The organism is Bacillus sp. HMA207 (genome assembly GCF_003402455.1).
In the GTDB taxonomy this organism is placed as follows: domain Bacteria; phylum Bacillota; class Bacilli; order Bacillales; family Bacillaceae_G; genus Bacillus_A; species Bacillus_A cereus.
Window position 1 is genome coordinate 2406715 of sequence record NZ_BEZT01000001.1, and the last position, 115343, is coordinate 2522057.

Genomic DNA, 115343 nt, shown 5'->3' on the forward strand with positions numbered 1-115343 from the left:
TACTGGCTCCACTGGGACTACCGGGACTACTGGGACTACCGGGGCTACCGGGGCTACCGGGGCCACTGGAGCTACCGGGGCTACCGGGGCCACTGGAGCTACCGGGGCTACCGGGGCTACCGGGGCTACCGGGGCCACCGGGGCCACCGGACCTACTGGAGCTACCGGGGCCACTGGACTTACTGGCTCCACTGGGACTACCGGGGCTACCGGGGCTACCGGGGCTACCGGGGCCACTGGAGCTACCGGGCCTACTGGCTTCACTGGTTCCACCGGGCCTACTGGCTTCACTGGTTCCACTGGGCCTACTGGTTCTACTGGCTCCACTGGGCCTACTGGTTCTACTGGCTCCACTGGGCCTACCGGGGCGGCTAGTGTAGGATTAACAAACTATCTATATGTTTTTGATACTACTAACCAATCAATTGCAGTAGGAAGTAGTGTTACTTTTAACACAAATGGACCTATAACAGGAACTGCCCTTAGCCACATCACAGGTACTGGAAATATTATAATTAATACACTAGGAACATATGTAGCAGAGTTTCAATTACAAGCTTCTCGCGAAAACCAATTCTCCCTCCAACTAAATGGTACACCAATTTCAGGTGGACGTTTTGGTACGGGGTCACCACATACAATAAATCAAGGTACTGCTGCTTTTACCGTAACAGTTGTTCCTTCAACATTGACTTTAATAAATAACACCTCTTCAGCAGGTACTATCACTCTCTCAAATAGTGATGGTGGCTCTTTAACAAATGTATCTGCAAGTATAAGTATTTTTCAGGTCGGATAATTAATTTGGTTAGAAAAGTAATTCATAAAGTTTACAAATAAAAAAATGAGGCTTCTCTTTTCTAGAGAAACCTCATTTTTTTTATTAAATTTTAAACTGACTCGTATACAGATCAAAATAAAACCCTCTATCTTCCATAAGAGACTCATGATTCCCTCTTTCTAAAATTCTTCCATCCTTTATAACAAGGATTTGATCTGCTTTTTCAATTGTTTTAAGTCGGTGAGCGATCACAAAACTTGTGCGACCTCTCATTAAATTATTTAGCCCTGCTTGTATTTGTAATTCTGTTCTTGTGTCAATATTAGATGTCGCTTCATCGAGAATTAATATATCTGCATCTGCTAAAATTGCTCGTGCAATCGCAAGAAGTTGTTTTTGTCCTTGACTTAAATTCGATCCTTCTGAAGCAATTTCTGTTTCATATTGATTTGGCAAATGCTTAATAAAAGAATGTGCAGATGCTGCCTTAGCTGCAGTGATAACTTCTTCATCAGTAGCATCTAAGCGTCCATAACGGATATTATCCATAATCGAACCAGCGAATAAATACGTATCCTGTAAAACTACTCCTATTTTACTTCGTAAAGAATTAATATCATAATCTTTTATATCTTTTCCATCAATATGAATTTGTCCTTGCTGTATATCGTAAAAGCGAGTTAACAAATTAATGATTGTTGTTTTCCCTGATCCAGTCGGGCCAACTAAAGCAATTGTCTCTCCTGGCTGCGCTTTAAGACTCACTTCTTTTAAAATCGTTTTATTCTCTGCATAGCCAAATGAAACATTCTCAAGTGCAACATGCCCTTGTAAATTTTGTACAACAAATGCGTCTTTTTTATTTTGAATTTCTGGTACCTCATCCATAATCTCAAAAACACGTTCTCCACCAGCAACTGCCGCTTGAATTGTATTCATTAAAGTCGCAAATTGACTTAACGGTCTTGAGAATTGACGAGAATAATTAATAAAAGCCGCAATAACACCTACTGTTGTCATTCCGTTTAAGACCATAACTGATCCAGTCCCAATGACAAGCCCCATACCTAAGTTATTAATAAAGTTCATACTTGGAAAAATAAAAGCTGAAAATGTATCAGCCTTCGTAGCTGAAACTCTTAGCTGTTCATTAATTTTATTGAAATTTTGTACAGTTTCTTTTTCTTTTCCATACAACGTCGTAACATCCGCACCTGTAATTGCTTCCTCAATAAATCCATTTAATTCACCTAAATCTTTTTGACGCTTCGCAAAGTTTTTACCACTATATGCAACTAGTTTTTTTGTAACGTAAAACATAATAGGTACTGTAATTAAAGTTACAATTGCTAAAATCCAATTTAAGGCGAACATCGCAATCGTTACACCTATAAAAGTTAGCGCTGATGAAATAATTTGTACAACACTTTGTGTCAAAGCTTGGTTCAAATTATCTATATCATTTGTCACACGGCTCATTAAATCACCTTGAGAACGCACATCAAAGAACCGTAAAGAAAGCGTTTGGATTTTCTCAAAAATATCTTGTCGTATTTTTTGAATTGTTTTTAATGCAACGTTAATCATGACAAATGTTTGTAACCATGTTAAAAGTACAGTTACACCGTAAATCGCGATAAGTAACATACACATTCTTGCTGTACCACTTAAATCTTTCGGTACAATATATTGATCTATAATGACTCCCATAAAATAGGGACCTAATAATCCAAGTAAAGTAGTAACAACGACTAGAAATATAACAAACATTAGAGCAGCTTTTTGATAGCCCATATAGTTCCATATCCGCATTACAGTTCCTTGGGCATTTTTAGCTTTTCCCATCTTCGGTGTGTTTCGTCCACCTTTATTAGCAAATTGCCCTTGAAAATTACGCATGTTCTTCCCCACCTTCTTTATGCAAATTACCACCTTGGGAAAGATAAATTTCCTGATAAACCTCACTTCGTTCTAACAATTGTTCATGTGTACCATTGCCAACTAATTCACCATTATCTAATACAAGTATTTTATCCGCATCCATTATGGAAGAAATTTTGGACGCGATTAATAATGTCGTTGTGCCTTTATATTTTGTTTTTAAAGCTGTTTGAATAGTAGCCTCTGATTTTGCATCAACTGCTGATGTAGAATCATCTAATATGAGAATCGGTGGTTTTCTCACAAGTGCCCTTGCAATTGATACACGTTGTTTTTGTCCACCTGATAGATTTGTCGCACCTTGTGTTAAATTATATCGATAAGATTCTTCCAGCTTATTGATAAACTCAGTCGCACAAGCTGATGCAGCTGCTACTTCCAGCTCATCATGTGTTGCATTTTCTTTACCATAACGTAAATTCTCTTCTATACTACCTGAGAACAACAAAGCCTTCTGAGGTACAAACCCTATTGAAGCACGGAGTTTTTGCAAATCATATGTTTTAACATCTATTCCATCTATACATATTTCACCTTGATCCACATCATATAGACGTGGTAACAGTTTCGCTAAGGTAGATTTACCACTTCCAGTTGATCCAATAATCCCTACTTTTTCACCTTTTTGTATGCTAAACGAAATATCCTTTAAAACGTATTCATTATTTTTCGTATAACTATAACTAACATTTTTAAATTCGATATTCCCCTCGATTTTCTCAGGTTCGATTGCATTAGCTGCGCTTATAATATCAACCTCGGTATTTAACACTTGCTGTACACGATCCGCAGATGGAAAAGCTCGCGCAATTTGAATAAATACCATGCTAATCGACATAAGTGACATTAAAATGATATTCAAGTAATTAATAAATGCCAAAATCGCTCCTACTTGAAGCGTTCCATTGAATACTTTTTCTCCACCAATCCATAATGTTGCGACAATCCCGCCACTTACAACTAGCATAATGATTGGCATCATTAAAGAAATAAGTTGCACAGCTCGAATATTTATCTTCGTTAAATTTGTATTTACATTTCCAAATTGGGCGATTTCGTATTTTTGTCTTACATACGCTTTTATAACACGTACACCAGATAAATTTTCTTGTAACTTTGTATTCACTTTGTCCAATGCCTCTTGCACCTTTTTAAATGTACCACTTGCTTTACTTGCAATTAAAATAATCGCAAGTAATAAAATCGGAACAACTACAAGTAATATTGGAAATAACTCTCGCGCTGTTACAAAAACAATAATTATACTTCCCATAAATAACAGTGGACCACGAACGAGAACACGTAATGTCATCGTCATTGCCGATTGAATGGAAGTGATATCATTCGTCACGATCGTTAATAATTTACCTGTTCCAAATGAATCACGATTATTACTAGAAAATGTTTCTATTTTCGCAAACACATCTTTTCGTATGTCTGTAGCGAAATTAACAGCTGCTTTTGTAGAATACATCATACACCCAAGCCCTCCAACTAAACCGAGTGCTGCTGCTCCTATCATAAGAAGCCCCATTTTTATTACATAATTTAAATCCCGATTTGCAATCCCAACATCAATGATATGTTGCATAATAGTCGGTTGAATTAAGTCCATCGCAACCTCAAGTACCATAAATAGCGGTCCAATAATAGCGAAGAACATGTATGGTTTTAAATACTGTAATAACTTACGAAATGATTTCATACATAATCTCCTTTTCCCATAAAATTACCACTGAATAATTCATATCCCTCCTTATTTAATTGATATTTTTTGTAATTTCTTCATTACTTTTATTATATTATGCAAATTAATATTTAACATTATTAAATGATAAGTATTAATGACTTTCTGGTCAATAAATGTGCTTTATATTATGTAAATACAAAAACCGCATTCTTAATGAAAAGAATACGGTTTTTTTCATCTATATTTCTTCAATTGTAAAATTTAAAAACTCAGTCTCAAATCCCTTATTTTTAGAAGGACTACACATGTAAAAACCTATTTTAATAGGCTCATTCCCTATATCCTCCATTAAATGAGCGATTCTTATTTGTTCCCATTGATGGCTCTTTTTCACATATATTGTATAATCACCGCGTTTTCGAATAATTCGAAAACGAAGTTGTTGCTTAGCTGCTTCAGTTGGATAATCTTGCGTTGACCAGTCAGAATATCCATTATTCGTTACGACAGCTCCTAAATGAGAAGGGCCCTCTGGAATATACTCTAATGAAGTTTTCAACCAACACTTTTCCGAAATCATAACAAAAAGACCTGCTTGATCGTATTTTGAATTTGGATTCATACACAATTGTACTTCAGCTTGAAAGTCTGTCATCATTTCATTATAAAATACATGACCATTCATGACTTCAAAACCATAATGTGTTTTAAGCCAAAAATCTGTTTCTGCTTTCGAACGGACAATAAACGCCTGCTTGTCATTAATTTTATAATATTCAGGGACATTCATTATAGTGAGCTGCTCAACATGTTTAGGTATATATGATATATTCATAGTTCCTCCATAATAAAACCTTTATACAAATATTTAAAACTCCGCTAATACTGGGAATTTATAACCTTTAAAATCTAACTCTTTATCACTTCGAACCATTAAATACTTGCTAGACTGTAATTCTGTAAACTGTACATCCTCAACCCCTAATTGATCCGGTGAAAAATAAAATTCGATTTCCGTAAACCTTTCATTGATTTCTCCACATAATTCATCTAAAACCGGAAGTACTGGCGCAAATACTCCAAATAATTTCAACTTTTCATTGTCTACTTCATAAACGATTAGAGCATCTAGTTTCTCTGAATAATACAATTTCTCATTCCATTCCGAATCATACATATTCAAATAAAATGAAGGATGGAAGTTTAAAGTTGAAAAACTATTTGAAAGTCTTTGGCTACTATCAATAGTTTCATGTATTAACTCTCTATTCTCTATATTATAGAAATCTAACTTTTTAAGTAGTGAATCGTTATTATTAATATTTTTATCATATGGTATAGTCATCAAATATTCCTGCACAACTTTAAATCCAAATGCTGTATATAGTTCAGGTTTTTCCGTAAACAATAATGCACATTCACATTTCTTATCAATTTCTTCTATCATTTTACTCATTAATTGTGTCATTAGCCCTTGTCTACGGAAATTAGGGTGTGTCATTACTGATTGAATACCCGCCGCATTTATTTTTTCACCATTAATTAATAATGGGAGTGAAAATGCTGCAACATTTGCAATCACTTTATCTTCTTGTAAAAATGATAAAGCTTTATATGTATCATCCCAATATCCTTTATCCGAAAAATCATTCAATGTTTGAGTTGTAATTCCAAACACTTCTTCAAATAAAGGAAATAACTGCTCTCTTTTCGGTTCTTCTATTAGAAGACTTGCCAATTTTTCAACATTCCCCATGTTGTACCTCCAAATGTTAAATTCCATTAAATTAGATATACTTATATGACCTACTCTTAAAAATAGAGGTCTTACCAATCAATATACTATCATAAAACATAAAAAAAAAGTCTAATTAATTTTATGTTTCGACTATTTGAAAATAAGTCGAATAAAAAAATATTAAGATTTTCGGATATTAATTAGTTTATTTTATAAAAATAGCGCTTTCTAATTAGCTTTTACTAATAGAAATACACTATTTATAATAAAATATTTTTATTCTTTTATCCCTTCAAGTCTTTCCTTCGTATTAATTTCTTCTCCACTTATACGCTTTTCAAAAGACTTTCTCCAACTATTTGAAAGTGCATTTACTTCTAATATCCTTTTTACCCCTTCAATATTTTGTTTTTCCTTATGCATAATACGGTTAGCGAATGCTACTGAAACACCTTTTGGATCAGACTGTAGTCTTTTTAAGGTGTCGACTGATGATACCCATCCTTCTTTTAATACACGAAAATAAAATCCTGTATATCCTGTTTCTTGAAAATATAGTGGTAACTTTGGAATATTATATTTTTTTGCTAATTTAAAACAAGGTTGCCTTGGTTGTGTTACCTGTACGATTGCCTGTCCTAGCTCAAACGTATCACCAATACAAACATCCTCTTCGCTCATACCACTAACTGTTATATTTTCTCCGAAAGCCCCATATACAAGATCTTGATTCAATTCTTTTTCCCAGTATGGATAGTGATCACCAGTATAAACACAAACTGCTTTATCTACTCCTCCATGATGAACTAAGTCAGCTTGTCCATCCCCATTAAATTTTACAAAGGATAAATATACCGGTTCCTTTACTTGTTTCTTATTTATGCCTGTATGAATTACCTTTCCACCGTATGTAACCTCTTTTGGTAATCCTATATTTAAAGATAATAATTGATATTCATTAGCCATTCTATTTCCTCCTTTACAGGTGTTACATGTATTTTCTCTCAATTAATTTTTACAACCCTCTCTGCTATATAAAGATGATTATAAAACCTTTAAAATCATTGTTCAATTCAATTATTTATATAATAATGATAGGTATAACCTATTATTATACTTGAGGTGATTCCAATCGAATTACGACAACTTGAATACTTTTTAGCTGTTTCAAAAGAATTACATTTCACAAAAGCAGCTGAGAAATTAAATATTTCACAGCCTTCACTAAGTCAACAAATACGTGCATTAGAGCATGAAGTAGGAATGCCACTTTTCGATCGAATTGGTAAAAAAATATCTTTAACTGAAGCAGGGAAGATTTTATTATCACATAGTAAAACCATTTTTCATGAAGTCGAACAAGCTCGTTCAGCTATTCAAGATCTAAACGGATTACAGCAAGGTTCCTTAACAATAGGGGCTTTGTTAACCGTCGTAAATTATTTACTACCACCAGCTATTTTAAATTTCAATAATTTATATCCCAATATAGAGCTTTCTGTATTAGGGCTTCGCACAGGAGATATTCGTGAAAAATTATTACGAAACGAACTAGATATTGGAATTACATTTCTGCCGGTGCAAGATAAAGAGATTATCTCTATCCCTCTATACAAAAGCGATCTTACATTAGTCGTGCCAACTGGTCATCGATTAGCTGAACGTAATCATGTATCTATTGCTGAATTACAGAACTACCCTTTAATTCTTTTACCTAAAAATTTCTTTTTAACCGAACTAATTACATCTCATTGTCAAAAATTCAACTTTAAACCAAGACCAATTTTAGAAATTAGCACGATGGAATCTTTAATCCAAATGGTTTCCAAAGGAATGGGAATTACAGTGTTACCCAAACCATATATAGACTTTTTACAAAATAAAAACATTCAAGCTATTAAAATAGAAAACCCTACTCCAACAATTGAAATAGGGCTAATTTATAGAAAAGATAAATATATGTGTGCTGCAACTCGAGAATTTATTGAGCAACTAAAAAGTACAGTACGTTCTTTCCAAAACTAAACAAAAGAGATTATCCTATGAAACCGTTTCACAACGATCTAGTAGAATAATCTCTTTTCAAAACAAAGTAAACATTATATTAAACTCTTATAAATTTTAATGTACCTTTTTAGATATTGGAATATATTTTGTAAAATATGCACCAACTAGCAATAATACAATTGAAAATAACCAAGTAAAAGCACCGCCAAAATGAAACCAATATGCAAACATATTTAAGATTGCGAGTAAAAAGAAGCAAATAGAAGTTAACGCACTTTTCAATCCTTTTATCCCAGATTTTTTTCTCTTTTGATAAGCAATATACATCGCAATAACAAGAAAAAAGATAAGAACAAATGGTAACATAACTTTTAGCATTGGTAATCCCTCCTGTATAAACGCACTCTTTACACTACCATATTATACCACATAGTACTAAAGAACTTTTATTCATTCCTGTTGTTTTTCACTATCTTTCCTTCACATCAGACCTCATCAAAACTCTCAACTAATGATTATTTGCTAACTGATAATTGCCTTGTTAAGATTATGGTAATAATAGAGTTCCAAAATAAAGTGATTTGACATCCGATAAACAAAAACAATACATTGTCCCCACTTATAAGCAATCATCTAATTCATGAAACTAAGAAACTTATTTATCAAAGCAAAAGGAGAATTTATGTATGAGCAATTGCAAACCAATTGATGAATTAACTATTGAAGACCTAAAACAAAACCCCATTTGGCAATGGGCAATAGATGAAGAGGAAAACGAAGAACATGACGAAACATGGGTAAAACCAGCAGCAACTACTAATTTTACAGAGGCGCTAAACGGTTCAATCGTACTAGGCAAACTATTCTTACATAATGGTGAAAAATTCCCTATGATGTTTGAAATTGACATTGAAAATAACGAGGCAGTAATTCGTTCTGTTGTTTATTATAACGAAGCAGAAAATGAGTATATTGCTATAGAAGATATTGTGAAAATGGTCGAAATGCCGTTATCGATTATTATTAACCTAACAATTCATGCAGAATCCAAAACCTTACGCTTCACTGCACATAAAGTAGATATTTGTAAAAGTTCAATAACGACTAATTTAAATTAAAGTTGGGCGAAATAAAGAAAACAATTATTAAATAAAGTGAAGCTTTAATCAGTGGGGGTCTTACTGCCCAGCAAATAGCGGGATAAAAACCGGAAAATGATTATCGATTCCCCGGTTTTTCAAACTAGATTAAAGTATTCCCTTTTCTACTAAAGTCTCTGCGATTTGAACTGAATTCCAAGCCGCACCTTTTAATAGGTTATCAGAAACAATCCAGAGGTGGAATCCGTTTGGCATATCAGGATCTTTACGTATTCTTCCGACAAATGTATCTATTTTCCCTTCTGCATATAATGGCATTGGATACAGCTGTTTACTAGGGTTATCCTGCAAAATAACACCTGGTGCATCCATTAATACTTCCTTAATTTCCGTAACGGTTGCTTCTTTTTCCAGTTCTATATAAACCGATTCTGAATGCCCTGATACAACTGGAACACGTACACAAGTAGCTGCCATTTTCAGGTTTTCATCTTCTAATATTTTCTTCGTTTCTTGAATCATTTTTACTTCTTCAAAAGTAAAATCGTTGTCTGTAAATATATCTACTTGAGGCAGTACATTAAACGCTATTGGGTAATGTTTTTTATCTTTTTTCGCCGGTAATATATTACTTTTCACTTCTTCACCAGCAAGCATAGACTTAGCCTGCTCTTGTAATTCATGAATCGCATGAATGCCAGAACCCGATACGGCTTGATATGTTGAAACGATAATTCTTTCTAAACCGAATGATTTTCGAATCGGCTGAAGTGCTGTTACCATCTGTAATGCTGAACAATTTGGAACTGCAATGATACCTTTATGCTGCTTTAAAGTATGCGCATTCACTTCCGGAACAACGAGCGGTACACCTTGTGCCATTCGGTACTCACTTGTGTTATCAATTACAATCGCACCACTAGAAACTGCATGAGTTACAAATTGTCTAGATACTTCTCCCCCAGCGCTAAAAAAGGCAATATCTACACCTTCAAAGCTAGTTGTTTTTGCCTCTTTTATAATTATCTCTCGTCCTTTGAATCTTACTTTCTTACCAGCGGATCGTTTTGACGAAAGCAATGTAACTTCAACTATATTAAACTTCATTTCATTCTCTAACAGTTCAATAATTTTTTGCCCTACCGCACCTGTAGCCCCAACAACAGCTACATGATAGCCCTTTTTTTTCATCTTTTCTCCTCCAATATCACCTGAATGAATATTTCTACAATTTCATTTTATACAGAATTTAATCATTTGGAAAATTAAAATACATGATATAATCATTCACAAATCATGATAATAAAAGAGGGATCGCTTATGGAAATGAGACATGTTAAAACATTTTGCGCCATTGTGAAGTATGGTAATTTTTCTAAGGCTGCGCATGCGCTAGGTTATGCGCAATCTACTGTTACAGCACATATGAAAGCTTTAGAGAACGATTTACATATTCCTCTTTTCGATCGGTTAGGGAAAAAAGTGCTACTTACAAAAGCAGGTCATCAATTTCATCCTTATGCATTAGAATTACTTTCAATATATGAAAAAGCGCGAGAAATCCCCCAAAATATAGATTATTTAGAAGGTACATTAAGTATTACATCTAATGAATCATTAGCGGTATACCGATTACCACAATTATTACGTACTTACAAACAGAAAAATCCGAAAGTAAATATCGTACTTGAAACAAACACAAATGAACAAGCATTACAAAAATTACGTGAAGGAGAAACAGACGTTGTCTTCATAATTGGAGAAAGTATGGAACATAATGATTTTATTACGCGTACTTTTAGTAATGAAACATTTGGATGGATTTTACCAGCTTATTCCTCTGCGCATACAAATCCATTCCAGTTATTACAGGACACCCAGTTCATTTTTACAGAACAAAGCTGCGGCTATAGGCCAATGGTAGATCGTTTTTTATGTCAAAGTGGAAATATTCCAGCTAAAACATTTGAAACTTCCAATGTTGAAGTCATTAAACAATCCGTTATGTGTGAGTTAGGCATTTCAATTCTTCCTTATATCGTTGTACAAGAAAGTTGCCAAAAAGGACAACTATGTTTTCAACCTATCGAAACTCCAACAGTTATTCAAAGTTATGTAATCTATCATAAATCTAGATGGATTTCCCCGGTATTACAATCGTTCCTTTCCTTACTTGAACGAGACTAAAATATTAAGATGTACATAGAAAAAGAGTAATTGCCTAATAAGCAATTACTCTCTTTCATTAATTAGTATACTATTTATTAGTCTGTCCCCCACCTGCAATTAATTTACTACCTGAATATGTACCTTTGTTCATAAACACTTGATTAATTAATTCTTTTTGCTCAGCTTCCGACATTACTCCTTTTCCTTCTCCTAAATTCCCACTTTGTAATTTCCAAATCTTATTATGATCCCCATCAACCTTTTCATATTTTCCTTGTTTCCATCGTTCTAAAATTTCTACATATGTACTTCCCTGTACAAGATCATTACTCTTTACAATATCAATTAAGCTTTCAATCCGCTCTTGTGTAATAAAAATATAGCCCCACTTTTGATCAGCTTTCGCTTTTTGATGTGCCATTTCATGTAATGCTGTCTGTATGTTCTCATCTGTCCATTTAAAATTTTTATTAAAACCACTATTCGGCAATGAATAATTTCCATTTTCTAAAAGCTTTGCATCTTCTGCTTTTACGTTACTATCAGCTAATACTTCTACTGCTGGAGCAGCTGGTGATGCCTTTTTCGCAGCTGGTTTACTATTATTTAAATAATGCAGCATACCATATGTTAAACCTACTCCAATTACCGCCATACCAGCTATAACACCTATTATTTTCAAAAATGTTTTCATCTCGCTTGTTTCCTCCCAAATATCTCCGTTCTGACTACCTAATTATTTCTTATATAAAAACTGTTACTTCATTCAAAATATCGCATCCCATCCCCTATCATATTATTTATATATACTTCCTCATATTGTATTTCTTTTTCTTTAAAATCGAAAGATTATTCTGTTAAATAATGAAAATATTCTACAAATTTTTCCTTTATATTTATAAAGAAACAAAAAAACAACGAGCGCGTTCTACAACACTCGTTGTTTTTACTTTATGCACGATTTTCTTTTAACCACTTCGTAATAGCATCTAACTTCGAAACATCAAAACGTCTTTCTTCACACACGTTCAAATTTTGTGAGTTTCTCACTATTTCTAATTCATTATTTCTTACACTTTTTGCCTCAATTAATTTACAATACCCATCTGTAACAGTATTTAAATTTTCATAATAACGCTGAAACGATTTTGATATATGTAAATGTTTTTCAAAGTTTCTCCTTCTTTTCGTTTCATCAGATACTTTCCGTTTTCTAAGTTCTTCATCGTTCGTATATAAATAAAAATATTGATCTGGAAAACCAATTTCCCTATTTATCATCTTTTCTTTATAAAAATTTTCTATTAAAGATAATGGCTGATTAAATATATCAAAATGAAAACACCAATTATAACTAAGTGGCTGATATATATCGCCATCGAGTATTACTAATTCATATTGCTTTGACTTCTGAACAGCTATATTCCAGCGCTCAACTTGTTTTTCAAAATACCATGTTCTATGTTCATTTTTTGGTCTTTCAAATAAAGAATTCACTTCAGTTATTATATAAGCACCATAATTCTTTTCTAATTCACGGCACGTGGTACTTTTACCAACAGCGCTTGCTCCCTCAAATGCTATTATCCCCATAGTTTCTCCCTCTTTCATTAACTAAAATTTCGTTGTTTCGCTTTTCTTCCCCATAACTTTCTCCATAAAACAATTGAAGCGACAGTGAGCATGATTGTTGTAATGATACTACCTTCAATTCCGAACGTGCCTCCATGCAATGTTTCTGGTCCATTTGTTATAGACTTAAAAATTGGAGTAGAATATACAGTTGTGCCACTAACTGCAAAACCATATACATTATATTGAGCCCAGTTCCAAATTGAGTGCCATGCACATATTCCCCACAGACCGTCTTCTTTCAATACATATAAAGCTGCGAAAACACCCACTAATATTATATTCGATATAGATAATATTGTAATTCCTGGATTAAGTAGATGAAGAAATCCAAATAAAAATGAAGTTACAATTATTCCAACCCATATACGACTTCTAACAGAAAGAACCGGGAATAACCAACCTCGTACAATAATTTCTTCCGTTGCCCCTTGTATTAAAAATGCAACTAGAGATCCTACTATTCCTACTATCACTGTTGAGGTAATATGTTGTACTTGCAATTTCACACTCCCCATTAATAATAGTAGAATAACTGGCGTTGAAATAAATAAAAACCCTATTAACGCACCTTTTAAATACTTTCTCATCCATTTCTCTTTCCAAAAGCCAATGGATGAAAAAGGTCTTTTTTCTACAAAACGAACCCATATAAATAAAATAAATATAGCTCCGCCAAACGTTAACACCATTCTAACATTGTCATAAATACCTTTCATGAATATCGTTTCAGCTTTCGGTAAAAATAACATAAATAACATAAAAAGTTCGCCTAAAGTCAAAAATATAATGGCTAATATTACAGCAAAGACTGGATGGACCTTTTTTCTCCCTGCTTTTGCTGCTTCAATTATTATAAATGAATTATTTTTCACTTTCTTTTCTCCTTTTATAATATTTAACTACCAACAGTAACCAACCATATTTTACCACGAAAAATATATTATTAATATTTACTCTAAGTTTTTCTTACATGATTTTGCATAAATCCCAATTAGGAATAATATATAAATAAAAGAGGTTCCTTTGTGCCTTTACTATTATCACCCAGATTACTCAGTGGTATTACCAGCACTTGCTATTTCCCACCATTTGTTGTAAGATAGTAATTAAGGTCAATTTAACACTATATTTTCTTTGCATATTATCAAGTATCAATCAGGGACAGTTTGTACTCCTTATGGGTTTTTGATAATATGTGAAATTTTATTTTCATTCAAATAAGGCCGATCATATTGTAATTTTTCTACTTTTAGGAGGCATTACCATGACATTAACAGGTAAAGTAAAATGGTTTAACAGCGAAAAAGGTTTCGGTTTCATCGAAGTTGCAGACGGTAACGATGTATTCGTTCACTTCTCAGCTATCACTGGCGACGGCTTCAAGTCTCTTGACGAAGGTCAAGAAGTTAGCTTTGAAGTTGAAGAAGGTAACCGCGGACCTCAAGCTAAAAACGTTGTAAAGCTATAATTCAAACAATAAAAAGGTTGTTACCAGCAAGGTTAACAACCTTTTTAATATATAACTAAAATTTTTTACATAAAAGGAGTGGTTACATGTATCGCAATCGAAAGAACGATGTAGCAGAAGTACCACCAGAACAAACCCCTGTTTGGGAATGTGAATCAGAGGATTGTTTAGGATGGATGAGAAAGAACTTTTCATTTGAAGAAGAGCCTAAATGCCCTTTATGTAAAAGTAGCATGAAAAGCGGAGAACGTTTATTACCTAAATTAGGTTAATTTATAATAAAAAAAACCTCTTTTAATTAAGAGGTTTTTTTATTATAAATTTATGTCCTCAACATCAGTTCGCACTATAGAATACAATAATGCATCGTGTTGCTTATTTCCTTGATGAATATATCCGCGCAATAGCCCTTCCTTTTGGAAGCCAATTTTAGATAACATTCTACAAGAAGTAACATTTTCAGGATATGTAATAGCTCCAATTCTAAACAAACCTAAATCTTTAAATCCATAATTAATAATTTCTCCAGCTGCTTCTGAAGCATAACCATTTCCCCAATAGCGAGGATGCAGATCATATCCAATCTCAGATCGTTTACTCCATAATTGTAAATTGTTTAGTCCAATTGTTCCTATTAAAACGTTCGTTTCTTTTAACACAATTCCCCATCGTATTGCCTTTTTCTCAAAGTAATTTTTTGAAAAAGATTCGATCATACGTGAAGCTTGTCCAAACTCCGTAAAAGAATTCATACCGTAATAACACGTCACTTCATCCAATGAAAAGATTTCATATATTTTTTGACAATAAGATTGTTCTATTTCAACTAAACGTAAGCGTTCTGTTTCTAATATAGGAAATGCCATAGGATCACTCCTTTCTCTCTACTCATTCATTATATCAGAAAAAATATGTATAATTAGTAAAGTCCTTATTGTTCCATAAGTCAAACATTTCTAATGGCGCATTCCCTCTTTATTCTATATACACGAATTGGATACCTTCTGATTGCGACTCAAACATGACACTATAATTTTCATAAATCAAATTTTAAATTATCAAGAACTGTAAAGAATTTGTTCCTTCATTTTTTCCTTCTAAACAACCACCCTAACTCATACATTTATGGTAAAATATAGTTAATCCATTTTGCGCTATGGAGGTGTAAAAATCTATGTATATATTCATCGGCTTATCCCTCTTACTCATATTACTTATTTTTTTATTCGCAAAAAAATTTACACCAAACTCATTCATGATGACTAGCTTTAAAGGTAATAGCTTTAGGACATTTTCAATCGGTATTTTAATCGCTGCCATACTCTCACTTTCATATGGAACTTATCATGCGGTAACATATCAACCTAGTTATTTAGATATTAAATTAAAAAATCAAAACTATACTGTTTTCGGTAATGTAGGCGAATTCGGTTATTTCTCCGAAGAATTATTAAAAAAAGATACAGAAGTACAACTATATTTTGTCTCTTGGAAAACAATACAGTTAAAAAATCCGGTAATACTTATAGAATATCCTTCAGGAAAACAAGAAACATGGAAGCCAAATATCATATCAATACCGGTAAATAAATTACAAGAAAAACATGATATAAAAGATATTTATCAACTATCACCGTATTCATTTAAAGAGTCTGGAGAAATAACATTAACATTAAAAGAAAACAATGTAAAAAACAATACAATTTCCATTCAAATAAAATAAATAAAAACTGTTCCTCCATTTTGCTGAAGGAACAGTTTTTATTTATTCTACAGTATTATTCATTTAATGTAGCCATTATTTCATTGGCTATATTCTTTCCATTTCCAATACACGCACCAATTCCGACACCATAATATGAGGCACCAGCTAAATATATATTTGGATAAAGATTCGTCATTTTTTCTTGCAATGCTTGAACCGCTTGATTATGTTCTAAATGATATGTCGGCATTAAATCTTTCCAATTTGTAACTTCGACTACTTCTGGTTCACCTTTAATTCCGAGACTCTTTTCAATATCATATAAAGCTACTCGTACTAATTCTTCTTCACTATAATTTTTGATTGTTTCATATACCGGATTGGTGCTCTTATAAAACATTCTTACTAATAATTTTTGTTTACCCGATGTATGTTTCCACTTTCGACTTGTCCATGTACAAGCATCACAATGTAAATCACTGTTTTCCGTTACAATAAACCCTGTGCCGTCAGCTGGTAGTTGTTCATCTAGTATGTCAAATCCTAAGTAAATACTTATAAGAGATGAGTTTTTAAATGTATTAAACTGCTCATTTAACTCATTAGACTGTAATAAAGTTTGTGCTATATCATGCGGAGCTGCTAAAACAACATAATCAGCTTGTATTGTTTCATGATTTACAAAAGAAATCTCATATCGATCTTCTTGTTTACTTACAGCCGTCGTTATAGCACCTTTTTTTACGACAGTTTCAGTGAGCACTTCTTCTAAGCGATTAATTATCGTAGATAGTCCACCTTTAAATGATACGAATTTTTTATTTCCTGCTGATTGAAATTGTGTTTTATTCTCTTCAAAACCTTTAATAATACTTCCATACTTATTTTTATAATCCAGTAAATACGGTAATGTAGATGCCATTGTAAGCTCATTCAATTTACCAGAATATACGCCTGAAAGTACAGGAGCAATTTGTCTTTCCACTAACTCTTTCCCTAAGAAACTTTCTAAAAATAGAGCAAGTGATGTATCTTTCGTAAACTCTTTATTTTTCGTTATGAAATCTTTTAAAGCTACGATTTTCCCTTTCGTTGAGACTAGCGTACTGCTAAACAAAGACTGGGCGCTCATCGGTATCCCAAATATAGTATCAGAAGGAATCGGATGTAACATGTTTTCAGAATATATGTAAGAAATACCCGTTTCATTATATACCATTTCATCTTCTAAATTTAAATCTTTTACAAGTGGCATAACATATTCATTACGAGCAACGATTGAATCCGCTCCTGACTCCATAATGAAATCCTTTTCTTCCACACTATGGATTTTACCACCTAAATACTCTTCTTTCTCAATAAGAATTAAATTTAAATCGATATTATAATCCTTTTTTAATTTTTCTAAATAAAACATAGTAGAAAGTCCCGTTATACCTCCACCGATAACAACAACTGTTTTCATATGTGCTGCGCTCCTAACCGATACAATTAATAATTCCTTTTTATTATAACCAAAAGTCCTTATATTCGACTAGCAAGTTGCGCATTCTGTAAGAAATTAGACAATATATTTGAATATATTTTCAAATTACCTAATAAAAAAGAACTATAACATTTACAAACCCCGTCATAGTTCTCTTTATTTTAAAAACATAAAGTAATTGATTAATTTGTCTAGTTCTTGACTCAATGCCAATACTTTTTCATGTTGAATTCCATAATCCGATACTAAATATAAAAGTTCTTCTTTTTTTATTTCAATTACTTTTTCCAATTTCGCTAGTTCCATGTCGTTTTACATCTCTCCAAAAATAAAATGTATGTATTTCAGTATAGCCTACTTACATAATTAGTAAAAGTAAAATACACATGTAAAATCTTACATATTTGAAAAAATAATATACTACTAACAAAAAAAGAAACTAGATTAAACATCCTTTTACAGATCATTAACGTTCATTAAGAATGAATAACATAACGGAATTTTTCTAATGTGATATCTTTATAATTTGGAGCTCTCTGTATATGATTAAAATAACTATATGAGAATTTAAATACATGACCAAAATCCCAATCGAATTCACTATAGTCTTTTATCCAAAATATATTTTCAGTTGGTAAAATATTTGCACGTTTAGATTGAATTAAAGGTAATCGATCTATAGGTGAGTGTAAAGTTATTTCCGTATTCAGCTTGAGCTTTTGGCTAGCTCTTAGTACGTATACTAGTTTTAACAGCGGACGTATCCCTCGTTGAAATATATCTATATGTCCTAAATCGTACATTATATTAATTGCGTGGGAGTATGTAAGCAAATGCCCAATTAAATCATGATGTGATTCCGCTCGATAAATACTATTAAATTTCGATAACTCATTTAAAATGAACTGAGATACTTGTGTTGGATTACTCAATTCACTTTGTATCTCCTCTTCAAAACTTAATTGTTTTACTTCTTTCGTCGTATAACCAATCCACGATCTACCTGGAATTGTTTTTCGAAATGATAAAATAAGAGTAGTAATCCCTTCAATTGCTTGATTATCACCCCATTTTTGTAGCTCTTTCATAGCTAATAAACTTAATGACGCATAAATGACGTTATGCCCCACCCAATGAAGCTCATCAATCGTTTGTTCTAAAGATTTTATAATCATATTTTCCGCAATTTTAAAATCTATTTCTTTTTTATCATCAATCATCTCACCAATTTTTTTCTTGTTCAGCATCATCCTTGTTTGCGAATACATATTACGAGCTGTTTCTTCATCAATATTATTATCTTTCATAAAAAAATAACTAGCAATTGCAGCTGCTCCAAAATGCGCATGCCAAATATCATTTGTTTCTTTTTTACATTGAGAAATAATTGAAAGGCCGCCTTTTAAAATACTTTTGTTTTCCATTTTCTTTCTCCTCTAGTTAAAATCACTATATTTTCATCCTAAAGATGGTGTCAGTACAAATAAAATGTGATTCGATTCATCACTTTTATTCAAAAATCGATGCTTCACATTTGGTGGAATACGTACAACATCGCCTTCTTCTAAAAAATATTCTTTTCCCTCCAATTCTACGTACACTTCCCCTTTCATAATAACAGCAATCTCTTCCTTATCTTCATGGGAATAATGACTTTCTGTTGTGTTTGCTTGTTTATTTAAATCCATCATTAACATTTCAATACGTGCTTTCATAAAATCAGGTGTTAATACATCATATACAATATGATCATTGTTTTCCCGATATACTTTTTTTCGATCTTTTTTCTTAGAAATGAGCGAATCTGTATCGATATCATTAATAAAAAGTGTAAATAGCGGTACATTTAATGCTTTTGCAATTAACTCCAAAACATTTAAAGAAGGATTAGCATGTCCTCTTTCAATTTGGCTAATTAGTGATGTACTAATCCCTGCATAATCAGCGAATTCACGAATTGTCATATTATTTTTCTTACGATAACTTAATACTGTTTGTCCAAGCCTATCATGTATCATAGTAAAACTTCCTTTCGTCCATCATAATGCATATTTCATTGTCTTTGTGCTGACATACTAAACAAAGGCAAATAATCCTTTCCTATTATCTCCGGGACTTATATACTTACTTTTGTACATTATATCGCATTAAGTTTATTATAATAAACATTCTATCGGAGGGACAAACTTTGAAATCACCTATTCTTTCATATTTCATCTTATTTTTTGGTGTATTCGCCTTATCAACTTCAGCAATTTTTGTAAAATTGGCAGATGCTCCTGCGACAATCATTGCTTTTTACCGATTATTCTTTGCCACACTGATCCTGTTACCGTTATTACTATTTAATAAAAATAGTCGAAATGAGCTAAAAACTTTAACGAAAAAACAATGGACATTCGGATTCACATCTGGGCTATTTTTAGCTGCACATTATGTACTATGGTTTGAATCATTACAATATACTTCTGTAGCAAGCTCTACAGTTATCGTAACGTTACAACCTTTGTTCTCAATGATTGGTGGTTATTTTTTATTTAAGGAGAGATTTACGAAAGGAGCGGTTATTGGTTGCCTCATCGCTATTTCAGGTAGTATCATCATTGGCTGGCAAGATTTCAAAATTAGTGGAGAAGCTTTATATGGAGATATTTTAGCATTTATCGCTGCCGGTATCATTACTGCTTATTTTTTCATTAGCCAACACGTTCGTAAAGATTTGTCACTTATACCCTATTCGGTAATTAGTTATGGAAGTAGTGCTGGCTTTCTTAGCATATTTGCTTTCATGCAACAAGAATCTTTCATCCATTACTCTACACAAACTTGGTTGTGCTTTATTGGATTAGCTTTCATTGCTACAATTTTAGGACAAACCATTTTTAATTGGTTATTAAAATGGATGAGTGCTACTGTAATTTCAATGAGTATTTTAGGTGAAACAATTGGCACTTGTATGCTAGCGTACTTTATATTACATGAGACTATTTCTTTACAACAAGGACTAGGAATTACTGTTATTTTTATTGGTTTAGTATTATTTTTATTACAGCCAAATTCTAATGAAAAAGCATGACAGTATACTGTCATGCTTTTAACTATTCATTATGTACAATTAAACCATTCGGTCTAAAACGACTCATCATAATTTCATTAATAAACTTTCCGTGAGCTTTCAAATTCCCTATCTTTACTCCCTCTTCTACAAATCCAAATTTTTCATATAAAGCTTTTGCTTTTGGATTCGTTTCTAACACACCTAGTTCTACTCTCTCTAACATTAACCAATTATCAGCCAGATCAAGCATCTTCATAAGAAGTGCTTTCCCAATTCCTTTATTATGATATTCACTGTCTACCCCAATGAATAAATCGCCTGAATGAGATCTTCGGCCCGGACTTTGTGTTAAACCTACAAATCCAACAACTTCTCCATCATATTCTGCAACAAATTCAAATTGATTTGGTGCTAAATTTCGAATTCTATTTTCCATAGCTTCTACACGCATGCTAGGTAAGAAAACCATATACGGTAAAACGTCATCCTGTATACATATACGATGAATTGCTCTAGCATCTTGTATTTCTACTGCTCTAACGTTGATCCCCATCTTTCTCTCCTCCGTATAAATAACAATATATTTGTTTGTGTGTATTCTAGAAACGTGTATGAATGACCTTCTCACTCGTATTTCTTTATGTCATTTTTACATAATTATTTTGATATAACACTTAATTTTCAAAAAGATTAACGACATAAATGGATTTGGTTAACTTTTCACCTTGTTATATAAATCAAGAAAATTTTCAATTGAAATACCATTTAGTTTCATGCCGACTATATCACAATTTTCTATTTCAATATTTTTCAGATTACTATTACTTATAGTGCTACCTTCCAAATCACATTTATCGAATACAATAGGTTCCTTCTCATCTCCGAGACTTGTATTTTTAAATTGCACTCCACCTAAAGTCACCAAATTAAATTTACTGCCAGAAAGATTTAAATCTGCATATGATGACCATCTAAAATTTATATTTCTAAACTTTGATTGACTTACATTACAATTACTCATATTCATATTCATTATATTGCTACCAACAAATGAACTGTTTTTTAAATTCACTTGATAATACTCTGTATTTGCTAAATTACAGTTTTCGTATTGACTATTTTTCATATCTTTATTTGTAACTACACTCTCTTTGTTTGAGCTTGTTTTTATTCTTTTCACGTAACAATACTCATCTTCCGATTCAAAAATCATTTGGTAGCCCATCTTTTTATAAAAGTGATGATTATTAATTTGTCTACTAGATGTTTCGAGATCCCAAATCTTTATGTTCGGATATTCCTTTTCTATTAATTTCATAACATGTGATCCAATTCCTTTTCCTTGATAAACAGGATCTACAAAAATACGATCAATTCGACCGTACGACTTACCAGAAATCGTAACTATTATCCCTCCAATTATTTCTTTATCCATTACAACTTTGAAAGAATCCAATTCTTCAATGGAATATTCCATCATTTCAACTGAAGAATACCCTGGCGGTTGAATGTTATAATCAATGACATCATCTTGGCCGTATAGCCATTGTTTTGCTTCTGCATCAAATGTTCTTTTCATTATTTCTGTTAATTTCTCAGCATCTAAAATTGTAGCTTTTTCTATAGATATTCTCTTCATTTTCGTTTTCCCCTTCATTATTACAAACCAATAATTTTTGTGAATGCCATAATTATCAATTCACTTTTGTTTTTAATGCTTTTCCCATTATTACATATGGAACATCATTTTTACTTGGATGAAATGGCTCCAATACATTTATCCAATCTAATCTTTCATATAACGAACGTGCTTTTTCATTGTTTATTTGTGTTGTTAAAACACTCGTTCTATTTGAAACTCCTTCTAGTAATTTATTATGTAATTTCGTTCCAAGACCTTTATTTTGATATTGTGGGTGAACTGCTAACTCTACAAATTCAAAACAATCTTGCAACCATTCGTCTACTTGCTCTAGATGTAACGCTTCTCTCATTAATTGATTATAGTACTGTCCCTCCATTGAGCGATAACCATAAGTAAAACCAACTACTTCATTTTCATCATTTATTGCTACTATACCTTTAAAACCTGTATATTCTATATGCCTATTCATTCGCTTGATCATTTCATTGAAATTTGTTTTCTCAAATACTTTACAATACAAATTTGCCATATTCCCAATTAGGATCTCCTCTTTTTCAATGCTTACAAATTTCACTTTACTCCCCCCTATTAAAACATTTATATCCTTTTTAAAAACTAAGAAAATTAACGCTAATCACTCTCTTTACTATTAAACTACAAATCACCCTATATTTTCCACGATTACTTAGTATTAATGAATAAAAGAAGAGACCATGTAATATCAACATGGTCTCTTCTTTTATTCATTTTCAATTTTATTCCGCTATTTGCCGGGCAGTAAGACCCCCATCTCAAAATTCAGCGAAAGCAAAGAAGTTAGGTGGGGGTCGGGCTAATAATCAGCGGGGGCTGACACCCCACTGATTAAAGTTTCACTTTATATAATTAAAAATTAGATATTACTTAAGCCAATCGTTGCAAGTGTTACTTAACTGCTGTAAATCTTCTATAAATTGACTCGCATCATATCCATCACAAACCGAATGATGTATTTGTAATGAAACTGGTAGCATAACCTTGTTTCCTTCGTTAAAATATTTCCCACAAGTTATAATTGGCAATAGAAAATTTTCATCATTATTAATATTAAGATTAAATCCAGTAAAACTAATCCAAGGTATGCTAGAAATCGGAAATACATTAGGCGGAATATTTTCTTTCGTGAAAAGACCATGAACATTAGCATAGCATCTCATATCGTCTTCATAATTATTATAGAAAGTGCAGAAATCACTTGAATAATCCGTCCATATACTTGAAAAGGACTTATCATCTTTATGAAAGATTGTATAACTCGGTATCATTTCCTCCCAATAGCCTAAAACTCCTTCATCGTTAAAACATGTTCGAAATTTTTTATGATTATTTACTACTCTAGAAATTAAATATATAAAAACGGGATAAAATTTTATTCCCTTTTGATATACTTCCCCTAATAACATCGTGATATCAACATTTACAGTCATACTAAATGTACATTTCAACTTTAAATAATGCTCAAAATACTGCTCTCTATTCCAATCTTCTCTATCAATTACATGAAACTTCATTCTAATAGCCTCCTAAAATTTTCTTTTTATTTTAGAAGGCTAATTCACTTGCTTTCACCATAATTGTTCACTCCTAACAGTTTACATTTGACCCTAATTATTTATTTAATTATATAACATATGTAAGAATCAATTCACATATTTCTGGAAATCCATCACATACTATAGATAAATCAAATGAAATTTGGAGGATACATACATGAATGACAAAAGTATAAATAAAAAAGAAAATGTTACTGAAAACACTACATCTATTCAAAATAATAATACTGCAAACCTTACTATCGAAGAACAAGCAATGAACGGCTTATACGGAATGCCCGAAACAACAATTGAAGATGCTGATCACGCTGCAGCTGATGATTTAACTTCAAAAAATTAATTAACTACATTGAAAAAAGCCAAGGAAAATATCCTTGGCTTTTTTAACTATGCATCCACCTTTTGTATTTCTTCACTCTTTCTTGAAAGTTTACCTGGCCAAAAAGCAAATCGGCCTAACACAACTGTAATTGCGGGTACAAGTAACGGTCTTACGATAAACGTATCTAGTAATACGCCAATTGCAGTTACAATACCAAATTGAACTAATACTTGAATTGGAAGTGTACCTAACACTGCAAAAGTTCCTGCTAAAATTAAACCTGCCGATGTAATAACACTACCTGTTTGTATTACACCATTTTTTACTGCATCCAAGTGATTTTGTGTCTTTCTATTTTTCCATATTTCTGAAACCATAAAGATATTATAATCTTCACCTAAAGCAACTAAAAATACGAATGCGTACAACGGTATCGCACCTTGAATGGCCGGCGCTCCCATACCGTAATGAAGCAATATCCATCCTGCTCCTAACGCTGAGAAGAATGATAAAACGACAGTTACAATTAAATAAATCATCGCAACAACCGATCGTAAGTAGACAAGTAATAGTAAAGCGATAATGCTAATCATTACTGGAATAATTACTGATTCATCACGTTCAGTAATTTGCTTTGTATCATATAATGAAGCTGTTTCTCCACCAATCCACAATTGCTCTTCAGCATTACTAACCCCAGCATCTTTTAATACTTTTTCTACATTACTTTTCAATTTAGGAATTTGATCTAACGCTTCAATTGAGTATGGATTTTCCGCTAAAGAAACTTCATACATTTGTATTTGCTTATTTTCTTTTCCCTCTTTTGGCTCTTTCACTGTATTTATGAAAGAAAATTTCTCTAGTTCTGGTTTAATAGGAAGCTCTTTTCCTTTCGTATCAACAACCACTTTTACTGGTGCTAGTTCACCAGCCGAGAAATGATCACTAATTAACGTAAACCCTTCGCGAGAAGGCATATCCTTTGGAAACGATTCTAATAAGTCATATGTGTATTGAATACGTGGTACGAACGAAGCCAATCCACCTAATACAAACACAGTTAGCATAATTATTGTCCACGGTCTTCGTACTACTACATCTCCAAGTTTTTTACTAAAGGAGCCTTTTGATTTTTCAACTTTTACAGCCCTCTTTTTCTTTCTTGCAAACTCCTCATTCATTGAAGTTGTTCTCGGTATAAACGGGAAAAATGCAATCCTACCGAAAATTAATAATAGTGCTGGTAAAATCGTTAAAGCCGCGATTCCCATTATAAATACAGCAACACTAAATGGTACTGCAAATCGATGAAAGGCACCATAATGAGCAAGTAATAATGTCCCTAATCCAAGTACAACAGTTAACGCACTCATTATTATTGCACCGCCAGAAGCTTTAATCGCAAGTTGTAATGCTTTATATTTACTTTCTTCTTCTAACAAGTACTCTCTATATCTCGAAATTAAAAATAGACAATAGTCCGTTCCAGCACCAAACAATAATACTGTCATAATTGATATTGCTTGGGCATCTACTTTAATCCATCCATGATCAGCTAAAAAACCGAGTGTAGGACTAATGATACCATATGCAAAGCCAACAACAAGTATAGGTAAAATTGCTAAAATTGGCGAACGGTAAAGCAAAATTAATAGGACCAAGACTAATAATACAGTAGCCACTAACAATTTCACATCTGCTTGACTAAATAAACTAACTGCATCCGTTTGAATACCTACAGGCCCAGATAATCGAACATGTAAACCAGATTCACTTATTTTTTGTTTAAATGGATCTTCATCCACCTTACTATTCACTATTTTTCTAAAATATTCCAGATTTCCTTTTAATATATCCGTACCAGCAGATTTATTAAAGAATACCGGTGTAACAAATGATGTACCATCTTTTGATGCACTTTTTGATAATACTTGCTCTGGAATTGTATCAAATGGCGGTAACGTTGATTGTTCTTTTAAAGGACTAGCTTTTAACTCTTTATAAACGTCTTGTATGAGTTTATAATCCTGTGACTGTAATCCACCATCTCTATACCATACTACTAACAACGGATTCCCTGCATTATTCGGAAACTCTTTTTTCATAAGCGCTTCCGCTTGCTGTGACATAGCTGTTTCAGGTAAATTTTTTGGATTCGGTTCTTTCGTACTATTTACTTGTGGTAACGTAAATGAAAGTAATAATGTAATAAGAACCCACACCGATAAAGTGATCCATTGCGTATTTTTTCCTGCTACAAGCCTCCCTAACATATGTAACGGGTGCTTTTTCATAAAAACCCACCTTCCTTTTTTCCTTCATTATTAATTATATATACTGGTAGGTTAATTAATCAAGAATGATTGAAAATTATGTTATAATTATCTCAAGAATAAATGTCAGGAGCGAATGGATTTGGAACAAAAACAACGTCCTCTCGGAAGGCCACGTCAAAATAAAAATACAAAATCTACAAAAGAAACCATTTTAGAAGTGGCAACTCGCTTATTTCTTACACAAAATTATCAAGTCGTTTCTATGGATGAAGTCGCAAAAGTTTGTGGTGTTACGAAAGCAACCGTCTACTATTACTATTCAACAAAAGCCGATTTATTTACCGCTACTATGACCCAAATGATGATACGTATACGAGAGAATATGTCTCAAATACTCTCTACAAACAAAACTTTAGAAGAAAGATTATTAGACTTCGCCAAAGTTTACTTACACGCAACGATGGATATTGATATGAAAAATTTTATGAAAGATGCTAAACTGTCGTTATCTGAAGAACAATTGAAGGAATTAAAAAATGCTGAAAATAATATGTATGAAGTGCTAGAAAAAGCACTCGATACTGCGATGCACATGGGAGAAATTCCGAAAGGAAACGCTAAATTTGTGGCTCATGCTTTCGTATCTTTATTATCAATTGGGAATTTTAAAGATGAAAATCACAATCCTATTCTGGCAAATATAGATGAATTAGCACAAGAAATCGTTTCTTTTTATTGGAATGGGTTAGGTCATTCATATTAAACTGATTTACTTTAATAAAAGAGCATGTTTAATTTTTTTAAACATGCTCTTTTATAATTTATTTATATACTAATAATCAGATTATACTTCAACGTCACTTAACAAAAAACTCCATTTTAACTTTACAAATTTTGAAGTTGAACATTTATATTCTCCTTACTTAATCCCCCATGGTAACAAACTACAGATTCAATATGTAAATTTAAATACTTCTTCAAAGACTGCTTTGCTTCCTTAATATTTATAGTTGTTGGGGCGTGAATTCCTCCTAACATCCCATTCACACTATACATAGAGTCTCCTGCAATAAGAATTTTGCTTTGTTTCAAATATAAACTAATATGACCCGGAGTATGCCCTGGAGTATGAAGAATTAGTATTTCACCGCAATACGGAAGTTCTTGCCCGTCAATCACAGTATCACTCACTTTTCCTTTTGGGCGGTTCTCTACATTTCCGTCCTTCAATAAAGGTAAATCCCCCTCGATATATGGCTTATCTAGTTCGTGCGCATAAACTTTAATATTACTTCGACAGCGCTGCAACAATTCTGGCAGACTACCTATATGATCAATATCCTGATGCGTCAAAATCACGACTTTTAACTTATCAAATGATACCCCAACCTTTTCCATCTCTACTTGTATATCTTCAATTTGTCCTGGGAAACCCGTATCTATTAATACTGCCATTTCATCATCCCATAAAAGAATTGGATGAATAACAAATTCTTGAAATTCAAGTTGTAACATTTCTACTCCTTTAGCAATCTCCATACAGCCATTCTCCTTTATGTTGAAGTTTGAAAATATGTACAAGTAAACTGAAAATATAAAGTGAAACTTTAATCCGTGGGGTTTTACTACCCGACAAATAGCAGGATAAAGCACCTCTATCTTATAATATGTTTTGTCATCCCAATAGAGAATGCTTCAAACCCTATAGATTCATAGTAAGATTGCAATTTTTCTACACACATAAGTTGTGGAATAACCTTGTTTTGTTCACAGTGCTGGATTAATCGTTTCACTATTTCTTTTCCGATGCCACTAGACTGATATTTTGGCAATACACCAACTCCACAAATAATACCTGTTATGACTCCATCTGATATGACACGCCCCATCCCTACTAACCTCTTATCATCAAAAACATAAATTGCATACCAACTTTGCTTACACATTCGTTCTAACTCGTTAACCGTTAATTTAAGAGAATTCCATCCTAAAGATTCGTATAAGGATAATAATCCATTAAAATCTGTAGGGTGTTCACTTGTGTAGCGTATACTATTTTCCATGTAAACACTCCCTATTCTCTGGCTTGTTTATATTTCATAAAATTCCCTTTACACAAATGTGATCGATGTAAAAATAACTAGAACAAACTTCAATAAGAAAGATAGAATTCCTTCTCAATATAAAATAAAAAGAAGTTACCTCACTTAAGATAACTTCTTTTATATAAGACTCTCATTATATTATCAACCAAAAAATATACAACTGCATACGATTAGCACAAACAAAACTAATAAACCATTTGAAAAATAACCCATTGAATACTACCCCTTTATTAAATTATGTAAAAGATTTTATCATAAAATGATTTACAACTTAATAACTGAAAAAGACATTGTATTCATTAGTTATATACGTTTAGTAATATTTTATATTCGGTTATATTCTCGTTCCCTAAAACCACTTCTCGCATCCTCATAATTCAGTCCACATAAATTCAAAAAACAGTTATTAGTAAACATTCATTTACTATAAAGAGTAATTTTAATTGATTTATATTGAATTTAGTAATAAAATAATAACTAAACTCATAAAGGAATCAAAAACAATGAACCAAAACGAATTATTAAACGAATACATGAATTTATTATTAAATATGTCAGGTACTTTTAAATTACTATCGGAGAAATCCTCAGAATTTACCCATTTAGAACAACACGTAGTAGAGTATATCGCCCAGCAAAAGGTGCCTGTAAATTTAAAAATGATTGCTAGTTATTTAAACATCCCTAAACAACAATTAAGTGTAACAGTGCGTAACTTAGAACAAAACGGATACATCATAAAAAAGAAAGATATGGTAGACAAAAGAGCTATATTAATCTCTCTGACAGAAAAAGCTGAAAAAGTACATTATGAGAGATGGAAACAAATATATAATAATTTCACAGTAAACCTCGAAAAGTTATCTGAAGAAGATAGGCGGGATTTAACTTATGGACTATATAAAACAAATACAATGCTCTCAAAAATGTTAAATAACGACTAAATATATTGTTTATTACTAAACGGAGGATGTTTCATGGCTAAAGAATTAGATTTACAATCCGTGCAAGGTACGATGCTTATTCCCTTATGGGGAAGAGCATATGGCAGTGAGAAAAATAAGGATATTTTAGATGATATAGAGGCTATTCGAATTATTAAAGAATGTAATTTTGACTTCTCAACAATAGCAAATATATTTGGCGAATACGGATGTATCACATACATTACCCGTGCACGAAAAATTGACGATACGATAAAACAATTTATAATAAAACACCCGAATGCTACTATTGTAAACATCGGTTCCGGACTAGACACTACTTTTTCAAGAATCGATAACGGTACAATACATTGGTACAACCTTGATTTGCCCGATGCAATCTCTTTTCGCAAAACTTTAATTGAAGATACGCCTAGAAACATTAGCATTGCTAAATCACTATTTGATACTTCTTGGTTTGACGATATAAAATATAATTCAAACGACGGTATTCTTTTTATATCAGCAGGTGTGTTTTATTACTTTAAAGAAGAAGATTTAAAAAAGATCGTAGTCGCTATGTCAAAACGTTTCCCTGGAGGAGAATTATATTTTGACGCTGAATCAAAGTTCGCACTGAATCTTTCGAATGCTACTGTAAAGAAATCCGGTAATAATGGTGCTATGATGTATTTTTACGTAAACAATCCAAAATCAATAGAAAAATGGTCCTCTACAATAAAAGTATTAAGCTGCTCCCCTTTCTTTAAAGATATACCTACAAATAAAGATTGGGACGGTAGTACGCGTATAATGATGAGAATTGTAAACTTAATAAAAATGTTGAAGTTTGTTCATTTACGGTTCAAAAAATAATAAGTAAAGAAGAGCTCAATACATTTATACTTAGGTCATAAATGTTAATTTTAATAAAATCAAAGGCAGAAACATAATTGTGAAGTGAAAATTTAATCAGTGGGGGCTTTGCTCATCCCCCACTGATTATTAGCCCTCACCAATCGAGCTTTTACGGCAGCCCGAACCCCACCTAACTTCTTTGCTTTCGCTGAATTTTGAGGTAGGGGTCTTACTGCCCGACAAATAGCGGGATAAAATCTTGCATGCACTTTACGTAGGAGCTAAAATGTTGAATCTCACCGATTTCCAAATCATGTACACCATCTTGCAACATTAACTGATTCATTTATCCTCTCTCCTCATCGCTCACTTATTACTATCTAAATGTATAAGTTCTGACCATTCACACTTTTCCCCTTTATATCCTTTAGACACTATCCTCATTTATATGAATAGCTTTCTTATTCAAAAATAGATTTTTAAAAATTCCTACTCCCACAATTAATAAACCTATACCAACTAATTTATTTATTTGTAATGGAATGCTCTCCATTCCAAATAATCCAAATGTATCAATGCATAACGCAACAACCAATTGAGTAATAAGACTAATTAGCACCGTATATGCTGGACCTAGACTCTTTATTGCACCCATTATACAAATAATTAACCCGATACCAAAGAGTCCACTTACATAAAACAAATAATTTGCAGTATACACTTTAATGCTAATACTGTTTTCTGTAATGATATAAAATAGAATAGAGCTAATGAGACCTATCCCAAGGACACATGTAGTCGTTAACCACTGCCCTACATTTTCATTTACTTTTGCATTAAAAACAGATTGTACGCTAATTAATATTCCTGCTAATATAGCTAAACTAAATCCAATCAAAATCTTCCTCTCCCTTTCATTGCTCATATATATTATCTTTAGCGACTTCCTTCATTCTAGAAAAATCTTTAATTACAATAACTCCATTACTCTTTTCAATTAGTTTTTCATTATAAAATCTTTGTAATACCCGAATTACGTGCCTATAACTTACCCCTATAAAATCTGCAATACTCGTTACTGAAGTTGCATCCAAATCCCCTTTATACATACTCCCGTTACTATCTGTTGAAATTGAAAGCAAATAACTAGCTACACGTACTTCTACAGGATAAAGTAAATTAAGAGCAGTAAAACGAGTCGATATTTTTAACGTGTTCGCAATGTTTTCAAGCAAGAACTTTATAAATATAGGATCATGTAATAACTTGTTTCTAATAACCGTATTAGAAATAGAGATTGCTACAACATCTGAACAAGCCTCAACGACATTATGTGCTTTGCTATTTTGAATTAATTCAATATCACCAACAATGGCCAATGGATTGATAAAGCGAAGGATTAGTTTCTTCCCTTCAGGTGTAATCGCGTAAACTTTTACTTTACCTTTAACAACAAAATATAAACGATCCATTTCGTCATCTATATTGCAAATAAGCTCGCCTTTTTCAAAGTGATTTAATTGAAAATAAGCTGTATCTATTTCTGAAAAAATCTCGAGCGTTTTATTGGTTCTCAAATAATGCTTAATTAAAGCTGATTTATCCTCCATATTCATTTCTCCTTTCATTTACATATTAAATACAACAATACCTATAATCATTACTATTGTTCCCACAATATGATATCTCTCCATCTGTATCTTTTTTATATGAAACAGTCCTTTCATTTCAATAACTGTTGCCGTTAACAATTGAGCAACCATTAGTGTGCCAGCTGTCAATGTAACTCCTAGTGAATATATCGCCATCGTTTCTGCACAAATAATGAATCCACCAAATGCACCCGCTGCTAAATATACTTTTTTCACACTCTTTAAATCTGTTACTTTCTCTTCTTTCTTTAACAAAAATACAGTTGTTGCAATAATGAATCCAATTAAATGGGTTATAATACTCGTCGACCATATACCGATATGTGAACTAAGTTTCGCATTAAAGGTTCCTTGAAGTGTTATAAATATCCCCGCAAAAACAGCAAATATAATACCTTTCAAAAAATCATCTCCTCATCCTTTATTTCTGACTTAATTAAAAACCATCATCCTATAATCGCAAAAGGACAAATGTCACATCACTATGAAAATAACTTGGAATGAACAAAAAACACACCTCAAAAATGCGAGATGTGTTTACGTTAATTATTCATATATAAAGTTTTATAAATTTAAATTACGCTACATTAAAAGATTTCTTTTTCATAACAAACTTTGCAAATAAGAAACGTACAAGCGGTCCCATAATAATTAATTGTAATGGATATGCCATTATGAAATTTTTAATAAAAATCGAAAAATAAATTGAAACAAATGAATCTCCTTTTAGTCCACCATGTAAATGCATCATAGCCATACCGAAAAATGACATAAAGAACACCATTCCAATTACCATAGTTGTCGCCATTGCAACGATAATATTTATTTTCTTAGATTTATCAAATGGCAACATGAATACAATTTTTTTCGCACAAGGTCCAACTATAAATATTTCAATTAATAGCGCAATAATAAAGCCAATTAATAGTTCTAATGCAATCTCTTTAATATAAATTGATCCTCCTGTTTCATTCATTAGTAAATTGTAAAACGTCATTACGATAACCATTCCAAGGCACATCATCATGCCAAATTGGAGGTTTTCCTTTCTTGTTGTTGGCAAATTTCATCATCCTCTCTCTTTGAGTCTTTGTCATTATATCGACATTGCCCCCCCCTTCGTAAGTGAACATTTTGTGAACAAATTTAAAACGTTTTCATGTATTTTCTTTACTTTCAACTCAAATTCTCACTTTTACTTATAAAGGTTTTATATATTTCAATGTTGAATTACTAAATTTAACATTGCATTACATTATTACTAGGAGGATAACCATGAATGAAGCAGAATTTTACGCATATCACATCGTAACAAGGAAAAAAATGCATATCGGACAAATCATTCCTTTTAACAAAAATCAACACAATACTCTATACCATTTCTTTTTTGAAAGAGAACAATTAAATGCTAATGGTGAAGATGGCATACAAATTTTAAATAAACACTATAAAAATAACGAATTACATATAAATAATGAAAATGCTAAAGTAGTTATGAATTATATGGATCAAACAATTAGAGCAGTTAGAGAAACAATTGTAGAAATGGTTAGACTACAAGAATTCCCTGAATACCCTTCCAGATTATCTTGTTTATACGCTGCTAAAAGCTATGAGGATGCTTTGAAATGGAGAGCGCTATTTGATTCTTACAATCGAGAAGTTTTGCAGATTGTTAAACTACGAGTAATCGGAAGTTCTTTTGAAGGTGACGGGAATCTTTTACCGAAAGAAGATGGTATTCCTTTTTCTCAAAAAATCGAACAAGCTAGAGAGTATTGGAAAGGAAATATTAGAAATGAGCTTCCTGAGCTACTGATTAATGGAGAAATTGAAGTGGTGGAAATTATTGATGACTTCTCCTCAATTCATATTTAATTTCTAACTAAATCATATAGGATGGAGATTACAATGAAGAAAAAAGTGTACTTCAATCATGATGGCGGCGTAGATGATTTAATTTCATTATTTTTATTACTTCAAATGGAAAACGTTGAACTTACCGGTGTATCTGTTATCCCAGCAGACTGCTATTTAGAACCCGCAATGTCTGCCAGTCGTAAAATTATCGATCGTTTCGGCAAAGGTAATATTGCCGTAGCCGCTTCAAACTCTCGCGGGCAAAACCCGTTTCCGAAAGACTGGCGGATGCATGCATTTTATGTAGATGCTTTACCAATTTTAAATGAGTCTGGAAAAGTTGTAACACCCGTGGTGGCAAAGCCTGCACATCACCATTTAATAGAAACACTTCTACAAACGGAAGGAAAAACAACTTTATTATTTACCGGGCCCCTAACTGACCTTGCTCGTGCATTATATGAAACTCCCATCATCGAAGATAAAATTGAACGTCTCGTTTGGATGGGTGGTACATTTCTTACAGCAGGCAATGTACATGAACCAGAGCATGATGGAACAGCTGAGTGGAATTCGTTTTGGGACCCTGAAGCAGTGGCTCGTGTATGGGATGCACAAATTAAAATCGACTTAGTGACACTAGAAAGTACAAACCAAGTTCCGTTAACTATAAACATACGTGAACAGTGGGCAAAAGAACGAAAGTATATTGGTATGGATTTCCTTGGTCAATGCTATGCAATGGTTCCCCCTCTCGTTCACTTCTCAACGAACTCTACCTACTATTTATGGGATGTACTAACTACCGCGCTTGTCGGAAACACTAACCTTGCAAAAACTGAAACAATTAATAGTATTGTTCATACATACGGACCAAGCCAAGGACGTACAGAGGAAGCTACTAATGGACGACCTGTAAATGTCGTTTACGATGTAAAACACGATGTTTTCTTTGAATATATTACTAAATTAGCTAAAAAAGCTGCTACTTGAAACCTCAATAACACGAAAAAAATTTATTAAGAATGATATACTTTAATTAATATAACATGAGGTGATAAGATGGATTATGAGTTACTAAAAGAACGAATAGAAATTATAACTTCTAGAATTAAATACATAGGTGGTGAAGTTCAAGAAGTTTATATAGATGAACCATCTTCCCTTGAACAAATAATCCAAGTAGAAGAAAAACTGGATATTAAACTACCAAATAGCTTCAAAAAAGTACTTTTAGAGTTCTCAGGAAATTTTAGCTTACGCTGGTTTTTACCTGACGATGTAGAGCTACCAAATGAATTTACTGATATTTTTTGCGGAACACCCCACTGGAGTTTAGAAAGTCTTTCTAAATTCGAAAAAGAACGTAAAGACTTGGTTGACGAGTTTTTTTCAAATTTAGATGATGAATATGATGTAGTTTGGCACAACAAATTAGCATTTTGTGAAGTGGGAAATGGAGATTATTTAGCATTTGATATGAAAGATGATATAGATGCTCCAATAATTTACCTAAGCCACGACGATGGAGAAGGACATGGGTATAAGATTGCGAATAATTTCATTGAATTCATTGAGAATTGGTCAAGAGTAGCTTTTGTAGGATGCGAAGATTGGCAGTGGTTACCTTTCACTACCAGTTTTGAAAGTGGTATAAATCCAGATGATGAACCAGCCAAAAAATTTAGAAATTGCTTGGGACTTAATATTTAAAAGAGTATTGAATTAAATTTCAATACTCTTTTTGTGCAATTTAATTATATTTGATTAATGTAGTGTCTTACAGATTATTCATTTCATAACCATTGACAAAATACGTTATTGTTTCTAACTCATCTTCATTTAATTCTCTATCTAGTTCTTGTTTGTACGCTGCCTTTATCTTCTCTTCATCGCCCTTATGAGCTTCTGTATAAGTTCCTACTGCTTTTAACAAGCGAATCTCTTGTAAAAACTCCTCTCGATTTATCGCTTCCCCATGAGAAAGAATATATGTCTCAGCATCAAATTTTTCTAATTCATCTATTAATGCAAACGTTCTTTTCGTCGTATAGTTCCACTTCGAGGAAAAAATATCTGCATATATACAGTCCCCTAAAAACAATATCTTTTCTTCTTTTATGTACATAACAACTGAATCATGTGCATGATCTCCGCCCACATGTTTTAACACGCATGTCACCTCACCAAGATCTAATTCCATTTGATCCTGGAACGTTAAGGCCGGAGGAATAATGTTAATATTTCTCGCTTTTTCTTCAAACTCTTTCTTGATGCAATCCGCACAAAATTCAATTTCAGTACCCTCTTTTACGCGTGCATCCAACGCTTCATCTGTCCATTCATAAGATACTATTGTCTGCATTTCTTTTTTCGTTTCAGCGTGCGAAATAGTTAATGCATTCCGTAATACAGATAATCCAAAAATATGATCCCAATGCCAATGCGTTAGTGCTACGAAATCTGGATTCGATACATTTTGTTCTTTTAACATTTCTAAAAATAATTGTGCATGTTCTTCTGAATTCCCTGCATCGATCATTAACGTTTTTTCTTTTCCAACAACCATTCCTAATATAGGTCTATCTGTTTCAGAAACAGGTGTCATATACCAAAATGAGTTTCCTATTTTTTTAATTTGTTGCATAACCAATTCCCCTTTTCATTTCCTCACTTAAGTTTAATATATAGATTATAACGAATCACTACTTTTTTCTCTATACTCAAACACAATTACTTGGACTAATCTAACTTTTCTTTTCGTAAGCTAAAAATAAGGGAATAGAATCGGAGTGTGATACTATGGAACGTTTATGGATCCCAATGATTGTAACATTTTTTTCGTTCGGTGGATTGCTATTAGGCGGTGCTGTTGGAGTAGCAACACGCCAACTCATTGAAGAAAAGATGCATCGTTTATACGCATTATGTGGCGGTATTTTGTTTGGGTTATTGTCACTTGAAATTATTCCTGAAACATTTTCAAGCTATGAAATGATTGGACCTATACTTGGTATAGCTATCGGTATTTTAGTTATGGGCTTATTAGATAACTATTGTCACCATCCAATGATACATAAAAAAGATCAACAAGCATGGCAAACCTTTCTTTTTCTCTCTTTCGCTATATTTATTCATAATATACCGAGTGGATTTGCGTTAGGTACAGCTTTTATAAATCATAATGACTCTGCCATTCCCTTTTTAATAGCAATCGTCGTTCACCATATTCCAGAAGGATTAGCTTTAATTATTCCATTTCTTTTTACAAAACATAAATATATTTCCTTTTTATTAACAACTTTATTACTTTCTCTTATTCTCGGTACTGGCACAGTTTTTGGCATTTTGATGGAAGGAAAAGCTCTTCACCTGCAAGGCCTCATTATGGGAAGTGCTATTGGTTCACTTGGATATGTCACAATTCATGAAATGCTTTGGAAAGCTAAGAAACAGCTCTCTTTCCTTACATTTCTAATGTGGGCAACTAGTGGTTTTTTACTAATAACAGTGTTCACTTTATTCGCTGGTCATCATTAAAGTTGCTAAAGTGAAACTTTTGTTCCTCCCACACTGATTCTTGGATTACAAATAACCAGATAAATTTTCTTATTTGTATATTTTTCCTATTTTTCCAAAACATAATGTTATCTACCTATTATAAGGAGGAACAATTATGTTTGGGAAAACAGCCGGTGAAGCATTAGTTGATTTATTAATTGACTGGGGAGTAGAACACATATACGGCATGCCTGGAGATTCCATTAATTCTATCATTGAAGCTTTAAGAAAAAAACAAGATAAAATTAAATTCATTCAAGTTCGCCATGAAGAAGCTGGTGCATTAGCAGCGGCTGCCTATGCGAAATTAACAGGAAAACTTGGCGTTTGTATGGCAATTGCAGGACCTGGTGCTATTCATTTATTAAATGGTTTATATGATGCGAAACTCGATAAAGCCCCTGTTCTAGCAATTTCAGGTCAAGTAGAAACCGATTTACTTGGAACGGACTTTTTCCAAGAAGTAAATTTAGAAAGATTGTTTGATGATGTTGCGGTTTATAACCAGCGTATTATGTCAGCAGAGCAACTACCTGCCGTAGTGAATCAAGCAATTCGAATGGCTTATACGAAAAAAGGTGTATCCGTTCTTACAATTCCAGATGATGTCCCTAAATTCGAAGTAAAAAATGGTGCCCGTGTTACAAATACTTCTTTTACTTTGCCTGAGTTGTTTCCACAAAAAAACGATTTAGATGCAGCGAAACTCGCAATAAATGAAGCGAAAAGGCCTGTGATTTTAGCTGGAAAAGGAACAAAACATGCGAGAGAATCTTTACTTGCATTGGCAGAACATATTGGTGCTCCAATCGTACTTACATTACCAGCTAAAGGAATTATTCCTGATGAACACCCTCTTTGTATTGGTGGATTAGGATTAATTGGAACGAAACCTTCTTATGAAGCAATGAAGCATGCAGATACTTTAATTATGGTCGGTACTTCTTATCCGTTCACCGGCTTCTTACCTGAAAAAGCAAAAACAATTCATATCGATACAGATCCTGCCCAAATCGGGAAACGTTATGCGACAGATATTGGTTTAGCTGGTGATGCTGATAAAACATTACGATGGTTAATTGAAAATGTTGAAGAACACACAGACCATTCCTTCTTAGAACATCACCAAGAAATGATGAAAAAGTGGGAAGAAAAATTACACGATCAAGAAGAAGACTCTTCCATTCCAATTAAACCACAACGCGTTATGCATGCTCTGCAGCAAGTAGCACATGATGACGCAATTCTATCAGTCGATGTCGGAAATGTAACAGTATGGACCGCAAGACACTTCCGTATGACAAACCAGCAATTTGTCATTTCTAGCTGGCTCGCAACACTTGGTTGCGGTTTACCTGGTGCTCTTGCTGGAAAAATTGCATTCCCGGATAAACAAGTATTTGCAGTTTGTGGTGATGGCGGATTTGGAATGACGATGAATGACTTCGTAACAGCTGTAAAATATAAATTGCCAATCGTTGTCGTCGTATTAAACAATAATAAAATTGCGATGATTAAATTCGAGCAAGAAGTTATGGGTAATATCGAATTCGAAACAGATTTAACGAACCCTGATTTTGCAAAATATGCAGAGGCGTGTGGAGGTATTGGATACCGTGTTGAGAATTTAGATGAACTCCTTCCCGCTTTCGAAAATGCAGTAAAACAAAATAAACCGTGTATTATTGATGTAGTTGTAGATGCTAACGAAGCACCAATGCCAGCAAAAATCACATTTGGTCAAGCCGCTGGTTATACGAAGCATATGATAAAAGAATTATTTGAAGAAGGTAAGATTGATTTACCTCCACTTTAAACGAAAAAAGATAGCTGAAAACAATTTGTCTTCAGCTATCTTTTTTATTTTTGTATCTCTCTATAAAAAGAAAAGTCATTCATAGTTGGTTGTACTTGTTTCTCTACTTGTAATTCTTTACTTTCCCTCTCTAGCTTTCTCACATTTCCTAACTTAATCGCATCTTGCATGCTATTACTAATTAGATTTCCAGCTAAAATTGTCATACTATAAAAAGCAATCGGTATAAGTACAATCCATGTATGAGTAGTTAAATGACGGAAGTTTTGACCAATTAGGCCGGTCCATTCTTTTGTTACACTATCTGCCTCTGTACCAAAGATAATTGTTCCACCAAAAAATAACTCTAACAAGCCAAGATGCAAGAGAAGTAATAAAGTACTCACAAATTGTTGAGCAACAAGTAAAAAAAATGATGGTAATACGTGTGGCCATACGTGATTTTTCACTCTATGCCATTTACTGCCCCCAAGCACAGTTGCTGCCATCATAAATTCTTCTCTTTTTATCCGACGGACTTCCTGCGCTGTATATAACATAATTGTTGGTACCGCTAAACACGTAAGGATAACCATTTGAAATATTACCCTTAAATGAAACGGCTCTGGTACTGTCCCATTTTCAAACACTAAAACTTCCTTTAACACAAAAAAAGAAATCATAACCATAGGTACAATGCTGAACGGATCAAAAAAAGATGCTATAACTGGAAAAGAACGTTTGCTATACATACCAAGAAGCAAACCAATACCTCCTCCAACTATAACTCGTAGAATCGCTATAATTACGCTCGCACCAACTGTCCATTTCGCTCCTTCTATTATTAGCTGGAAAAGATCGCGTCCTTTCTCATCACTACCGAACCAAAATTTATTCGACGGTGAAAATGGAGCAGCCTCTAGTTCTCCTTTTTCGTTATACATCATCGTAAGTTCACGGATATTCCCATCGAAAAATAAAGTATTTCCAATACTAACAATCATAAGTACGCTTAAAAAAGTAACACCAAACCAAAATCTCACATCTCTTTTTACAACTTGCCACATGCTAAACACGCTCCTTTATTACATTTTGTAAAAACGTATGTAATAAACGAAATAGTATAAAAAGCGGTACGTATAATATAATTAAACTTACTGTAAATATTTCTAATTTCGAATTTTCTTTTACAAAAACAAACATACCGTACGTATTAAATATCCATTCAATAATATATAAATTTGATAACATAAATAAAATATTTGTTTTTGCATAATAGATTGTTGTTAACAAAACATTTCTTGAAATATGATTTGTTAAAATATGTCGTAAACTAAGCCCTTTACTTTTAGCAAATATACTATAATCTTTCTCTAATTCTTCTCTGAAACGTAATAGTAGTAGCTTAATAAATAATAGTGTTGTAGGCAAAGTTAGACATATTATTGGCAATAGGCGAGCCCTTTCCTCCCCAATCCCCGCTAGTTTTACTGGCATAAAGCCTGTCTTTTGAAAGATTATTACGACTAGAAGTTGCGATAATAAAATTATTAAAATATCTGGGATGCTTTCAAGTACAACAAAAATCCCATTCCACATTCGTTGCTTTGATTGAGACCGTTGTAATACCCACACAACGAGAACATACGCAATAAGTAATGACAGTAAAAATGCCGAAATAAATACAAACATTGTCTCTAAATAATGAATCCATATTTGCGGAAATAATTTCCTCGAATCTCGAAATCCATATGTAATTTCCCAAGGTTGGAGTAACTTTCCTCCAATAAACACAATCGTGTTCCAAAAACCAATTAAATCAATTTGTAATCCCTTAAATAATCGAGGGAGCGCACCTAAACAGATTATACATAGAATTGCAGCGAATAATTGTAAACAAGTAATCCCACACCACTTAGCAGTTCGCATCAACATAACTATTACCCCTTTAAAAAAGAATATTCAGAAAAAACAAACATCTTCAACCATACCTTGAATTCGCTTTTTCCCACTTAGTAAAATAGCTTGGAATAAACACGTAACAAAAAATAATCAACCAAACACGATAAATCCCAAAAGTAATTTTTTTAAAGTTTCATTTTGGTATATATACCTAATCCCTTCTTTAAACTCTGTTATTAACATCTTCAAATTAACTTCTTTCCATTTTGTTCTACCATTTGGTAAACGAACTTTTTCTGGAATGGAGATCGTTTGAATCAAAATACCACTCGTAATAAAAGTAAGTGTATTTACTAAAATGCTCCCATAAATTCCAAAAGTCCAGTACACCATCGTTGCAATTCCTACACCAAACAAAGCATACAAACTATTTACCATTTGATTAATACCTGCTGCTGCACCGTATTGGTCTGATTCAACTACTCCCTGTATCATCGATTGTTCTAATGGAGAGAAAAATTGTATACATGCATTTTCCAAAAATAAAAATATAAAGACAAGTATAATCATCCCGTAATAAAGCGAAATTAGGATTCCAATATTACAGAGCGAACAACATATGTTACTTACTGTACATATACGTTGTCTATCAAAACGATACACTACTGTCCCTACTAATAGAAAAAAGATTCATGCAGGTAATGCAATCATAATTTGTGTCATCGTTGCGTAAACTGGTTGTTTTCCGTATTAATCTAGCAAATAAAATATTAAAAAAATTCCAGCAATCATAGAACCGAGTCGCTCTAAAATATTTGCTAGAAAAAACGTGCATACACTTTGTTGCGAAATAACTGTAGCATTTCTTTCATACTTCGTATCCTTTCTCTCGACAAAATAGTATTATTTTAGTAATTTCTTGGAAGTTACATTATATTTTTCGACCATTATCCAATCTTTTCCTTCTTTATAAAAAACATAAAAAAGAGCCCTTATTCTCAACACAAGGACTCTTTTCATAAACTATTTAGCTACTTCTTCTTTCGGCATTACCATACCTTTATAAAGTTGAACAGTTATCCAGTAATACATGAAATAAATGACTAAGAAGATTCCTATTGGCACCCACACTTTCACAAACGGGTCAACTAATATAAAGCTGAATAAGTTAAGCCCAACTAAAACGTGAGAAATGCCAATGATCGCTGGGAAGATAAATAAATATGAAATTTCTTTATATATACTTTTCGTTAACATACTACGTCTCACACCAATTTTTCGTAACATTTCATAACGGCGTACGTCGCGAGAAGCACCTGTTAATATTTTGAACATAAGGGAACTTGCCATCATTGCTAAAAAGGCAATTCCGAGGAAAAATCCCATAAACATCGTTCCGCTCATGAAGCTGTTCATAAACTGATAAATTGTCATTTTCGTAAATAAGTCTACCTTTTCACCTGTTGCTTTTTCAATTTGTGCTTTTTGTCTCTTATCTATTTCGATCAATAACGGTTTATATTTTTTCATATCATCTACTTTTGCTAATGTTACAGTATGTTCTGTTCCTTGAATCCCTTTATAATGCTCTTCGTCTGCAATTCTTACTGGTTTTCCGCTAAATTGATTATGCGTAATTTGTATCTCTCTTACAACTGCGTCTTCCCAATCCTTTGGCATATGAGGGAATTTTGCTAATTCAGGAGCCTCTAAAGCTGAATATACAGGTTCAGTTAAAGGTTCAGTCACACGTTTGCGAACAGGCTCTTTTAAAGTTTTTGTATCAAAATGGTCTGAAACAAGTGGCGGTTTCGCAGTTAAGTCGTTACGTAAATAATAAACCGCTTCTCCATCTACTTTATATTTGTACTTGCTTTCTTCAACAATTTCCATTTCTTTTAAGGCAGCTTTGTCTTGATCATTCGGATCATGAATTACAACATCATATACACGAGAAAAGTCTGTCATAATACCTACATTTTTTTGGAACGCCATACCTGCCGTCATCGCACCTGCGCCTAATGCAATTAACATTGCTACAGTACCTAATACTCTCGATAAACTATTTACTCGAAAGCGTAGCTGTGCATATGTAAAACTATTTAGACCAGTTTCATTTCGTTTTTTATTCCCCTTAATTTTCATCACAAAAAATGGAAGTAATGAACTAAAGATAAAATATGTTCCAAGTGTTGTAACGATGGTTGCTATAATAAAACCTAATTCAGCATATATTTTTACATTGATCATAAAATAGTACCCTGTACTTACTAGTAATACACCAAGTACTGTCATTATTATAATGCGAGTTTTACTTTTCTTCACTTCATCTAGTGTTTCATCTTCACGAATTAACTCTAATTCAGTTTTACGTAACAATCGGACACTGTTCATTAAGCCAGTAATGAAAAATAGTATTAAGAAGAAAATAGCTGTGACTAAAATTGCTGGTGTGTATACAGATGCATAACTACCTTTTGCTGAAATTTCCATTCCATTCATTAAAAAGTTTCCTGCTACACTTGCAAGTAACATCCCTACTAAAATACCGATAATAATACTGACAATCCCCATACCGAATGTTTCAATAAATAATAACTGTGCTACTTTTTTCTTTTTCGCACCAAGCATCATGTACATACCGAGTTCTTTTCTTCTTAACGTGAGTAAGAAAGAGTTGGCATATATAATATAAAATACAGTAATGAAAGATAATAGTATTGCACCTACCCAAAAGACGAGTCTAATACTACTAATTAGGCTATTATCTTTCGTAAATTCACTATTCATCGCCATCGTTTGGAACATGTAGAAAATACTAATACTAATAACGAGGCCAATAAGTAAAACCATATAATCTTTTAACATCTTTTTCATACTATGACGTGATAATTTAAATAACATAGTTTCGCCCCCTACTTAGACTCAGCAGCTGAGCCCATATGAGCGAGCACACCTAAAATGTCTTGATAGAAATTCTCTCTAGTGCCTTGTCGATTTAATTCTTTATAAAGAAGACCATCTTGAATAAATAAAATACGCTCACAATAACTTGCACTAAATGCATCGTGTGTAACCATCAAAATACTTACATTGTGATTTTCATGTAAATCTTGCATCGCTTCTAATAAACTTTTTGCGTTTTTACTATCAAGCGCACCTGTCGGTTCATCTGCTAATACAATTGCTGGATTATGTACTAAAGCTCTGGCCGCCGCTGTTCTTTGCTTTTGTCCTCCAGAAACAGCCGTCGGATATTTTGTTAAAATTTCGGTGATGCCTAATTTCTTCGCAACGTCATTTACCTTTCCAGTAATCTCACTTGACGGTACGCCTTGCAAAGAAAGTGGTAAAGCTATATTTTCATAAATTGATAAATTTTCTAGAAGATTAAAATCTTGAAAAATGAAACCTAATTTTTGAGAGCGAAAATCAGATAACGCATTGCCCTTCATAGAAGTAATATTTGTACCAGCTATCGTCACACTACCACCTGTCGCTTGGTCAAGTGTACTTATCACATTAAGTAAAGTCGTTTTTCCAGACCCAGAAGGTCCCATGATCCCGACAAATTCTCCTTCTTTAATACTTAACGATACACCCCTTAATGCTTTTGACTGATTCTCATTTCTTTTCCCATACGTTTTTTCTACACTTTCTACAGTAACTACATTTGTTGACATCTCTTTCACTCCATCCCTTTTGTATAAAATTAATTTCTCACATATTTCTTATTATTTTGTCATGTGAATCCTTAAGGATTTTTTAATTATTCATTTAAGAAGAGTTACACCTGTAACATGAACCTTTTTCCTACTTCATATTCTCATTTTTCTACAACTCGTTCCCTCGATTTCGCTTACATTTACCTTACATTTTTGTAAGATAAAAAAGAAAACACACTAATTTCTAATAGTGTGTTTTCTTTACAATCAATATTTTCTATTCTTTATTTCTTCTTCAATACTTGCCACAAATACATCTAGCGCAATAACTTCTGACTTCTCTTCCCCATATTTACGTACATTTACAGCTCCGTTTTCCATTTCCTTATCCCCAATAACAAGAATATAAGGAACTTTTTGCATTTGTGCTTCTCTTATTTTATATCCTAATTTTTCATCTCGCACATCTCGTTCGACACGAACACCAGCTTGTGCTAATTTATCCGCAACCTCATCTGCGTATTGTACATGAACTGCATTCGAAACTGGAATGACTTTCACCTGAACTGGTGCCACCCATGCCGGGAATGCACCTCCAAAGTGCTCAATTAATATTGCTAAGAAGCGATCTAATGACCCTAAAACTGCCCTGTGAATAACAACTGGTCTTTTCTTTTCATTATTTTCATCTATATAATTTAAATCAAATTTCTCTGGCATTTGGAAATCAAGCTGGATTGTTCCGCACTGGTGGCTTCTATTTAAAGCATCTTTAATATGAAAATCAATTTTCGGCCCGTAAAATGCACCGTCACCTTCATTTAGTCTATATTTATAATTTAGCGATTGTAATACATTTTCTAATGCCGCTTCTGCTTGCTCCCATAATTTATCATCACCCATTGAATCTTCTGGACGAGTAGAAAGCTCTACTTCATATTCGAATCCAAAAGTTTTATATACGTAATCAATTTGCGCCATTACTGATTTAATTTCATCTTCAATTTGTTTTGGAGTTACAAATAAATGTGCATCATCTTGGCAGAAAGTACGTACTCTTAATAATCCGTTTAACGCACCACTAAATTCATGACGATGTACTTGACCAAATTCACACATACGAATCGGTAATTCACGATAAGAATGCAATTTATTTTTAAACATAAGCATGTGCCCTGGGCAGTTCATCGGTTTTAATGCAAAACTTTTATTATCTACTTCAGAGAAATACATATTATCTTTATAATGTCCCCAGTGCCCTGATCTCTCCCATACTTCTTGGTTCATCATGAACGGAGTGCGTACTTCTTGATACTTATACTCTTTTTGAATTTCTCTTAAAAATGCTTCCAATTCGTTACGAATCATTTGTCCTTTCGGTAAATAAAACGGCATTCCCGGAGCCTCTTCAGAAAACATAAATAACTCAAGCTCACTGCCTAACTTACGATGATTTCTTTTTGCTGCTTCTTCAACGAAATGTAAATACTCTTCTAATTCTTTTTGAGAAGAGAATGCAACACCATATATGCGCTGAAGCACTTGGTTATTACTATCACCTCGCCAATATGCACCGGAAACGTGAGTTAATTGAAATGCTTTCAAATAACCTGTAGATGGTAAATGTGGTCCTCTACATAAATCTACAAATTCACCTTGTTTATATAGTGTTACACTTTCCCCACTAGGAATTGCTTCTAAAAGTTCTAATTTCAAGCGGTCGTTCATTTCTTGAAACAGTTTAGCTGCTTCTTCTCGAGAAACCTCAACTCGTTCTATCTTTATATTTTCATTTATGATCTTTTTCATTTCTTTTTCGATTTTTCGTAAATCTTCTATGTTTACACTACTTGGAAGATCCATATCATAATAAAATCCATTTTCAATAACAGGCCCTACTCCAAGATTTATATCACCATACAATCTTTTTACAGCTTGCGCTAAAATATGTGCCGCGGAGTGTCTTGCAATTTCTACCCCTTTATTTGAATCTATAGTAATGATTTCCACTTCCGCATTTTCTTCAATATTTCGGCGTAAATCATATAATCCATCATTTACTTTCCCCGCAACTGCTTTCTTTTTCAAACTACTGCTAATGGATCCAGCAATTTCTTCTAAAGTAACTCCATTTACAAATTCTTTAACGCTACCATCTGGAAATTTAATTTCAATCATTTGTTCTTTCATTTTTCATCTCTCCATTTCATAATAAAAAGCACACTCATCCCTAAAATAGGGACGAGCGTGCTTTTACCCGTGGTTCCACCCAGATTCCCATTGTAAACAAACAATGGCTTCTTTTACGGTAACGTCGTTTATACGGCACTAGATACTTAATTTCCCTAGTGCAGCTCTAAGGTGGTAAGTTATTTTTCTGCGTTAGGAAGTTCTCAGCTTTCCTTCCTTCTCTGTATAACCGGGTAAAATAACTCGTGTCCTTTTCTTCGCTTATTATGAAATTGAATGCAAAAAAGCATATTCATCCCTAAATATAGGGACGAATATGCTTATATCCGTGGTTCCACCCAGATTCCCATCACAAAAAAACATAATGGCTTCTTTTGCGATAACGTCGCATACACGGCACTAGATACTTAATTTCCCTAGTGCAGCTCTAAGGTGGTAAGTTATTTTTCTGCGTTAGGAAGTTCTCAGCTTTCCTTCCTTCTCTGTATAACCGGGTAAAATAACTCGTGTCCTTTTCTTTGCTTTTTGTAAAACATCCATTTATTGTTATTTAATATATCTTATTCATTTTATTTTTGCAAGTGTTTAAAAAAATTATTTATTTAATTTAAAAAAGCGAAACCAAATTTTTTTGGTTTCACTTCACAATTTTACCAATCTTGTGGTTCGTAATTTAAGTCTGCAAATAGACGTCTTTTCTCCTTCTTCGTTAAATCTCTCCACTGCCCAACTGGTAAATTATTCAATTCAATATTCATAATTCTCGTACGTTTTAACGTGTATACTTGATAACCTAAAGCTTCACACATACGGCGAATTTGGCGATTTAGCCCTTGTGTTAAAATAATTTGGAACTCATATTTTGATAACTGTGTAATCTCACAAGGAAGCGTTTTTGTTCCTAAAATTTTAACACCCGCTGCCATTTTCTCTAAGAAATCAGGTGTAATTGGCTTATCTACTGAAACGATATATTCTTTCTCATGTTTGTTTTCAGCACGTAAAATCTCATTAACAATATCGCCATCATTCGTTAACAAAATTAAACCGTCAGAGTCTTTATCAAGACGTCCAATGTGACTAATTCGTAAAGGATGATTCACTAAATCAATAATATTACCTTTTACTGATTTTTCACTCGTACATGTAATACCTACTGGTTTATTTAAAGCGATATATACGTGATCTCGAGCAATTCGAAGCTGCTCTCCATTTACTCGTACATCATCACCTGGGTTCACTTGGTCACCAATTTTTGCAACCTTACCGTTAATAATTACTCTTCTCTCATTAATTAGTTTATCCGCTCCACGTCGAGACGCTTTTCCAGCTTCACTAATAAATTTATTGATACGCAAATTAGGCACATCCTTTTCTAAAAAAATTTCAAGCTCACACTGCTTCTACCGTACAATACAAAAGGGTAAGCCTCCTATTATAACTTAAATATATTAACATGAAAGGGTGTATAACGTCTTCTATTAATTACTTGTTTATAAGAAAATCTCTTTATTATACATTCATTTATGCACTTTTTCAGCGTTTAATATACAAGCCATTCTTCCTTACATACAGCTTGTTTTCCTTTTATCTCTTCTATCTCTTCATGAATATTAGCTAATTTATATAAATCTGTGAAAATCTCTTCCACATAATGTTGGTGCGTCTTTTCATCTTTCCAATACGTTAACACTATGTAACGATTTTTATTTTTTAAAGACTTCCCAACTACTCCACCTAACATTCCTTTTGCTTTTTCCATTCCTTTATCCCAAATTGTTTCTTGCTTATGTAAAAAATGATTTTCCTTTTCCATCTTTACATCACATATAGCAACTCTTACGAATAATCCTTCTGTAACAACGTCTTTCAAATGCGTATCAGTTATATCATACAACGTTTGAAATAATTCAATTTCACATGAAAGAAACGTATCCTCTTGATTACTATTTAAATAAATTGTATCGTGAGCACCATTCATAAATGATTGATATGTACTTCTATCTTCCCATAAAGTAAATACACATGCCTCATCTTCATACCATCCACCAAATTGTCCATGAAAACCATCTAGGTGCCGTATATCACGCCATTTTCCTTGCGAATTTGAAAACAATTCCTTTTTCTCTTCTTCCACCTTACAGTAGATTGTTTTTAGTAACATTTTTAATTCCCCCTTATCTTACATTCCATTTCCCATCTGCAATACTTTCTACTTTTCTCCTAAACGAACATTATTTTTACTCTCTATTTCTTCAGCTCTTATATGTACTAAAGAGGGCCTTTTCATCTCGTATCCTTGTTCAACACGCATATTTATTTTTTCTGTTCCCACAAAAACGATACTTTAAAAGATAGGCTGTTAAATATCCATTTGAACTTCCTTTTGTCACATCTTCCGGGATCCCATAATAGTCTGCAAAATCACGAACATTTAGATCGTTCATTTATTTACATAACATAATTATATTCTTCTAGTTATCTATAGTATTCAAAAAAGCAGCCGCTCTTTCTATCAGCCATTCACCAAACGTACTTAAAAATAATAAAATTTCATTTATATCATTTATCGGTTCAATTTCATATTGTAATGCCTTTCTCATATTTTTTTCTTGTTCGGGAAAATGCTTACTAAATAATTCATAGGCAGGATATAAGTCTCTGGAATAAAGTCCTTCTCTCTCAATTGTCAATGCTAGACCTGACCTGATTATTATCTTCATAATCCAACGACAACAATCAGCTATATCTTCCACGCCTTTATTATGTATTAACTCTTTGCGTGCTTGTCCAATTTGTTTTCCCAATTGAATAAGATGTTCATAGGCTAACTCCTGACTTACTTTATATTTAGGCAAAGACAATGTTACATCTTCACCAAATATACATACTCCATGTGTCTGTATCATGAAGCTTATAAAAGAAAAACTCTTGGAATTTATCACTTCTTTTTCACTGTAAAAACTCAATTCCACTCCTGTTATACAATTGAATTTTTGCAAAATTTTAATTTCTAGTTTCTTTCGCCAACTTAAGTCTATTAATTTAGGATCCTTTCGCACTAATATAATTACATCTATATCAGCAATACCTTTAATTCCAATCCCTCTTGGAATTGAGCCTCTTATATAAACACTGTGTAAATCATCCTGTAACAATTCACAACAAGTATTTTTTATTTCTTGTATTACCTCCATAAATATAGGTTGAACTTTTTCAATATGTGCATCATTTATAATATATCCTTCATCATCAGTAGAACAAAAACGACCTATCTTTTTTATACTTGGCAATTTGTCATCTCCATACTAAATATTATTTTATTCTATACACATAGTAATTATAATTTAAATAATTCAGAATTAAAAATCAAAAGATATAGAAAGTAAACAATCCTACAATATCATTCACTTCCTATCTCTCTTATCATCAATTATTTTTCAAATAAATAATACGTAATTTCTCCCGGATAATGTACTACTGCTACCTTCCGCTCCCCTTTTTTAAAACTAACAGTATGCCCGTTTTCCCCTAAGTTCTCCCATCCATTTGCCTTTGTAATAGGCATTACACTTATATATTGATAGTCCTCTTTCTTATCATCGTTAATATGAATTGCTGACATTGGTACTGGAAAACCTTTAATTTTAGATTCTTTATTCATAAATATGAATGCAATTAAACCAACTAATAACATAACCATTGAAATACTTGAAACCAGTTTTCTTCTATTCATTTTCACTAAAAACCCTCTTTTCTCGCATACAACTTTCATCATTTTACTAACTTTAATTATTTATGTATAAAAAAGAAATAATTAAAATTATTTCTAACCTATTTTCTCTACTTTAAACAACATTATTGTTATATATTATAATTATAAGTTTTTAAATTTTGGAGGCGTTACATATTGCGGAAATTACTTTTTACTAAATGGACAGTTGTTATTTCTATTTTCATCATTTTCGGTACGATTTTCTATGTTACTAATGTTAAAAATAACAACGAAAAAGCAACTGTAGAAACAGCGGATACAAAAACTTTCAAAACTAAATTACAACCTAAAATTAATGAATTGACTACTCATTATAATGACATCATCGAAAAAGATTGGTTACCTGCCTGGGAAGAGATTAACACAAATGGAGATTCAGTAGATCGAAATAAACTATTAGTTACAATGAGTGCTGTTTCCAAGCAGTACGAAACAATTATGAACGAAATAGACACGCTTAAAATTGAAGAAAACATAACAGATATAGATATACAAAAACAACTACTTCAATTCACAAATCAGTTTAAATCCGCATCAAATTTCATGAAAAATGCAGCAAATTTGATTATAGACGGAGCAAATAACTCTACTCCAACCGATGAAACTATTGAAAAAACAAAACAAGCTTTAGGACTTGCGGATCAACATATTGTCATCGCTTTATCTACTTTAAATGAAGTTGAAGATAAATTAGGACTTACAAAAAAATAAAACTATTTACTATTTTAAAATAAAAAATGATTGCAATTCACAATTTGTATGTCTATAATGTTTTTATTGATTTACAATCAATGTGTTTATAAATTTTATAATTCGGATGAACCATTCAGGAGAAGGTCTATTGATCTACCGACGGGGCAAAAAGTTGTTATACCAACTTTGAAACTCTCAGGTCTTGGTTACAAGTAGAACTGCATGGGGACGAATCTCTGGAGAGACTCCCTCTCGCTTTCATAGAGCGCGGAGGAAAACGAGCACCGAAGGAGCAAATCCGCTACTTTAGCGGATAATCTCTCAGGTAAAAGGACAGAGACAAGCGAAAGAAAAAGCCGATTGTATCGGTTTATTTTTCTATCCCTTGTTTCTCCAGAGACCATTTCATTTACTTGAAGTGGTTTTTATTTTTTCTAAAAAAGGAGAATAAAGATGGAGACAGTAAGTAAAGTATTAGAACAAATGAATCAATACGTGTGGGGATTACCAACTTTGTTGCTACTCGTTGGAACAGGTATCATTCTCACAGTGCGTTTGAAAGGTTTACAGTTTAGTAAACTATTATACGCTCACAAACTAGCGTTTAAAAAATCAGAAGATACTTCTTCTTCTGGAGATATTAGTCACTTCCAAGCACTCATGACAGCTATGGCCGCAACGATTGGTATGGGAAATATAGCCGGTGTTGCAACAGCGGTTACAATTGGTGGTCCTGGTGCAATATTTTGGATGTGGATTACCGCTTTATTCGGTATGGCAACAAAGTATGCCGAGGCAATACTTGCAGTAAAATACCGTGTTAGTAATGAAAATGGTGAATATTCAGGTGGACCAATGTATTATTTAGAGCGTGGTTTAGGTAAGAAATGGCTGGCAGTATTATTCGCTATATTCGGCACAACTGCTTCTTTCGGTATTGGTAATATGGTGCAATCTAACTCAGTTGCAGAGGCAATGCGAATTAATTTCTCTTTCCCTCCTGCTTTAACTGGTATAGTAATGTCATTTTTAATCGCAATTGTTATTTTAGGCGGTGTAAAAAAAATTGGGAAAGTGACGGGATATGTCGTTCCTATTAAAGCTTTCTTTTATATAATTGCTGGTCTTATAATTATTTTCTATCACTACGACCAAATTCCAGAAGCATTTTCACTTATTTTTTCTGGTGCATTTAATGGTACAGCAGCTGCTGGTGGTTTTATTGGGGCAACAGTTGCATCAGCTATTCAAATCGGAATGGCGCGTGGTGTATTTGCGAACGAAGCTGGTTTAGGGAGTGCCCCTATTGCCGCGGCGGCGGCAAAAACTGATTCGCCTGCAAAGCAAGCTTTAGTTTCAATGACTGGTACTTTTCTAGATACGTTTATTGTATGTACAATTACAGGACTAGTATTAATTACTACAGGTGCTTGGAGATCTGGTAAAACTGGCGTTGAAGCTACAACACTTGCATTCCAATCTGTATTTGGTACTGCTGGTAGTATGATTCTCGGTATCGCAATTATTTTATTTGCCTACTCTACTATTTTAGGCTGGTCGTATTATGGGGAAAAATGTGTAGCTTATTTATTCGGAGAAAGTGCAGTTAAATATTATAAAGCAATCTTTATTGTTATGATTGCAATTGGTGCTAATTTAAAGCTAGGAATCGTATGGACATTTGCTGATATTGCAAATGGACTTATGGCAATTCCAAACTTGATTGGTCTAATTGGATTAAGTAGTATTGTTGTTGCTGAAACGAATCGTTTTTTACAAGCAGAGAAATTGAAAGAAAATAATAAAAAACAGGCAAGTTAATCTATGAAAAAAGGAATGACTCATACATGATGAGCATTCCTTTTTTCATCCCCTCTTTTACTCAATTACTATCATTAAAAATATATTTATATCAATATTTACTCCTTTTTATTCCTCCAAAAGTTTTTCACATAAATGTCATAAATCGTATGGTCTAACTATATAGTTGAAAAGGAATGCGACATTAAAGTGTCGCTGAAAAACTCATCCAAGAAAAGGGAGGAAAAATCTTTTGAAAAACAAAATCATTGTTTTCCTATCTGTTTTATCATTTATTATTGGTGGTTTCTTCTTTAACACGAATACTTCAAGTGCTGAAACATCATCTACTGATTACGTTCCTAACCAATTAATCGTTAAGTTCAAACAAAATGCATCTTTAAGTAATGTGCAATCTTTTCATAAATCTGTCGGAGCTAATGTCTTATCTAAAGATGATAAGTTAGGTTTTGAAGTCGTACAATTTTCAAAAGGTACTGTAAAAGAAAAAATAAAGAGTTATAAAAATAATCCAGATGTGGAATATGCAGAACCGAATTATTACGTTCACGCCTTTTGGACTCCAAACGACCCATATTTTAATAATCAATATGGATTACAAAAGATTCAAGCTCCACAAGCTTGGGATAGCCAACGAAGTGATCCTGGTGTAAAAGTAGCTATTATTGATACAGGAGTTCAAGGCTCACACCCTGATTTGGCTTCGAAAGTAATTTACGGGCATGACTATGTTGATAACGACAATACATCTGATGATGGTAATGGTCATGGTACACATTGTGCTGGAATTACTGGAGCACTTACGAATAACAGCGTCGGAATTGCTGGTGTTGCCCCACAAACTTCAATTTATGCTGTCCGCGTATTAGATAATCAAGGAAGTGGTACTCTTGATGCTGTAGCGCAAGGTATTCGAGAAGCTGCTGATTCGGGTGCAAAAGTAATTAGTTTAAGTTTAGGAGCTCCAAATGGTGGTACTGCATTACAACAAGCCGTTCAATATGCATGGAATAAAGGCTCTGTTATAGTTGCAGCTGCTGGAAATGCTGGAAATACAAAAGCTAATTACCCTGCTTATTACAGCGAAGTAATTGCAGTTGCTTCTACAGATCAATCAGATAGAAAATCTTCATTCTCTACTTATGGTAGCTGGGTAGATGTTGCAGCACCAGGTTCAAATATATATTCAACATATAAAGGAAGTACGTATCAATCATTAAGTGGTACATCTATGGCAACACCTCATGTTGCAGGAGTCGCAGCTCTTTTAGCAAATCAAGGATATAGCAATACACAAATCCGCCAAATTATTGAGTCTACTACTGATAAAATTAGTGGTACAGGTACGTACTGGAAAAACGGTAGAGTCAATGCATATAAGGCTGTACAATACGCTAAGCAATTACAAGAAAATAAAGCTTCTTAATAAATAAAGTAAAATTTTAATCAGTCGATCTACCATTAATGCCGGATAAAATAGAAGGAGAGACTTCTACAATTAAAGCCTCTCCTTTTTACAAACTATATTACTCTCCCTGCTTTTTAACCATATGTAAATACAGTACAAAATCCATCATTGTCGACGAATGACCAAGTTGACGGATCATCGCTGTTATATTTCCTCTATGATATGTACCATGATTTACGACATGTTGCACTAATTCTAAAATCGAAGTTTCTAATTTCCCTACATATGGATTCTCAATAACAAATACAGCATTCACATCTTGTATTGTAATTAAAAAATCTTTATATTGATTTGCCATGTTTTCAAACATTTTTTCTAATTCATGTAACGATTTAGTTTCAATTTGTTTTCGTAAATCTTCTCGGTCTTGTATTGCTTCATTCATACTTTTACCATGCAATATATGTAACCACACTTGATCTGTAATATAAATATGCACAAAAGTATCCTTAATGGATGGGAATACACTCTGTATCTGCTCATTAAAAATCGTCTCATAGTTTGGTAACTCTTTTAATCGATTGAATAATCTAGTATTAGCCCAAGCATGGTAATCACACTGTTTTAATATATAATCTTTCAACTTATATTACCTCCTTATTGTATGAAACGAATGGTTTGTTTCTTCATTTCTGATTCTCTATCAGCCTTTGCAATCCCTTTTTCTTTCATTTCATGCTTATTTATCGTTTTATATTTTACATACGTATAAAATTCCGTTTGAAATGGAAATGGTGTAATCCGAATCGTTTCCTCGTCCACCCATTCAGCTTGAATAAGTTTCTCCTCTTTACTATTAAACATTTCTGTTCCTTCAAAACCATCTTTAAATAAGTCAATTTCATCTTTCTTTTTGACACCAGGCTTATTCATACATACGTATAAAGAAAGTTCATCACAAAACTTTAATAATCTATAATGTTTATCGAACATCGCAAACTGTTCCTTTGTTAACGTTTTCAAGATTCTTTTTTGTCGTTCTAATTCATGTTTATAAAATGACATCATCTCTTCATCTTCCTCGTTTAGTGGAAATGATAAAAAATGTTTACTACAAAGCAATGCCCCGTATGGATTAGAATTTTCAATTTCATTCAAACCAATCGTATAAAAAACAAAACGTAATGGGCTTGGACAATCCATAAATGTATATGGAATATTTTTAGCATCATTCAAAATTGGTACTTTATCAAGCTCTATCCATCCTCTGTCATGCTCATATATTGCATCAACTGTTTCTTTTAAATATATTTTACTTTCAAAAAAGTCTTCTTTTATATGTTTTGCAATCTCTCCAGCTAAAAAACCATGATCATGTTGACGAATTAATATACTTTCCTTCTCATTTTTTTCACGAAAAATCATTCATATACTCCCCCTCATCCTCATATTAAAGCTTTTTATATGCATCGATTCTTAATTAATCCCTAAATAATAGAAGGGATTCAGTCTCTTGCAACGAAATTAACATAATTATATAGTATTCTTTCTAATCATAGTGATAGCTTTATCTTTACTATCTATTATACTAAAACATTCATTCCAAAAATTTTTTTATGAGGTGAAAACATGAACAAAACAGAATTAATTAAAAACGTAGCTCAATCAGCTGATATTTCTCAAAAGGACGCTTCTGCAGCTGTACAATCCGTATTTGACACAATTGCTAATGCATTACAATCTGGAGATAAAGTTCAACTAATCGGGTTTGGAACTTTTGAAGTGCGCGAAAGATCTGCTCGTACAGGACGTAATCCGCAAACTGGCGAAGAAATTCAAATCGCTGCTGGTAAAGTTCCTGCATTTAAAGCAGGTAAAGAATTAAAAGAAGCTGTTAAATAAACAAGAAACCAGCCATTTTATAGGCTGGTTTCTTGTTTTTATTTAAGCAATTCCTTTATATTCTCTGCATGATACACTTCACAAATATAAAATACACATTTGCAGTTACTTACAATTTGATACTTTCTAGTTGGATACACATTCGCTGTAACAGAACATCCATCAAACAATTCAATAATATTTCCAGATGGCTGATATCCTTCATATAATACGTTTCTTCTTACTTCCATCTTTTCTATAAGCTTTTCAACAGGAATATTTCCACTCTCTAATTCACTCTTTATTGCGTCCGGTAAAAACGAAGTGTCTGCAAAAATTAGATTTTCAGATAACACCTTGCCTTTATAACTAACATTAGATACACGGTAAAGAAATGTTCCATCTTTATCAAAGAAATTCTTTGCTTCTTTCGGAATGTACTGTCTACCAAGTGCCTCTTGTTCAAGAACATCAAACTGAACTGTATCATTTAAAAGCTTTTCTAAAGCATGAATGGATGATGTATCTCCAGAAAATAAAATATTTTTAATTGCTTGTACGTTATAAGTGAATTCATTCTTTCTATTTTCCGCTACTAACATGAGGAACACCTCTTCTATAATTTTTTTATTTAAGATTTAAAAGTGCTGCCGCATCTAATTGCGTAATTTCAGTTACTTCCTTACTGAATATTGCAACAGAGGCCCTATAATCTAAACTAGGCTTTACATCTTCCATCATTGTATTATTTAATAACTCTTGTCTATCCTTAAAAACCAACAAGTTTGGAGGATCATTTGGAGCTGATACTGTAATATGTACTGGCGGAATCATTAGTCCTTCACCTGTCGCTTTCAGCACCGCTTCTTTTCGAGTCCAATATGTTAAAAATCCTTCTATTTTCTGTTCATTTGGCAGTTTCATAACTTGCGCTATTTCAATGTCTGTTAATACACCTTCTGCCATTTTCATAACATCTACATTTGGATTCATTTGTTCTACATCTATGCCAACAGGTGCAGATTTTGTAAAAGCAACGACAACCCACTCACCTGAATGCGAAACGGATAATTGCGGCATACCTTCTGGTAATTGTGGTCTTCCATGCTGCACTTTACATACTGAGCACATTCGATCAATTGGTACTTGGACTGGTGACATAGAAAGTATCTTACCGAGAACTAATCTACTTACTACGCAACCTATTATAAAACGAGCTCGATCTGCCGAATGATGATACGAATTTGCTTTCTCTCGCTCTATATCATTTAGTAAATTGTAATGCCATGATTGTAAATCCGAAATTCTTGCCCACCATATTTGACAATCATTCTCATTCAAAGTTGGAATAGAATCTACAACTTTACTTTCTATCATGTAAACTCTCCTTTATTCAACGAATATCAATTTTCATAAGAAAGCATGCGTATATTGTTATTCATTGACAAGTACTTTCTCTTTTTCTGATACAAATAATGTTTTTTCTTTCTTCTTTGACATTACCTCTTTATCGGAAATACGTAAAGAAAATAGTAGTGCTATGAGCAAAAATATTGCTGATCCAATTAATGCTGCTTGATATGGTAAAAAATCGGATTGAACGTTATTACTTCCAAAACCAGCTAGTATACTAGCTAAAACAGCTACTCCTATTGCTGAACCTAATCGATTTTGCACATTGAATATAGTAGTAGCTCTCCCCATAGAAGGCGGCGTGATATTGTTAAAGGCAGAAAATTGAACCGCACCGACAGATTGACCTAAGAAAATACCGATACCAAACAATAATGCGCGGATTTGCCACGGATTCGTATCGTGATTTACAAAACTTAATAAAACAAAGATAACCACGGTACAAATTAATCCAATAGAAATTACCTTTCGAGCTCCTAATTTCTTATATGACCATGGCACAATTTGTGAAGAAATCATTAATCCAATCGCCTCTGGAAATGTCGTAAGTCCTGATTCCAGCGCGGAAACTCCTATCACATTTTGATACATAAGTGGAAAAACAAATAACATTCCTAGTAAACCAGCTGATGAAAATAATGATATAAGGCTCATCTTTCTAAAGACTGGTTCTTTTAATAAACGTAAATCTAACATCGGTTGCTTTACTTTCAGTTCTACGATTATAAACAACGTAATGAATACAACCCCAGCTACCCCGGTACTCATAATTTCTGGAGAAATCCATCCTTTTGACGGTCCCTGGCTGAGTGCATATATGAGCATCGCAAATCCTGGTGCTGATAAAATAAAGCCGAGCGAATCAAAGCGACCAGCTGATTTTTCAACATGCTCTGCTAAAAATAGAAGTCCAAAGAGCAATGCAACGATTCCAAACGGTAGATTAATATAAAATACCCAACGCCAAGACATTTGATCTACAAAGAAACCACCGATGATAGGACCAACTGCTGGTGCTACAGCAATTGGCAGTACAATGAACCGGGAAATCTTCGGTCTTTCCTCTGGTGAAAATGTTCGGAATAACATTGCCATTCCGACCGGTGTTAAAAGCCCTCCACCAGCACCTTGAATAATACGGAAAATATTCAATGAAGTAATATCGTTAGCCATTCCGCATAAAGCAGAGGCAATTGTAAATACGAAAAGAGCAATTAAAAATACTCTTTTCGTACCAAAACGATCTCCTAACCAACCAGAAATCGGAAGGAAAACAGCCAAACTAACTAAATACCCAACATTCACCGTCCCCATTGCAGATGCAGGTACTTGTAGTTCTCTACTTATCGTTTGCAGTGCTACATTTACAATCGTTGCGTCCATCGCAGCCATAAACATCGCAGTTATATAAACGATACTTACAACTACTTTTGGATTTAATTTTTCTTTCATTATCGTTTTCCTACTAATGTTTTTTCGCGAACTTGATTACCTTGTGGATTCAAATCTTTCCAGTTATATTCAACATATTCTAAGCAGCTCTGCCTACTAGCTTCTTCATATACGACATTCCAGCCAATAGGTACATCGAGAAAAGCAGGCCAGAGAGAATACTGGCCCTCCTCATTTATTAATACTTTATATGTGTAATTATCATTTTCAAATGGATTCGTCATACTCTACTTACCCCTTTCTTATTCTGCAAATATTTCGCTAATACTTGCCCAATTTCCGTAAGTGGACCTGGCTGACATAGATCTTTATGTCTACAATCAATATCGTGCTGCACAATTTGCCCGTCTAAATAATTTAGCCACGTATTTGGAGAAATAGGATCAAACCAGTCTGGTATAACAGTAGATCTAAAGAATAAGATATCTCCGTTATAAACTTTTGGTACATATTTCCCTAACAACCCTACTGAATTTACATATGTTTCTTTCAAGTTCAATATAGTCTCTTCTTCAAGACTTGCTAATGCACTTCCATCTTTACGAAGGATTTCAACTGCACTTTCCATTGTAAGTGGTTTACCATCCATGTTATCTGGGTCATATCCGCCTAAAGCAAGTAATGCGATTAACGCTTCCTCTTCAGTAGGCGCTTCCGTATTCGGTAAGAAGTGTCCAGGATAAGAGTCAAGCATAACGAGTAATTCTACTTCTTCCCCTTCATTTTGTAATTGCGCCGCCATTGCATGCACAACATTTCCTCCAAGCGACCAACCTAATAAACGATATGGTCCATGAGGCTGTACTTCACGAACATGTTTCAAGTAATCCGCCGCCATCTCCTCTAAACTTTTTGGAAGTTCTTCATTTTTAGCAATACCACGTGCTTGTACACCATAGATTGGATAATCTGTTCCTAAAGATTTCATAAGTCCTGCATAGCACCAACTTAATCCACCTGCTGGATGTACACAAAATAGTGGTAATTGATCCCCGCTTGCTCGTAATGGAAGCAACACATCAAGTGCACTTTGACCATTCCCCATCTCAAGTCTTTCAGCTAACCCTGCAACAGTCGGTGCTGCAAATAAAGTGCCAATGTTTAGTTCCACTCCAAGCGCCTCTTTCATGCGGCTCATAAGCTGCACTGCAAGGAGTGAATGGCCACCAAGATCAAAGAATCCGTCATCAATTCCAATTTGAGGTACACTTAGCACTTCTGTAAACAAGTCACATAACATTTCTTCTTGCGGTGTTCTTGGACCACGACTAGAAGATGATGCGATAAATTCTGGAGCTGGCAATGCCTTTCTATCTAATTTACCGTTTGGAGTTAAAGGTAACTCATTTACTACTACAAAAGCGTATGGAACCATATAATCTGGTAAACTACCACTAGCAAACTGACGCATTTCATTCGTATCAATTGCTTCATTATTTGATGCAACGATATAAGAAACTAACCGTTTATCCCCTGGTTGATCTTCACGTACAATAACGGCTACTTGCTCAACTTTAGGGTGCTTCATTATGACTGCTTCTATTTCTCCTAATTCAATTCGGAACCCACGAATTTTGATTTGATGATCTGCACGTCCTATATAATCTAGCGTCCCATCTTTACGCCAGCGAGCTAAGTCTCCTGTACGATACATTCTTGTACCTGGCTTGCCAAATGGATCTGCGATAAAGCGTTCAGCCGTTAATCCTGCTCTTCCTAAATATCCACGCGCAAGCCCTGCACCTGCAACATACATTTCTCCAACTACTCCAGGTGGCACTGGTTGTAAATAGTTGTCTAACACATACACTTTAAGGTCAGGTATACTGCACCCAATTAAACTATTTGCTCGTAAAGAGACGATAGTTTCATCTATTTCAATATAACTAACATGTACTGTCGTCTCCGTAATACCGTACATATTAATAAGCTTTGGTGCGTTATGAGGATGTCGACTATACCAATCTTCTAAGCGACTTAGCTCAAGTGCTTCTCCTCCAAAAACAACATATCGTAAAGATAATTTTTGACCAATCTCTTCATTTTCACGATCTGCTTGCATCAATTGATAGAACGCTGATGGAGTTTGGTTTAAAACCGTAACCTTTTCTTTAACAAGAAGCTGTAAAAATTCTTTCGGCGAGCGACTTACAGTATGTGGCACTACAACTAAACGCCCTCCATATAATAAAGGTCCCCAAATTTCCCAAACCGAGAAATCAAAAGCATATGAATGAAACATCGTCCAAACATCGTTTTCGTCAAACTGGAACCAATGATCAGTTGCTCCTAAAAGTCTTACTACATTTTGATGAGGTATCATAACGCCTTTCGGTCTACCCGTTGACCCTGACGTATAAATAACGTAAGCAATATGTGATGGAGATAATGGCTTAATGCGTTCCACCTCATCAATATTGTCTTCACTATATTTCTCAACTTCTGCTATTACTTTTACATTATCAATTAAAACTTTTAGTGCCTCATTACATTCAATTTCCACTTCTGAATTCGTTAAAACACATGATGGTTTCGCATCGTGTAGCATAAATGAAATACGGTCTGCTGGGTAATCTGGATCTAACGGAAGGTATCCAGCACCAGCTTTAAGAACAGCTAATAAGCTTACAACCATGTTTAATGATCTTGGCATCGCTAAAGCAACGAGTTGATCAGGACCAATCCCTTTTGCTATTAGGAATCGAGCTATTTTATTTGCTTTTCTATTTAACTCTTCATAAGTTAATTTCTTATCTTCAAAGACAACAGCAATAGAATTTGGATTTATATGAACCTGCTTTTCAAACAATTGTGGCAATGTCATTTCTGGTGCAATTTGAAAACCACCATTCCACTTTTCTAACACTGTATTTTTCTCTGCTACAGCTAATATTTCTAATGTGCCAATTGATCGATCCGGATTTGTAGCTGCATCATCTAATAACAAAATGAATCGTTCTATTAGTTTTTGAACCGTTTCACGTTTATATAAATCGGTACTAAACTCTAGTAATCCATGTAAACCGTTCGGAGTACCATCAACTCCGTTATTCTCACTAATTTCAAATGTTAAATCAAATTTTGCAGAACCGACGCTTTGAATTTCAAGGCTCGCTTCTAAATCTGGTACATGAAACGTTGCTTCTGGTGTATTTTGAAAAGCTAACATAACTTGAAACAACGGGTGGCTGTTTCGAGTACGTACTGGATTTAATACTTCAACAAGCCTTTCAAATGGAACATCTTGATTTTCATAAGCTGCAAGGTTTACCTGCTTCACTCTATTTAATAATTCTTTAAAACTTGGATCTCCTGAAGTATTTGTACGTAACACTAATGTATTTACAAATAAACCAACAATATCTGAAAGTACATCATCATTTCTTCCAGCAATCGGACTTCCAATGGGTATATCAGTGCCTGCACCTAATCTTGTAAATAGTGCACTAAGCCCTGCTTGCAATACCATAAACAAACTAACTCCATTCTCACGTGCAAGCTCTACTAACCTACTATGCATACCTTCATCTATATGAAAATGAATTGTTTCCCCGCGGTAACTCGTCTCAATTGGACGCTGGAAATCTGTAGGTAACTCCATTTGGTCTGGTAAACCTTTAAGTTCTTCTTTCCAAAAATCTAATTGTGTTGAAATAAGACTCTCTGGTGTCGTTTCATCACCTAGCAATTGCTGTTGCCAAAGTGCATAATCTGCGTATTGAACTGGAAGTGACTCCAGCTGAATTCTGTCCCCTTGACATCGCGCTTTATACGCCGCTGTAAAATCTCTCGTTAACGGCTGTAATGACCAGCCATCACCTACAATATGATGTAATAGAATTAATAATACATGTTCGTTTTCATTCACTGTAAAAAGTTGTAAACGAACTGCCGGCTCAAAATCGAGGTTAAAGCTATATCTTACTGCCTCTGAAAGTACACTTTCTAATTCATCTTTACATGTATTAGTTATAACCATTTCTAGATTTAAGTTTTCCATATCTAAAATTTTCTGATAGGAACTACCTAATACGTTAGGGAAAATTGTTCTAAGTGTTTCATGTTTCTCAACTACATCATAAAAAGCACCTTGTAATGCTTCCCGATTCAATATTCCATTCATACGAATGACTAGCGGAATATTATAAGTAGGACTTGGACCTTCTAAACAATTTAAGAACCATAACCTGCGCTGTGCAAATGAAAGTGGAACTTCATTTGGCCTACTTGCTTTCTGAATAGCTGGTCTTGCACTTTTTGCATCGTTTAATTGTTTCGCCAGTTCGGCAACAGTTGGTGATTCAAATAGTTTCCCAATTCCTAATTCCACACTTAACGTTTCACGAATTCTAGCCATTAAACGAGATGCGAGAAGTGAATGTCCACCCATTTCAAAGAAATTATCATCAATGCTAATTCGAGAGACACCAAGTACTTCTGCAAATAAATCACATAATATTTCTTCTTTCGGATTTCTAGCAACTCTCTCATTGTTCATTCCATTAAAATCAGGAGCAGGTAATTTCTTTCTGTCAACCTTACCATTTGGCGTTAATGGTAATTCTTCTAGCACAACAAATGCTGATGGTATCATGTAATTCGCTAAACTTTCTGAAACATAAGAACGAATTTCTGAAAGATTAATCGGTTCCTTTTCTTCTGCAACGATATACGCAATGATGCGTTTATCATTTGCACGATCTTCTCGTACCATTACTACCGCTTGTTGAATATTTTTATGTCGTTGTAATACCGTTTCAATTTCAGCTAATTCAATTCGGAATCCACGAATTTTAATTTGATGATCTGCGCGACTAATGTACTCTAACGCACCATCACTACGCCATTTCACAAGATCTCCTGTACGGTACATGCGCTTCCCTGATTCTCCATAAGGATTTGCAACAAACCGTTCAGCTGTTAACTCAGGTTTTCCTAAATATCCGCTTGCAAGTCCTTCCCCTGCAATATATAATTCACCAATAGCTCCAGGTGGAACTGGTTGTAACCCTGCATCCAATACATACACTTCTGTATTGCAAATTGGTTTTCCAATAGGAGGTATACCCTTTTCACCTTCATCAATGTTCATGAAAGTAGACCAAATCGTCGTTTCAGTTGGTCCATATAAATTAGTTATTGAGCAACCTAATTCTCGTAATTTATTTGCTAAATGCGCTGGAAGAGCTTCACCACCAACAAGTATGCTTAGCCCTTGTAGCTTCTCTGGATAATCAGTTACTAACGCCTGCCAAAGCGTTGGTGTAGCCTGCATAATGGTCACTCTTTCTTCATGTAAAAGTGTCGTTAATGCAGAAGGCTCTTGTATGTCTTCTTTTTGCGCAATTGTTAAACTTGCACCACTAATAAGAGGTAAATAAATTTCTAGTGCAGAAATATCAAATGCAAACGTTGTAACTGCTAATAAATGATCATTTTCATTTAATGAAAACTTTTGTTGCATAGCCATTAAAAAGTTACTTAAACCTCTCATAGGAACAATTACACCTTTTGGGTTTCCTGTTGAGCCTGAAGTATATATTGTATAGGCTGGGTTTAACAGTGATACATCATTCTTACATGCTATATTCATACGAGAATATGTATGTAACGCTAGTTTCGTTTCTTCGTCATCTAATACAATTTTTGTCATATCCTTTTCTATAACTAACTTAGATGAAACAGATGAATGTGTTATGATACAAACTGGTTTTGCATCATTTACTATATAAGTAACTCTATCTGCTGGGTATTCTGGATCTATTGGTAAATACGCTGCACCAGCCTTTAAGACTGCTAGCATACTAACTACCATTTCTATTGATCTAGGGAATACTAAAGCTACAAACTGGTTTGGTCGTATTCCTTCTTCTACTAAATAATGTGCTAGTTCATTCGCTCGTTCATTTAGCTCTTTATACGTAAGGTTTACACCGTCACAAGTAATCGCTAGTTTATTGGGATTTTTTTGCACTTGTTTTTCAAATGATATAGGCAGACTGATTAACTCATCGTCTTCCTTCGTTTCATTCCATTCCAATAAAACTTTATGATTTTCTTCAGGCAGAGTAATGTTTATTTTTCCAATCGACTCGTTTTTCTCATAATTATTTACTACTAATTCAAATAGATTCATAAATCTTTCTTTATGCAATGCTAGCTCCGCGCCATTATATACTTCGGGATTCGCATCAAAATGAATCATTAGCTCATTTTGATCAAAACGTTTATATACATTTATTGATAAATCATCGACAGGTCCTGGTGATAAGTTATGCGTAATACCACGATTTCCAGCAAAGTTAAGCCCGTAATCAAAAGGCATAACATTCACTAACGGTCCAAACAACCTTTGATTTTCACCTAGTAACTTTAAGTCTCTTCTTAATTCCTCATGACGGTATTTATAATGGCGACGTACATCTCGGATTTCTTTAGAAACTTGTTGCAATAATTCTGCAAGAGTTATATTTGGAGTTACTGTAATACGAAGTGGAACTAAATTCATTACCATACTTGGTGTATGAATAGATACAGAACCTAGACGTCCCATCATCGGTAAACCTAAAACAATATCATTTTCACCTGTTAATTTATGCATATAAATACTTGTTATAGCGACAATGAATTCCGGCCAACTTGTTAACGAAATATTGATATCTTCTAGTAAAGTTTTCGTGCTAGAACTAGATAAATAAGCTGTTTCTCGTGAAAATCCATTTGATGTTCTCGGTGCTCGTTCTGCCAAACTTACAACTTCTGGTTCATCTGCATACTTTTCTAACCAAAAAATACGATCTTCCTGAAATTGTTTAGACTCACGATACTCAATATCTTCTTGCACGACTTTTGCAAGAGAACCAAATGGTTTTTCATTCTTGTTTGTTTCTTCTATAAGTGATGTATACTCATTCGCTACCTTTTGGCTAAGAAGTGAAAATCCATAGCCATCCATCACAATGTGATGGATGCGCTGATACCAAAAGAAACGATTATTTTCAACTTGAATAAGTGCTTCAGTAAATAAAGTATCTTTTTTCAAATCGACTGGCATAGATAAATCATTTTTCATCCATACTTTAGCAGCTTCTTCAGGATTTTCTTCTTTACGAACGTCAATAAAATGCATATGAAACTGTGATTCTTCAATAACTTGCCATGGGCCAATTTCATCCTCTTCGAAGCGAACATGAAGTGCTTCTGTTTCCATTACAACTTTACGTACAGCTAATTCAAAAATGTCTTGATGAATATTTCCGTTTATTTCTACATATTCCCCAGTATTATAAATTGGATTAAGCGGATCTAATTGTTGCGCAAACCACATACCAGACTGCGCAGATGATAACGAATGACGAATCTTTTGACTGTTAGGCATTCTTTACTACCCCTTTATTATGTAGTCTATTTGTTACAGCACCTGTGCTGTTTGTGAAGATAGTAAACTGTACCAACCTGCAACAGTTGGATGTTCTGCTAAATCTGCAAAAGTGATTTCTTTCCCTTCACGACGCCACTTCTCTACTAAACTCATAATTCTGACCGAATCAAGCCCTCTATTTAATAAGTCCTCATCAATATCAATACTCTCTACTGGCTCACGAAGTAGTTGTGCAACTAGTTCATGCACTTCCTGTATAGTGATTCCTTCACTCTCATCATCTTTTACACTTTGTAAATCGTTTAACAGTAGGTTTGTTGATGTCGTTACTGCACATCTATTAGATGCATACTCCAATGCTTGTTTATGATGCTCTAGTGAAAAATCAGCAACTGCATCTGCTACAAAGAACGGCTCTATACCATCCATAAATGCTTCACAAGCTGTTAAAAGACAGCCAATATGCGCATAAATACCGCAAATAATGAGTTGATCTTTTCCTTGTTCATTTAAAATTTCTAATAGATTTGTCTTTTTAAATGCACTATATCTCCATTTTGTTATGAATATATCATCCTCATCAGGAGTAAGTTCATCAACAATTTTCTTTTTATCTGGTCCAGCAGGTATACCGTCACCCCAAAAGTCTTGTAATAAACCTCGTTGTTCTAACGTTTGCCCACCAGGTTGTGCTGTATAAACAACTGGTATACCAAGTTCCTTACATTTTTCTCTTATCATTTTAATATTTGAAATAAGTTCTACTTTTGGTGATTCTTTATCGCTATATGCATCAAGAAAGTATTCTTGCATGTCATGAATTAAAAGTACTGCACGTTTCGGATTTGGTGTCCAATTCACTTTATTTTTTGGTAGTTCTGATTCAATTGGCATTTTATATACTGAAATAGATGGGATAGCCATCTAATCACTTCCTTCCGATTTTTATTATTGTTTTACTGTAATAAGTTTTTGAGCAATGACTTTACGTAGTTCTTTTTTGCTGACTTTTCCGACTCCTGTTTGCGGGAATGATTCAATAAATTCAATTCGATCTGGAATTTTATAAGCCGCTATACCACGTTCTCTTAAAAACATTTTTAATTCACTTACTGCCGGAACTTGTCCGCGAACTATAACAAAAGCACAGGTGCGTTCACCTAAATAATCGTCAGGCATAGATACGATTGCTACGTCATGGATCGCATCGTGTGCTAATAGATGATTTTCAACTTCTTCCGCAGCAACTTTCTCACCACCACGGTTAATTTGATCTTTATCTCTTCCTTCTACAATGATGTATCCTTGTTCATTTACTTTTACAAGATCACCTGTGCGATAAAACCCATCCTTTGTAAATGATCGTGCATTATGCTCTTCAGCTTTATAGTAACCACGAATTGTATATGGACCTCGTGTTAATAAACTACCTACCTCGCCCGGTTGTACATCGTTGTCATTTTCATCAACAACTCGTACTTCATCGAGTGCAGACATTGGTCTACCTTGTGTATGAATAATAATTTCTTCCGGATCGTCTAATCTTGTATAGTTCACTAATCCTTCCGCCATACCGAATACTTGCTGTAACGTACATCCAAATGTAGGGCGTATACGTCTTGCAACCTCAGCGCTAAACTTAGCACCACCTACTTGAATAACCTCTAAGCTCGATAAATCGGCATTACGAGAAGATGCAGCATCAAGCCAAATCATTGCTAATGGCGGAACGAGCGCTGTAATTGTAACTTTTTCTTTTTCAATAAGAGCAAAGGCCTCATCTGGACTACCACCAGTTGCCAATACCACTTTTCCACCCGCATAGAAAGTTCCAAATGTCCCTGGAGAACTCATTGGGTAATTGTGTGCTACTGGAAGAACTGCCATATAGACGCTTTCTGCATTCAAATTACAAATTTCAGCGCTAACACGTAAACTATAAATATAGTCATCATGTGTTCTAGGAATTAATTTAGAAAGACCTGTTGTGCCTCCTGATAATTGGAGAAACGCAACATCACTTGGCTGAACTTCTGGTAATGAGACGGGATCCATATACAGATCATTTATGTTCACAAACTCTTCTTCTTCTCCCACTACAATTACATGTTGTAAAGTTGGCACTTTCTCTTTCACTTCTCTTGCTAGTTTTCGATAATCAAAACCGAGAGCCTTATCTGAAATAACGTAAGCGCTCGCCTCGCCAAAATCACAAAAATAACTAATTTCACTGCTTCGATGTGACGGCAGTGCAAAGACAGGAAGCGCTCCAATTCGAAATAGTGCAAAACATATTTCGAAAAACTCGATAATGTTAGGTAACTGGATTACAACTCTGTCCTCTTTCTTTATTCCTAAATTTAGTAAACCTGCTGCTAAACGATCTACCTTTTTATTAAGTTCACTATATGTTATATGCTTCTTACCACTTACAACCGCGATTTGATCTCCATATTTCTCAGCCCGCTCTCTTAACACTCCTCCAAATGTTTCACCAAGCCAACATCCTTCTTCTCGGTAACGATCGGCAAATTCTTTTGGCCATTCTGTATAACCTACTAGCATTCTTTCTTCCCCCTATTTTTCATTAAGTGAACTATCTCTTAGCCCTAAAGCTTTTAGCATTGTTTGGAACTTAGCTGATGTTTCTGCTAACTCATCTTCTGGTTTTGACTCAGCAACAACTCCAGCTCCTGCATATAAACGCAGTGTATTTTCTTGTACTTCAGCACAACGAATTGTAACAATCCATTCTCCATCTCCATTTAAATCGCTCCATCCTAGCATTCCTGTAAAGAACTCGCGGTCAAATGGCTCAATATGCTGTATAGCCTCTCTTGCTTTTTCCATCGGAGTTCCGCAAACTGCTGGCGTAGGATGAAGGGCAATTGCTAATTGTAAAGAAGAAGTATTTGGATCCTTCAGTTCACCTTTCAATTCTGTAGACAAATGCCACATCGCTTCACTATGAATAACTGATGGCTTTTCTGGAACATGTAATGTATGACAATACGGACGAAGTGCAGCGACAACCGCTTCAACTACTACCGCATGTTCATGTAAATCTTTTGGAGAAGAAAGTAATTCCTCTGCTCTTCTTTTATCTTCTACTGGGTCCTCACTACGTGGCCTTGAACCAGCTAACGGATTAGAAATAACTTGCATACCATTACGTGAAACAAGTAATTCAGGACTTGCTCCAATTAGCGTCTTACTGTTCTCTTTTTCATCTTTCGGTAAATTCACAGCAAATGTATAACCATGCTTATTATGTTCTGCTAATTCTCGCAGAAGTTTTTGCTTATCAATCTTTTCGGAAGATTTAACATCTAACGATCTGGATAGAACGATTTTCTTTAAATCACCGTCCTGTATTTTTTTAATTCCTTGCTTCACACCATTCATATAAACTTCAGGGTCTGGCATTGGCGTCATTTCAAATGTTACGTTCTCATTTATTTCAAGCTGATTTGTTGTATCCAATTGTAAACGCTCAGAAATCCTACTATATTCTGGTACGATAAGTTGGACTTCTTTTCTACGATCAAATGGCAAAGCACCCACAACGATAGGATTTGGATTTCCAGCTTGTTTCGCATTACTTAATGTCGCTTGCACAAGCTCTGGGAAATTTTCAATTTCACGATGCTTTACTGTAGTAAACTCTCCTTCTGCTAATATAGTTCGAGTTGGTGAAGCGAAAAAGAATGAAGATTCAGTCTTATAATCTTCTAAAAGTTTTTCTGACAATTCCTTTACAGCTATATGTTCATTCATAATATAATAACCTCCTGAATTTTTATTAAACTCCTAACGTAGCACCGCCATCGACACATAAATTGTGCATTGTAATATGACTTGCTCTATCTGAGGCTAAAAATAACACGGCTTCAGCAACTTCTGAAGGTTGTGCAATTTTTTGTAATGGAATTCCGAGTCTATATGTATTTTGAGAACCAGCAATTATATTTTTAGCTCCATTCTCATCAGCCCATAGTAATCTTTGCATCTCAGTTTCAGTAGAACCTGGAGAAACTAAGTTGCAGCGTATATTGTATGCCGCAAGCTCTAGTCCTAAACATTTCATAAACATCGTCGTTGCAGCCTTTGACGCAGCATACGCAGCCATCTCCATTCTCGGCGTATTTGCCGCATTTGAACCGACTGTAACAATTGCCCCCGATTTTCTTAACATCATATTTTTACTTACCGCTCGGGACATATTGAAAACCCCTGTAGTATTTACAGAGAATGTTTTATTCCAATCTTCATCACTTAACGAATGAATTGGTCCCATACGTAAAACCCCTGCAACATTTATTAAAATATCTATTGGCGCTATTTCATTTGCAATATGATTTACCATGTCTTCAACAGCAGCGCTATTACTCACATCTAAACGAAACGTTTTCATACATGTTTTATTTAATTCATTTTGATTTAAGAGTACATTTAACCCCTCTTCATTTTGATCAACCGCAATAACTGTGGCTCCTCTTTCTAAAAACATTTTGGCAACAACACTGCCTATGCCTTGTGCTGCACCTGTTACTAAAACTGTTTGCCCATCAAATTCCCCTAAGTTCATTTTCTCTATCCTTTCACATAAACATTAATTTCATTAAGTGACACAAATGATATTGATTTTCATTATCAGTTGTGTCGTAAAAAATAATACACTTACTAAACTAATTGGTCAAGTGCGCATTACTTTAAAATCCATTTTATTGATAATGTTTTTCATTTACTATCTTACACCGAAATGATAATGTTTCTCAATAAACTTGTCAATCTTTTTTTATTTTTCAGATAAAGTATTTTAATGCTTCTTAATAAAATCATATGTAAACGCATTAAAAGTACTTATATTATAAATAAAATTCAAAGTCCTCTTTTTAAAATTGAAGAAGCTAAACTAGAGATACGTTCATTTAAAATGCTTTATGAAAAACTCAAGTATATATTTTCTCAATATTTTTCTGAAAATATATCTTACAAATACTAATGAATGTCTTTTTTGTCATTTAAGATTTAATATATATTTCGAATACGATGTATCGATTTATTATATTTCAATATAATCCAAATCGGCATTTCACTCACTTTTACATCTATGAAAATCACAAAAGTAATTTAACCTTGTTAAAATAACTCATAAAAAAGCATCCTAATTAATAGAATAGGATGCTTTTTCGTAATCATAGTGTTATAGAAGATTTGTATACTTATGCTACGCTGCAATACTCTTCTTCTTTTTCTTTTTGCTGCTTAGGTGCTTGAATTAAAATTGCGATAATGAATGACACGACACATAATACACCTATTACCATGAACGTTGGTTTGAATCCACCTAGAAGTGCACCGATAAAGGAACCTGCAAGCGCCCCAAATCCAAATCCTTGATACACAATTCCGTAGTTCTTACTATGGTTTTTCATACCGAAGAAATCACCAACAATAGCTGGGAAAATAGTGATATTTCCACCAAAGCAAAACGCTACACTTGCTACACATACGAAGTAAATACCATAATTTAAATCTACAAAACTTAGAACTAAGACTGAACTCGCCATAACAACAAAAGTACCAGTAACGATTTTTAAACGCCCAATTTTATCCGATAATGGTCCTAAAATGATACGACCTAATGTATTGAAGATTGCAACCATAGCCACCGCATTAGCTGCTGTTGCTGCGCTAAGTCCTACAAGTTGAACACCAATGTCTTTTACCATACCAATTAAGTATAAGCCACTCATACATGATGTAAATAACATGATAAATAATAAGTATACTTGTTTTGTGCCTAACATTTCTTTCGTTGTGTATTCCTTAGTTTTTGTTTCATGAACTGCTCCTTGATCTGCAGCTTGATGGATTAAACAAGCACCAATTACAATCATAGCTGTAACAATTAAACCCCAGTATATAAATGCTTGCGATACACCAACTGATTCAATCAACTGTGCGTTAACGTATTTAAAGATTAAGCTACCTGAACCATATGCAGAGACAGAAATACCAGCAATTAAACCTTTACGCTCTGGAAACCACTTTATTAAATTTGATAGTGAAGTGATATATGCTGTACCATCTGCATAACCTACAACAACTCCCGCTAGTACATAAAGTAATATTAATGAGGATGCTTGTGAGCTAAGTATTAATCCTAGTCCTAATGCTAATCCAGCTATCATAATAAGTTTACGAAGTCCCCATTTTTCTTGCAATTTACTCGCAAATAAAGTTGAAAATGCTAAAGAAAGACTAGTAATTGAGAAAGTTATCGCAACAGCGTTAAGACTCCAACCGTATTTACTAACTAAAGGCTGATTGAATAAACTCCATGTATATATCGTCCCAAGCCCCATTTGTACTATAACTGTGCCAAAGACAACAAGCCATGGATTAACAGTTGATTTTTTCATACCTTTCCGCCTCCTCTTTCTATTTCAATGCTATTCGCTAAATTTACTTTTTTTATGTTCATTTTGGTCACCTCTTTTGATTTGACACCTTCATTGTATAAGATGTTTTCGTTTATGTAAGCACTTACAAGACAGAGCGTCAAAAACGTAGAATCAGCTACAAAAAACGAAGGATGAAATACAAAAACTACTTATTAAATACGTAACAGTTATTTAATAAGTAGTTTTTGTATAAGCTCGATTTACATTTGTTTTTGAACCCTTTTTTAAAAAGTGAAACAATAAAACCGTCTCTTTACTATTTATTAAAGAGACGGTTTTATTAGGTCAATTCATAAGCCTGACTTTCTTTATACGTTTATAATTGTTTCTTCAAATGTAACAATTGGCTCTACAAATTCCATCATAATGAAAGCATTTTTAATACGTCTTGTTAAAACTTCTTTTAATTCTGCACACATTTGTTCTGTAAGTGATTTTACAAATACAAAGTTGTGATAATAAATCACACTCTTCTCTTTACTTAATGGGTTTAAAAACATCCCCTCTTTTGTGACGAGAGCATTAGAATGCCCCGATAAAGTTGAAAGAAACGTCTCTAAAATTTTTATTTCTCTTTTTGAAAACGATTCTTCACAAACTACTTTAATATTCATTTCTGTTATCATTTATATATTCCCCCAACCATTTTTTCACAAGGGGATACTATAATACTATTAAATTTTCACAAGACTCCCCTTGTCGTTCATAAAATTCACCAGAAAACTAAGTTGACTAACTTGTTTTTTCCCTTTATTCATATAAATCTCTCCTTTCGTATATATTACTTCTCCATTTGTAATTGATTACCTTTTTATATTAAAGTTTTCCTATGTTTTTAATTGGAATTTTACCAATTAGAGATCTTATTAATAAACGTATATTTTTCTTATACTCCTGAAAAAAACTTTACTTATCTACTTTACGTTTTGTGCTACATAGTGTCTGTCTTTTGAATAATTTGTTTCTCTGCAGTATTTAGTTTCGCTAATGCTGAAAACAATTTACTTTGCTTATAATACAGTGAAACTTTAATCAGCCCTCGCCTAACTTCTTTGCTTCCACTGAATTTTGAGGCGGGGGTCTTACTGCCCAGCAAATAGCGGGATAAACTTAAATAAAATATAACTTTTAACACAGGAGTACTTTATACTCTTCAATTAGAGAACAAATTTTTTTCCAATAAATAAAACTAAATATTCACTAATATATCTATCCGTGGTTTAATATATATAATAAAAAAATATTTCTGTCTTTAATGAGGAGGTACTATGAAAGCAAACGTAGGGGATACTATACTTTTTCAACGAAATAATTTAAAGATTACAGGATCTGTATTAAAACTTTATACTGAATCGGTCTTAGTTGAAATTACAAATGTAAGCGGTGGTACTTTTGAATTTGATCGAACAATTGTAAATCATAAAAACTATAAAGTTTTAAATACAAATACATAAAACAACACAAAATAGCCCCTGCTCAACAGCAGGGGCTATTTTATATAAAAATATTTCACTAGTTTATATACCCTAAAACATTAACAATCTTACTCGCTTTTAAATTGTTAATATGATAATAAATTTCTAAACCTCTTCTCTCTGCTCGTAACACTTTACCCTTCATTTTTGATAGATGTTGTGAAACAGTAGATTGCGGAATATTCAGTAACTCTGTTAATTGTGTTACATTACAAGTTTTTCTCGTACTTAATTCATTTACAATTTGCAGTCGGATTGGATGCGCCATAATTTTTAAAATATCTACATCTTCTTCTGAAACTAAAGTTTTTCTCATTTCACTCGTATATGTTGTCATAAGACATTCCCCTTTTATATGAATTCCATATTCATAAGATCTATTTCCAAATTTTTTAAAACCCTTGATTAAAACTTTCATATAGAAATAAAAGGATTTTAAATTTTTGAAAACAGAACTTACATTTACTTTATTTATTTATTTGGTACATATACATAATACAATGTTAATATGTGCTCTATGTGAAGTTCACATAAATTTGTGATGAAGATTTACTTAGCCACTCGCATCCTACTCATCTAATTACCCACTGCATAAAATCATCAGTTATTTTAACACATTTTAGGCGTTTGTATATACTATTTATAAAACAACTTTTATAAAGGGAGGATTCATATGCCTACAGCGTTACAAGAAGAAGTCGAAGAAGCACGGGAAACATATGTCAGTCGTATCATCTTAGTGGGAGGATCGACTTTATTTTTAGTAGGCGGGGTTATCTCAGCAATTTCAGCTTTTAAAGCTTATAATCGTTTGGAGAATACGCCGCCTTCTACAGATAATTCATAGATATTTTATAAAATAAAACGTCGCCTCCAATATGAAGAGACGACGTTTTATTATTCATACATATGACACTAAAAGTATCGGTAGATTCCCTACTCCATTTTTTAAGCTTACTTCACCACAAACCTAGTCTGACTACACCCATCCTTTTGCTTCGTTACTTCTAATACAGCTGGCATTGCGTTTTTCAGCTCTTGAACGTGTGAGATGACACCGATAAATCGGCCTGATTTTTGTAAGTCAATTAAGGCATCTACAGCTTTCGTTAATGATTCTTCATCTAATGAACCGAACCCTTCATCGATGAACATCGTTTCGATGGAAATACCACCTTCATATGCTTGAATGACATCTGCCATTCCTAGCGCTAGGCAAAGTGATGCATTAAATTTCTCTCCGCCGGATAGTGTTTTTACATCGCGTGTTTGGCCAGTATATGCATCGTACACATCTAAGCCTAATCCACTTTGACGATTTCTCTTTTCAACTCGTTCACTTCGTTTTAAATAAAATTGTCCGTTTGATAATTTACGTAATCGTTCGTTTGCAATTTGAACAATTTGTTCTAAATACTCAATTAAGATGTAACGTTCAAATGATATACGGCTCTCGTTATCACCTTTCATTACTTCATATAAGTCAACAAGTTCTTGGAAAGCTTTTTCTTCCTCATGAATTTGCTCATCAATACGTCTAATGTTTTCATGTAAATCCGAAATATATGTTACCGCATTTTGCGCACGTTGACGTTTTTCTTTAATGATATCGAGATTAATTTCTAGTTCTTTTATGTGTTCACCTAAAGATGTAATATCCATATACTCTTTATCTTTTAATTCTGAGTTTAACTCTTCGATTTGTTTTGCAAGCACTTCAAGCGATGAATAATAACCTTGAATTTCTTTTTGTAACATCTCCATCTCGGCATCGCTTAATTTGGCTTCTTTATACGTGAATTCATCTGTAAACCCACTTTGTTCTAGCTCTTTCATAAAGCGTGCGAAAGTCTCTTCTTTCTTTAATTTTGCACTTTCAAATTGATTAGAAGCACCTTTTTGTTCTGCTTGAATACGTATATTTTCATTTTGCCAATGCTGATACGCTTCCTGGACTTTCTTCCATTCGTCTTCTATTAACCTAAGTTCCTGCATAGCTTGGTCAAACTGTGCTTTCCAAGCTTGTACTGTTTGTAAGTTTTCTGGAATATTTCGTTTATCATGTTCATATGACGTACGAAGTTGCATACACTCCATTTCTGTACGGTGCTGCATTGTTTCCACTTCTCGTTTTTGTTTCTGAAGTTCTTCTATTTTTTCTTCTACGCTTTTCATGTTCGCAGCAATCTGCTTACGTGTTTCTTCACTTGCTTTTAACGTATTCACGTCTGCAGCTAATTGTTTTCCTTTTTGAACAAGTGCACTATATGTTTCAGCTAATTTTTCCGAATTGTAGCCGCGCTTCACAACTTCTTCTATCACTTGTTCATATTGTAGTCGATAGAAATTCCATTTCTCCTCTACTTGCACATGTAATTTTTCAGCAATGTTCTTCTTATCTCTTAAATTGTTTAACTCTTTTTCATCGATCGCATTACTTTGCTCTGTAGCTTTTTGCGGATGATTCGTACTACCACATACCGGACAAGATTCACCGTCATGTAAATGAAGAGCTAATATACCAGCTTGTTCACTTAACCAGCGGCGCTCCATGTTTTCATATGCACGAACTGCCACTTGCATTTTATTAGTTGCCGCTTCTTTTTCTTGCTCGAATTTTTGTTTTTCTTGCCAAACATCATATGCTTGCTTTAAAACTTTTGCATCTTCTCGCATATTCGTTAGTTCTTCTACTTTAGCTACATATTGCTCAAGTGCTTGTTCTAATTGCTGCAATTCATCAGACATTCTCTGTTTTTGGTTTGTATGCTCTTCTAGTTGTTGATCTAACTTTTGCATACTTTCTTTTAATTTCCCTATTTGAATTTCGGCATTTTGTAAATTCAGCTTTCTCTCAGCTAATGATTCAATGATTGCTTGTAACTCTTCTAATCTTTGAACAAGTTTTTTAGCCTCTTCTCGTTCAGCTTCTTTATTCTTTACTACTTCATACTTCTCCTTAGCAAGTTCAAAGCTGTTCATTATCTGTTCTTGTTTGACAATTATCTGTTTTAACAAACTTTCAACTTTCTGCTCATTTTCCATCGCTTCTTCATACCATTGTTCAAATGGTAATAAGCGCTTTGCTTGTTCCGCACGTTTAAAGGATTTTTCTTTCCTTTCAATTGCTGCACGGTTCTCTTGTAAAGTGTTATATTTCTCATTCTTTTGTTGTAAATCTATAAATTTCTCATTTATAGATTTTGCTGCATGAAAACGTGTTTCTGCATCCTTTAATTGCTTCGTTTGAACATCTTGTTCTACTTGTAATTGCTCAACCTCTGCTTTATACACGGTTGTTTCTTGTTCTAACGCTTCTACTACTTGATGCGTATTTACATGTTCTTGTGCCACTAATGTCTCTAATAATGCTCCATCACGGATTGGTAATTTAAAAACATTACGGAAATAGAGCTCTCTCTCTTTTTGTTTTTCTTGCAAGACATCTTTCCATTGTTTTCTCTTTTGATCAAGTAACTCACGCATTAATTTATAACGATCCGTTTTAAAAATACGACGTAAAATCTCTTCTTTGTTTTCCGTCTCAGATGTTAATAGTTTTCGGAATTCCCCTTGGGGTAACATAACAATTTGGCTAAATTGATGTTTACTTAACCCAATTAAATCTTCCACTTTTTTGTTTACGTCTGTTACATGAAAACGATCGACGGCTGGAACGTTTTCTCCATCAATAACTTCATATAATTCTACTGCATGTCCTGTAATGGTCTTATTCCCTTGTTTTTTATGTCCAAGTTGTCGTTTTATTTCATAGCGTTTCCCTTTTAACTGAAAGGTTAATTCAACACTTGTATAAACATTATCATCAGCAAATTGACTTCGAAGCATGCTCGTATCACTACGTTCTTCTCCACTAGCCTCACCATATAACACATAACAAATCGCATCAAAAATCGTTGTTTTTCCAGCTCCCGTATTCCCAGAAATAGCGAAAATACGATGTTCTCCAAGATCTTCAAAATCGATTACTTCTTTCTGTTTATATGGCCCGAATGCTGTCATAATAAGCTGAATCGGTCTCATCCTCGTTCACCTTCCCGTTCTTGCACTGTTTGTAATACATCTATAAATAGGCGTTCTTTCTCTTCTGATAAATCTAACCCTTTCATTTCTTTATAGAAAGCCTTTAAAAGAGATAAATCATCCGTTTTATGTCTTGAAACCGTTACTTCATTTGTATCTGTGAGTTCTCGCCTTTGCATCGCTCTTTCAACGTGCATTGCATTTGGATATACAGATCGTATTTTCTCCATTGGCTGTAAGACAGGGTTTTCGTCTAATAATTTTACAAATACGTAATCTTCACTTACTGGGTGCTGTAATAATTCATCTATTTTCGCTTCTACTGTTCGCATTTTACGACGTGGTGAAAGTAACCTTTTTTCAATTGCTACTTCACCAGTTTCATTCAGTTCTACAATGTAATAACCTTTTTTATGTTTCTCTTCAGAAATTGAATAGGCAAGTGGTGAACCTGAATATCTAATGGTCTCATTACGTACGAAATGCGCTTGATGTAAATGTCCAAGCGCTGTGTAATGAAACTTATCAAAATAATGACTATTTACATATTCAGCACCACCAATTGAAAGTGGTCGTTCTGCATCACTTGTATTCTCCTCCGCTTCTCCTGAAGAAGTTACAAATGCATGTCCAACAAATACATGTCTAGCTTCTTTATCCATCGTTTCAGAGAGCTCATTCATAAAAATGCGCATCGCATCATCATGAGAACGTACGTCTTCATTTTTCAACACGTGTCTAACTATGCTTGGGTCTGCATACGGTATTAGATGGAAGTGAACCTCTCCATATTCATCATTTAGTACAACAGGTTCGTACGGGAATTGAAATTGACCTGCAATATGTAATCCTTGTTTTTTCATTAAACTACTTCCAAAATGGATACGATCCGGACTATCATGATTACCAGCTACTGCAATAACTGGTGTTTGTAAATCAATAACTATTTTTTGCAGCACATCATTTAATAAGTCTACTGCTTCTGTAGGTGGAATTGCTCGGTCATATAAATCCCCTGCAATAATTACAGCATCTGGTTTTTCTTCTTCAACAGCCTGTACAAACTGATCTAATACAATCTTTTGGTCTTCAGTCATATACACGCCATGAACAAGCTTTCCTAAATGCCAATCCGCTGTATGAAATAACTTCATATTTTTCTACTCCTTTTAATTTACTGATTTTAGTGAAACGAGTTGATAGTTTATTGTAGTTTTTCCGTTCTCCCACTCTAGCTTCAATATCGTTGCACTTCCAATTCTTTCTTCATTTGATTTATATAAAGGCAATATTTCTTGAACTGTAAATAAGTGATAACCATCCAATATTAATTGAAATATATTTTCTTCAATATGTAATCTTACTTCTTTTTCATTTGAAATAATTTTTGTGTGCATCTCAAATTTCATGATAGATACAACCCCTTTTTATAATCTCTACATTTTAATAGTATAGTGGCTATGCAAGATTGACAAGTACATACACAGCAAAGTACACACTTTTCTATTGTTATATGCTTTATGTATTTTATATAAAATACGGTATGTGAAATTTTACATTTTCCCCAAAATAAAAATGCCTATTGTGACATCTTTATTTTTGTATAAAGTCTTTCATTACATAATATAAAACGGTAATTAAGACGATTGCGACGAAAAATGAGAACACTGCGACAATGTAGCCATCTTTATTTAATAAAATACAGAATGAAATAGATATTATAAAAATCGGAAATACGAGACGTACTTTATCCTTCACTTCTTCTGTCGTATCTGTATGATGAAAATACTGCGTTATTCCTATCATTAAAAAAGACAAAATAATAACCGACAATAGTAAAGGTCCTGGCATTCCGATTTCTCCTTTCTCTATTTCTAATTCAGTGTAAAATTTTTTATTACAATTGTACGATTTCTTTTTTCTTCAAACACACTTTTAGAATTGATAATGAACATTTCACACCTATATAATAGCGCTTTTATCATTATAACTTCAAATAATTACACTTACAGTAATGTTGTAATATTCCCCCTCAGTCTCTGAAATCCTGCAAAGATAACTCGTCAAAATATGCAGTGACCAAATTAATATTTACCGTCAACTTTTGACAAAATTTATAAAGGACATTTCAGTACATATCAAGAATTAAGAATAAGAAGATATGTAAGGGAGGATGCATTATGACTGAACAAGTTTTATTTTCTGTTAGTGAAAACGGCGTTGCGACAATTACTTTAAACCGTCCAAAAGCACTTAATTCTTTATCTTATGACATGTTACAACCTATCGGACAAAAACTTAAAGAGTGGGAACACGATGAGCGTATTGCACTTATCGTGTTAAAAGGAGCTGGCACAAAAGGTTTTTGTGCAGGCGGCGACATTAAAACTCTTTATGAAGCGCGTTCCAATGAAGTGGCATTGCAACATGCAGAACGTTTTTTTGAAGAAGAGTATGAAATTGATACATATATTTATCAATATACAAAACCGATTATTGCTTGTTTAGATGGAATTGTAATGGGCGGTGGTGTCGGTCTTACAAATGGTGCGAAGTATCGCATTGTAACTGAGCGTACGAAATGGGCAATGCCAGAGATGAATATCGGCTTCTTCCCAGACGTCGGAGCTGCATATTTCTTAAATAAAGCGCCTGGATATACAGGACGATTCGTTGCTTTAACAGCATCTATTTTAAAAGCTTCTGACGTATTATTTATTAATGCTGCTGATTACTTTATGACATCTGATTCATTACCAGAGTTTCTTACTGAACTTGAAAGTGTAAATTGGCATAAAGAAGATGATGTACATACTAATTTAAAAGAAGTTATTCGTACATTTGCAACTGCTCCAAACTTAGAAAGCGAGCTTGCTCCTTCATTAGAAGTAATCAATTCACATTTTGCTTTCGATACAATTGAAGAAATCATCCATTCATTGGAGAAAGATGAAAGTTCCTTTGCTCTAAAAACGAAAGAAACACTGTTATCAAAATCCCCTATTTCACTAAAAGTAACATTAAAACAGTTTATTGATGGAAAAGATAAATCCGTTGAAGAATGTTTCGCTACGGACCTTATACTTGCTAAAAATTTCATGAGACATGAAGATTTCTTCGAGGGAGTACGCTCCGTTGTCGTTGATAAAGATCAAAATCCGAATTATAAATATAAACAGTTAAGTGACGTTTCAGAAGAAGATGTGAATCGTTTCTTTAACTTACTTAATGCATAAAATGAAATTGTCATGAGGGGAGGTTTTGTTCATCCCCCACCTAACTTCTTTTCTTCAGCTAAATCTTGTGCGGTGAAAATCTTACTACCCGCAAATAGCGGTATAAAATCGAGGCTATATAGTAGTGTAATTAGAGCTACTATATAGCCTTTTTTATTTAATTATTTTTAATAAAATTTAATTTTATTAAATCCATTTTTGTGCTACACTGATTTTAATCAAATATTCTAAAAATAAAAAGGAGGGACGGCTATGATAGAAAATTATCTTCTTTTCATCATTATGTCTATTTGCCTCATCATTTTACCTGGTCCAGATACAGCAATGGCTACGAAAAATACATTGGTTGCTGGTAAAGTCGGTGGAGTGAAAACAGTGTTTGGTACATGTATTGCACTATTAATTCATACTTTAGCTGCTGTAATTGGTCTTTCTGCACTTATTGTAAAGTCAGCTCTTTTATTTTCTATTTTCAAGTACGTTGGGGCTCTCTATTTAATATATATCGGTATTAAAGCCCTTTTAGCAGTAAGAAACAAAGAAAACTTAGATACAAATGATCTATCTTTGAATAATGAAAACGAACATACTTCTTGCTTTCGCCAAGGATTTCTTACAAATTTATTAAATCCTAAAGTAGCAGTCTTCTTTTTAACTTTTTTACCACAATTTTTAAATCCAAATCATAATACATTTATCCAACTTCTTGTAATGGGCCTTACTTACCTCGTTTTAACAGTCATTTGGTTTGCATTTTATATATTTTTAATTGATAAAATTAGTGCTTTTATGAAAAAACCGAAGACGCAACGTTATATTCAAGGGCTAACAGGAGTCGTCCTAATTGGATTTGGTATTAAACTAGCTTTTGAAAAAAATAATTAACAAGACGAAAACCACCACTATTAATAGTGGTGGTTTTCATCTAATAACTGATTTGGTTGTTTACTCTATATTAAAACCAGCGCTCAGTTACAACTTTTTTACGTGTATAGAATTGAACGCCATCTGTACCATTTGTACCTAAATCACCAAAGAATGAAGCTTTATTTCCTGCAAATGCGAAGAATGCCATTGGTGCTGGAACGTTTACGTTTACACCAATCATACCAGCATCGATGTTATCACGGAATGTTTGTGCATGTTTACCATTTGACGTATAAATAACCGCACCATTTGCAAATTTAGATTGATTTGTTAGTTTAATACCTTCTTCTAAATCTTTAACACGTACAATACTTAATACTGGAGCAAAAATTTCATCTTGCCAAATTTTCATTTCTTGATTCACGCCATCAAAGATTGTCGCACCTACAAAGTAACCTTCTCCAACTTCTTCATTAATTTTACGGCCATCTACTAATAAAGTTGCCCCATCTGCTACACCGCTATTAATATAGCCTAAAACGCGCTCTTTATGAGATTCACGGATTAATGGTCCAACATAGTTATCTTCGTTAAAGCCATCGCCTACTTTTAATTTTTTCGTTTCTGCTACTAATACATCAATAAATTCATCAGCAATTTCATCCACTACTGCTACTACTGAGCATGCCATGCAGCGCTCTCCACTACTTGCAAATGCAGATCCAATTACACCTTGTACTGTTTTCTCAAGATTGCAATCTGGCATTACAATCGCATGGTTTTTCGCACCTGCTAACGCTTGTACACGTTTTCCGTGTTTCGTACCTGTTTCATATACGTAACGAGCTACCGGCTCAGAGCCAACGAACGAAACAGCCTGAATATCTTTATTTTCTAAAATGCTATTTACAACATCTTTTCCGCCTTGCACTAAATTTAATACGCCTTTTGGGAAACCTGCTTCATAGAATAATTCTACAAGTCGCTCCGCTAAAAGTGGCGTTCTTTCAGATGTTTTTAATACGAATGTATTACCGCAAGCAATTGCAAGTGGGAACATCCATAACGGAATCATCATCGGGAAGTTAAACGGTGTAATGCCAGCAACAACTCCGATTGGGTAGCGCCAAATCGATCCATCAATTCCGCTAGCGATATTCGGAAGTGCTTGACCCATCATTAAATTTGGCGTAGATGTTGCAAGTTCTACCGCTTCAATACCACGCTGTACTTCACCTGTTGCATCCGTTAGCGTCTTACCATTTTCTAGCGTAATGATTTTTGCAAGCTCATCTTTGTTTTCTTGTAATAGCTGTAAATATTTATATAAATTTCTTGAACGATTTGGAACTGGTACTTTAGACCATGTTTCGAATGCTGCTTTTGCCGCTTCAACAGCTTTTTCAACATCTTCTTTTGGAGATAATGGAACGTAAGCGATAATTTTTCCAGTCGCTGGATTTGGAACTGCTTCTACTTCCGTACCTGTCGATTCAACCCACTCACCGTTAATGTGATTTTTTACTCGTTTAATTTCAGTTGTAATCATTGTATTCTCTCCTTTGTATAATTTATTTTTGATTAGAAATTAATTGCTCGCTAACTTTCTTATATAAAGCAGCCATATCATTTTCACCATATCCAGCTTGACTCGCTTCGTCATATACGTTTAATAACATTTCGCTTACCGGTAAATGGAGTTCGCTTTCCTTAGCTAAGTCAACTGCAAATCCTAAATCTTTCTTCAATAAGTTCACAGTAAATCCTGGCTCGTAGTTTTCAGGTGCTATAAAACTTTTATAATTACGTTCATAAATTCTACTTTGACCGTAACTTACATTTAAAATATCAAACATTTTATCTAAATCCATATTGTTCTTTTTCGCTAATGTTAAAGCTTCACTCACACCAGCTGTATAAAAACCAATTAATAAGTTATTAATTAACTTAACAGTTGTACCACTATCAATCTGCTCACTAACGTGGAAAATGTTCGCGCCTAGTACGCCCATGATAGATTCCGTTTTCTCATATACGTCTTTTGATCCACCAACCATAAACGTTAATGTACGGTTTTCGGCTCCGATTACACCACCGCTCACAGGTGCTGCTAAAAAGTCTACTTTCTTTTCCTTTGCAGCTTCCTCTAACTGTTTATTTAACTGCGGCGATACCGTACTTGTATCAATGAAAACTACATTCGAGTGACCATTTTCAAATAATCCTTCTGCTCCAAAATATACCGCTTCAACAGCGCGAGGTGAAGGTAAACTTGTAAAAACTACATCACATGTTTCTGCTAGTTTTGAGATTGATAGACCGATAATTCCGCCTTCTTTTTCAAAGGACGCTTCCGCCTCTTTATTTAAGTCCACGCCATATACTGTGTAACCTGATTTAACTAGATTTTTTGACATTGGAAGGCCCATGTTACCTAAACCGATAAAACCAATCTTTTTCATATCGCTTTCCTCCTATTTACACAATATATTTCCCGCGATTTATAATAGCTTTCGCAATTTCTCTCTTCTTCGTAAATACGTTCGTGTATAAAGGCACTAATAATTGACGGATTCCAGCTAAAATCACATGTCTATCTTGTTCTTCTGTGACAGCTGCTGAAAGTACAGAAATCGTCGCTTCTTCTACTTTACGGTATCCTTCTTCACAAATAACATCCGTTATTAATTGCTTCGTACGTTCTTTTTCCTCACCATTTTTACGTACCGCTTTTCTCGTACGTAAAAATGCTGATTCCATGACGTACACGTCCGTCAACATATTTGAAATTACACGTGAATATTCTTGTTCTTGGTCAATTTTTAGGCCTGGAGTTTTAGAGAGCGTTTTCAAAGATTGTTTCAACAATTTTTTCGCTAATAAAATGTAACGATGGTTTCTTTCTACATTTGCTACATCACTTTCTACTTCAGTATCTTCTAATTGTTCGATTTGCTTCATTAGCATTTTAGCAACTGTTAATCTATTAATTTCGTTCGTTCCTTCAAAAATACGACTAATTCTAGCATCACGATATAATCGTTCTACCTCATACTCTTGCATATAACCGTAACCACCATGAATTTGTACAGCTTCATCTACGATATAAGCAAGTGTTTCAGAAGCATTTACTTTATTTAGTGCACATTCAATTGCAAATTGGGACATTTTCTTCATAAGATCTTCATCGCTCTCATGAATTGCTTCATCGATTACACCTGCCGTACGATAAGCTGCACTTTCGGCTCCATATGTAGCAATGATCATATTTGCAATTTTCTCTTGAATCATCGTAAAGTCTACTAATTCCGTTTGGAACTGTTTTCGCTCTTTTCCATATTGAACCGACAAACCAATTGCTTGTTTTGCTGTTCCAATATTTCCAAAAGCAAGTTTAAGTCTAGCAAAGTTAAGAATATTAAGGGCTACGTGATGCCCTTTCCCAACTTCCCCTAAAACATTTTCAACAGGGATGACAACATCTTCTAAAATAAGAGTCGCTGTTGAAGAACCTTTAATCCCCATTTTCTTTTCTTCTAATCCAATAGATACACCTTCACATGTTCTTTCGACAATAAACGCTGTCATTCCTTTATTTGTCTTCGCAAAAACAACGTATACATCTGCCATATGAGCATTTGTAATCCATTGCTTCTCACCATTTAACTTCCAAGCTGTTCCCTCTTCATTCAATACGGCGCTTGTTTTTGCACTTAATGCATCCGAACCAGCATTTGGCTCTGTTAAAGCATAAGCCCCAATCCATTCTCCCGATGCGATTTTCGGTAAATATTTTTCTTTTTGCTCTTTCGTTCCATAATATATGTAAGGCAATGTACCGACACCAGCGTGTATATTAAAAGAAACGCTAAACGCACCAGCGTAACCCATTTTCTCTGCTACAAGACCTGAGACAGCCTTTCCTAACTCGAACCCGCCATAATCTTCTGGTACCTCAATGCCTAATAATCCAAGTTCCCCAGCTTTCTCAAATAATTGACGAGAAACTTTATAGTTATGTTGTTCAATATTCTCCATTTGTGGAACAATTTCTTGTTTAACGAATTGTTCTGTCGTTTTTGCGATTAAATCTTCATCACCTGAAAAATCTTCTGGTGTAAAGTAAGTATGATTTATATCTTTATTAAGTGAAAAAAATTCATCCCATGGTAACTTCGTTTTCTCCATATGTATCCCCCTATCATTCGGCTTTCATAGCTTTTTGCTTATGCTCGTCTACGATGAGTGGAATATCTTTTTTGAAAATAGAAGGCGATGATTTTTCACATCAAGCATTTTATTTTGCCAAAGATGTATTTTCATCGCCTTCGCTGCTTTATCTATTGATCTTCTGATAATACTGTTTTTGCAATACCAGTATCTAACTCTTCAAAGTCATGATATGAAATTGTTTCGTATAATTCACTTCTCGTTTGCATATTAGAAAGTACATCTTTTTGAGAACCTGTTTCTTTAATTAAAGCAAACACATTTTCATACGCTTTCGCTGCAACGCGAAGTGAAGTTACAGGATAAATAACCATTTGGAAACCCATATTCGCAAATTCCTCTGCACTATAATATGGAGTTTTTCCGAATTCAGTCATATTCGCAAGCAAAGGTGCATTTACCTTACTATTAAATAGACGGAATTCTTCCTCTGATTGAAGCGCTTCAGGGAAAATTGCGTCTGCACCTGCTTTTACATATGCATTTGCTCTTTCAATTGCTTCATCTAATCCTTCAACGCCACGAGCATCAGTACGTGCTACAATGTATAAGCTCGGTGCAACTTCTTTAATCGCTTTAATTTTTTGAACCAATTCTTCTGTAGTAACAAGTTTCTTACCATTTAAATGTCCACATTTTTTGGGTAATTGCTGATCTTCAATTTGGACAGCTGCTACTTTCACTTCCACCATTTCTACAGCTGTTCTCGCCACATTTAGTACACCACCAAATCCTGTATCAATGTCAACAAGAACAGGTAAGTCTGTAGCTCTTACTAAATCTCTTGCTCTCTCAGCCACTTCAGTAGACGTCACGATACCTAAATCTGGTAAGCCTTTACTTGCAGTATAAGCAGCTCCTGATAAATAAAGAGCTGAAAAACCTGTATTTTTCGCAACAAGAGCTGCCATTGCATCATGAGCACCTGGAATTTGCAAAATTTCATTTGCTTCTACTAAAGCTCGGAATCGATTCGCAAGCTCCTCTTGTGTTGACTGCTTTTTCACAACCCAAGCCATTCTAAATTCCCCCCTATTATTAAATTAAGAATAGATCTACAAATTCGTTTACATTCATATTTTCTAGTTTTTCTTCATTTAAACAAACTTCATGAATTTGTTCTTGTTGCTTACTAGAATAATGACCTGCCATATTTGCAGTGAATTTTTGAACAACTTTTGGAATTGCTTCGTCTCTACGGAAGCGGTGACCAAGCGGATATTCACATTCCACATTTTCTGTTACTGTGCCATCTTTAAAGTGAACTTGAACAGCGTTGGCGATTGAGCGCTTGTTCGGGTCAAGGTAATCTAAACTGTACTGTTTGTTTTCAACAACAACCATCTTATTACGTAATTCATCTACACGTGGATCGTTTGCTACTGCATCTTCATAATCGTCTGCAACGATATCTCCTTTTAATAAACCAATTGCCGTAATGTATTGTAAGCAATGATCACGATCAGCTGGGTTATTTAATGGACCTTCTTTATCAATAATACGAATTGCTGATTCATGAGTTGTAATTGTAATACGGTCAATTTCATCTAATCTCTCTTTAATTTCCGGATGCAACTTCACTGCACATTCTGCAGCCGTTTGTGCATGGAATTCTGCTGGATATGACACTTTAAATAATACATTTTCCATTACATATGACTCTAGTGGTCTTGCTAATTTTAATTCTTGTTTATTGAATAATACATCTTGGAATCCCCATCCTGGCGCAGATAATGCTGTTGGATAACCCATTTCACCTTTTAGAGCAGTCATTGCAAGATGAACACCGCGGCTCGTTGCGTCACCTGCAGCCCATGATTTACGTGAGCCCGTATTTGGAGCATGACGATATGTACGAAGACTAGAATTATCAATCCACGCATGTGATAATGCATTAAAGATTTCTTCACGTGTTCCGCCAAGCATTTTCGCAACTACTGCAGTTGTTGCTACTTTTACATATAATACATGGTCAAGACCAACTCTGTTTAAGCTGTTTTCTAAAGCAAGCACGCCTTGAATTTCATGTGCTTTAATCATCATTTCTAATACTTCACGTACTTTTAAAGCTTCTTTTCCTTCTGAAATACGAACACGGCTAATATAATCTGCAACTGCTAAAATTCCGCCTAGGTTATCAGATGGATGTCCCCACTCTGCTGCAAGCCAAGTATCGTTATAGTCTAACCAACGGATCATACATCCGATATTAAATGCACCTTTTACTGGATCTAGTACATAAGACGTACCTGGTACACGTGTACCATTTGGCACGATTGTTCCTGGCACAACTGGTCCTAGTAATTTCGTACATTCTGGATATTGCAGTGCTAAAATTCCACATCCAAGTGTATCAAGTAATACGTAACGAGCTGTACTGAATGCTTCTGCACTAGTAACCTCTTTATTTAATACATAATCGGTAATCTCTTCTAATAATGCATCTTTTTGCTTAATTTCATTTGTTTTAATCATGCTATTCTTCCCTTTCTGTCGAAAATTCGTTATTATTAATGATGGGTGTCGGTCAAACACCCATCTGGCGGGCGGCGCTAACAACTCCCCAGTTGTTCTTATTTACTAAGTACATGTCGCTCGCCAATATAATTTACACGAGGACGGAACAAACGATTATTTGCATGTTGCTCAATAACGTGCGCACATAACCCCACTGTTCTAGAGCTAAAGAAGATTGGTGTGTAAAGTTGAATTGGAATACCTAGCATCCAATATACTGGAGCTGCATAATAATCAAGATTTGGATAAATTCCTTTTTCTTTTTCCATAATCTTTTCTCCAGCTTCACACATTTCATATAGTGTATAATCACCTTTTACATCACATAACTGTTTTAAAGCTTCCTTCATCATAAGTGCTCTTGGATCCATCTTCTTCATATAAACACGGTGTCCAAAGCCCATAATTTTTTCTTTGTTATATAGTTTCTTCTGTAATAACTCTTCAAATTTCTCAACATTACCAGCTTCTAAAAGCATGTACATAACCGCTTCATTTGCACCGCCATGTAAACTTCCTTTTAAAGATGCAACTGCACCTGTTAAAGCACCGTATAAATCTGATTGTGTTGATGCAATAACGCGAGCTGTAAATGTAGAGTTTGGCATTTCATGCTCACTATATAAAACAAGGGAACGATCAAAGATCTTTTCCTCAAGTTCAGTTGGTTTTTTACCAGTTAACATATAGAAGAAATTCGCACTATAAGATAATTCTTTAAGAGGTTCAATTGGCTCCTCATTATTTAAAATATGATAGCTATTCGCTACAATGTTTGGCACTTTACTTAACAGCTTGTACCCTCGGCTTTTATTCACTTCTAACGAGCGGTTTTCGATATCATTATCGTAACCAGCTAACGCTGACACACCTGTACGTAATCCATCCATGGGATGCGTCTCTTTAGGCAATGCCTTTAGTACGTTGAATACACCTTCTGGTACTGCATATTCTTCTTTTAATTTCTTTTCAAGTGTTACTTTTTCATCTTCATTCGGTAGGTGTTCCTCCAATAAAAGGTGCACAATGTCTAAATACTCTTTTGTTTTTGAGAGTTCGATTAAGTCATACCCTTGAATTACAATTTCACCTTTTACTGTGTCAAGAAACGAGATTTTCGTCTCCGCTGCCACTATACCATCTAATCCCGGGGAAAATTTCTCTTCAGCTTTCATCATTATTTCCTCCAATCCTAATAGATCTTCGTGCACATAACTGTAAGCCTTTACAATACTGTGAAACTACATTTCTATTTCAATGTATCAGAGTTTTTAGAAGATTTCAATTTATTTTATAATGATAAGTTTCCTACACTTTTCTTACTGTAACAATACAATTTTTTGAAAATAATTCTTATATTTTATAAAGAAAGGATAGACTTCTTTGCGTATTTTCAAAAACAAGATATAAAGATTTTTCATATAACACCGCCAAATATACAATTATTCTAATTTTATTTGAGAAATAGAAAAAACGAGCTGTACATAAATACAGCTCGTTACTATATGATATTTATTTCACTATCTCTTAAATATAATTTTTATATAAAACTTATTCATTTTTAATAAAGTTATTATTTTACATAATTAAATTGAATTTCTTCCATTTCCTCATGATAACTTACAAATAAATCATAGTTTTGAAAATACCAAAGATCATCAGAATCTACAAAAAATATAATACCTTCCTTCTCAACTGACACTATTTCGCCATCGGGTTTCTCAGCAACAACCCCTAAAGAATATCCGGGCTGAATTGAACTATCCCCTCCGTACCTTACAGTAAAACGTACAGATTCACCGTGCTTTATACGTAATTCTTCCTGGAACCATTGCAGAGCTTTACGATCAATTGAAATTCTCATCTTTATTCCTCCAGTTTACGCAAACTCTTTTTTTCCTAATCGTTGTTTTACAAAGAAGACGAAAATAATTAAGGCTATCAATGCTGAAATTGCACTCCCTGAAAATAAAATACGATAACCAAACATTTGTGAAACAACTCCAAGTAAAATAGCACCTAACCCGATTCCTAAATCAAACGCTGTAAAAAATGAAGCATTTGCAACTCCTCTTTTACTCGGATCGACAATTGTAAGCATTGCCGCTTGCAAAGCTGGCTGCGCTGAACCAAATCCAATACCGTATAATGTTGCTGCGATAATTACACCTATCAAACCATTTGAGATAGTTAAAACAACTATAGCTAAAATAGTAATACATAATGCTGGAAGTATGATGAATACTTCTCCATACTTGTCTAATAGTTTCCCTGAAATTGGTCTTACAATTGTTAATGCAATTGCATATACAAGAAAGAAAGTTCCCGGGTTTACATGAATTGATGATGCAAATAACGGTAAAAAGGTTGTTATTCCTCCATATGCAAACGATAAAAAGAATACTACAATCGTGATTGTTAATACGGATTTCTCAAATAGCTGAATTTTCCCTTTTTCTTTTTGTGGCGTAAATGGGATCTTCGTTATTAATGATAATACAACTGCCATAAAAGATAACAACGTCGCTAATAAAAATAGACCATCAAATGAATAATTTTGCACAACCCATAATCCAATCATAGGTCCAATCGCCATTGCAATTGTCATCGCCATCCCATACCAACCCATACCTTCACCGCGGCGTGAATCTGGAATAATATCCGTTATTGCTGTTCCAACAGCTGTTGTAGAAACAGCCCATGTTACTCCGTGAATAACACGTAAAACAGCTAAAAGGACAATAGTCGATGCTATATTATAGGAGTACATCGTTAAGCCAAAAAAGATGAGTCCGAAAATAATAAAGGATCTTCTACCATATTGATCTAACATTCCTCCAATAATCGGTCGTATTACAACAGCAGCTATTGTAAACATCCCCATCATAAGTCCAACTTGCGATTCATTGCCACCTATCTCTTTAATAAAGAGCGGGAGCGTTGGAACAAGTAAATAAAATCCTGTAAATAAAAATAACATTGCGAAAGTCATTTGAATAAATGATTTCGTCCATAATCGTTCCATAAAAATACCTCCATACACTCGTAAAATATTACGATTAACACCCTCATTGTACATTTTATTGATCTCTTTTCCCTCCGCAAATAGACGTATCTTTTCATATTAAATAGTCCACCATCAGCTTACATTAGTCTTAAGACTTTGTACGCATATTTTAAACGAAAGTCCTATATATGTACCTTTATACGTGTGAAAAGAATATACTAATTTATTATCACAACTTAGGAGTGATTATTTTATGTGGGTATTATCATCAAGAGTAACTGTCGCGGTTCCTTCGATACCCGAAATACATGCCCCCGCCGTTCATACAGCAAGTTCCGATGTCGGCATTGAACTTCCAGCAATTTGGCAACAATACCAATCACCAGGTCAAGCTACCCCTTCATTTTGGCATCATGGTGCCCATCCAAGTAGCACTACCTTTTATCATCCTAGCCACGCTCCACTACCTCAGGCTCAAGTCTTTTATCATTTCCCATCAATTTATTTTCAAAATTTTTATGGTACGTTTAACATTTAAAACACATCATTTCATAGCTACTACATTTAAACGAAAAAAGCACTTAAGATTGTAATTTTCACAAATCTTAAGTGCTTTTTAATATTTTTTATAAATTTTTCTTATTGCCCATTATTAGCAGGGGGCTCTCCTGCATTACCGCCAGTCTCTGGTTGTGTGGTCGCTGGTGGAGTTGTATTTCCTTGACCTCCTCCATTATTTGCCGGAGGTGTCGTATTTCCTTGACCTCCTCCGTTATTTGCTGGAGGTGTCGTATTTCCTTGACCTCCTCCATTATTTGCTGGAGGTGTCGTATTTCCTTGACCTCCTCCATTATTTGCTGGAGGTGTCGTATTTCCTTGACCTCCTCCGTTATTTGCTGGAGGTGTCGTTCCTTGGCCATTTCCATTATTTTGTTCTTCTTGTTTCTTTTGCTCTTCTAGTTTCTTTTGTTCTTCTTGCTTCTTAAGTTCCTCTTGTTTCTTTTGTTCTTCTTGTTTTTTCAGTTCTTCTTGTTTCTTTAATTCTTCTTGCTTTTTCTCTTCTTCAGTTTTTTGCTGTTGATCTTGTTTTGGTTGCTCCGTTGTATCCGGTACGCTAGTATTTGGCGATGAATCACGTTTTTCACCTTTTATACGTAGCTCACTACCTTCTTGAATAACACTACTTGGCATTTTAAAGCGTGATTTATCTGTAGCCATTTCGCTCATCATTTCTTTAAAGATCAACTGTGCAATTTTCGTATTCTTACTACTAATATACTCGTCTTTACCATCTTTCATATACCCAGTCCATACTGCCATCGTATATTGCGGTGTATATCCAGCGAACCAACTATCACGAGTTGCACTTTCTGGAATTTTATATTGAGCTAATTGCTTTGATGAATAGTTTGTCGTACCCGTTTTACCAGCTACATCTAAGGAGCCTACATTTGCCGATGTACCAGTACCAGATGTAACTACAGAACGAAGCATATCAGTAATCATGTATGCGGTAGAATCTGTCATAACTTGTTTTGGTTTTTGTCCAAAACTTTGTGACTTACCGTCTGGATAAACGACTTTCTTAACAAAATGTGGTTTCGTATATTTACCTTCATTACCAAATGCCGCATAAGCACCCGCTATTTCAGTTGGCGATACTTCATTTGTACCAATCGCTGTCGATTCTGTCGGTGCTGTATTAAATGTAATACCTAGTTTCTCAGAGAATTCTTTCGATTTACTAATCCCTACTTCTTTTGCAGTTTTAATTGCAGGAATATTACGCGACATTTTTAATGCTTCACGCATTGTAATTGGACCCATATGACTTCTATCTGCATTTCGTACTTCTTGTCCCGTTGAATACTTAAATGGAGAGTCATCAATTTGATGGTACGTAGCCCATTTTAAATATTCAATTGCAGGAGCGTAGTCGAAAATCGGCTTCATCGTTGAACCAGCTGCACGATCTAATTCAATTGCCATATTATGCCCTTTAAATACAGCTTTATTTTCTCCACGGCCACTACCTATAGCACGAACTTCTCCTGTTTTCGTATCCATAAATGTGAATGCACCTTGGAATTTATCGTTCGGATAATCAATGATATTATTATTTAAAATATTATCAGCAAGTTTCTGTGCTTTCGGATCTAACGTTGTATAAATTTCTAAACCGTCAGAACCGATATTAGCATCTGGTAATTCTTTTTCTACTTCTTTCACAACTGCATCCATAAATGCAGGGTATGGCATTGTTTGTAGTTGAGTTGCAGGCTTGAGTCCCTTTTCTACGTCAACTTTTATTGCTTCTTCCATTTCCTGTTTTGTTATATATCCATGTCGGTTCATTAAACTTAGAACAACATTTCTTCTTTCTGTTGCTTTTTGAACATTTTCTTTTTTCGTTGGATCATAGTTATTCGGTGCTTTCGGTAAACCTGCAAGCATCGCAACTTCTGGTAATGTTAAGTCCTTCAATTCTTTACCATAGTAGTTTTGTGCTGCTGTTGCGATCCCATATGAACGGTTTCCTAAGTTAATTTTATTTAAGTACATCTCTAATATTTCATGTTTTGAATACTGTTGTTCTAGCTTATAAGCTAAATATATTTCTTGCGCCTTACGCTTTGGTGTTTTGTCCATTGATAAGAAGTAGTTTTTAATAACTTGCTGTGTTATCGTACTTCCACCTTGAGAACCATAATCCCCTTTAAGACTTACTAGAACAGCACGGGCAGTACCTTTAAAATCTACTCCGCTATGCTCATAAAAACGTGAATCTTCTGTCGCTAAAAATGCATTTTCTACTAATTTAGGTATTTGCTCATACGTAACATTCGTCCTTTTTTCTTTTCCATATTCATATACCAAATCCCCGTTTTTATCATAAATTTTTGAGGATAACGGATTAACAAGTTTTGCTTTCTCAAGTTTTGGTGCATCCTTAATCATTACGAAAAAGGTAGCAACCCCCGCCACTAAACCAACAATACCAAGTAATAAACAAGTAATTAAAAACTTGCGAAAGAATGATGTTTTACCTTTTGGTTTTTGTGTTTTAGAAGCTGGCTGTTTTTTCTTTTTAACTTGTCGTCGTTCCTCTCGAGAACGATAATTTTCTGACATGTTACTTTCTCCTGCCTTTCAATTCTCCCGTTGATTTACTTAAAAATATTGAGGTCACTTTCTAAAATGAATTTGATTAAGAAAGTATATTGACCTGGAGCATTCAATATTTTCCTAATTCACAGATTATAAATTTTAGAATACTTCTTATACAAACTATTTTCACTTCTATTTTTCCTAATAACGCTGCCCCTTTAAGCATAGAATGTAGAAAGTGAATTTTTAATACCTCGTATAAATAATATACCTTTTTTTCAAATGGTCAATATTTTCTTATTTATAAATCAAAGGTGAAATAAAAATAGCACAACGATATGTACTTCGTGTGAACTTCCTTATAATTACGTATAACAAACATTTAATATATTGCATATAAGTATAATACCTCTTAAATTATAAGGATTTCAACATCACAACCTCAACATCTACAAGAAATTATTAAAAATGAAAAGTGAGGAGTTGTGTAATGATGAAGCTATCTCCCGTAATTTCAAAAAATATAGTTGCTGTTGGCTACAATCCTTTTTCTATGATTTTGCGAATCCAATTAAAGAATGGTATGTACGATTTCTTTAATGTACCAGAAAGTATTTATACTGGCCTATTACATGCACAATCTAAAAGTTATTATCATAATACTTACATTAAAAATTCTTTCCGCCACACAAAAATCTAAACTTAACACCCACTAAAAAAGAAAGGAGGTTAATCCTCCTTCCTTTTAAAAACATTTTGCAGATGAATTATCTTCGATTCCTCTTATTAATTTCATCATATGCTTGAATTTGTTTTTTCAAACGCCGATCAGCTTTTTTATCATGCACTACAAGAATTGCATGTATAACCCCTGGAACCCAAAATATTAATGTTAATATAAAATTTATGATTGCCTGAATTGGTTTTCCACAAAATAATACAGCAACAGGTGGAAGAAGAATTGCTAATAAATACATCATCCCTTGAAAACTCCTTATTTTTTATTTTATATATCACTTTTCAAAATATACGCAAAGAAATCTTATGATGTTGGCATTACATAAATTTTCATTAAGTATATATAACATCTCTTACTTTATATATTCTATCTATACGCAAAAAAACCTACTACCATTTTATTCTTAACCTACCTCTAAAATCAATGTATCTCCTTCTATTTAAATAAGTATTTCAGACTTTTTATTGTTTTCTAGCCTATTTTCTTCCTCTATTGCAGTTACTCCAATTGCAGAAATTAACGTTCCTATCGCTTGTATCCAAATACCAATGAGTGCAATGATTCTCTCATCCTTCTTATCAAAAATACTATCTTCATTTTCTCTCTCATCTTTCAATACATTTGAAACACCTTGATACGCTTGTAATCCAGCCCCTAAACTTTGCATGGAGTTACCCAGTATAATAATTTTCTGTAATACATTTATATCCAACAAAGCTGCTTCTACTCCTAAAAAAGCACCGATCGATTGTAAACTGTTCCCTGTAATGATAAGATAATCATTTTCTTTCAATTGTTCATTTATATTAAAATATGTTCCTATTACATTTGATATATTGCCTAATGCTAATAACTCAATTCCTATTTGATCAAGTAATTTACTTTGATTCTCTAAGCCTATATTTTGATTTTCTCTTTTTTCTTCCCCATCATCATAATTGCTCGCAATGATTTGTAATATATATCCGAGGGCTTGTAATGAGCTTCCTACAATAACAAGATCCGATTCAACTTTCTCTTCTCCAATAAATCCTCTTGTCGTTCCAATAGCAGCTGTAAGATTCCCTCCCACTTGAAACCATGCCCCTGTCACTTTTAAACTGCTTGGATTCATTTTTATCACCTATTTAAATATTTTCTAAAGCTTTCAAAACAAACAAATCTCACCCTTAATCTTTTATTTTATTTTTTAGATGTAATTTTGTGAATGATATAATGTGCTACTAATATAAAAGCACCTTAAAGGTGCTTTTTATATGCATGCTGGGCATGTCAATGAATCTCCATTTTTATCTATTGTTATATTCAATATATATTCAATTGCTTTATGTGACCAAGTTTCAGGTGTAGGCGATTCATTTATATATTGTGGCGCACATGACTTCAGCATTGGAGTACTAATACTCCCTCCAGGATCTAAAGCAACTACAGCCATGCCATGGGGTAATTCCAGGGCCATAGATTTAGTGATACCTTCAATAGCAAATTTCGAGGCACAATATGGCGCAAGCTCAGCCTCACCTTCTCTCCCCCAACTAGAACTCATATTAATGATAATTCCTTCTTTCCTAGCTACCATCGCTGGAACAAATGCTCTTATTACATTTACTACACCATTCACGTTTACATTCATTACATTTTCGAATTCTTGAGCCGTAATTTTCCAAAGTTGTGCATTTTGATTTACAATCGATGCATTATTTATTATCATATCGGGAGCTGTATGTGTATTAAGTATATAATTTGCCCAATTGTTAACTTGCTGAGAATCTGAAACATCAATTACTTGGAAATCATGTATTTTACTGTACTGCTTTTTTAGTTCTTCAATTTTATCTTTTGAACGTCCACAACCATATATGTTCCACCCTAATTCATGAAATCGATCAACCATCGCACGCCCTAACCCTTGTGTCACGCCTGTAATAATTACAGATTTACTAATTTCTTTTCGCTTCATTTCTCTCATCCTCCTTCCCTATATCTTACTCTCTTCATTTTTATTCAGCGATTTACTATAGTATCAACTCAACTCATACTTTAGTAATGGTTTTGATATTGTATACATAAACCAAAAAAGTAACCATCATGGTTACTTTTTGCTATATATCTAAAAATTCATTGTTTATTTCATTATTGTTTTTACATTTCAACTTCTCTTTTCCACATTTCTCACACTGGTAAATATAAACTACACCTAATGTCCCTTTTTTAAAATTCTCATTATCCTGCATCTTAATAAAAATATATTTATGTTTACAATGCGATTCACCCAAATAATTTTTAAACCACTTTTTCAACACAACACATTCCACCTTTATGATAGAACCTTTATTTAGCTGCTTTATTACATACTTTTATTTAAATGTTCAATCTCATCTTGCAACTTTTTAAATTGCTCAAAATGCATGGTAATAGATTGGCTACTACCATAATCAACATTTTGTTTCACTAATATAACACCCGTATCATGAAAAAGCGCTTCAAGTTCTTTCCTAATAGACACTTTCGCAATATGAGCTGTTTTAATTGCAGATAAAATTGCAATTTCATTAAACTTTAATTTTATTTCATTTGGACAAAATGCGTCTTCAACTAATATAACTTCATTACTATAAATTAGTGCAACAAGATTACTTGATTTGGCATCTGTTAAATCAACTTTTTTCATAATATCTTTCATTACATTTTGCCTCCTTTATTTTCATATATATCAATTATACAAATTTTTTTAAAAAATTACTCAACTTTATTATATTAATTTTAACACACTTTTATTGAAATCCATGCTCCAAACGTTTTACTATTCCACAATTTTTATTATATGAACCATCTGGACTATAACTCCATATAGTAATGTTAACAACTTATTATAAAGCAGGTGAAAATTATGCCATCAGTTGTAGGAAATTTAGTTGTACAAAATAGTAATGGATCATTTAACTTAGGTGATTTCTACAACGTTTCTCCGAAAGAAAATACGAAAGCTTATAATGGTTCCGGCGCATCAAACGTTGGTTTTGTTGTTAATACTTTTAGCGGTGTTAGCGCGACCAATACATTTGATTCTGACCTTGCAGATCAAAACCAAGTGGGTACAGCCTAATCTTATGTTCAACTTTTTGTATAGAAAATTTTAATTTGTCTATACTATAATCAGGCTGTTTGACAGCTCTTATCGATTTTGGAGTACCCTATCTTTTTCTCCCTTTCCCTGGGGCTCAGCAGCTAGCACAAAGCTAGCTGCTTTTTCTTATATTATTTGTCTCATAAATCAGAAATAAAAAAAGCTGCCATTTAATATTCAGCTTCTTTTACATTATTTCAATAATATCCATAGCGTTAAATACGTAAGTTTTATAAAAGGCGTCTGTACAAATTACAATTTGTTTTACCGGATTGATATGTACAACAGTCATGTAGCTTGTTAATATGTAACCATCTTCAAAATATGTTACCAATATTTCTTTCTCAGACAGTAATGACGTTAATAATTTATCAGAAATCCTCTCTTTTGCTTCATTTGTTAAAAGCGGTTTTTGTACTTTTAATTTCTCTCCAATAATCTTTCTCATATTTAAAAGTTGTTCGGACATTACTGTAAACGGAACCCACTCTCTTTCTTCTTTTTGTATCTTTACATCGTTCATTTTTTATCTCCTTGATCATTTATACATTTATTTATTCATGCTATCCCTTAGTTATTTTTAATACTTACTAAACTCGAATTTACTTCTAAACTATAATTAGGTTACCTCTTAAAAGAACATTCGTTCTTATTATACACGAACTTACGTTCCTTTGAGAAGAGCTATACTTATTATTTCTTAACAAAAAACATAATTTTATTTATCTCCATATTTTTTCCTTTATCAAATAAACTTTTCATTTCTTATATAAAATGCATATAAAAACTAAAAGGCGACTTCACACAAAGTGAAATCGCCTTTTTCTAAAAAATATTCAAAGCTTATTTTTCTATCCTAACTAATGTTCTTTCTGGAATACATAATTCATCTATATTAAAATGATTTATTTTTAATTTCAATTCCCCTACTCGTTCCTTATCTTCATCACCAACCCAACAACTGAATAATTCAAAATAGTCTCCATCTTCCAAATAACCTTCCATAATCTTGCATAAAGTTAAAAGTTTTTCTTTCGCTTCTTTTTTTTCCTTTACGTTTTGCCACTCGACAAGTTCAATTCCCCAACTAGTTGAAACCTCATATATGTAATTTTTTTGGAATTGATACTCTTGTACAATTTCAAGCATACTTTCATCTGCAAAACATGGTCCAAAAACAATTACATCATTAGAATCGGGCTCCGTTAACGGAATTTCTACATTACAGCCTATGTAACTTGCTAAACTCATTTTATACTCCTCCAATATTCGTATAAAAAATACTTCATAGTATATTTATTTACTCAAATATAAAATCCCTGCCTAAACAAAAAAGTTTTAAATTTTTTCGTTTATTAACCATCTATAACTGAACACATATACTATGATGAACGAACTCACAAAGCATAAGAAAAGAGAGCATTTACAACACTCTCTTTTCTTACATACTCTATGGAACTTTACAAAACTGAATCAGTGATTTTTATTATTATATTTCATTACATATACTTAGGTTGTACTATTATATGTAACTCTCTCTCTGTATCCGCTTTTTTCGGATGACGAAAATAATTAAGTTCGTACTTTAACACTTTATACTCAACAATTCCGATTTTAATCCCTTTCGTTTCTTTTAATATAGCTAATAAATCACTTATATTTTCATCATATGACTCAAAAATTTTCGCTCCGCCCTCTCCTTGAAAGATTACTTTCATATATTCTCCCCACCTTAATTTATTGATGTGGTAAATGATGCGTTTAAAACGATTCATTCTTTATCCTAAAATTTTCACAACAAAAAGAGCATCCTTTCCAATCGAATGCTCAGCTTTTTACTAATTATCCATGTTAAATATTTATTCAAAAACATTATATGTATTATTTTTTAAATTATGTTCGATATTCATTATTAAAGAGTAAATATATGTAATAAACTTGCATAATGAAAACCGTAGAATATCCACTTTCGTTGAAATAATTATAAACCATAATTTTCCATTGTAATTCTTAATATTTAAATGTAATATTGTATTGTCTTACTATCTATTTATAACTCACACACTAATTAGAAAAGGGAACTCTATATGAGTTCCCTTTTCTAATTATGATTACAGTCATTATTTCTTTTCTAGAAATTTAAATGTATCTTTAAATTCTTTATTATTCACTTTAATATCAGCATCTTTCAATAAATCATTGACTACTTGTTGTTTCCATTTACCTGTCGTATCTTGTAGTCTTTGTTGTTCTATATCTTTACGAATTTTATCCTTTACTTCATCAAATGGCTTCAATTCTTTTTTATCCGTCACTTTAATAATATGGTAACCGTAAGTTGTTTTAACCGGATCACTTACTTGGCCTGCATCTAATTTATACGCAGCTTCCTCAAATTCTTTCACTGTTTGCCCAGGAGCAAAACCAGATATTTCCCCGCCCTGTTCCTTTGAACCAGTATCCTCTGAATACTGTTTTGCTAAGGCAGCAAAATCTTCACCATTATTTACTTTCTCCTTTATTTCTTTAGCCGTTTTTTCATCTTTCACTAAAATGTGACTTACTTTCATTTCTGGTTTATAGTTATTTTTCACATCTTTATCTGTAACTGTTGCTTTAATCGCTTTCTCAAATGCAATTTCTGGCTTCATTTTTTCTTTTAATTCATCTTCGTTTTTCAACCCAAGTTGTTCTAAAGTCGATTTAAAGTTCTCACCCATTTTATCTTTTGCTTCTTCTACTTTCTTTTTTGCTTCCTCATCTGAAACTTTATATTTATCTAACAATGCCTTACTTAACATCATTTGATATAAAGTACTTTCTCCATATTGTTGTCGTAATTCTTTACTTAATTCTTTCTCTGTAACATTCCCTACTTTTGATGTTACTACGTTGTCTGAGGAACCACATGCAGATAATGCTAGCATCACGCATGAAATAATTGTTCCAATAAATATTTTTTTCTTTTTCAATTCAAATACCTCACTTTTATCATTATGCAAATTAACTATACACAGTCATTGTGAAAACAGTGTGTTTTCTACATGTAATTCATTTCATATGAGTAGACTATGTATCATGTATTTTCATTTTTAAACGTAAAGAGTCTTCTTACTATTATGTATAGTAAGAAGACTCTTTACATACTCCTTAAAAACAATACTGCCGCTATAGTTACTTAATAATTACATGTTTTTCAGGTATCCAACTATTCTGCCCGATATCTACCGCATTTCCCACTCTACCCCACACTCGAAAAGATGTCGATCCATCTATATCCCCTTTATAATTCATACATTCAGGCTCTTCATAATAATTTACTCCGTAACCGACAGGATATTTCGAAGTTGCATAAAACCATTTCACATTAAAATGTTTTAAATATGCCCACTGCTTATCGTTCCCTAAACAAATCATATCTTGCTCACCGCCTCCCCAATAACCTGTTAAGATTAAATATGGAATTTTCTGAGTGAGTGCACCTGTAAATTGAGGGGTCATGGGAGTTTCATATAAATTTATTCCGTGTCCATCAGGATATTTCGAAACTGCAATACCAATGCCATTCGGTTGCTGTGTATACACTATGTTAGATTGATTTGCTTTGTTGGAATCTATAAACCAAGAAAGTGACTTATTTCCTACTAATCGATTCAGATCACATTTCCCAATACCAGGAACATTCCCTGAATCCGTATATTGCCACATATCGCATGGATATGCTGGCTTATTCCCTCCATAACGAGGGATCCATATGAAATCAGCTTCAATATTACATGCTCCAAATGATAAATACGTGTGATGCCCTACGTATAATCCTACTTTTTCCACACCTAAACGGCGTAATTCATCAATAAATGCCTGTGTCCCGCCTTGCATATCTACCATCGTTTGAACTTCTATGTCCGCTACCCAAAACTTAGCAGATTGATCACCACGATTCCAAAAATCTTGTGCCTCTTTCTTTGCATCAGCAATAGATATAAAACGGCAAAAAGCATAATTACCGAATGGGATACTATGCTTTTTCATTTCACTAACATAATTTTGATACATAAAATCCACCGTATTAGAGCCATCTTGAACTCTAGCAATCACTAAATCTAACTGAGATGCTGCAATATCCCAATTAATAGTTCCATTCCATTTTGAAATATCTACAATATACCCCATACATTTCAGCTCCTCTTGAATGTCTTATTCATAGCTTGTTTTATTGTAAGCCTCCTCTCTCTAAAACTAGCTATCTATAATATAAATAAAAAGAATCTTTACTGTTTTTCAAAATATATTCTCTTTCAGAAATATTTCTATCAACTTTAACATGTATGCCACATAAAACATTCGAAATATACCCTACTATTCATTTGTTATGTAATCTCGTCCTATCAATCCAGGTATCAATCATTTTTACGGATATTAGAAAACATCCCCCTACATTATTAAATTAAAACTTCCAAACTTAACGCATGCACTAAAATAATATAATTACCACCAACAGGAATAAGCGGCCCAACTGTAACAGTTGGATCAGCACCTATTGAATTTTTTAATTCATTAAAATATGTGATCCACGGTGGCGAAAGCTGAGCTTGTACATTTTCTTCCACTATTTTATACTACCTCCTTATACCATTCTTACTAACATAATATGTAACAAACAAAAAAATGCATTAGTTATATTAACCATTTCCGTATTTATTGATTATATTAATTAAACATTTTATTTCCCATTCTCAATTTCCCCTTTACATCTTTAAGCACTTTTACTACTATAAAATTCTTTATTATAAGCAAATCCACTGAAATTTCATATTATACTAATACGACTCTATATCCATTAAATTATAATACTCAATATTAGGAGCTGATTTCATGGAAAAAAAACCTATCGTGTTCAAAATCCCACCAAATTCAAAGCTAAAAATTACATTTTTCGGTCCTTGTAACGAAGTAATTACAAATGTGTCTATAATTAATCAACTATGCACCCCTAAATGTCAAACTATCACGCAATACCCAGACTTTAAGAAATATGTAACGGAAGTACGATCGCTATCCCGTTGTTAGTCCGCATAATGCACGATTTTCACAACTTTATTACCTAAAATAACCGAGAAAGAAAATAACTGCATTCCTAGACTAAAATTACTCATGTTATGATATTCCATTGATAATTCATTGATTTTTTACACGTTTTTATGAAAAGAACATATATTATCGTATGGAGATTATCCACTCATAAAACCTATCTTTCTTTGGAGCGTACTTTTTATGTATGCTCTTTTTTTATGTAACCGTCCCCCTTCTAAATTGACCAACAATATATTAAAATTCTTTATATACTCAAGGAGGTCAAATATGTTCAAGTTGCATCCAATACTACTCATCTTAGGATTGATTTTGTTTTTATATAGTGTAATCGCCTTTATGCTATTCTTTTCAGTGTATTAGCATTCCCTACACAAATCTATGTTCAATATATAATTTCTATATAGTAAAGAAAAAACATAATGATACGATCTTTTATGTATTCCGTCTTTCTTGTTCTATAAGAAAACTAGTAAACTTACTAACAATGCGTTTTTACAAGCATGTTACTTATTATTCTGTTTATTATCTGAAGAAGGTTGAAGCCCCTACAAATTAAACTACGCTTTACCTATTTACTTATATATTTTAGAAAAACAATAATAATCCCCTACCATTTGGTAAGGGGATTAACTAAACCTACTAAAAAACATTTAATGATCAGTTTTATTTAGTTGGAGAAGGAAATCTTGCTGCTTCAAAATGTGCACCATCTTCTAAAGGACTTAAAACTCCATCTATACTACTTTGTGCATAAATCTCAACTTCATCCCCTGCATTCAGTTGAACAATCGTCGAAACACTTACGACATTTCCAAAACTTATTGGACCAAAAAAGTCATTATCTATAGCTATCGCTGCGTTTCCATTCACACGAATTTCTACACGCGCTCTATAATTTAAAGTTGGATCGTTTGGAAAGAAACCAATCGTTCCAATAATAGAATATACACCTTTAGTCTTCGGCATAAAAATAGATGTTGCTGGATTATACTCATTCGCTAAATCAAATTGTTCATTTTGAAATAACACTTTCACAAAAGTATTAGCAGGAACATTTTGATTCACAGTATTTCTAGCTCTAAATGCGGATGCTCTAACAAGATTGTCCTTGTTATCATGGCACTTACTAGTGTTCTTACAACAATCATGATGCTTCTTTTTATACTCCTTACAATACTTACAGTAGTAATAACAAGACATACTAATTCCCCTTTCAAACTTATTACTACATATTATGTAAGATTGATTTATAAGGTTTGGACTAGCTATTTTTATTATTCATAAGGGCGCTATTAACCTGCACCCTTATTTATATACACCACTTCATTCCTTACTAGTTATAAGTTGTATACAGTTCCATATGGAATAGTAAGAAAAGAACTTCCGTACGGTGTAACATGATGTACTGGGTAAAAATACTCTACGGATGAATAATACGGTTGTACACCTTGCTGCTGCATTTGCAATTGTTGTTGCATTTGCAATGCTTGTTGAATAGCTTGGACTGTACTTTGTGCTCCACTATACGTTATAGATGTACCATACGCTGGTCGCATACCAGTTTCAGAATTAAAATATGAATAAAACATGATTTTCAGCTCCCTTCCCGTATAAGTTATTACAAATTATATTATGATTCTTTATTTCAGTGGGTACTATAAAGCTAGTCCACTCGCTTATATTCAAATAACAAAATAAAAAAGTAGCTGCTAGACTACTTTGACTCCTTCTTATTACCAAATGAAATGATATACATATTCTTCTGTTACACGCTCATTAATTCCCGCAACCCTGACGAACCTAAGTAAATCCGCCCCTTGCAGAAAATATATCGACATCGTAACCGGTACTTGTGACCACATGAATTGAAAAAGCTCATTCACCCTCTGATTCGTCGTAATGATTAAATCATTTACAGGTCCATGATTCCATGCAGAGGTTTGAACTGAAGTGAAAGAAAGGTCTTTTCCATTAACCACTATTCTTGATACGCTTTGAGTTATGTCCACAATAATCCCCTCCAACATTACAAAAATCGGACCTTTTTTAGTTCATATTATTATAAATATTCTTAACTGCAATAAATGTTTAAGGCAAATCCCTAATAAAGTGAAACTTTAATCAGCCCTCACCAATCGGGCTTTTACGGGCATCCCGACTCCACCTAACTTCTTTGCTTCCGCTGAATTTTGAGGTGAGGATCTTACTGCCCGTTAATGCGAGATAAATTTTTTTATTCATATCCCTTAATTCCCGTTACAACCATATAATTTCTAACCTTATTCAATTTTTGTAATTAAAATAAAAAATAGCTAATTCACTACTTAAAAAGTAAAAAAAGCATCAGATTGACTAGTATGTAGATGGTTAAATGAATGTAAAATGTTTTTAAATTATCTACTCTTTTTTTAGTTTGGAAGTAACTCTCATCTCGTCCCATCTTTATACACCACTTTCTTAATCACACTGAACGCAATATTCAATTGATGAGTTTGTCATTTCGTTACCTCCAATTAACGCCTTTGTTCAATGTAGTAATTTTCTTGTATAATAAAAGTTAATTAATCTAGAAGGGACTGAATTATGCGCAGATATCAATATTTTTAATCTACCTATCATTACAACATAACGGAGGTAAAAGTATTGATTACAGAACTACACTCACAGAGATTATATTTAAGGAAAATGAAAGCATCTGATTCACTAAGTATGTTTAAAATATGGTCTGATCCTGATGTTACTAAATTCATGAATATAAGTAATTTCACTGATGAGAACCAGGCAAAAGATATGATTCAATTCCTTAACGAACTCGCTAAAAATAATAAAGCTATACGTTTTACTATTATTGAAAAAGAATCTAATCACATTATCGGTTCATGTGGCTATAATTCCTTAGATTTTGAAAACTCAAAGACTGAGATTGGCTATGATATTTCAAAAACATTTTGGGGTAAAGGATATGCACCTGAAGCAATATCCTCTTTATTAGATTATGCTTTTACACATCTAAAACTAAATCGTGTTGAAGCAAAAGTTGAACCTGCAAATGTAAATTCCATAAAAGTATTAGAAAAATTAAACTTTACTTTTGAAGGTACTCTGAGAAAGAGCGAAAAATCAGCTGGAAAGCTTATCGATTTAAATATCTATTCGAAATTAATAAGCGATTAATTTTAGTCGCTCTGCCCATACTCAATCAAAGTGTGGGCTTCTTTAATTTTTGTATAAAATTCAAAAGTTTGACACAATCCTGGAAAAAGCTTATAAAGAAAAGTGAGGTTTCGTTATTTTCACACTTAGTAGCGCAGTCATGTTACATACAATTTTATAAGTGTGAACGAACTACAAAACTAAAAAACAAATAATAAGTTTGCAACATGTTTGCAAATACGAATTTTGCATATAAATTCGTGTGATATTGAAAGGAGTTTTACTTATGAAAGAAATTAAAACAGAACAAGAATTCAAAGACATCATCGCAAGCGAGGAGCCTGTAGTTGTTAAGTTCTTTACTACATGGTGCCCAGATTGCGTACGTATGGACAACTTTATCGGAGATGTAATGGAAGAGTTCAATAAATTTGAATGGTATTCTATTAATAAAGATGAGTTTCCAAGTATCGCTGAAGAGTATCAAGTAATGGGTATTCCAAGTTTACTTGTATACCAAAATGGTGAGAAGTTAGGCCACTTACATAGTGCTAACGCAAAAACTGAAGAGCAAGTTACTGAGTTTTTAGAAGCATACTAAAATGAAAGCCCTCTGGAAAATATTTTTCAGAGGGTTTTCATCTATTTTCACAATTATCTTTTGAAGTTTTTCATCGTTTAATGAATTACACCTTGTCATGATAAGAATAATACGTAGTAAGAAAAGTATTCGTTTCCTCATCCATCTACCCTCCTATCTCTTTAGTAAATAAACTCCAATTAGGTTCACACCTTGACTTTGTACTTTTCAACATATTTTTCCTTTACGAAACTTTGTTATCCCCTTCTTAAAAAGCTATAAAACGTCAACAATGTTTGTATAGACCCACACGACTTTCGTTTGATACTCTATTTATAGAAAGAAATTCCTTTAAAGAAAGGTGAGTGATTAAAATGGATACTCTTTCTCATAAAGAAGCTGATAAAGGTGCTATTGTCAGCATTATGGCCTACATATTTTTATCCTCTATGAAAATCATCATCAGTTATATTACCCTCTCTAGCGCATTACGCGCTGACGGTTTAAATAACTTAACGGATATCGGTGCTTCTTTAGCGATATTAATTGGTCTAAAAATATCTCGTAAACCTCGTGACCCAGATCATCCGTATGGGCATTCGCGTGCCGAACAAATCGCATCACTTGTTGCGTCCTTCATTATGGCAACAGTCGGATTAGAAGTTGTTATTAGTGCCATTCAATCTTTCTTAAATCCGAAACAAGCAGCACCTAATGTACTCGCTGCATGGGTTGCTTTATTTTCTGCTGTCGTTATGTACTGCGTGTATTTGTATACGAAAAAAATTGCAGCACGAACAAAAAGTAAATCATTAGAAGCCGCTGCAAAGGATAATTTATCAGATGCACTCGTAAGTATTGGTACCGTAGTAGGTATTGTCGGTTCTCAGTTCCAAATGCCTATTTTAGACCCTATTGCCGCTTTAATTGTCGGTCTTATTATTTGTAAAACTGCATGGGAGATTTTCGTAGAATCTTCTCATATGCTAACAGATGGAATTGATCCTGATAAAATGGAAGAATACGCTGATGCTATTGAGCATATTGGCGGTGTGGAAAACATTGTAGATATTCGAGCACGTATGTATGGGAATCAAACGTACGTTGATATTACAATTGAAGTAGATGCTCGCATGGATGTTGGAGAAAGTCACTGTATTACCGACAACATCGAAGCTATGCTGCGCAAAAAATTTGGAATTTACCATGCACACATTCATGTTGAGCCAATGAAAAAAGAACCTATTATGACATAGGTTCTTTTTTTATGAACGTTTTATGGAATATAACACATAAAACGAGCCAGCTACCGCCAGCTGCCCATCCTGCTAATATGTCAGATGGATAGTGCACGCCAAGATATATTCGGCTAACTGAAATAGATAATACAACAAAGCTTGCTATAAGAATAATTAACAATTTTTTATGCAACGAAATACGCTCTTCAGTAATTGTGACGTATGCAATAAATCCTAAAAAAGCAGTAGCATTCATCGTATGACCGCTCGGAAAACTATATCCAGTTGCAGTAACAAGCTGCGTAACATCAGGTCTTGCTCGTTCATACCATAGTTTAAGCATACTGTTTAAATAACGAGATCCGTAGTAATTAATTGTTAGAAGTAACGCACTAAGCAACTTTTTTCTAACGAGAAAATACATTACAAGAATAATGAGTAATGGAAAATATATTCTTTTGGAACCGATAAAAGACACCCAAGTAAAATAGGTCGTCAAATAATCGTTTCGAAAGCTTTGAATAAAATGTGCGACTATATTGTCAAAGTTCTCAATACAAGCGGTATGATACGAAAGTGATAATACGACAAAACAAATGAGTAACGTAAAACTTAGCAAGTATAAATGTCGATATCGTTTCACATACATAACCTCACTATGCAAAAAAATGGAGCGGTTGTTTTAGTTTTCCTCTCCATTTCTTTTTTATGCATAGTTTATTAAAAAATATAATTATTAATTTTCCGCTTCATCTCAGGGATATCTTCTCTTGTTACGGTAAAACGAATCACCTTCTCATCAAGATCAAGCGCCTCAGCGAATAATCCAGCTAAACCACGGGATTTTCTATCTACTTCCATAATAATTTCTAGTCGGTCGTATGCACGTGGCAAGATTAATAATTCTAATTCATCTAATTTCCCATAGTGCTCTCCAGAAACCGGAATAAACTCAAATTCTTGTGCGAATGGAACTTGCTTACGTAATCGGTGCGGTAATTCTTCACATTCTATATGACGTGCTTTAAACCCTAATTCATTTACACTATCTAAAACACTACTTAATAATGCATTGGGTAACACTTGAACGTAGTCGCGGTCACTTGGGTCTATACTACGTTTAATATCAAGACCTGTATGAATCCAAACCGTTTTCATACCAAGTGTAAGTGGTGCTTCAATTGGCATTGGAAAAGAAAATGGAATTTCAACTTTTTCATTCGGTTCTACAGAAAAAGGTTCTGTTAAGCGTACTCGCTCTAAATCATACGTTGCTGTTACTTTTTTATCATCCACTTCTCGTACATAAGACGTCGATAATGTTAAGTAAATGCTTTCAATTTGTTGGCTAACTGAACCTCCAGTTATATGAACCTTTCCAACTATTTCTTCCCCAACAATATACTCATCTTTTTCAAGAACAGTATCTACCTTTGCACTTCCAATACCAACGCTTGCTAAAAACTTTTGAAACATGGAGTCTCCATCCTTTCTAAAGCAGAAGCTACATCTTGTTTTAAATCTTGTACATTCTCATAGTACGGCGTTTTTATTTGTAACATTCGCATAAGAATTTCGCGATTATAATGTTCCAAAGTTAATTCTTCGTACCATGGTTTTTCCTGTTTTTCATTAGATTCATATCCTGCATATAATAAAAATAATGAGAAATGACCGAGCGCATAAAAGTCGCTACGAAAGTGAACTTCTCGCATCAAAGCTTGTTCACCTTCGTAAGTTGTAGCTCGCTCATCATCCTCACCTTTCCATTTAGCCAATCCAAAATCAATAATACTAATTTGATTTTCTTTCATTAGTATGTTTGGAATGCGTAAATCTCGATGAATAATGCCTTCACTATGAAACACCGATACAATTTCTAATATTTCATATAAAATCTTAAAAACTTCACGTTCTGTATATACATACCCATCTATGAAAATATAATCTTCAAAATTTTCACCAGGCATGTACTCCATCACAAAGAAGCTCTTTTTCTCCCATATGAAATGATCATATAGACTAGGAATTGCATAATGATTTAATGTTTGTAAAATCATTTTCTCTTGTTCAAATGATTTTCTACCAGACTCATATCTTTGTTTACTTTGTCTTAATTGTTTTAAGACTTTATATCTATTTGTTTGTAAATCATTAACGACGTATGTAACCCCATAACTGCCCATTCCAATTACTGATTCAATTTTATAACGTTCTGCAACAATTGTATTTTTTCGCAGTGGTCTATCAAATAATGCTAGTACACGACACCATTTCATCAGCTACTTGAAAAGAAGCTACGGCTTTTACGTTTTCTTTTATAATGTTGATGTCCATAACCAGATGAACGTCGTTTATAGTCGCTACTTGAATACGAACGATATTTTTTCTTTCCTAATAAAGAATCAATAATTTTTTTGAACATTCCTTCACCTCTTGAGTAAAATTTCCTTTTCATTATACCAATAATTATTGACTATATTTGTGACAGGTTTGTAAAGAGTAAAAAACGACGAGTTATGCCCGTCGTTACTTTCATTCATCCTCTTCATCAAAAACTTCATCAATCATACATTTCTCTAATAAATACTCAAATGTAATATCTGCGAGATCTTCAATTTCTTCTCGTTTTGGGACGTACCCTCTTTCAATTAGTTGCTCATAAAAAAACTCCGCAATCTCTTCCGTATCAATCACGACTTCAATTTCCTTCATGAGCATCACTCCTTTATTTCTGTTTTATGAAAAAATCTCAAAATTATGTATATGAGATTAGAAAAATAGATTTTATTTTTTTATAGGTCATAAGCTTTGGACGAGATGCATACGATTGTAGTACAAGCTATTCAAAGGGGGAAATAATAATGGAAAATCAATATGAAGTAGGACAAACAAAAGAAGAGTTCATGCATGAAGATCAATGGGCAGACTCTCTTATAAAGTGGCTTTTTATTTTTTTAATAGTTGTAGGCATACCTTATACTGCATATGTTGTTGTTCAATTTATTCTCTCTTTCTAGTTAACTATTTTTTCTCTGTCAATTTAACTAAATAATTATGAACAACATCCATTACAATTTTATATTCTTCATCTTTAAATGTATCGAACAATAATTGATAATCGTTATAAATATCAAGTAATCCATCAATGATTTCTTGACGATTCGTCTTAACACTCACTTTTTTCGAGTTGTTAATTGACTTTAACTTTCCTAAATCTAATTTATTCATACCTGCTTTATCTTGTTTCATTTTCTTCAAAATTGCATTTGCCGTTTGAGCATTGGCGAGTAACGTTAAATCTGATTCATCCGCTTCTAACCATTCACCATCCGTAATCCGTGACAATTCATAAATTGTATCTTCCCATGCGTCATTCTTATATCTCCATACTTCTGTACGAAAACCAACAATACGGAAAACATCTTTATCATATCCAGTTACTTGCACAAGATCACCAAACGTGAAATTATAATTTAATTCAATCCACTCCGTATCGCCCTTTTTCATATCTTGCTCTGTAACGTGCTGCAATGTTTGCTCTACGTAAAACCCATCGTGATTATTGACTTCGTATACATAAACTCCATCTAAAACCTTCATATTTGTGATTTTCCCAACGGTTCCATATAGCGTAATCACGACTATGTCCCCTACGTTGTATTTAGGTTGTTTTTTTCTTGCCATCTCTATCTCTCCTTTTTTTGACGTCGTGATTTTGATATCAGTATATGCAACCTACATAAAAACGCTTATCACAGAAGCTTATATTCATAAATTTTTTCAATAAAAAATATAATCTTATAAAATTTACATTGCACTCAAAAAAAGCTAGTAACTAGACTAGCTTCAAATCAACAAATTTCATAATAAAAAACATACAGAATACTTCACTTTAAATAAAGTAATGTATTCTGTATGTTTTCAAATAGTTTTTATCTATCTTGTATGTATAAATCCCAGGCTTCATCAAATATAGACATACTTTCTAGCATTCCGCTCAACTCTAAGTATGAACTAATTTCATCATAGTCTTCAGATTGCTTCGGAAAACTTAAATCATCATACATCGCCTCTGCTAAATCTGAAATTTCATTTCTAAATAAAGCTGCACGATGCTTCATCATATAATGGTAAAATGTCTTTTTCAAAAATATTCCCTACCTTTCTAACTTGGGTACATTATACAAGGCAAAAAAGAAAAAAACCAGCATAAAAGCTGGTTAAAAGTCGAAATAATTTCTTTTTAATAGACGCGGTCTTCCCATTAATTCTTCATATGTTAGTTGTTTTGGTAAATCTTTCGTGTAAATTAAGAATAATTGATCTTCAATTTCTTTTACTGTATGGTCTGATTGATAGTCCATCCCGCACGAGGAACAAGAAATACATGGTGTCTCTTGGATTTCAATGGCTTTCGTACCATCTGGTAATTCCCAATATACAGTATTCAAGCTTTCTTTCGCTTCTGTACTGTCACACCACATACAATTCATACTGCATCACCCTCAGTTTTTTTGTCGTTTTCTTCTAACTTAGCCATTTGTGCTTGATATTTTTTATCTTTTAATTGATCGCGCTTATCACGTTTATCTTTTAAAGATGCATGAGTATCATTATCTTCGTAGTCTTTACGACGGTTCATACGCTGTAAGTCGTCTGGAACGAGGTTAAATTTCTTATCGCTCATAAGACCTGCGATACCAACATCTGAACGTTTTTCTTCGTAGTTCGGATAAATCTCTTTAAAGTATCCTTCCGCTCTTCCTGGAATATAGCTCTCTGGCTCTGGATACGTCGTAATAACACCTTCAAAGTTACGAAGTACAACTTTATCTGCACTTTGTGAGATTAAATAGTTTGGCTGAAGTGCAATTTTACCGCCTCCACCTGGCGCATCAACAACGAATGTCGGAACAGCATAACCAGATGTGTGTCCACGTAAACCTTCAATAATTTCAAGACCTTTAGATACTGGTGCACGGAAGTGACCGATACCTTCAGATAAGTCACATTGATAAATGTAGTATGGACGTACACGGATTTTTACTAAGTCATGCATAAGTTTTTTCATAATTGGAACGCTGTCGTTAATACCAGCTAAAATTACTGCTTGGTTTCCGACTGGAACACCAGCATTCGCTAACATTTCACATGCCTTTTTCGATTCTTCAGTAATTTCAATAGATGTATTGAAATGTGTATTTAACCATACTGGATGGTATTTTTTAATAATGTTACATAAGTTTTCTGTAATACGTTGTGGGAATACTACTGGTGCTCTCGTTCCGATACGAATAATCTCAACATGCGGAATCTCTCGTAAATTTTTTAATACATATTCTAAAATTTTATCGTTAATTAGAAGTCCGTCACCACCGGAGATTAATACATCTCGTACTTGTGGCGTTTCACGAATATAAGCAATTGCATCATCTAATTGTTTCTTCGGTACACCCATTCCAATTTGTCCACTAAAACGACGACGTGTACAGTAACGACAATAC

Annotated in this window: 120 protein-coding genes, 2 pseudogenes, 1 riboswitch and 2 other annotated features (1 of these 125 running past the window's edge); of the genes and pseudogenes, 33 read left to right on the forward strand and 89 right to left on the reverse strand. The window is 33.7% G+C overall.

Annotation, left to right across the window (positions count from 1 at the left end; all coding sequences use genetic code 11):
• A partial coding sequence (locus tag HMAS_RS12490) for a collagen-like triple helix repeat-containing protein (protein ID WP_205420391.1) occupies positions 1-799 on the forward strand: 799 nt, incomplete at its 5' end.
• A gap of 84 nt (positions 800-883) precedes the next feature.
• Here the strand turns inward: HMAS_RS12490 and HMAS_RS12495 are convergent.
• The 5 genes from HMAS_RS12495 to HMAS_RS12515 form a co-directional block, all read right to left on the reverse strand.
• Complete coding sequence (locus tag HMAS_RS12495; RefSeq protein ID WP_001243556.1) at positions 884-2680, reverse strand: ABC transporter ATP-binding protein; 1797 nt, start codon at positions 2678-2680, stop codon at positions 884-886.
• Positions 2673-4427: an ABC transporter ATP-binding protein gene (locus tag HMAS_RS12500; protein ID WP_000834788.1), complete on the reverse strand. Its 1755-nt coding sequence runs from the start codon at positions 4425-4427 to the stop codon at positions 2673-2675. Before HMAS_RS12500 ends, HMAS_RS12495 begins: the two co-directional genes overlap by 8 nt.
• Positions 4428-4650: 223 nt before the next feature.
• A complete protein-coding gene (locus tag HMAS_RS12505; protein ID WP_116344860.1) occupies positions 4651-5247 on the reverse strand; it encodes a DUF1349 domain-containing protein in 597 nt (198 codons plus the stop codon).
• 33 nt (positions 5248-5280) lie between these two features.
• Positions 5281-6168, reverse strand: a complete 888-nt coding sequence (locus HMAS_RS12510) for a GNAT family N-acetyltransferase (RefSeq protein ID WP_000528675.1) — start codon at positions 6166-6168, stop codon at positions 5281-5283.
• Between the two features lie 258 nt (positions 6169-6426).
• Complete coding sequence (locus HMAS_RS12515; protein ID WP_001262998.1) at positions 6427-7116, reverse strand: MOSC domain-containing protein; 690 nt, start codon at positions 7114-7116, stop codon at positions 6427-6429.
• 156 nt (positions 7117-7272) lie between these two features.
• On the opposite strand from HMAS_RS12515, the gene HMAS_RS12520 reads away from it, so the two are divergent.
• Positions 7273-8175: a LysR family transcriptional regulator gene (locus tag HMAS_RS12520; protein WP_000612241.1), complete on the forward strand. Its 903-nt coding sequence runs from the start codon at positions 7273-7275 to the stop codon at positions 8173-8175.
• 96 nt (positions 8176-8271) lie between these two features.
• On the opposite strand, the gene HMAS_RS12525 is transcribed toward HMAS_RS12520, so the two are convergent.
• A complete protein-coding gene (locus tag HMAS_RS12525; RefSeq protein ID WP_000921856.1) occupies positions 8272-8535 on the reverse strand; it encodes a hypothetical protein in 264 nt (87 codons plus the stop codon).
• Positions 8536-8843: 308 nt separating this feature from the next.
• Here HMAS_RS12525 and HMAS_RS12530 point away from each other — a divergent pair, with 308 nt between their 5' ends.
• Positions 8844-9275, forward strand: coding sequence for a hypothetical protein (locus HMAS_RS12530; protein ID WP_116344861.1), 432 nt, complete (start codon positions 8844-8846; stop codon positions 9273-9275).
• A 129-nt stretch (positions 9276-9404) separates the two neighbouring features.
• Here HMAS_RS12530 and HMAS_RS12535 read toward each other — a convergent pair whose 3' ends face one another.
• Positions 9405-10448 (reverse strand): aspartate-semialdehyde dehydrogenase, encoded by a 1044-nt coding sequence (locus HMAS_RS12535; protein WP_000726549.1) that lies wholly within the window; start codon positions 10446-10448, stop codon positions 9405-9407.
• Positions 10449-10577: 129 nt separating this feature from the next.
• Here HMAS_RS12535 and HMAS_RS12540 point away from each other — a divergent pair, with 129 nt between their 5' ends.
• Positions 10578-11444 carry a LysR family transcriptional regulator gene (locus HMAS_RS12540; protein WP_116344862.1) on the forward strand — a complete coding sequence of 289 codons (867 nt, stop codon included), beginning with the start codon at positions 10578-10580 and terminating at the stop codon, positions 11442-11444.
• A 70-nt stretch (positions 11445-11514) separates the two neighbouring features.
• On the opposite strand, the gene HMAS_RS12545 is transcribed toward HMAS_RS12540, so the two are convergent.
• From HMAS_RS12545 to HMAS_RS12555, 3 genes are all read right to left on the reverse strand, one after another.
• Positions 11515-12120 carry a PRK06770 family protein gene (locus HMAS_RS12545; RefSeq protein ID WP_000846982.1) on the reverse strand — a complete coding sequence of 202 codons (606 nt, stop codon included), beginning with the start codon at positions 12118-12120 and terminating at the stop codon, positions 11515-11517.
• Between the two features lie 257 nt (positions 12121-12377).
• Positions 12378-13037: an AAA family ATPase gene (locus HMAS_RS12550; protein ID WP_116344863.1), complete on the reverse strand. Its 660-nt coding sequence runs from the start codon at positions 13035-13037 to the stop codon at positions 12378-12380.
• Complete coding sequence (locus HMAS_RS12555) at positions 13037-13933, reverse strand: CPBP family intramembrane glutamic endopeptidase (RefSeq protein WP_000794817.1); 897 nt, start codon at positions 13931-13933, stop codon at positions 13037-13039. The genes HMAS_RS12550 and HMAS_RS12555 overlap by 1 nt, the downstream gene beginning before the upstream one ends.
• Positions 13934-14325: 392 nt before the next feature.
• On the opposite strand from HMAS_RS12555, the gene cspD reads away from it, so the two are divergent.
• Positions 14326-14529 (forward strand): cold-shock protein CspD, encoded by a 204-nt coding sequence (gene cspD / locus HMAS_RS12560; RefSeq protein ID WP_000176366.1) that lies wholly within the window; start codon positions 14326-14328, stop codon positions 14527-14529.
• A gap of 86 nt (positions 14530-14615) precedes the next feature.
• Entirely contained in the window at positions 14616-14801 is a 186-nt protein-coding gene (locus HMAS_RS12565) for a cold-shock protein (protein WP_000286203.1), read from the forward strand.
• A gap of 42 nt (positions 14802-14843) precedes the next feature.
• Here HMAS_RS12565 and HMAS_RS12570 read toward each other — a convergent pair whose 3' ends face one another.
• Complete coding sequence (locus tag HMAS_RS12570) at positions 14844-15395, reverse strand: GNAT family N-acetyltransferase (RefSeq protein ID WP_000885392.1); 552 nt, start codon at positions 15393-15395, stop codon at positions 14844-14846.
• Positions 15396-15703: 308 nt separating this feature from the next.
• On the opposite strand from HMAS_RS12570, the gene HMAS_RS12575 reads away from it, so the two are divergent.
• A complete protein-coding gene (locus HMAS_RS12575) occupies positions 15704-16252 on the forward strand; it encodes a hypothetical protein (RefSeq protein WP_000275249.1) in 549 nt (182 codons plus the stop codon).
• A 55-nt stretch (positions 16253-16307) separates the two neighbouring features.
• Here the strand turns inward: HMAS_RS12575 and HMAS_RS12580 are convergent, their stop codons facing one another.
• The 4 genes from HMAS_RS12580 to HMAS_RS12595 all read right to left on the reverse strand — a co-directional run bounded on the left by HMAS_RS12580 (position 16308) and on the right by HMAS_RS12595 (position 19738).
• A complete protein-coding gene (locus HMAS_RS12580) occupies positions 16308-17699 on the reverse strand; it encodes a protoporphyrinogen oxidase (RefSeq protein WP_116344864.1) in 1392 nt (463 codons plus the stop codon).
• A gap of 177 nt (positions 17700-17876) precedes the next feature.
• Complete coding sequence (locus HMAS_RS12585) at positions 17877-18026, reverse strand: aspartyl-phosphate phosphatase Spo0E family protein (protein ID WP_000417698.1); 150 nt, start codon at positions 18024-18026, stop codon at positions 17877-17879.
• A gap of 170 nt (positions 18027-18196) precedes the next feature.
• The gene (locus tag HMAS_RS12590) at positions 18197-19144 is read right to left on the reverse strand and encodes a hypothetical protein (protein WP_000428899.1); all 948 of its coding nucleotides are present in this window, start codon (positions 19142-19144) and stop codon (positions 18197-18199) included.
• Between the two features lie 33 nt (positions 19145-19177).
• Positions 19178-19738: a helix-turn-helix domain-containing protein gene (locus tag HMAS_RS12595; RefSeq protein WP_000581029.1), complete on the reverse strand. Its 561-nt coding sequence runs from the start codon at positions 19736-19738 to the stop codon at positions 19178-19180.
• A 170-nt stretch (positions 19739-19908) separates the two neighbouring features.
• Here HMAS_RS12595 and HMAS_RS12600 point away from each other — a divergent pair, with 170 nt between their 5' ends.
• Positions 19909-20796, forward strand: a complete 888-nt coding sequence (locus HMAS_RS12600) for a DMT family transporter (protein WP_000841812.1) — start codon at positions 19909-19911, stop codon at positions 20794-20796.
• A gap of 22 nt (positions 20797-20818) precedes the next feature.
• Here the strand turns inward: HMAS_RS12600 and HMAS_RS12605 are convergent, their stop codons facing one another.
• The 4 genes from HMAS_RS12605 to catA form a co-directional block, all read right to left on the reverse strand.
• Positions 20819-21331, reverse strand: a complete 513-nt coding sequence (locus HMAS_RS12605) for a GNAT family N-acetyltransferase (protein ID WP_000512617.1) — start codon at positions 21329-21331, stop codon at positions 20819-20821.
• A gap of 159 nt (positions 21332-21490) precedes the next feature.
• Positions 21491-22435, reverse strand: coding sequence for a GNAT family N-acetyltransferase (locus tag HMAS_RS12610; protein WP_001987418.1), 945 nt, complete (start codon positions 22433-22435; stop codon positions 21491-21493).
• Between the two features lie 37 nt (positions 22436-22472).
• A complete protein-coding gene (locus HMAS_RS12615) occupies positions 22473-22997 on the reverse strand; it encodes a GNAT family N-acetyltransferase (RefSeq protein ID WP_000673976.1) in 525 nt (174 codons plus the stop codon).
• 325 nt (positions 22998-23322) lie between these two features.
• Positions 23323-23973 carry a type A chloramphenicol O-acetyltransferase gene (catA, locus tag HMAS_RS12620; protein WP_000668536.1) on the reverse strand — a complete coding sequence of 217 codons (651 nt, stop codon included), beginning with the start codon at positions 23971-23973 and terminating at the stop codon, positions 23323-23325.
• A 199-nt stretch (positions 23974-24172) separates the two neighbouring features.
• Between catA and HMAS_RS12625 the strand changes: the two genes are divergently transcribed.
• Complete coding sequence (locus HMAS_RS12625) at positions 24173-24355, forward strand: DUF4021 domain-containing protein (RefSeq protein WP_000998505.1); 183 nt, start codon at positions 24173-24175, stop codon at positions 24353-24355.
• A 47-nt stretch (positions 24356-24402) separates the two neighbouring features.
• On the opposite strand, the gene HMAS_RS12630 is transcribed toward HMAS_RS12625, so the two are convergent.
• A complete protein-coding gene (locus HMAS_RS12630) occupies positions 24403-26634 on the reverse strand; it encodes an MMPL family transporter (protein WP_061113089.1) in 2232 nt (743 codons plus the stop codon).
• Positions 26635-26755: 121 nt separating this feature from the next.
• Here HMAS_RS12630 and HMAS_RS12635 point away from each other — a divergent pair, with 121 nt between their 5' ends.
• On the forward strand, positions 26756-27379 hold the full coding sequence (locus HMAS_RS12635; RefSeq protein ID WP_000436039.1) for a TetR/AcrR family transcriptional regulator: 624 nt from the start codon (positions 26756-26758) through the stop codon (positions 27377-27379).
• 122 nt (positions 27380-27501) lie between these two features.
• On the opposite strand, the gene HMAS_RS12640 is transcribed toward HMAS_RS12635, so the two are convergent.
• Entirely contained in the window at positions 27502-28155 is a 654-nt protein-coding gene (locus HMAS_RS12640) for an MBL fold metallo-hydrolase (protein ID WP_061113090.1), read from the reverse strand.
• A gap of 116 nt (positions 28156-28271) precedes the next feature.
• The gene (locus tag HMAS_RS12645) at positions 28272-28679 is read right to left on the reverse strand and encodes a GNAT family N-acetyltransferase (protein ID WP_000431735.1); all 408 of its coding nucleotides are present in this window, start codon (positions 28677-28679) and stop codon (positions 28272-28274) included.
• A 545-nt stretch (positions 28680-29224) separates the two neighbouring features.
• On the opposite strand from HMAS_RS12645, the gene HMAS_RS12650 reads away from it, so the two are divergent.
• The gene (locus tag HMAS_RS12650; RefSeq protein ID WP_001072998.1) at positions 29225-29665 is read left to right on the forward strand and encodes a MarR family winged helix-turn-helix transcriptional regulator; all 441 of its coding nucleotides are present in this window, start codon (positions 29225-29227) and stop codon (positions 29663-29665) included.
• Positions 29666-29698: 33 nt separating this feature from the next.
• Complete coding sequence (locus HMAS_RS12655) at positions 29699-30520, forward strand: class I SAM-dependent methyltransferase (protein WP_048558426.1); 822 nt, start codon at positions 29699-29701, stop codon at positions 30518-30520.
• A 409-nt stretch (positions 30521-30929) separates the two neighbouring features.
• Here the strand turns inward: HMAS_RS12655 and HMAS_RS12660 are convergent, their stop codons facing one another.
• From HMAS_RS12660 to HMAS_RS12675, 4 genes are all read right to left on the reverse strand, one after another.
• Entirely contained in the window at positions 30930-31400 is a 471-nt protein-coding gene (locus HMAS_RS12660) for a DMT family transporter (protein ID WP_000579027.1), read from the reverse strand.
• A gap of 16 nt (positions 31401-31416) precedes the next feature.
• A complete protein-coding gene (locus HMAS_RS12665; protein ID WP_116344865.1) occupies positions 31417-32112 on the reverse strand; it encodes a Crp/Fnr family transcriptional regulator in 696 nt (231 codons plus the stop codon).
• 18 nt (positions 32113-32130) lie between these two features.
• Positions 32131-32556 (reverse strand): DMT family transporter, encoded by a 426-nt coding sequence (locus HMAS_RS12670; protein WP_006918615.1) that lies wholly within the window; start codon positions 32554-32556, stop codon positions 32131-32133.
• A gap of 175 nt (positions 32557-32731) precedes the next feature.
• The gene (locus tag HMAS_RS12675; RefSeq protein ID WP_016122471.1) at positions 32732-33217 is read right to left on the reverse strand and encodes a DUF2798 domain-containing protein; all 486 of its coding nucleotides are present in this window, start codon (positions 33215-33217) and stop codon (positions 32732-32734) included.
• 212 nt (positions 33218-33429) lie between these two features.
• Here HMAS_RS12675 and HMAS_RS12680 point away from each other — a divergent pair, with 212 nt between their 5' ends.
• From HMAS_RS12680 to HMAS_RS12690, 3 genes are all read left to right on the forward strand, one after another.
• A complete protein-coding gene (locus HMAS_RS12680) occupies positions 33430-34032 on the forward strand; it encodes a DUF2441 domain-containing protein (RefSeq protein ID WP_001001045.1) in 603 nt (200 codons plus the stop codon).
• Positions 34033-34053: 21 nt separating this feature from the next.
• Entirely contained in the window at positions 34054-35007 is a 954-nt protein-coding gene (locus HMAS_RS12685) for a nucleoside hydrolase (protein ID WP_116344866.1), read from the forward strand.
• A gap of 69 nt (positions 35008-35076) precedes the next feature.
• Positions 35077-35727, forward strand: a complete 651-nt coding sequence (locus tag HMAS_RS12690) for an SMI1/KNR4 family protein (RefSeq protein WP_025709637.1) — start codon at positions 35077-35079, stop codon at positions 35725-35727.
• A gap of 67 nt (positions 35728-35794) precedes the next feature.
• Here the strand turns inward: HMAS_RS12690 and HMAS_RS12695 are convergent, their stop codons facing one another.
• Positions 35795-36661, reverse strand: a complete 867-nt coding sequence (locus HMAS_RS12695) for an MBL fold metallo-hydrolase (RefSeq protein ID WP_001184097.1) — start codon at positions 36659-36661, stop codon at positions 35795-35797.
• A gap of 155 nt (positions 36662-36816) precedes the next feature.
• Here HMAS_RS12695 and HMAS_RS12700 point away from each other — a divergent pair, with 155 nt between their 5' ends.
• Together HMAS_RS12700 and HMAS_RS12705 are read left to right on the forward strand one after the other, a co-directional pair.
• Positions 36817-37554 (forward strand): ZIP family metal transporter, encoded by a 738-nt coding sequence (locus HMAS_RS12700; protein ID WP_000440615.1) that lies wholly within the window; start codon positions 36817-36819, stop codon positions 37552-37554.
• A 136-nt stretch (positions 37555-37690) separates the two neighbouring features.
• Complete coding sequence (locus HMAS_RS12705; RefSeq protein WP_000467225.1) at positions 37691-39391, forward strand: pyruvate oxidase; 1701 nt, start codon at positions 37691-37693, stop codon at positions 39389-39391.
• A gap of 44 nt (positions 39392-39435) precedes the next feature.
• On the opposite strand, the gene HMAS_RS12710 is transcribed toward HMAS_RS12705, so the two are convergent.
• From HMAS_RS12710 to HMAS_RS12760, 11 genes and pseudogenes are all read right to left on the reverse strand, one after another.
• Positions 39436-40437 carry an ABC transporter permease subunit gene (locus HMAS_RS12710; RefSeq protein WP_000267878.1) on the reverse strand — a complete coding sequence of 334 codons (1002 nt, stop codon included), beginning with the start codon at positions 40435-40437 and terminating at the stop codon, positions 39436-39438.
• A 1-nt stretch (position 40438) separates the two neighbouring features.
• Positions 40439-41305 carry an ABC transporter permease subunit gene (locus HMAS_RS12715; protein ID WP_000929104.1) on the reverse strand — a complete coding sequence of 289 codons (867 nt, stop codon included), beginning with the start codon at positions 41303-41305 and terminating at the stop codon, positions 40439-40441.
• Positions 41306-41425: 120 nt separating this feature from the next.
• Positions 41426-42144 (reverse strand): annotated as a pseudogene (locus HMAS_RS12720) (MFS transporter); the annotation flags it as partial.
• A gap of 151 nt (positions 42145-42295) precedes the next feature.
• The gene (locus HMAS_RS12725; RefSeq protein ID WP_000897859.1) at positions 42296-44176 is read right to left on the reverse strand and encodes an FtsX-like permease family protein; all 1881 of its coding nucleotides are present in this window, start codon (positions 44174-44176) and stop codon (positions 42296-42298) included.
• 11 nt (positions 44177-44187) lie between these two features.
• Positions 44188-44955, reverse strand: coding sequence for an ABC transporter ATP-binding protein (locus HMAS_RS12730; RefSeq protein ID WP_000106426.1), 768 nt, complete (start codon positions 44953-44955; stop codon positions 44188-44190).
• 249 nt (positions 44956-45204) lie between these two features.
• Complete coding sequence (gene thrS / locus HMAS_RS12735) at positions 45205-47127, reverse strand: threonine--tRNA ligase (protein WP_048535150.1); 1923 nt, start codon at positions 47125-47127, stop codon at positions 45205-45207.
• Between the two features lie 44 nt (positions 47128-47171).
• Positions 47172-47394, reverse strand: a binding site (T-box leader).
• Positions 47395-47430: 36 nt separating this feature from the next.
• Positions 47431-47655 (reverse strand) — a binding site (T-box leader).
• A 122-nt stretch (positions 47656-47777) separates the two neighbouring features.
• Positions 47778-48485, reverse strand: coding sequence for a 23S rRNA pseudouridine(2604) synthase RluF (gene rluF / locus HMAS_RS12740; RefSeq protein ID WP_001222170.1), 708 nt, complete (start codon positions 48483-48485; stop codon positions 47778-47780).
• A 185-nt stretch (positions 48486-48670) separates the two neighbouring features.
• Positions 48671-49291, reverse strand: coding sequence for a YdbC family protein (locus tag HMAS_RS12745; RefSeq protein ID WP_046392681.1), 621 nt, complete (start codon positions 49289-49291; stop codon positions 48671-48673).
• Positions 49292-49430: 139 nt separating this feature from the next.
• The gene (locus tag HMAS_RS27945; protein WP_176748650.1) at positions 49431-49574 is read right to left on the reverse strand and encodes a PhzF family phenazine biosynthesis protein; all 144 of its coding nucleotides are present in this window, start codon (positions 49572-49574) and stop codon (positions 49431-49433) included.
• 27 nt (positions 49575-49601) lie between these two features.
• Positions 49602-50420 carry a nucleotidyltransferase gene (locus HMAS_RS12755; protein ID WP_116344867.1) on the reverse strand — a complete coding sequence of 273 codons (819 nt, stop codon included), beginning with the start codon at positions 50418-50420 and terminating at the stop codon, positions 49602-49604.
• 140 nt (positions 50421-50560) lie between these two features.
• Entirely contained in the window at positions 50561-50905 is a 345-nt protein-coding gene (locus HMAS_RS12760) for a hypothetical protein (RefSeq protein ID WP_046392680.1), read from the reverse strand.
• Between the two features lie 132 nt (positions 50906-51037).
• Here HMAS_RS12760 and HMAS_RS12765 point away from each other — a divergent pair, with 132 nt between their 5' ends.
• The 3 genes from HMAS_RS12765 (at position 51038) to HMAS_RS12775 (ending at position 54842) form a co-directional block, all read left to right on the forward strand.
• Positions 51038-51613, forward strand: a complete 576-nt coding sequence (locus tag HMAS_RS12765; protein ID WP_001228757.1) for a hypothetical protein — start codon at positions 51038-51040, stop codon at positions 51611-51613.
• 208 nt (positions 51614-51821) lie between these two features.
• A riboswitch (glycine riboswitch) is annotated at positions 51822-51942 on the forward strand.
• 106 nt (positions 51943-52048) lie between these two features.
• Complete coding sequence (locus HMAS_RS12770) at positions 52049-53416, forward strand: alanine/glycine:cation symporter family protein (protein ID WP_016109930.1); 1368 nt, start codon at positions 52049-52051, stop codon at positions 53414-53416.
• Between the two features lie 232 nt (positions 53417-53648).
• Positions 53649-54842 carry a S8 family peptidase gene (locus tag HMAS_RS12775; RefSeq protein ID WP_000790937.1) on the forward strand — a complete coding sequence of 398 codons (1194 nt, stop codon included), beginning with the start codon at positions 53649-53651 and terminating at the stop codon, positions 54840-54842.
• A 100-nt stretch (positions 54843-54942) separates the two neighbouring features.
• Here HMAS_RS12775 and HMAS_RS12780 read toward each other — a convergent pair whose 3' ends face one another.
• Both HMAS_RS12780 and HMAS_RS12785 read right to left on the reverse strand, forming a co-directional pair.
• A complete protein-coding gene (locus HMAS_RS12780) occupies positions 54943-55467 on the reverse strand; it encodes a DinB family protein (RefSeq protein ID WP_000656267.1) in 525 nt (174 codons plus the stop codon).
• Between the two features lie 14 nt (positions 55468-55481).
• The gene (locus HMAS_RS12785) at positions 55482-56249 is read right to left on the reverse strand and encodes a DUF3891 family protein (protein WP_048535159.1); all 768 of its coding nucleotides are present in this window, start codon (positions 56247-56249) and stop codon (positions 55482-55484) included.
• A gap of 204 nt (positions 56250-56453) precedes the next feature.
• Between HMAS_RS12785 and HMAS_RS12790 the strand changes: the two genes are divergently transcribed.
• Positions 56454-56726: an HU family DNA-binding protein gene (locus HMAS_RS12790; RefSeq protein WP_001043905.1), complete on the forward strand. Its 273-nt coding sequence runs from the start codon at positions 56454-56456 to the stop codon at positions 56724-56726.
• Positions 56727-56764: 38 nt separating this feature from the next.
• Here the strand turns inward: HMAS_RS12790 and HMAS_RS12795 are convergent, their stop codons facing one another.
• The 11 genes from HMAS_RS12795 to HMAS_RS12845 all read right to left on the reverse strand — a co-directional run bounded on the left by HMAS_RS12795 (position 56765) and on the right by HMAS_RS12845 (position 74047).
• Positions 56765-57307: a hypothetical protein gene (locus HMAS_RS12795; RefSeq protein WP_048535161.1), complete on the reverse strand. Its 543-nt coding sequence runs from the start codon at positions 57305-57307 to the stop codon at positions 56765-56767.
• Between the two features lie 25 nt (positions 57308-57332).
• The gene (sfp, locus tag HMAS_RS12800; protein ID WP_025709703.1) at positions 57333-58082 is read right to left on the reverse strand and encodes a 4'-phosphopantetheinyl transferase Sfp; all 750 of its coding nucleotides are present in this window, start codon (positions 58080-58082) and stop codon (positions 57333-57335) included.
• Between the two features lie 57 nt (positions 58083-58139).
• Positions 58140-59570, reverse strand: coding sequence for an MDR family MFS transporter (locus tag HMAS_RS12805; protein ID WP_048535163.1), 1431 nt, complete (start codon positions 59568-59570; stop codon positions 58140-58142).
• Positions 59570-59794: an MbtH family protein gene (locus HMAS_RS12810; RefSeq protein WP_000184059.1), complete on the reverse strand. Its 225-nt coding sequence runs from the start codon at positions 59792-59794 to the stop codon at positions 59570-59572. The genes HMAS_RS12805 and HMAS_RS12810 overlap by 1 nt, the downstream gene beginning before the upstream one ends.
• Positions 59791-66948, reverse strand: a complete 7158-nt coding sequence (locus HMAS_RS12815; RefSeq protein WP_116344868.1) for an amino acid adenylation domain-containing protein — start codon at positions 66946-66948, stop codon at positions 59791-59793. Before HMAS_RS12815 ends, HMAS_RS12810 begins: the two co-directional genes overlap by 4 nt.
• A 33-nt stretch (positions 66949-66981) precedes the next feature.
• Positions 66982-67875 carry an isochorismatase family protein gene (locus HMAS_RS12820; protein ID WP_046392675.1) on the reverse strand — a complete coding sequence of 298 codons (894 nt, stop codon included), beginning with the start codon at positions 67873-67875 and terminating at the stop codon, positions 66982-66984.
• Positions 67876-67899: 24 nt separating this feature from the next.
• Positions 67900-69516 (reverse strand): (2,3-dihydroxybenzoyl)adenylate synthase, encoded by a 1617-nt coding sequence (locus HMAS_RS12825; RefSeq protein WP_046392674.1) that lies wholly within the window; start codon positions 69514-69516, stop codon positions 67900-67902.
• A gap of 12 nt (positions 69517-69528) precedes the next feature.
• Positions 69529-70728, reverse strand: coding sequence for an isochorismate synthase DhbC (gene dhbC / locus HMAS_RS12830; protein ID WP_116344869.1), 1200 nt, complete (start codon positions 70726-70728; stop codon positions 69529-69531).
• A 25-nt stretch (positions 70729-70753) separates the two neighbouring features.
• Positions 70754-71539 (reverse strand): 2,3-dihydro-2,3-dihydroxybenzoate dehydrogenase, encoded by a 786-nt coding sequence (gene dhbA / locus HMAS_RS12835; protein ID WP_088867736.1) that lies wholly within the window; start codon positions 71537-71539, stop codon positions 70754-70756.
• 637 nt (positions 71540-72176) lie between these two features.
• Positions 72177-73379 (reverse strand): L-lactate MFS transporter, encoded by a 1203-nt coding sequence (locus tag HMAS_RS12840; protein ID WP_098376246.1) that lies wholly within the window; start codon positions 73377-73379, stop codon positions 72177-72179.
• Between the two features lie 350 nt (positions 73380-73729).
• Positions 73730-74047: a hypothetical protein gene (locus HMAS_RS12845; protein WP_000627304.1), complete on the reverse strand. Its 318-nt coding sequence runs from the start codon at positions 74045-74047 to the stop codon at positions 73730-73732.
• A gap of 642 nt (positions 74048-74689) precedes the next feature.
• On the opposite strand from HMAS_RS12845, the gene HMAS_RS12855 reads away from it, so the two are divergent.
• Positions 74690-74875 carry a YkvS family protein gene (locus HMAS_RS12855; RefSeq protein WP_000646793.1) on the forward strand — a complete coding sequence of 62 codons (186 nt, stop codon included), beginning with the start codon at positions 74690-74692 and terminating at the stop codon, positions 74873-74875.
• 58 nt (positions 74876-74933) lie between these two features.
• Here the strand turns inward: HMAS_RS12855 and HMAS_RS12860 are convergent, their stop codons facing one another.
• The gene (locus HMAS_RS12860; protein ID WP_000214801.1) at positions 74934-75233 is read right to left on the reverse strand and encodes an ArsR/SmtB family transcription factor; all 300 of its coding nucleotides are present in this window, start codon (positions 75231-75233) and stop codon (positions 74934-74936) included.
• A gap of 336 nt (positions 75234-75569) precedes the next feature.
• Between HMAS_RS12860 and HMAS_RS27675 the strand changes: the two genes are divergently transcribed.
• Positions 75570-75743 carry a hypothetical protein gene (locus HMAS_RS27675; RefSeq protein ID WP_001141668.1) on the forward strand — a complete coding sequence of 58 codons (174 nt, stop codon included), beginning with the start codon at positions 75570-75572 and terminating at the stop codon, positions 75741-75743.
• Positions 75744-75850: 107 nt separating this feature from the next.
• Here the strand turns inward: HMAS_RS27675 and HMAS_RS12865 are convergent, their stop codons facing one another.
• From HMAS_RS12865 to HMAS_RS12880, 4 genes are all read right to left on the reverse strand, one after another.
• Entirely contained in the window at positions 75851-78940 is a 3090-nt protein-coding gene (locus HMAS_RS12865; RefSeq protein WP_098770216.1) for an AAA family ATPase, read from the reverse strand.
• Positions 78937-80094, reverse strand: coding sequence for an exonuclease SbcCD subunit D (locus HMAS_RS12870; protein WP_000765150.1), 1158 nt, complete (start codon positions 80092-80094; stop codon positions 78937-78939). Before HMAS_RS12870 ends, HMAS_RS12865 begins: the two co-directional genes overlap by 4 nt.
• A 15-nt stretch (positions 80095-80109) precedes the next feature.
• Complete coding sequence (locus tag HMAS_RS12875; protein WP_000667346.1) at positions 80110-80349, reverse strand: DUF2584 family protein; 240 nt, start codon at positions 80347-80349, stop codon at positions 80110-80112.
• Positions 80350-80533: 184 nt separating this feature from the next.
• Positions 80534-80791 carry a hypothetical protein gene (locus HMAS_RS12880; RefSeq protein ID WP_001119404.1) on the reverse strand — a complete coding sequence of 86 codons (258 nt, stop codon included), beginning with the start codon at positions 80789-80791 and terminating at the stop codon, positions 80534-80536.
• 329 nt (positions 80792-81120) lie between these two features.
• On the opposite strand from HMAS_RS12880, the gene HMAS_RS12885 reads away from it, so the two are divergent.
• Positions 81121-82176, forward strand: coding sequence for an enoyl-CoA hydratase/isomerase family protein (locus tag HMAS_RS12885; protein WP_000139776.1), 1056 nt, complete (start codon positions 81121-81123; stop codon positions 82174-82176).
• Between the two features lie 252 nt (positions 82177-82428).
• On the forward strand, positions 82429-83061 hold the full coding sequence (locus HMAS_RS12890) for a LysE family translocator (protein WP_000572360.1): 633 nt from the start codon (positions 82429-82431) through the stop codon (positions 83059-83061).
• Between the two features lie 70 nt (positions 83062-83131).
• Here HMAS_RS12890 and HMAS_RS12895 read toward each other — a convergent pair whose 3' ends face one another.
• From HMAS_RS12895 to HMAS_RS12930, 8 genes are all read right to left on the reverse strand, one after another.
• Positions 83132-84592, reverse strand: coding sequence for a CoA-acylating methylmalonate-semialdehyde dehydrogenase (locus HMAS_RS12895; RefSeq protein WP_000633344.1), 1461 nt, complete (start codon positions 84590-84592; stop codon positions 83132-83134).
• A 22-nt stretch (positions 84593-84614) separates the two neighbouring features.
• Positions 84615-85505 carry an NAD(P)-dependent oxidoreductase gene (locus tag HMAS_RS12900; RefSeq protein ID WP_000719409.1) on the reverse strand — a complete coding sequence of 297 codons (891 nt, stop codon included), beginning with the start codon at positions 85503-85505 and terminating at the stop codon, positions 84615-84617.
• Positions 85506-85521: 16 nt separating this feature from the next.
• Entirely contained in the window at positions 85522-87231 is a 1710-nt protein-coding gene (locus tag HMAS_RS12905; RefSeq protein WP_098376360.1) for an acyl-CoA dehydrogenase family protein, read from the reverse strand.
• A 152-nt stretch (positions 87232-87383) separates the two neighbouring features.
• Positions 87384-88292, reverse strand: coding sequence for a methylisocitrate lyase (gene prpB / locus HMAS_RS12910; RefSeq protein ID WP_116344870.1), 909 nt, complete (start codon positions 88290-88292; stop codon positions 87384-87386).
• A 19-nt stretch (positions 88293-88311) separates the two neighbouring features.
• Positions 88312-89748, reverse strand: coding sequence for a 2-methylcitrate dehydratase (prpD, locus tag HMAS_RS12915; protein ID WP_000598123.1), 1437 nt, complete (start codon positions 89746-89748; stop codon positions 88312-88314).
• Between the two features lie 98 nt (positions 89749-89846).
• Positions 89847-90968, reverse strand: a complete 1122-nt coding sequence (gene mmgD / locus HMAS_RS12920; RefSeq protein ID WP_002041090.1) for a citrate synthase — start codon at positions 90966-90968, stop codon at positions 89847-89849.
• A gap of 395 nt (positions 90969-91363) precedes the next feature.
• Entirely contained in the window at positions 91364-91654 is a 291-nt protein-coding gene (locus HMAS_RS12925) for a HesB/YadR/YfhF family protein (RefSeq protein WP_001222842.1), read from the reverse strand.
• Positions 91655-91669: 15 nt separating this feature from the next.
• Positions 91670-92815: an MFS transporter gene (locus HMAS_RS12930; RefSeq protein ID WP_000440662.1), complete on the reverse strand. Its 1146-nt coding sequence runs from the start codon at positions 92813-92815 to the stop codon at positions 91670-91672.
• Between the two features lie 235 nt (positions 92816-93050).
• Between HMAS_RS12930 and HMAS_RS12935 the strand changes: the two genes are divergently transcribed.
• Entirely contained in the window at positions 93051-93335 is a 285-nt protein-coding gene (locus HMAS_RS12935; RefSeq protein WP_000270101.1) for a hypothetical protein, read from the forward strand.
• A 101-nt stretch (positions 93336-93436) separates the two neighbouring features.
• Here HMAS_RS12935 and HMAS_RS12940 read toward each other — a convergent pair whose 3' ends face one another.
• Positions 93437-95929 (reverse strand): PBP1A family penicillin-binding protein, encoded by a 2493-nt coding sequence (locus tag HMAS_RS12940; protein ID WP_046392670.1) that lies wholly within the window; start codon positions 95927-95929, stop codon positions 93437-93439.
• A 466-nt stretch (positions 95930-96395) separates the two neighbouring features.
• Here HMAS_RS12940 and HMAS_RS12945 point away from each other — a divergent pair, with 466 nt between their 5' ends.
• Positions 96396-96605, forward strand: coding sequence for a KTSC domain-containing protein (locus HMAS_RS12945; RefSeq protein ID WP_000977081.1), 210 nt, complete (start codon positions 96396-96398; stop codon positions 96603-96605).
• A 67-nt stretch (positions 96606-96672) separates the two neighbouring features.
• On the opposite strand, the gene HMAS_RS12950 is transcribed toward HMAS_RS12945, so the two are convergent.
• The 5 genes from HMAS_RS12950 to HMAS_RS12970 form a co-directional block, all read right to left on the reverse strand.
• Complete coding sequence (locus tag HMAS_RS12950; protein WP_000990233.1) at positions 96673-96885, reverse strand: YqaE/Pmp3 family membrane protein; 213 nt, start codon at positions 96883-96885, stop codon at positions 96673-96675.
• 198 nt (positions 96886-97083) lie between these two features.
• Positions 97084-97758: a DUF6944 family repetitive protein gene (locus HMAS_RS12955; protein ID WP_001070038.1), complete on the reverse strand. Its 675-nt coding sequence runs from the start codon at positions 97756-97758 to the stop codon at positions 97084-97086.
• 138 nt (positions 97759-97896) lie between these two features.
• Positions 97897-98604, reverse strand: a complete 708-nt coding sequence (locus HMAS_RS12960) for an SDR family oxidoreductase (protein ID WP_000823062.1) — start codon at positions 98602-98604, stop codon at positions 97897-97899.
• Between the two features lie 142 nt (positions 98605-98746).
• Complete coding sequence (locus HMAS_RS12965) at positions 98747-98947, reverse strand: hypothetical protein (protein WP_000915146.1); 201 nt, start codon at positions 98945-98947, stop codon at positions 98747-98749.
• A gap of 44 nt (positions 98948-98991) precedes the next feature.
• Positions 98992-99327: a hypothetical protein gene (locus HMAS_RS12970; protein WP_000651907.1), complete on the reverse strand. Its 336-nt coding sequence runs from the start codon at positions 99325-99327 to the stop codon at positions 98992-98994.
• A gap of 207 nt (positions 99328-99534) precedes the next feature.
• Here HMAS_RS12970 and gerPF point away from each other — a divergent pair, with 207 nt between their 5' ends.
• The gene (gene gerPF, locus HMAS_RS12975) at positions 99535-99750 is read left to right on the forward strand and encodes a spore germination protein GerPF (protein WP_001141569.1); all 216 of its coding nucleotides are present in this window, start codon (positions 99535-99537) and stop codon (positions 99748-99750) included.
• A 208-nt stretch (positions 99751-99958) separates the two neighbouring features.
• Here the strand turns inward: gerPF and HMAS_RS12980 are convergent, their stop codons facing one another.
• The 6 genes from HMAS_RS12980 to HMAS_RS27680 form a co-directional block, all read right to left on the reverse strand.
• Complete coding sequence (locus tag HMAS_RS12980; protein WP_002024004.1) at positions 99959-100294, reverse strand: YolD-like family protein; 336 nt, start codon at positions 100292-100294, stop codon at positions 99959-99961.
• Positions 100295-100614: 320 nt separating this feature from the next.
• Positions 100615-101022, reverse strand: a complete 408-nt coding sequence (locus HMAS_RS12985; RefSeq protein WP_006925988.1) for a hypothetical protein — start codon at positions 101020-101022, stop codon at positions 100615-100617.
• A 248-nt stretch (positions 101023-101270) separates the two neighbouring features.
• A complete protein-coding gene (locus tag HMAS_RS12990; protein ID WP_000864271.1) occupies positions 101271-101489 on the reverse strand; it encodes a hypothetical protein in 219 nt (72 codons plus the stop codon).
• Positions 101490-101891: 402 nt separating this feature from the next.
• Positions 101892-102743 carry a peptidylprolyl isomerase PrsA gene (locus tag HMAS_RS12995; protein ID WP_000727348.1) on the reverse strand — a complete coding sequence of 284 codons (852 nt, stop codon included), beginning with the start codon at positions 102741-102743 and terminating at the stop codon, positions 101892-101894.
• Positions 102744-102945: 202 nt separating this feature from the next.
• The gene (locus HMAS_RS13000; RefSeq protein WP_046392669.1) at positions 102946-103944 is read right to left on the reverse strand and encodes a glycoside hydrolase family 25 protein; all 999 of its coding nucleotides are present in this window, start codon (positions 103942-103944) and stop codon (positions 102946-102948) included.
• 269 nt (positions 103945-104213) lie between these two features.
• The gene (locus HMAS_RS27680; RefSeq protein ID WP_000392277.1) at positions 104214-104381 is read right to left on the reverse strand and encodes a hypothetical protein; all 168 of its coding nucleotides are present in this window, start codon (positions 104379-104381) and stop codon (positions 104214-104216) included.
• Positions 104382-104646: 265 nt separating this feature from the next.
• On the opposite strand from HMAS_RS27680, the gene HMAS_RS13005 reads away from it, so the two are divergent.
• Positions 104647-104841: a hypothetical protein gene (locus HMAS_RS13005; RefSeq protein WP_000412555.1), complete on the forward strand. Its 195-nt coding sequence runs from the start codon at positions 104647-104649 to the stop codon at positions 104839-104841.
• A gap of 687 nt (positions 104842-105528) precedes the next feature.
• Here HMAS_RS13005 and HMAS_RS13010 read toward each other — a convergent pair.
• The 4 genes and pseudogenes from HMAS_RS13010 to HMAS_RS13025 all read right to left on the reverse strand — a co-directional run.
• A complete protein-coding gene (locus HMAS_RS13010; protein WP_044307442.1) occupies positions 105529-106065 on the reverse strand; it encodes a C1q-like domain-containing protein in 537 nt (178 codons plus the stop codon).
• Between the two features lie 137 nt (positions 106066-106202).
• A complete protein-coding gene (locus tag HMAS_RS13015; RefSeq protein WP_000500095.1) occupies positions 106203-106454 on the reverse strand; it encodes a DUF3947 family protein in 252 nt (83 codons plus the stop codon).
• Between the two features lie 144 nt (positions 106455-106598).
• Positions 106599-106874, reverse strand: coding sequence for a hypothetical protein (locus HMAS_RS13020; protein WP_116344871.1), 276 nt, complete (start codon positions 106872-106874; stop codon positions 106599-106601).
• A gap of 320 nt (positions 106875-107194) precedes the next feature.
• Positions 107195-107305: pseudogene (locus HMAS_RS13025) on the reverse strand (2TM domain-containing protein); the annotation flags it as partial.
• Positions 107306-107508: 203 nt separating this feature from the next.
• Between HMAS_RS13025 and HMAS_RS13030 the strand changes: the two are divergent.
• From HMAS_RS13030 to HMAS_RS13040, 3 genes are all read left to right on the forward strand, one after another.
• On the forward strand, positions 107509-108039 hold the full coding sequence (locus tag HMAS_RS13030) for a GNAT family N-acetyltransferase (protein WP_046392668.1): 531 nt from the start codon (positions 107509-107511) through the stop codon (positions 108037-108039).
• A gap of 265 nt (positions 108040-108304) precedes the next feature.
• The gene (locus HMAS_RS13035) at positions 108305-108619 is read left to right on the forward strand and encodes a thioredoxin family protein (RefSeq protein WP_000658787.1); all 315 of its coding nucleotides are present in this window, start codon (positions 108305-108307) and stop codon (positions 108617-108619) included.
• Between the two features lie 353 nt (positions 108620-108972).
• Positions 108973-109854, forward strand: a complete 882-nt coding sequence (locus tag HMAS_RS13040; RefSeq protein WP_000380385.1) for a cation diffusion facilitator family transporter — start codon at positions 108973-108975, stop codon at positions 109852-109854.
• Here HMAS_RS13040 and HMAS_RS13045 read toward each other — a convergent pair.
• The 5 genes from HMAS_RS13045 to HMAS_RS13060 form a co-directional block, all read right to left on the reverse strand.
• A complete protein-coding gene (locus tag HMAS_RS13045) occupies positions 109844-110479 on the reverse strand; it encodes a phosphatase PAP2 family protein (protein ID WP_000833370.1) in 636 nt (211 codons plus the stop codon). The two genes, HMAS_RS13040 and HMAS_RS13045, sit on opposite strands and share 11 nt — an antisense overlap.
• Positions 110480-110556: 77 nt before the next feature.
• Complete coding sequence (locus HMAS_RS13050; protein ID WP_000486626.1) at positions 110557-111312, reverse strand: sporulation protein; 756 nt, start codon at positions 111310-111312, stop codon at positions 110557-110559.
• Complete coding sequence (locus HMAS_RS13055) at positions 111294-112115, reverse strand: serine/threonine protein kinase (protein ID WP_006927693.1); 822 nt, start codon at positions 112113-112115, stop codon at positions 111294-111296. The genes HMAS_RS13050 and HMAS_RS13055 overlap by 19 nt, the downstream gene beginning before the upstream one ends.
• Positions 112115-112261 carry a hypothetical protein gene (locus HMAS_RS27685; protein ID WP_162871153.1) on the reverse strand — a complete coding sequence of 49 codons (147 nt, stop codon included), beginning with the start codon at positions 112259-112261 and terminating at the stop codon, positions 112115-112117. Before HMAS_RS27685 ends, HMAS_RS13055 begins: the two co-directional genes overlap by 1 nt.
• A gap of 110 nt (positions 112262-112371) precedes the next feature.
• Positions 112372-112551: a YozD family protein gene (locus HMAS_RS13060; protein ID WP_000658451.1), complete on the reverse strand. Its 180-nt coding sequence runs from the start codon at positions 112549-112551 to the stop codon at positions 112372-112374.
• 149 nt (positions 112552-112700) lie between these two features.
• Here HMAS_RS13060 and HMAS_RS13065 point away from each other — a divergent pair, with 149 nt between their 5' ends.
• Positions 112701-112856 (forward strand): DUF3930 family protein, encoded by a 156-nt coding sequence (locus HMAS_RS13065; protein ID WP_000431486.1) that lies wholly within the window; start codon positions 112701-112703, stop codon positions 112854-112856.
• 4 nt (positions 112857-112860) lie between these two features.
• On the opposite strand, the gene HMAS_RS13070 is transcribed toward HMAS_RS13065, so the two are convergent.
• The 4 genes from HMAS_RS13070 to ablA form a co-directional block, all read right to left on the reverse strand.
• Positions 112861-113523 carry a hypothetical protein gene (locus HMAS_RS13070; RefSeq protein ID WP_000101499.1) on the reverse strand — a complete coding sequence of 221 codons (663 nt, stop codon included), beginning with the start codon at positions 113521-113523 and terminating at the stop codon, positions 112861-112863.
• Between the two features lie 248 nt (positions 113524-113771).
• Positions 113772-113987 (reverse strand): YozE family protein, encoded by a 216-nt coding sequence (locus tag HMAS_RS13075; protein ID WP_000750717.1) that lies wholly within the window; start codon positions 113985-113987, stop codon positions 113772-113774.
• Positions 113988-114059: 72 nt separating this feature from the next.
• The gene (locus HMAS_RS13080; RefSeq protein WP_000995763.1) at positions 114060-114332 is read right to left on the reverse strand and encodes a YokU family protein; all 273 of its coding nucleotides are present in this window, start codon (positions 114330-114332) and stop codon (positions 114060-114062) included.
• A protein-coding gene (gene ablA / locus HMAS_RS13085) for a lysine 2,3-aminomutase (RefSeq protein ID WP_000902142.1) crosses the window boundary here: on the reverse strand, positions 114329-115343 show its 3' portion. Its footprint extends 407 nt past the window's final position; only the last 1015 of its 1422 coding nucleotides appear in the window; its start codon lies beyond the right edge, outside the window; it ends in the stop codon at positions 114329-114331. The genes HMAS_RS13080 and ablA overlap by 4 nt, the downstream gene beginning before the upstream one ends.

What these genes read in the sequence shown, in the direction of transcription:
- HMAS_RS12785 (WP_048535159.1), bottom strand. Translation starts at nt 56,249, where the DNA reads ATGATTTTTCGTGAAAAAAATGAGAAGGAAAGTATATTAATTCGTCAA.
- HMAS_RS12950 (WP_000990233.1), bottom strand. Translation starts at nt 96,885, where the DNA reads ATGATGTATTTATTAGCAATTCTTCTTCCACCTGTTGCTGTATTATTT.
- HMAS_RS12795 (WP_048535161.1), bottom strand. Translation starts at nt 57,307, where the DNA reads ATGTTAGTAGCGGAAAATAGAAAGAATGAATTCACTTATAACGTACAA.
- HMAS_RS12700 (WP_000440615.1), top strand. Translation starts at nt 36,817, where the DNA reads ATGGAACGTTTATGGATCCCAATGATTGTAACATTTTTTTCGTTCGGT.
- HMAS_RS12810 (WP_000184059.1), bottom strand. Translation starts at nt 59,794, where the DNA reads ATGACGAATCCATTTGAAAATGATAATTACACATATAAAGTATTAATA.
- HMAS_RS12565 (WP_000286203.1), top strand. Translation starts at nt 14,616, where the DNA reads ATGTATCGCAATCGAAAGAACGATGTAGCAGAAGTACCACCAGAACAA.
- HMAS_RS12900 (WP_000719409.1), bottom strand. Translation starts at nt 85,505, where the DNA reads ATGAAAAAGATTGGTTTTATCGGTTTAGGTAACATGGGCCTTCCAATG.
- mmgD (WP_002041090.1), bottom strand. Translation starts at nt 90,968, where the DNA reads ATGATGAAAGCTGAAGAGAAATTTTCCCCGGGATTAGATGGTATAGTG.
- HMAS_RS12880 (WP_001119404.1), bottom strand. Translation starts at nt 80,791, where the DNA reads ATGCCAGGACCTTTACTATTGTCGGTTATTATTTTGTCTTTTTTAATG.
- HMAS_RS12990 (WP_000864271.1), bottom strand. Translation starts at nt 101,489, where the DNA reads ATGAAAGTAATCTTTCAAGGAGAGGGCGGAGCGAAAATTTTTGAGTCA.
- HMAS_RS12705 (WP_000467225.1), top strand. Translation starts at nt 37,691, where the DNA reads ATGTTTGGGAAAACAGCCGGTGAAGCATTAGTTGATTTATTAATTGAC.
- HMAS_RS12595 (WP_000581029.1), bottom strand. Translation starts at nt 19,738, where the DNA reads ATGATACATGATAGGCTTGGACAAACAGTATTAAGTTATCGTAAGAAA.
- HMAS_RS13050 (WP_000486626.1), bottom strand. Translation starts at nt 111,312, where the DNA reads ATGTTTCAAAAGTTTTTAGCAAGCGTTGGTATTGGAAGTGCAAAGGTA.
- HMAS_RS12515 (WP_001262998.1), bottom strand. Translation starts at nt 7,116, where the DNA reads ATGGCTAATGAATATCAATTATTATCTTTAAATATAGGATTACCAAAA.
- HMAS_RS12890 (WP_000572360.1), top strand. Translation starts at nt 82,429, where the DNA reads ATGATAGAAAATTATCTTCTTTTCATCATTATGTCTATTTGCCTCATC.
- HMAS_RS13065 (WP_000431486.1), top strand. Translation starts at nt 112,701, where the DNA reads ATGGAAAATCAATATGAAGTAGGACAAACAAAAGAAGAGTTCATGCAT.
- HMAS_RS12875 (WP_000667346.1), bottom strand. Translation starts at nt 80,349, where the DNA reads ATGAAATTTGAGATGCACACAAAAATTATTTCAAATGAAAAAGAAGTA.
- HMAS_RS12540 (WP_116344862.1), top strand. Translation starts at nt 10,578, where the DNA reads ATGGAAATGAGACATGTTAAAACATTTTGCGCCATTGTGAAGTATGGT.
- HMAS_RS12870 (WP_000765150.1), bottom strand. Translation starts at nt 80,094, where the DNA reads ATGAAGTTATTTCATACAGCGGATTGGCATTTAGGAAAGCTTGTTCAT.
- HMAS_RS12590 (WP_000428899.1), bottom strand. Translation starts at nt 19,144, where the DNA reads ATGGAAAACAAAAGTATTTTAAAAGGCGGCCTTTCAATTATTTCTCAA.
- HMAS_RS12650 (WP_001072998.1), top strand. Translation starts at nt 29,225, where the DNA reads ATGAACCAAAACGAATTATTAAACGAATACATGAATTTATTATTAAAT.
- HMAS_RS13055 (WP_006927693.1), bottom strand. Translation starts at nt 112,115, where the DNA reads ATGAAATGGTGTCGTGTACTAGCATTATTTGATAGACCACTGCGAAAA.
- thrS (WP_048535150.1), bottom strand. Translation starts at nt 47,127, where the DNA reads ATGAAAGAACAAATGATTGAAATTAAATTTCCAGATGGTAGCGTTAAA.
- HMAS_RS12980 (WP_002024004.1), bottom strand. Translation starts at nt 100,294, where the DNA reads ATGAACGATGTAAAGATACAAAAAGAAGAAAGAGAGTGGGTTCCGTTT.
- HMAS_RS13060 (WP_000658451.1), bottom strand. Translation starts at nt 112,551, where the DNA reads ATGAAGGAAATTGAAGTCGTGATTGATACGGAAGAGATTGCGGAGTTT.
- HMAS_RS12895 (WP_000633344.1), bottom strand. Translation starts at nt 84,592, where the DNA reads ATGATTACAACTGAAATTAAACGAGTAAAAAATCACATTAACGGTGAG.
- HMAS_RS12495 (WP_001243556.1), bottom strand. Translation starts at nt 2,680, where the DNA reads ATGCGTAATTTTCAAGGGCAATTTGCTAATAAAGGTGGACGAAACACA.
- HMAS_RS12725 (WP_000897859.1), bottom strand. Translation starts at nt 44,176, where the DNA reads ATGTTATTTAAATTATCACGTCATAGTATGAAAAAGATGTTAAAAGAT.
- HMAS_RS12715 (WP_000929104.1), bottom strand. Translation starts at nt 41,305, where the DNA reads ATGTTGATGCGAACTGCTAAGTGGTGTGGGATTACTTGTTTACAATTA.
- HMAS_RS12605 (WP_000512617.1), bottom strand. Translation starts at nt 21,331, where the DNA reads ATGGGGATCAACGTTAGAGCAGTAGAAATACAAGATGCTAGAGCAATT.
- HMAS_RS12680 (WP_001001045.1), top strand. Translation starts at nt 33,430, where the DNA reads ATGAATGAAGCAGAATTTTACGCATATCACATCGTAACAAGGAAAAAA.
- HMAS_RS12535 (WP_000726549.1), bottom strand. Translation starts at nt 10,448, where the DNA reads ATGAAAAAAAAGGGCTATCATGTAGCTGTTGTTGGGGCTACAGGTGCG.
- catA (WP_000668536.1), bottom strand. Translation starts at nt 23,973, where the DNA reads ATGAAGTTTCATGTAATTGATAGAGAAGATTGGAATAGAGAGCAGTAT.
- HMAS_RS12510 (WP_000528675.1), bottom strand. Translation starts at nt 6,168, where the DNA reads ATGGGGAATGTTGAAAAATTGGCAAGTCTTCTAATAGAAGAACCGAAA.
- HMAS_RS12630 (WP_061113089.1), bottom strand. Translation starts at nt 26,634, where the DNA reads ATGAAAAAGCACCCGTTACATATGTTAGGGAGGCTTGTAGCAGGAAAA.
- HMAS_RS12960 (WP_000823062.1), bottom strand. Translation starts at nt 98,604, where the DNA reads ATGAAGCGAAAAGAAATTAGTAAATCTGTAATTATTACAGGCGTGACA.
- HMAS_RS12865 (WP_098770216.1), bottom strand. Translation starts at nt 78,940, where the DNA reads ATGAGACCGATTCAGCTTATTATGACAGCATTCGGGCCATATAAACAG.
- HMAS_RS13035 (WP_000658787.1), top strand. Translation starts at nt 108,305, where the DNA reads ATGAAAGAAATTAAAACAGAACAAGAATTCAAAGACATCATCGCAAGC.
- HMAS_RS12730 (WP_000106426.1), bottom strand. Translation starts at nt 44,955, where the DNA reads ATGTCAACAAATGTAGTTACTGTAGAAAGTGTAGAAAAAACGTATGGG.
- HMAS_RS12505 (WP_116344860.1), bottom strand. Translation starts at nt 5,247, where the DNA reads ATGAATATATCATATATACCTAAACATGTTGAGCAGCTCACTATAATG.
- HMAS_RS12970 (WP_000651907.1), bottom strand. Translation starts at nt 99,327, where the DNA reads ATGAAAGATATTATGAAAAAAGTTGATTTAACAGATGCCAAATCAAGT.
- HMAS_RS12645 (WP_000431735.1), bottom strand. Translation starts at nt 28,679, where the DNA reads ATGGAAAATAGTATACGCTACACAAGTGAACACCCTACAGATTTTAAT.
- prpB (WP_116344870.1), bottom strand. Translation starts at nt 88,292, where the DNA reads ATGGCTTGGGTTGTGAAAAAGCAGTCAACACAAGAGGAGCTTGCGAAT.
- cspD (WP_000176366.1), top strand. Translation starts at nt 14,326, where the DNA reads ATGACATTAACAGGTAAAGTAAAATGGTTTAACAGCGAAAAAGGTTTC.
- HMAS_RS13040 (WP_000380385.1), top strand. Translation starts at nt 108,973, where the DNA reads ATGGATACTCTTTCTCATAAAGAAGCTGATAAAGGTGCTATTGTCAGC.
- HMAS_RS12580 (WP_116344864.1), bottom strand. Translation starts at nt 17,699, where the DNA reads ATGAAAACAGTTGTTGTTATCGGTGGAGGTATAACGGGACTTTCTACT.
- HMAS_RS12825 (WP_046392674.1), bottom strand. Translation starts at nt 69,516, where the DNA reads ATGCTAGTAGGTTATACAGAATGGCCAAAAGAATTTGCCGATCGTTAC.
- gerPF (WP_001141569.1), top strand. Translation starts at nt 99,535, where the DNA reads ATGCCATCAGTTGTAGGAAATTTAGTTGTACAAAATAGTAATGGATCA.
- HMAS_RS13015 (WP_000500095.1), bottom strand. Translation starts at nt 106,454, where the DNA reads ATGTTTTATTCATATTTTAATTCTGAAACTGGTATGCGACCAGCGTAT.
- HMAS_RS12585 (WP_000417698.1), bottom strand. Translation starts at nt 18,026, where the DNA reads ATGGAACTAGCGAAATTGGAAAAAGTAATTGAAATAAAAAAAGAAGAA.
- HMAS_RS12760 (WP_046392680.1), bottom strand. Translation starts at nt 50,905, where the DNA reads ATGATGAAAGTTGTATGCGAGAAAAGAGGGTTTTTAGTGAAAATGAAT.
- HMAS_RS12500 (WP_000834788.1), bottom strand. Translation starts at nt 4,427, where the DNA reads ATGAAATCATTTCGTAAGTTATTACAGTATTTAAAACCATACATGTTC.
- HMAS_RS12930 (WP_000440662.1), bottom strand. Translation starts at nt 92,815, where the DNA reads ATGGAACGATTATGGACGAAATCATTTATTCAAATGACTTTCGCAATG.
- HMAS_RS12955 (WP_001070038.1), bottom strand. Translation starts at nt 97,758, where the DNA reads ATGAATCCAAGCAGTTTAAAAGTGACAGGGGCATGGTTTCAAGTGGGA.
- HMAS_RS12815 (WP_116344868.1), bottom strand. Translation starts at nt 66,948, where the DNA reads ATGCCTAACAGTCAAAAGATTCGTCATTCGTTATCATCTGCGCAGTCT.
- HMAS_RS12530 (WP_116344861.1), top strand. Translation starts at nt 8,844, where the DNA reads ATGAGCAATTGCAAACCAATTGATGAATTAACTATTGAAGACCTAAAA.
- HMAS_RS12685 (WP_116344866.1), top strand. Translation starts at nt 34,054, where the DNA reads ATGGAGATTACAATGAAGAAAAAAGTGTACTTCAATCATGATGGCGGC.
- HMAS_RS12935 (WP_000270101.1), top strand. Translation starts at nt 93,051, where the DNA reads ATGTGGGTATTATCATCAAGAGTAACTGTCGCGGTTCCTTCGATACCC.
- HMAS_RS12790 (WP_001043905.1), top strand. Translation starts at nt 56,454, where the DNA reads ATGAACAAAACAGAATTAATTAAAAACGTAGCTCAATCAGCTGATATT.
- HMAS_RS12840 (WP_098376246.1), bottom strand. Translation starts at nt 73,379, where the DNA reads ATGAAAAAATCAACTGTTAATCCATGGCTTGTTGTCTTTGGCACAGTT.
- HMAS_RS12805 (WP_048535163.1), bottom strand. Translation starts at nt 59,570, where the DNA reads ATGAAAGAAAAATTAAATCCAAAAGTAGTTGTAAGTATCGTTTATATA.
- HMAS_RS12905 (WP_098376360.1), bottom strand. Translation starts at nt 87,231, where the DNA reads ATGGAGAAAACGAAGTTACCATGGGATGAATTTTTTTCACTTAATAAA.
- HMAS_RS12655 (WP_048558426.1), top strand. Translation starts at nt 29,699, where the DNA reads ATGGCTAAAGAATTAGATTTACAATCCGTGCAAGGTACGATGCTTATT.
- HMAS_RS12855 (WP_000646793.1), top strand. Translation starts at nt 74,690, where the DNA reads ATGAAAGCAAACGTAGGGGATACTATACTTTTTCAACGAAATAATTTA.
- sfp (WP_025709703.1), bottom strand. Translation starts at nt 58,082, where the DNA reads ATGATAGAAAGTAAAGTTGTAGATTCTATTCCAACTTTGAATGAGAAT.
- HMAS_RS12845 (WP_000627304.1), bottom strand. Translation starts at nt 74,047, where the DNA reads ATGATAACAGAAATGAATATTAAAGTAGTTTGTGAAGAATCGTTTTCA.
- HMAS_RS12575 (WP_000275249.1), top strand. Translation starts at nt 15,704, where the DNA reads ATGTATATATTCATCGGCTTATCCCTCTTACTCATATTACTTATTTTT.
- HMAS_RS12820 (WP_046392675.1), bottom strand. Translation starts at nt 67,875, where the DNA reads ATGGCTATCCCATCTATTTCAGTATATAAAATGCCAATTGAATCAGAA.
- HMAS_RS12550 (WP_116344863.1), bottom strand. Translation starts at nt 13,037, where the DNA reads ATGAAAGAGGGAGAAACTATGGGGATAATAGCATTTGAGGGAGCAAGC.
- HMAS_RS12710 (WP_000267878.1), bottom strand. Translation starts at nt 40,437, where the DNA reads ATGTGGCAAGTTGTAAAAAGAGATGTGAGATTTTGGTTTGGTGTTACT.
- HMAS_RS13000 (WP_046392669.1), bottom strand. Translation starts at nt 103,944, where the DNA reads ATGGGGTATATTGTAGATATTTCAAAATGGAATGGAACTATTAATTGG.
- prpD (WP_000598123.1), bottom strand. Translation starts at nt 89,748, where the DNA reads ATGATTAAAACAAATGAAATTAAGCAAAAAGATGCATTATTAGAAGAG.
- HMAS_RS12770 (WP_016109930.1), top strand. Translation starts at nt 52,049, where the DNA reads ATGGAGACAGTAAGTAAAGTATTAGAACAAATGAATCAATACGTGTGG.
- HMAS_RS12665 (WP_116344865.1), bottom strand. Translation starts at nt 32,112, where the DNA reads ATGGAGGATAAATCAGCTTTAATTAAGCATTATTTGAGAACCAATAAA.
- HMAS_RS27675 (WP_001141668.1), top strand. Translation starts at nt 75,570, where the DNA reads ATGCCTACAGCGTTACAAGAAGAAGTCGAAGAAGCACGGGAAACATAT.
- dhbA (WP_088867736.1), bottom strand. Translation starts at nt 71,539, where the DNA reads ATGAACTTAGGGGAATTTGATGGGCAAACAGTTTTAGTAACAGGTGCA.
- HMAS_RS13080 (WP_000995763.1), bottom strand. Translation starts at nt 114,332, where the DNA reads ATGAATTGTATGTGGTGTGACAGTACAGAAGCGAAAGAAAGCTTGAAT.
- HMAS_RS12745 (WP_046392681.1), bottom strand. Translation starts at nt 49,291, where the DNA reads ATGTTACTAAAAACAATCTACTGTAAGGTGGAAGAAGAGAAAAAGGAA.
- HMAS_RS12545 (WP_000846982.1), bottom strand. Translation starts at nt 12,120, where the DNA reads ATGAAAACATTTTTGAAAATAATAGGTGTTATAGCTGGTATGGCGGTA.
- HMAS_RS13070 (WP_000101499.1), bottom strand. Translation starts at nt 113,523, where the DNA reads ATGGCAAGAAAAAAACAACCTAAATACAACGTAGGGGACATAGTCGTG.
- HMAS_RS12885 (WP_000139776.1), top strand. Translation starts at nt 81,121, where the DNA reads ATGACTGAACAAGTTTTATTTTCTGTTAGTGAAAACGGCGTTGCGACA.
- HMAS_RS27945 (WP_176748650.1), bottom strand. Translation starts at nt 49,574, where the DNA reads ATGAACGATCTAAATGTTCGTGATTTTGCAGACTATTATGGGATCCCG.
- HMAS_RS12640 (WP_061113090.1), bottom strand. Translation starts at nt 28,155, where the DNA reads ATGGAGATTGCTAAAGGAGTAGAAATGTTACAACTTGAATTTCAAGAA.
- HMAS_RS12690 (WP_025709637.1), top strand. Translation starts at nt 35,077, where the DNA reads ATGGATTATGAGTTACTAAAAGAACGAATAGAAATTATAACTTCTAGA.
- HMAS_RS12610 (WP_001987418.1), bottom strand. Translation starts at nt 22,435, where the DNA reads ATGAAGGGGAAAACGAAAATGAAGAGAATATCTATAGAAAAAGCTACA.
- HMAS_RS13010 (WP_044307442.1), bottom strand. Translation starts at nt 106,065, where the DNA reads ATGTCTTGTTATTACTACTGTAAGTATTGTAAGGAGTATAAAAAGAAG.
- HMAS_RS12695 (WP_001184097.1), bottom strand. Translation starts at nt 36,661, where the DNA reads ATGCAACAAATTAAAAAAATAGGAAACTCATTTTGGTATATGACACCT.
- HMAS_RS27685 (WP_162871153.1), bottom strand. Translation starts at nt 112,261, where the DNA reads ATGTTCAAAAAAATTATTGATTCTTTATTAGGAAAGAAAAAATATCGT.
- HMAS_RS12940 (WP_046392670.1), bottom strand. Translation starts at nt 95,929, where the DNA reads ATGTCAGAAAATTATCGTTCTCGAGAGGAACGACGACAAGTTAAAAAG.
- HMAS_RS12860 (WP_000214801.1), bottom strand. Translation starts at nt 75,233, where the DNA reads ATGACAACATATACGAGTGAAATGAGAAAAACTTTAGTTTCAGAAGAA.
- HMAS_RS13005 (WP_000412555.1), top strand. Translation starts at nt 104,647, where the DNA reads ATGGAAAAAAAACCTATCGTGTTCAAAATCCCACCAAATTCAAAGCTA.
- HMAS_RS12945 (WP_000977081.1), top strand. Translation starts at nt 96,396, where the DNA reads ATGATGAAGCTATCTCCCGTAATTTCAAAAAATATAGTTGCTGTTGGC.
- dhbC (WP_116344869.1), bottom strand. Translation starts at nt 70,728, where the DNA reads ATGAATGAACATATAGCTGTAAAGGAATTGTCAGAAAAACTTTTAGAA.
- HMAS_RS12985 (WP_006925988.1), bottom strand. Translation starts at nt 101,022, where the DNA reads ATGAGTTTAGCAAGTTACATAGGCTGTAATGTAGAAATTCCGTTAACG.
- HMAS_RS12525 (WP_000921856.1), bottom strand. Translation starts at nt 8,535, where the DNA reads ATGCTAAAAGTTATGTTACCATTTGTTCTTATCTTTTTTCTTGTTATT.
- HMAS_RS12925 (WP_001222842.1), bottom strand. Translation starts at nt 91,654, where the DNA reads ATGAGAATTTCAATTGATCGTAAAGCTCTGCAATGGTTCCAGGAAGAA.
- HMAS_RS12625 (WP_000998505.1), top strand. Translation starts at nt 24,173, where the DNA reads ATGAATGACAAAAGTATAAATAAAAAAGAAAATGTTACTGAAAACACT.
- HMAS_RS12570 (WP_000885392.1), bottom strand. Translation starts at nt 15,395, where the DNA reads ATGGCATTTCCTATATTAGAAACAGAACGCTTACGTTTAGTTGAAATA.